General features: G+C 53.9%; 89 protein-coding genes, 6 tRNA genes and 4 pseudogenes (2 of these 99 cut by a window edge). 16 read left to right on the top strand and 83 right to left on the bottom strand.

Going from position 1 to position 115,343, the window contains the following annotated elements:
* Positions 1-489, bottom strand: the 5' portion of a protein-coding gene (nirJ1, locus tag FZ041_RS00760) for a putative heme d1 biosynthesis radical SAM protein NirJ1 (RefSeq protein WP_075444546.1). It extends 699 nt beyond the left edge of the window; the window shows 489 of its 1,188 coding nt (coding positions 1-489); its start codon is at positions 487-489; its stop codon lies beyond the left edge, outside the window.
* A gap of 40 nt (positions 490-529) precedes the next feature.
* Positions 530-1,144, bottom strand: coding sequence for a TetR/AcrR family transcriptional regulator (locus FZ041_RS00755; protein ID WP_082336262.1), 615 nt, complete (start codon positions 1,142-1,144; stop codon positions 530-532).
* Between the two features lie 263 nt (positions 1,145-1,407).
* Between FZ041_RS00755 and FZ041_RS00750 the strand changes: the two genes are divergently transcribed.
* Positions 1,408-1,485 (top strand) — tRNA-Arg (locus FZ041_RS00750).
* A 115-nt stretch (positions 1,486-1,600) separates the two neighbouring features.
* Here the strand turns inward: FZ041_RS00750 and FZ041_RS00745 are convergent.
* The 4 genes from FZ041_RS00745 to FZ041_RS00730 are packed head-to-tail and all read right to left on the bottom strand — an operon-like array spanning position 1,601 to position 5,276.
* Complete coding sequence (locus tag FZ041_RS00745) at positions 1,601-2,419, bottom strand: MetQ/NlpA family ABC transporter substrate-binding protein (RefSeq protein WP_075445386.1); 819 nt, start codon at positions 2,417-2,419, stop codon at positions 1,601-1,603.
* A 28-nt stretch (positions 2,420-2,447) separates the two neighbouring features.
* Complete coding sequence (locus FZ041_RS00740; RefSeq protein WP_075445388.1) at positions 2,448-3,107, bottom strand: methionine ABC transporter permease; 660 nt, start codon at positions 3,105-3,107, stop codon at positions 2,448-2,450.
* Positions 3,104-4,126 carry a methionine ABC transporter ATP-binding protein gene (locus FZ041_RS00735; protein WP_149188203.1) on the bottom strand — a complete coding sequence of 341 codons (1,023 nt, stop codon included), beginning with the start codon at positions 4,124-4,126 and terminating at the stop codon, positions 3,104-3,106. The genes FZ041_RS00740 and FZ041_RS00735 overlap by 4 nt, the downstream gene beginning before the upstream one ends.
* A complete protein-coding gene (locus FZ041_RS00730) occupies positions 4,119-5,276 on the bottom strand; it encodes an amidohydrolase (RefSeq protein WP_149188202.1) in 1,158 nt (385 codons plus the stop codon). The genes FZ041_RS00735 and FZ041_RS00730 overlap by 8 nt, the downstream gene beginning before the upstream one ends.
* A 235-nt stretch (positions 5,277-5,511) precedes the next feature.
* Between FZ041_RS00730 and FZ041_RS00725 the strand changes: the two genes are divergently transcribed.
* On the top strand, positions 5,512-6,483 hold the full coding sequence (locus tag FZ041_RS00725) for a bile acid:sodium symporter family protein (RefSeq protein ID WP_149188201.1): 972 nt from the start codon (positions 5,512-5,514) through the stop codon (positions 6,481-6,483).
* Positions 6,484-6,553: 70 nt separating this feature from the next.
* Here the strand turns inward: FZ041_RS00725 and FZ041_RS00720 are convergent, their stop codons facing one another.
* Entirely contained in the window at positions 6,554-8,047 is a 1,494-nt protein-coding gene (locus FZ041_RS00720; RefSeq protein ID WP_149188200.1) for an oligopeptide:H+ symporter, read from the bottom strand.
* Positions 8,048-8,475: 428 nt separating this feature from the next.
* Between FZ041_RS00720 and FZ041_RS00715 the strand changes: the two genes are divergently transcribed.
* Positions 8,476-8,862 (top strand): hypothetical protein, encoded by a 387-nt coding sequence (locus tag FZ041_RS00715; RefSeq protein ID WP_149188199.1) that lies wholly within the window; start codon positions 8,476-8,478, stop codon positions 8,860-8,862.
* Positions 8,863-9,165: 303 nt separating this feature from the next.
* Here FZ041_RS00715 and FZ041_RS00710 read toward each other — a convergent pair.
* The 14 genes from FZ041_RS00710 to FZ041_RS00645 all read right to left on the bottom strand — a co-directional run bounded on the left by FZ041_RS00710 (position 9,166) and on the right by FZ041_RS00645 (position 24,240).
* Positions 9,166-9,251 (bottom strand) — tRNA-Tyr (locus tag FZ041_RS00710).
* 4 nt (positions 9,252-9,255) lie between these two features.
* Positions 9,256-9,333, bottom strand: a tRNA-Arg gene (locus FZ041_RS00705).
* A gap of 35 nt (positions 9,334-9,368) precedes the next feature.
* A tRNA-Ile gene (locus FZ041_RS00700) sits at positions 9,369-9,445 on the bottom strand.
* 36 nt (positions 9,446-9,481) lie between these two features.
* A tRNA-Gly gene (locus FZ041_RS00695) sits at positions 9,482-9,556 on the bottom strand.
* A 4-nt stretch (positions 9,557-9,560) separates the two neighbouring features.
* Positions 9,561-9,635 (bottom strand) — tRNA-Gly (locus FZ041_RS00690).
* A 122-nt stretch (positions 9,636-9,757) separates the two neighbouring features.
* A complete protein-coding gene (locus tag FZ041_RS00685; protein ID WP_187626271.1) occupies positions 9,758-14,257 on the bottom strand; it encodes an AAA domain-containing protein in 4,500 nt (1,499 codons plus the stop codon).
* A 233-nt stretch (positions 14,258-14,490) separates the two neighbouring features.
* Positions 14,491-15,324: a hypothetical protein gene (locus tag FZ041_RS00680; RefSeq protein ID WP_149188197.1), complete on the bottom strand. Its 834-nt coding sequence runs from the start codon at positions 15,322-15,324 to the stop codon at positions 14,491-14,493.
* Positions 15,325-15,434: 110 nt separating this feature from the next.
* On the bottom strand, positions 15,435-16,421 hold the full coding sequence (locus FZ041_RS00675) for an asparaginase (RefSeq protein WP_255449175.1): 987 nt from the start codon (positions 16,419-16,421) through the stop codon (positions 15,435-15,437).
* 2 nt (positions 16,422-16,423) lie between these two features.
* On the bottom strand, positions 16,424-17,266 hold the full coding sequence (locus FZ041_RS00670; protein ID WP_149188195.1) for an HAD-IIB family hydrolase: 843 nt from the start codon (positions 17,264-17,266) through the stop codon (positions 16,424-16,426).
* A gap of 96 nt (positions 17,267-17,362) precedes the next feature.
* A complete protein-coding gene (locus FZ041_RS00665) occupies positions 17,363-17,719 on the bottom strand; it encodes a nitrous oxide-stimulated promoter family protein (RefSeq protein ID WP_187626270.1) in 357 nt (118 codons plus the stop codon).
* A 238-nt stretch (positions 17,720-17,957) separates the two neighbouring features.
* Entirely contained in the window at positions 17,958-18,623 is a 666-nt protein-coding gene (gene narI, locus FZ041_RS00660; RefSeq protein ID WP_149188193.1) for a respiratory nitrate reductase subunit gamma, read from the bottom strand.
* Complete coding sequence (gene narJ / locus FZ041_RS00655) at positions 18,620-19,150, bottom strand: nitrate reductase molybdenum cofactor assembly chaperone (protein ID WP_149188192.1); 531 nt, start codon at positions 19,148-19,150, stop codon at positions 18,620-18,622. The genes narI and narJ overlap by 4 nt, the downstream gene beginning before the upstream one ends.
* A 1-nt stretch (position 19,151) precedes the next feature.
* The gene (gene narH / locus FZ041_RS00650; RefSeq protein ID WP_149188191.1) at positions 19,152-20,570 is read right to left on the bottom strand and encodes a nitrate reductase subunit beta; all 1,419 of its coding nucleotides are present in this window, start codon (positions 20,568-20,570) and stop codon (positions 19,152-19,154) included.
* Positions 20,560-24,240, bottom strand: a complete 3,681-nt coding sequence (locus FZ041_RS00645; protein WP_149188190.1) for a nitrate reductase subunit alpha — start codon at positions 24,238-24,240, stop codon at positions 20,560-20,562. The genes narH and FZ041_RS00645 overlap by 11 nt, the downstream gene beginning before the upstream one ends.
* A 178-nt stretch (positions 24,241-24,418) precedes the next feature.
* Between FZ041_RS00645 and FZ041_RS00640 the strand changes: the two genes are divergently transcribed.
* Both FZ041_RS00640 and FZ041_RS00635 read left to right on the top strand, forming a co-directional pair.
* Entirely contained in the window at positions 24,419-24,724 is a 306-nt protein-coding gene (locus FZ041_RS00640; RefSeq protein WP_075445424.1) for a hypothetical protein, read from the top strand.
* A gap of 94 nt (positions 24,725-24,818) precedes the next feature.
* Positions 24,819-26,096 carry an L-cysteine desulfidase family protein gene (locus tag FZ041_RS00635; protein ID WP_149188189.1) on the top strand — a complete coding sequence of 426 codons (1,278 nt, stop codon included), beginning with the start codon at positions 24,819-24,821 and terminating at the stop codon, positions 26,094-26,096.
* Between the two features lie 88 nt (positions 26,097-26,184).
* Here FZ041_RS00635 and FZ041_RS00630 read toward each other — a convergent pair whose 3' ends face one another.
* From FZ041_RS00630 to FZ041_RS00605, 6 genes are all read right to left on the bottom strand, one after another.
* Entirely contained in the window at positions 26,185-28,164 is a 1,980-nt protein-coding gene (locus FZ041_RS00630; RefSeq protein ID WP_187626269.1) for a methyl-accepting chemotaxis protein, read from the bottom strand.
* A 176-nt stretch (positions 28,165-28,340) separates the two neighbouring features.
* On the bottom strand, positions 28,341-29,360 hold the full coding sequence (locus FZ041_RS00625) for a substrate-binding domain-containing protein (protein WP_075445430.1): 1,020 nt from the start codon (positions 29,358-29,360) through the stop codon (positions 28,341-28,343).
* A 12-nt stretch (positions 29,361-29,372) separates the two neighbouring features.
* Complete coding sequence (locus FZ041_RS00620) at positions 29,373-31,070, bottom strand: methyl-accepting chemotaxis protein (RefSeq protein ID WP_187626268.1); 1,698 nt, start codon at positions 31,068-31,070, stop codon at positions 29,373-29,375.
* 121 nt (positions 31,071-31,191) lie between these two features.
* Positions 31,192-32,901 (bottom strand): methyl-accepting chemotaxis protein, encoded by a 1,710-nt coding sequence (locus FZ041_RS00615; protein WP_149188186.1) that lies wholly within the window; start codon positions 32,899-32,901, stop codon positions 31,192-31,194.
* A gap of 15 nt (positions 32,902-32,916) precedes the next feature.
* Entirely contained in the window at positions 32,917-33,846 is a 930-nt protein-coding gene (locus FZ041_RS00610) for a sugar ABC transporter substrate-binding protein (RefSeq protein WP_255449174.1), read from the bottom strand.
* 184 nt (positions 33,847-34,030) lie between these two features.
* Positions 34,031-34,705 (bottom strand): Crp/Fnr family transcriptional regulator, encoded by a 675-nt coding sequence (locus FZ041_RS00605; protein ID WP_149188185.1) that lies wholly within the window; start codon positions 34,703-34,705, stop codon positions 34,031-34,033.
* A 188-nt stretch (positions 34,706-34,893) separates the two neighbouring features.
* Here FZ041_RS00605 and FZ041_RS00600 point away from each other — a divergent pair, with 188 nt between their 5' ends.
* Positions 34,894-36,237 (top strand): MFS transporter, encoded by a 1,344-nt coding sequence (locus tag FZ041_RS00600; RefSeq protein ID WP_149188184.1) that lies wholly within the window; start codon positions 34,894-34,896, stop codon positions 36,235-36,237.
* A 100-nt stretch (positions 36,238-36,337) separates the two neighbouring features.
* Entirely contained in the window at positions 36,338-36,820 is a 483-nt protein-coding gene (gene moaC, locus FZ041_RS00595; protein WP_149188183.1) for a cyclic pyranopterin monophosphate synthase MoaC, read from the top strand.
* Positions 36,821-36,900: 80 nt separating this feature from the next.
* On the opposite strand, the gene FZ041_RS00590 is transcribed toward moaC, so the two are convergent.
* From FZ041_RS00590 to FZ041_RS00505, 20 genes and pseudogenes are all read right to left on the bottom strand, one after another.
* Complete coding sequence (locus FZ041_RS00590; RefSeq protein WP_149188182.1) at positions 36,901-38,190, bottom strand: ammonia-forming cytochrome c nitrite reductase subunit c552; 1,290 nt, start codon at positions 38,188-38,190, stop codon at positions 36,901-36,903.
* Positions 38,183-38,671: a cytochrome c3 family protein gene (locus tag FZ041_RS00585; RefSeq protein WP_149188181.1), complete on the bottom strand. Its 489-nt coding sequence runs from the start codon at positions 38,669-38,671 to the stop codon at positions 38,183-38,185. The genes FZ041_RS00590 and FZ041_RS00585 overlap by 8 nt, the downstream gene beginning before the upstream one ends.
* A 142-nt stretch (positions 38,672-38,813) precedes the next feature.
* A pseudogene (locus FZ041_RS14665) lies at positions 38,814-39,068 on the bottom strand (flagellin); the annotation flags it as partial.
* 2,343 nt (positions 39,069-41,411) lie between these two features.
* Positions 41,412-41,816: pseudogene (locus tag FZ041_RS14660) on the bottom strand (flagellin); the annotation flags it as partial.
* 137 nt (positions 41,817-41,953) lie between these two features.
* On the bottom strand, positions 41,954-42,238 hold the full coding sequence (locus FZ041_RS15010; RefSeq protein WP_439653955.1) for a flagellin: 285 nt from the start codon (positions 42,236-42,238) through the stop codon (positions 41,954-41,956).
* A 2,298-nt stretch (positions 42,239-44,536) separates the two neighbouring features.
* A pseudogene (locus FZ041_RS15005) lies at positions 44,537-44,941 on the bottom strand (flagellin); the annotation flags it as partial.
* 182 nt (positions 44,942-45,123) lie between these two features.
* Complete coding sequence (ccsA, locus tag FZ041_RS00570; protein WP_255449173.1) at positions 45,124-47,223, bottom strand: cytochrome c biogenesis protein CcsA; 2,100 nt, start codon at positions 47,221-47,223, stop codon at positions 45,124-45,126.
* Between the two features lie 18 nt (positions 47,224-47,241).
* On the bottom strand, positions 47,242-47,607 hold the full coding sequence (locus FZ041_RS00565) for a cytochrome c maturation protein CcmE domain-containing protein (RefSeq protein ID WP_149188178.1): 366 nt from the start codon (positions 47,605-47,607) through the stop codon (positions 47,242-47,244).
* Positions 47,604-48,260, bottom strand: coding sequence for a cytochrome c biogenesis protein (locus FZ041_RS00560; protein ID WP_439653954.1), 657 nt, complete (start codon positions 48,258-48,260; stop codon positions 47,604-47,606). Before FZ041_RS00560 ends, FZ041_RS00565 begins: the two co-directional genes overlap by 4 nt.
* A 26-nt stretch (positions 48,261-48,286) precedes the next feature.
* The gene (locus tag FZ041_RS00555; RefSeq protein WP_149188177.1) at positions 48,287-48,958 is read right to left on the bottom strand and encodes a heme exporter protein CcmB; all 672 of its coding nucleotides are present in this window, start codon (positions 48,956-48,958) and stop codon (positions 48,287-48,289) included.
* Positions 48,930-49,559 (bottom strand): ABC transporter ATP-binding protein, encoded by a 630-nt coding sequence (locus FZ041_RS00550; RefSeq protein ID WP_149188176.1) that lies wholly within the window; start codon positions 49,557-49,559, stop codon positions 48,930-48,932. The genes FZ041_RS00555 and FZ041_RS00550 overlap by 29 nt, the downstream gene beginning before the upstream one ends.
* A gap of 3 nt (positions 49,560-49,562) precedes the next feature.
* Positions 49,563-50,243, bottom strand: coding sequence for a Crp/Fnr family transcriptional regulator (locus FZ041_RS00545; protein WP_149188175.1), 681 nt, complete (start codon positions 50,241-50,243; stop codon positions 49,563-49,565).
* Between the two features lie 217 nt (positions 50,244-50,460).
* Positions 50,461-52,095: a hydroxylamine reductase gene (hcp, locus tag FZ041_RS00540; RefSeq protein WP_149188174.1), complete on the bottom strand. Its 1,635-nt coding sequence runs from the start codon at positions 52,093-52,095 to the stop codon at positions 50,461-50,463.
* A gap of 176 nt (positions 52,096-52,271) precedes the next feature.
* Positions 52,272-52,793: a hypothetical protein gene (locus FZ041_RS00535; RefSeq protein ID WP_075442781.1), complete on the bottom strand. Its 522-nt coding sequence runs from the start codon at positions 52,791-52,793 to the stop codon at positions 52,272-52,274.
* 200 nt (positions 52,794-52,993) lie between these two features.
* Positions 52,994-54,703 carry a methyl-accepting chemotaxis protein gene (locus FZ041_RS00530; protein ID WP_149188173.1) on the bottom strand — a complete coding sequence of 570 codons (1,710 nt, stop codon included), beginning with the start codon at positions 54,701-54,703 and terminating at the stop codon, positions 52,994-52,996.
* A 258-nt stretch (positions 54,704-54,961) separates the two neighbouring features.
* Positions 54,962-56,671 (bottom strand): methyl-accepting chemotaxis protein, encoded by a 1,710-nt coding sequence (locus tag FZ041_RS00525; protein WP_149188172.1) that lies wholly within the window; start codon positions 56,669-56,671, stop codon positions 54,962-54,964.
* 268 nt (positions 56,672-56,939) lie between these two features.
* On the bottom strand, positions 56,940-60,332 hold the full coding sequence (locus FZ041_RS00520; RefSeq protein ID WP_149188171.1) for an ATP-binding protein: 3,393 nt from the start codon (positions 60,330-60,332) through the stop codon (positions 56,940-56,942).
* On the bottom strand, positions 60,307-60,972 hold the full coding sequence (locus FZ041_RS00515) for a DUF4194 domain-containing protein (protein ID WP_149188170.1): 666 nt from the start codon (positions 60,970-60,972) through the stop codon (positions 60,307-60,309). Before FZ041_RS00515 ends, FZ041_RS00520 begins: the two co-directional genes overlap by 26 nt.
* Positions 60,972-62,438: a DUF3375 domain-containing protein gene (locus FZ041_RS00510; RefSeq protein ID WP_149188169.1), complete on the bottom strand. Its 1,467-nt coding sequence runs from the start codon at positions 62,436-62,438 to the stop codon at positions 60,972-60,974. Before FZ041_RS00510 ends, FZ041_RS00515 begins: the two co-directional genes overlap by 1 nt.
* A 13-nt stretch (positions 62,439-62,451) precedes the next feature.
* Entirely contained in the window at positions 62,452-63,216 is a 765-nt protein-coding gene (locus tag FZ041_RS00505; protein ID WP_173373080.1) for a TSUP family transporter, read from the bottom strand.
* Positions 63,217-63,393: 177 nt separating this feature from the next.
* On the opposite strand from FZ041_RS00505, the gene FZ041_RS00500 reads away from it, so the two are divergent.
* From FZ041_RS00500 to FZ041_RS00480, 5 genes are read left to right on the top strand one after another with little or no spacing between them, the layout of a single operon-like run.
* Positions 63,394-66,516 carry an efflux RND transporter permease subunit gene (locus FZ041_RS00500; protein ID WP_187626266.1) on the top strand — a complete coding sequence of 1,041 codons (3,123 nt, stop codon included), beginning with the start codon at positions 63,394-63,396 and terminating at the stop codon, positions 66,514-66,516.
* Positions 66,517-66,518: 2 nt separating this feature from the next.
* On the top strand, positions 66,519-68,039 hold the full coding sequence (locus FZ041_RS00495) for a DUF3329 domain-containing protein (RefSeq protein WP_255449183.1): 1,521 nt from the start codon (positions 66,519-66,521) through the stop codon (positions 68,037-68,039).
* Positions 68,033-69,490 (top strand): DUF3329 domain-containing protein, encoded by a 1,458-nt coding sequence (locus FZ041_RS00490; RefSeq protein WP_149188166.1) that lies wholly within the window; start codon positions 68,033-68,035, stop codon positions 69,488-69,490. The genes FZ041_RS00495 and FZ041_RS00490 overlap by 7 nt, the downstream gene beginning before the upstream one ends.
* Positions 69,491-69,521: 31 nt before the next feature.
* Entirely contained in the window at positions 69,522-71,108 is a 1,587-nt protein-coding gene (locus tag FZ041_RS00485) for an anti-sigma factor antagonist (protein ID WP_149188165.1), read from the top strand.
* Positions 71,105-72,835 carry an MATE family efflux transporter gene (locus tag FZ041_RS00480; protein WP_149188164.1) on the top strand — a complete coding sequence of 577 codons (1,731 nt, stop codon included), beginning with the start codon at positions 71,105-71,107 and terminating at the stop codon, positions 72,833-72,835. The genes FZ041_RS00485 and FZ041_RS00480 overlap by 4 nt, the downstream gene beginning before the upstream one ends.
* Positions 72,836-72,931: 96 nt before the next feature.
* On the opposite strand, the gene FZ041_RS00475 is transcribed toward FZ041_RS00480, so the two are convergent.
* The 5 genes from FZ041_RS00475 to FZ041_RS00450 all read right to left on the bottom strand — a co-directional run bounded on the left by FZ041_RS00475 (position 72,932) and on the right by FZ041_RS00450 (position 76,328).
* Positions 72,932-73,303, bottom strand: coding sequence for a Rid family detoxifying hydrolase (locus FZ041_RS00475; protein ID WP_149188163.1), 372 nt, complete (start codon positions 73,301-73,303; stop codon positions 72,932-72,934).
* A gap of 284 nt (positions 73,304-73,587) precedes the next feature.
* Positions 73,588-75,003, bottom strand: a complete 1,416-nt coding sequence (lacG, locus tag FZ041_RS00465; protein WP_149188162.1) for a 6-phospho-beta-galactosidase — start codon at positions 75,001-75,003, stop codon at positions 73,588-73,590.
* Between the two features lie 4 nt (positions 75,004-75,007).
* Positions 75,008-75,325, bottom strand: coding sequence for a PTS lactose/cellobiose transporter subunit IIA (locus FZ041_RS00460; RefSeq protein WP_149188161.1), 318 nt, complete (start codon positions 75,323-75,325; stop codon positions 75,008-75,010).
* Positions 75,326-75,376: 51 nt separating this feature from the next.
* Positions 75,377-75,892, bottom strand: a complete 516-nt coding sequence (gene lacB / locus FZ041_RS00455) for a galactose-6-phosphate isomerase subunit LacB (protein WP_149188160.1) — start codon at positions 75,890-75,892, stop codon at positions 75,377-75,379.
* 16 nt (positions 75,893-75,908) lie between these two features.
* Positions 75,909-76,328, bottom strand: a complete 420-nt coding sequence (locus FZ041_RS00450) for an RpiB/LacA/LacB family sugar-phosphate isomerase (RefSeq protein WP_149188159.1) — start codon at positions 76,326-76,328, stop codon at positions 75,909-75,911.
* Positions 76,329-76,497: 169 nt separating this feature from the next.
* Here FZ041_RS00450 and FZ041_RS00445 point away from each other — a divergent pair, with 169 nt between their 5' ends.
* Positions 76,498-77,304, top strand: coding sequence for a MurR/RpiR family transcriptional regulator (locus FZ041_RS00445; protein ID WP_149188158.1), 807 nt, complete (start codon positions 76,498-76,500; stop codon positions 77,302-77,304).
* Positions 77,305-77,314: 10 nt separating this feature from the next.
* On the opposite strand, the gene FZ041_RS00440 is transcribed toward FZ041_RS00445, so the two are convergent.
* The 17 genes from FZ041_RS00440 to FZ041_RS00360 form a co-directional block, all read right to left on the bottom strand.
* Positions 77,315-78,244 (bottom strand): 1-phosphofructokinase family hexose kinase, encoded by a 930-nt coding sequence (locus FZ041_RS00440; RefSeq protein WP_149188157.1) that lies wholly within the window; start codon positions 78,242-78,244, stop codon positions 77,315-77,317.
* Between the two features lie 28 nt (positions 78,245-78,272).
* Positions 78,273-79,127 (bottom strand): tagatose bisphosphate family class II aldolase, encoded by an 855-nt coding sequence (locus FZ041_RS00435; protein WP_149188156.1) that lies wholly within the window; start codon positions 79,125-79,127, stop codon positions 78,273-78,275.
* A gap of 173 nt (positions 79,128-79,300) precedes the next feature.
* Positions 79,301-81,151, bottom strand: coding sequence for a glycosyl hydrolase 53 family protein (locus FZ041_RS00430; RefSeq protein ID WP_149188155.1), 1,851 nt, complete (start codon positions 81,149-81,151; stop codon positions 79,301-79,303).
* A gap of 13 nt (positions 81,152-81,164) precedes the next feature.
* Entirely contained in the window at positions 81,165-82,631 is a 1,467-nt protein-coding gene (locus FZ041_RS00425; protein ID WP_149188154.1) for an S-layer homology domain-containing protein, read from the bottom strand.
* 108 nt (positions 82,632-82,739) lie between these two features.
* Positions 82,740-84,401 carry a PTS lactose transporter subunit IIBC gene (locus FZ041_RS00420; RefSeq protein ID WP_149188153.1) on the bottom strand — a complete coding sequence of 554 codons (1,662 nt, stop codon included), beginning with the start codon at positions 84,399-84,401 and terminating at the stop codon, positions 82,740-82,742.
* Between the two features lie 215 nt (positions 84,402-84,616).
* On the bottom strand, positions 84,617-84,991 hold the full coding sequence (locus FZ041_RS00415) for a RidA family protein (RefSeq protein WP_149188152.1): 375 nt from the start codon (positions 84,989-84,991) through the stop codon (positions 84,617-84,619).
* A 117-nt stretch (positions 84,992-85,108) separates the two neighbouring features.
* Positions 85,109-85,984 carry an NAD(P)-dependent oxidoreductase gene (locus FZ041_RS00410; RefSeq protein ID WP_439653953.1) on the bottom strand — a complete coding sequence of 292 codons (876 nt, stop codon included), beginning with the start codon at positions 85,982-85,984 and terminating at the stop codon, positions 85,109-85,111.
* Between the two features lie 206 nt (positions 85,985-86,190).
* Positions 86,191-87,192, bottom strand: a complete 1,002-nt coding sequence (locus tag FZ041_RS00405) for a GGGtGRT protein (RefSeq protein WP_075442768.1) — start codon at positions 87,190-87,192, stop codon at positions 86,191-86,193.
* A gap of 55 nt (positions 87,193-87,247) precedes the next feature.
* Positions 87,248-87,943 carry an iron-sulfur cluster assembly scaffold protein gene (locus FZ041_RS00400; RefSeq protein WP_081342189.1) on the bottom strand — a complete coding sequence of 232 codons (696 nt, stop codon included), beginning with the start codon at positions 87,941-87,943 and terminating at the stop codon, positions 87,248-87,250.
* Positions 87,944-88,103: 160 nt separating this feature from the next.
* A complete protein-coding gene (gene gpmI, locus FZ041_RS00395) occupies positions 88,104-89,633 on the bottom strand; it encodes a 2,3-bisphosphoglycerate-independent phosphoglycerate mutase (protein WP_075442767.1) in 1,530 nt (509 codons plus the stop codon).
* A 24-nt stretch (positions 89,634-89,657) separates the two neighbouring features.
* On the bottom strand, positions 89,658-90,407 hold the full coding sequence (gene tpiA, locus FZ041_RS00390; protein WP_075429102.1) for a triose-phosphate isomerase: 750 nt from the start codon (positions 90,405-90,407) through the stop codon (positions 89,658-89,660).
* A 30-nt stretch (positions 90,408-90,437) separates the two neighbouring features.
* Positions 90,438-91,631 (bottom strand): phosphoglycerate kinase, encoded by a 1,194-nt coding sequence (locus tag FZ041_RS00385; RefSeq protein WP_149188151.1) that lies wholly within the window; start codon positions 91,629-91,631, stop codon positions 90,438-90,440.
* A 107-nt stretch (positions 91,632-91,738) separates the two neighbouring features.
* On the bottom strand, positions 91,739-92,749 hold the full coding sequence (gene gap / locus FZ041_RS00380; protein ID WP_033171499.1) for a type I glyceraldehyde-3-phosphate dehydrogenase: 1,011 nt from the start codon (positions 92,747-92,749) through the stop codon (positions 91,739-91,741).
* Positions 92,750-93,027: 278 nt separating this feature from the next.
* The gene (gene scfB, locus FZ041_RS00375; RefSeq protein ID WP_149188150.1) at positions 93,028-94,431 is read right to left on the bottom strand and encodes a thioether cross-link-forming SCIFF peptide maturase; all 1,404 of its coding nucleotides are present in this window, start codon (positions 94,429-94,431) and stop codon (positions 93,028-93,030) included.
* A gap of 95 nt (positions 94,432-94,526) precedes the next feature.
* Positions 94,527-94,664 (bottom strand): six-cysteine ranthipeptide SCIFF, encoded by a 138-nt coding sequence (gene scfA, locus FZ041_RS00370; RefSeq protein WP_075429106.1) that lies wholly within the window; start codon positions 94,662-94,664, stop codon positions 94,527-94,529.
* A gap of 67 nt (positions 94,665-94,731) precedes the next feature.
* Positions 94,732-95,505 carry a histidinol-phosphatase HisJ family protein gene (locus FZ041_RS00365; RefSeq protein ID WP_149188149.1) on the bottom strand — a complete coding sequence of 258 codons (774 nt, stop codon included), beginning with the start codon at positions 95,503-95,505 and terminating at the stop codon, positions 94,732-94,734.
* Positions 95,506-95,511: 6 nt separating this feature from the next.
* Complete coding sequence (locus FZ041_RS00360) at positions 95,512-95,775, bottom strand: TIGR03905 family TSCPD domain-containing protein (protein ID WP_149188148.1); 264 nt, start codon at positions 95,773-95,775, stop codon at positions 95,512-95,514.
* 177 nt (positions 95,776-95,952) lie between these two features.
* On the opposite strand from FZ041_RS00360, the gene FZ041_RS00355 reads away from it, so the two are divergent.
* Positions 95,953-97,836 (top strand): sensor domain-containing diguanylate cyclase, encoded by a 1,884-nt coding sequence (locus FZ041_RS00355; protein WP_149188147.1) that lies wholly within the window; start codon positions 95,953-95,955, stop codon positions 97,834-97,836.
* A gap of 85 nt (positions 97,837-97,921) precedes the next feature.
* Here FZ041_RS00355 and FZ041_RS00350 read toward each other — a convergent pair whose 3' ends face one another.
* Positions 97,922-98,329 carry a GtrA family protein gene (locus FZ041_RS00350; protein WP_149188239.1) on the bottom strand — a complete coding sequence of 136 codons (408 nt, stop codon included), beginning with the start codon at positions 98,327-98,329 and terminating at the stop codon, positions 97,922-97,924.
* A gap of 140 nt (positions 98,330-98,469) precedes the next feature.
* Between FZ041_RS00350 and FZ041_RS00345 the strand changes: the two genes are divergently transcribed.
* Positions 98,470-99,657, top strand: a complete 1,188-nt coding sequence (locus FZ041_RS00345) for an MFS transporter (RefSeq protein ID WP_149188146.1) — start codon at positions 98,470-98,472, stop codon at positions 99,655-99,657.
* Positions 99,658-99,695: 38 nt separating this feature from the next.
* On the opposite strand, the gene FZ041_RS00340 is transcribed toward FZ041_RS00345, so the two are convergent.
* From FZ041_RS00340 to FZ041_RS00280, 13 genes and pseudogenes are all read right to left on the bottom strand, one after another.
* Entirely contained in the window at positions 99,696-100,415 is a 720-nt protein-coding gene (locus tag FZ041_RS00340; protein WP_149188145.1) for a class I SAM-dependent methyltransferase, read from the bottom strand.
* 15 nt (positions 100,416-100,430) lie between these two features.
* Positions 100,431-101,618 (bottom strand): glycosyltransferase family 8 protein, encoded by a 1,188-nt coding sequence (locus FZ041_RS00335; RefSeq protein WP_149188144.1) that lies wholly within the window; start codon positions 101,616-101,618, stop codon positions 100,431-100,433.
* 10 nt (positions 101,619-101,628) lie between these two features.
* Positions 101,629-102,912, bottom strand: a complete 1,284-nt coding sequence (locus tag FZ041_RS00330; RefSeq protein WP_187626265.1) for a glycosyltransferase family 8 protein — start codon at positions 102,910-102,912, stop codon at positions 101,629-101,631.
* Positions 102,913-103,016: 104 nt separating this feature from the next.
* Positions 103,017-104,867, bottom strand: a complete 1,851-nt coding sequence (locus tag FZ041_RS15000; RefSeq protein WP_439653952.1) for a flagellin family protein — start codon at positions 104,865-104,867, stop codon at positions 103,017-103,019.
* A gap of 279 nt (positions 104,868-105,146) precedes the next feature.
* A complete protein-coding gene (locus FZ041_RS14640; protein ID WP_255449181.1) occupies positions 105,147-105,491 on the bottom strand; it encodes a flagellin in 345 nt (114 codons plus the stop codon).
* Positions 105,492-107,573: 2,082 nt separating this feature from the next.
* A pseudogene (locus FZ041_RS14635) lies at positions 107,574-107,975 on the bottom strand (flagellin); the annotation flags it as partial.
* A 158-nt stretch (positions 107,976-108,133) separates the two neighbouring features.
* Positions 108,134-109,639 (bottom strand): Na+/H+ antiporter NhaC family protein, encoded by a 1,506-nt coding sequence (locus FZ041_RS00310; protein WP_149188237.1) that lies wholly within the window; start codon positions 109,637-109,639, stop codon positions 108,134-108,136.
* 112 nt (positions 109,640-109,751) lie between these two features.
* Positions 109,752-110,624, bottom strand: a complete 873-nt coding sequence (rsmA, locus tag FZ041_RS00305; protein WP_149188141.1) for a 16S rRNA (adenine(1518)-N(6)/adenine(1519)-N(6))-dimethyltransferase RsmA — start codon at positions 110,622-110,624, stop codon at positions 109,752-109,754.
* Complete coding sequence (rnmV, locus tag FZ041_RS00300) at positions 110,621-111,169, bottom strand: ribonuclease M5 (protein WP_075442753.1); 549 nt, start codon at positions 111,167-111,169, stop codon at positions 110,621-110,623. The genes rsmA and rnmV overlap by 4 nt, the downstream gene beginning before the upstream one ends.
* A 21-nt stretch (positions 111,170-111,190) precedes the next feature.
* The gene (locus FZ041_RS00295) at positions 111,191-111,862 is read right to left on the bottom strand and encodes a dTMP kinase (protein WP_075442752.1); all 672 of its coding nucleotides are present in this window, start codon (positions 111,860-111,862) and stop codon (positions 111,191-111,193) included.
* Positions 111,859-113,334, bottom strand: a complete 1,476-nt coding sequence (locus FZ041_RS00290) for an aminotransferase class I/II-fold pyridoxal phosphate-dependent enzyme (protein WP_149188140.1) — start codon at positions 113,332-113,334, stop codon at positions 111,859-111,861. The genes FZ041_RS00295 and FZ041_RS00290 overlap by 4 nt, the downstream gene beginning before the upstream one ends.
* On the bottom strand, positions 113,331-114,611 hold the full coding sequence (locus FZ041_RS00285; protein WP_149188139.1) for a sensor histidine kinase: 1,281 nt from the start codon (positions 114,609-114,611) through the stop codon (positions 113,331-113,333). Before FZ041_RS00285 ends, FZ041_RS00290 begins: the two co-directional genes overlap by 4 nt.
* Positions 114,612-114,639: 28 nt before the next feature.
* The gene (locus tag FZ041_RS00280; protein WP_075442749.1) at positions 114,640-114,843 is read right to left on the bottom strand and encodes a hypothetical protein; all 204 of its coding nucleotides are present in this window, start codon (positions 114,841-114,843) and stop codon (positions 114,640-114,642) included.
* A 161-nt stretch (positions 114,844-115,004) separates the two neighbouring features.
* On the opposite strand from FZ041_RS00280, the gene FZ041_RS00275 reads away from it, so the two are divergent.
* Positions 115,005-115,343: the 5' portion of a nitrous oxide-stimulated promoter family protein gene (locus FZ041_RS00275; protein WP_075442748.1), read on the top strand. It continues 123 nt past the right edge of the window; only the first 339 of its 462 coding nucleotides appear in the window; it begins with the start codon at positions 115,005-115,007; its stop codon lies off the right edge, out of view.

Raw genomic sequence — 115,343 nt, 5'->3', positions numbered from 1 at the left:
GGCTTTCTCGAAAGCCCCCTCGACCCCGCGGAACTTGTCGTTGACATCCTTGAGGCCATCCAGGGAAATGCCGACATAACCCACGCCGATATCCTTGATGCGCTGCGCAACTTCACGGGTGATCAGCGTACCATTCGTCGACAGCGTCGGACGCACACCTTTCTGCTGCGCGTACTCGGCCAACTCGAAGAAATCCGGCCGGATCAGCGGCTCGCCGCCCGAAAACAACAGTACCGGCACATGGAAATCTGCCAGATCATCGATGAATTTCTTGGCCTCCGCCGTCGTCAGCTCGTCCTTATATTTCTGCGCATCCGAGCCCATATAGCAATGCATGCATTTGAGATTGCAGGTTTTCGTGGAATTCCAGACAACGACCGGCCCCATCCCTTCCGCTGCTCCATTGCGCATCGTATGGGCATTCTTCGTATACCGCAGGCCATCGCCAAAATAATCGCGGGCAAATAAAAGCTTCGTTACACTGATCATTATTTCGTACTCTCCTAAATCACACTGAATCACACACAAATCAGACGTTGGCGCACTCCGCACGGATACCATCCAGCAGCAGGCGCGTCTTCATCGCCACATTCTCCTGGAACGAGATATTGAGCTTGCTGAATGCCGCCGCTTGATAAATCGAATGGAACATCTCCGCGATAAGCTCTGCCGGCACATCACTGCGCACCTCGCCCTTTTCCTGTCCCTCACGCAGGATACGCTCAAAGATCACCTTGAACCCTGGCGAGAGAACCTTCGTCTGCTTATCGCTCCCCTCCGGCAGGCCGGAATGGTCAGCTGCCGACAAAAACAGCGGCAGCACATAGCGGTTCTTATCCAGGAAGGCCGCCGTGATGCGGCAGCCAGCCTCCAGGAGGTCTCTGGCCGGCCGGTTCTGGGCGCGCAATTCCTTCAGCTCCGTTGCCACCTCGCGCACCATTTCCTGCATCAGCTGGACAAGGATTTCCTCCTTGGACTGAAAGTAATTGTAGAACGTTCCGATGCCCAGATCCGCGGCATTCATGATATCTGCTACGGAAGTCTCCTTGAATCCCTTGTGGCTGAACTGCTCCACAGCCGCAGCAAGGATGGCCTGGCGAGAGAGCATTTTCTTTCGCTCCCGGCGCCCCATCTTCTCCTCCATCTCCATCGCTCTCCTAACTATGCCTGCATTTTGTATTAATGCTCATTCTATATTATCGTTCTCTTTTATTATAATCGAAAACGATTTCGCTGAAAAGAGAAAAATGAACTATATTCATAATTTTACCAACAACTGCATCCACCAGAAAACAACCGAAAAAAAATTTTAAAAGAAATCACAAAAACTGTTGACATATCCCCCTGCCAGTGATATTATAATATTCGTTGATTGCGACAGCAGTCAGCAAACAGAATATCAACCATGACTCAGTAGCTCAGCTGGATTAGAGTATTTGACTACGAATCAAAGGGTCGGGGGTTCGAGTCCCTCCTGGGTCACCATTTTGACTGATAAGTCCTTATTCCTTCGGGATAAGGGCTTTTTTGTTTTTCCAGACTGAACACAGCAAAAACGTGGCTATTGCACCATACCAGGCAACAGCCACGTTTTTGTTATCTATTTCTCTTCGGGAACATACCAAAGCCCCTTATTGTTTTTCTGCATGTACTCTTTGAACTCCACCGAATGATAGGCATCAGCGATATCCTTGACCCACTTGGCATCCTTGTCTTTCTCACGCACCACGAGCTGGAGCAGCAGGTGCGGCAGGATGTCTTCGGTCAGCAAGGCAGTCTGCGGATCGATTTTGGCATTATAGACAATCGATCCCGTGATCACGATGAAATCGAAATCCGTGCGCACGGCAGGGATGTTGAGGGACTTCATCTCCGTGAAGCGCAGATTATACGGATTTTCAATGATATCAGCCTGGGTTACCGTCGACAGGTCTTTCTGGGGATTGAGCTTTATCCAGCCAGCCTTCTGCAAGAGTGCATAGGCGCGGGCAGTATTGGCCGCATCATTGGGCACCGCGATATGGTCGCCGGCGGCAATCTCCTTCAGGTCCGACTTCTTGCCAGGGTAAATCCCTGCCGGCACCGTGGGAATCGGCGTGATAGCTGCCAATTTGCCCCCCTGCTTCTGATTGAAGTTTTCCATATAAGCCGTGTGCTGCTCGACATTGAAGTCCACTTCGCCATCGTTGAGCACCACATCCGCCTGCAATAGATCCGACATATCCTTTCCGACCAGCTTATAGCCCTTCGCTTCCAGGATCGGCTTCACGCCCTGTTCAAACAGTTCCGAGTATGGCCCCTGGGATTTGCTGTATACCAGTTCTTTCTTGTCCGCACCATTATCGCTCTGCGAGCCGCAGCCTGCTGCCAGTAAAGCCGTAATCGCCAAAGCGGCTGCTATCCATTTTCTAAGTTTCATGATTTATCATCCTTTCCCCAACATAATGTCAATGACCGCGGGCTTTCGCCGCAAAGAAATTTCCTGCCGACTGGATCAGCTGTACGAACACCACGAGGACAATGACCGTAAACAGCATCAACGGAAAATTCATGCGCTCGTAGCCATAAGTCAGTGCCAGATCTCCTACACCGCCAGCACCGATAGCCCCAGCCATGGCCGTGGCTCCCAACAGGCCGATTGTTCCCGTCGTCACCGATAAGATCAGCGATGCTTTCGCCTCCGGCAGCAGGAAATACCAGATGGTCTCCCAGTAGGATGCCCCCATCGATTTAGCCGTTTCAAATATCCCCGGGTTGACCTCCAAAAAAGAGTTCTCAAACAAGCGGGCCAGATACGGCGTGATGAATACCACCAGCGGCACCAATGCCGCCGTAGTACCGATGCGTGTTCCCACGAGCATCTTCGTCAGCGGCAGGATGAAGACCAGCAGGATGATGAACGGCACACTGCGTACGGTATTCACCACAGAATTCACGAGCACGTAGATGCGCCGGTTCGGGATAAGCCCCTGCTGACGGCTCACCACTAAGGTCACGGCAATAAATAACGCCAACATCGTGCCAATGGCCAAGGCCACAAAGACCATATATAAAGTCTGCTCTGCCGCCAGCACCAGCTGCTCCGGCGATACTCCAAGTTCTATCATACTGCCACCTCCTGCCAGGCTACTTCATGACTATCCAAATACTCGGTTGCAGCAGCCAAAGACTTCTCCGAGCCAATAAATTTCACAATGAATATCCCCAAAACCACATGCTGCAGTTCCGTTACAGCAGCAAATAAGACACTGCTTTCCACCGGAATCCGGCGATTTATGTTATAGAGGATATTTTCCTTTGCCACATTCCCCTGGAACCGCAGCTTGAGCAATTTATACGCCCGCTCCTCCTGCTGCAAATCTGCCACCAAGCTTTCCGGCAATACATCGGGAATGACTGTCCGCACAAATCGCTGGGTAATCGGCCGCTGCGGATTGCCAAACACGTCGAGCACCGCTCCCTGTTCCACGATTTGGCCGTTCTCCATCACCGCCACCCGGTTGCAGATGCGCTGCACGACTTGGATCTGATGGGTAACCAGGATAATGGTGATCCCCAGCTGCTGATTGATCTGTGCCAGCAGCTGCAGAATGGATTCCGTAGTATCCGGATCCAGCGCACTGGTCGCCTCATCGCAGAGCAGGATTTCCGGATTCGTAGCCAAAGCACGGGCAATCCCCACACGCTGTTTCTGCCCGCCCGACAGCTGCCACGGATAGGCATCCTTCTTGCCCTCGAGCTCCACAAACGCCAGCAATTCCTCCACCCGCGCAGCTATCTGTTCTGCCGGTGTATGATTGAGCCGTAACGGGATGGCAATGTTTTCATAGACCGTACGCGATTCCAGCAGATTGAACTGCTGGAATATCATGCCGATCCGCTTGCGCCCCCCACGAAGTTCCCCCTCTGTGTAATCGCTCAGCTTGCGTCCATCCAGCTTGACATAGCCCTGATCTGGCACCTCCAGCGCATTGACCATCCGCAGCAGCGTGGATTTCCCAGCGCCACTGAACCCGATGATCCCCCAGATCTGCCCTTTCTCTATCGTAAGCGACACATCCCGCAAAGCCTCCACAGTCTGTACATCACTCACAAAGCGCTTGCTGACATGCGAAATCTCAATCATGCTGCCACACCTCCTGCCTGAGTGCCTCCACTGCCAAACGTGCCATATATGCCGCGGCGGGATAAAGCGCCTGCGGATTGGCAACGAACTTCGGATTATGGTTGACCGGTCCCAGCCCGGTACCGATGAGGGAAAACATCCCGGGGATATCATCCAGATAATAGGCAAAATCCTCACCGCCCAACGATGCTGCTGCTTGACGCACGGTAAGGCCTGCCTTCTGTGCCGTTTGCCGGGCAAAACCATAGAGCTTCTCATCGTTGCTGGTCACTGGCGGGCCAGCTGTATACCGGACCTTGGCCGTCCCGCCAAAGGTCGCTGCCACGCCCTGCGCGATTTCCTCCAGCCGCCGCTGGATAAACGCCCGTGTCTCCGGCGTCTGGGTACGGACAGTTCCCTCCAGCTGCACTTTGCCCGGGATGACATTCCAAGTGTTGCCGCCATGGAACTGGGTGACGGTAACTACCGCTGCCTCCAGCGGACTTGCATTGCGGCTGACGATGCTCTGCAGGCTCGTGACGAAGGACGATCCCATGAGGATGGTATCCGTTCCCCGTTCCGGATGCGCAGCATGGGCGCCCTTGCCCTCGAAGTCCACCTCGAACCGGTCTACCGCCGCCATGACTGGGCCAGTCATGAGCCCGACCTCGCCCACGGGAAACAATGGCGACGTGTGCAAGCCGAAGATTGCCCGCACGCCGTCAAGGACGCCTGTTTCCAAGATCCTCTTCGCCCCACCTGGTGCTTCCTCTGCCGGCTGGAAGATCAGCAGCACCTTCCCGGAAAGCTGCGCCTCCTGCTTTTTCAGCAGCAAGGCCGCCCCCAAAAGAGCAGCTGCATGGAAGTCATGGCCGCAGGCATGCATTTTCCCTGGCCGCTGTGACCGATAGGGCAAATCTGTCTGCTCATCGATCGGCAGCGCATCGATGTCAGCCCGCAAAGCTATCAACGGTTCTCCCTGACCGACCTCTGCCACCAGGCCAGTTGCCAGCGGCAGATCCAAGATGTGGATCCCTGCCGCAGCCAGGACATCCTTCAAGCAGACTGTCGTCTCATATTCTTCATAAGACAGTTCCGGGTGCCGATGCAGCCAGTAAAACGTCTCCGTGATTTCCTGCTTTATTTTCTCTTCATAGCTATTATCCGGCATGATCCCGCCTCCTTTATTCATACTTATCATATATGTTATGTCTATATAATAACATATTATCCCCCTTTGTCAACATAGATGTGAAAAATATTGTTATTTTTACCAGATAATGTAAACTTTATTCTATATTATCCCTTCCCTTGTGTTTATGAAGAGTATTTTCCAGCCTTTTTTATTGACTTTTATGAAAAACAGCTGTAACATTGTAAACAATCTACGAAAGGAAGGCATTCATATGAAATCATTCGAAAGACTCAGTGCATTCATCTCTAAGTATATGGCTGTTTTCGTCATTCTCGTGGCAGCCATCGCCCTCATCGCCCCCTGGACATTCAAGTGGGCTGCGCCCAAAATCACCATCCTGCTCGGCATCGTCATGTTCGGAATGGGCATGACCCTGCGCCTGCGTGACTTCAAGCTCGTATTCCAGCGCCCCAAGGACGTCTTTGTCGGCGCCTTGGCCCAGTTCACGATCATGCCGGCACTGGCCTGGCTGCTCGCCAAAGGCTTCGGCCTGCCGCCAGAGCTTGCCGCAGGCGTCATCCTTGTCGGCACCTGCCCGGGCGGTACCTCTTCCAACGTCATGACGTACCTGGCCCGCGGCGACGTCGCCCTTTCCGTCTCCATGACGATGACCACCACGGTGCTTGCACCAATTGTCACGCCGCTCCTTACCTGGTGGCTGGCTGGCGAATGGGTTGAGATCTCCCTCGCCGCCATGATGATGTCCATCGTACAGGTGGTCATCCTGCCGATCGTCCTCGGCATCGTCATCAACAGTTTCTTTGAAGAAACCGTACAGAAAATCGTCAAGCTCCTGCCGCTTGTTTCCGTTGTGGCTATCGTACTGATTGTCGGCGGTGTCGTGGCCGTAAGCTCCCAGCGCATCCTAGAAACCGGCCTGCTGATCATGCTCGTCGTCATGCTGCACAACCTGCTTGGCTACAGCATCGGTTTCCTCATCGCCAAGGCACTCCATATGAACGTGGCCAAGGCCAAGGCAATCTCCATCGAGGTCGGCATGCAGAACTCCGGTCTTGCTACCTCTCTTGCCATGCTGCACTTCGGTGCCGCCGCAGCTATCCCAGGCGCCATCTTCAGCGTCTGGCACAACATCTCCGGCTCGCTGGCTGCCAACTATCTTTCCAGCCACATGAATAAGGAGCCAGAAACTCCCACCTACGAAACTGCCAACGCAGGCAGATAAAACAAAAACGTGGCGGTTGCATCATATCGATGCAACCGCCACGTTTGGCTTTATCTGTTCAATAGATTTTTTAGTTTTCTGCCACAGCAACCACTGCGTCTTCCTCTTCCTCATCTGTCTTATTGATAAGGCGGTTAAGCATGGGAACCGTCAGTGCCATGACAACGGTGACGCCAAGCGTCACCAGGCCGATCTGCGTGAATACCTGGCTATAGACCGGCAGCGTCTGCAGCGGATCGACGATGTCCTTCGATACCGTGGTCAACGTCGCAAGCTCACCGCCCAGGATAGCCGAGATAGCCGTCGTCAGGAACCAGGCACCCATCAGGAAGCCGATGAGCTTCTGCGGAACGAGCTTGGAAATCATCGAGAGCCCGAGGCCACTGATGAAGAGCTCGCCAATCGAAGACAGGAAATAGGAACCGACCAGCCACCAAGCCGATACGATACCATCGCTGCTCGCAAAGTTAGCCGAGAAGCCGACGACAAGGAACGAGCCAGCCGTCAGGAACATGCCGAGCGCAAACTTCGCCGGCATCGAAAGATCTTTGCCCTCGCTGCCGAAGTGCGAGTAAGCCCAAGCCAGCACCGGGCTTGCAATCATGATCCAGAACGGATTGAGCGTCTGGAATACCTCAGCATTCGGGATGGCAATGCCGAGGATCGAATGCTCGACATTCTTGATGGCGAAGAAGTTCAGCGACGTCGGCATCTGCTGATAGAGCGTGAAGAACACGATGGCCTCGACAATCAGGATCATAGCCGCAATCATCCGGCTGCGCTCAGCGCCCTTCGCCTGGATGATCATCTTGAAGAACACACCATAGACCAAGAGACCAATGATCAGCAGCAGCCAATGTGCCACCGAAAGATGCGAGAGCATCCAGCTCGAGAACAGCGTCATGGCAGCGACGCCGGCAATCGTCAGAGCGAGCTTCTTGTAAGACAGCGGCTCAGCACCAGCCGGAGAATCGATGCCGCGCACCAGATAACGGAAACCGATGAAGCCGCCGATGGCCATCACCAGCCCCATCGCACAGACCATGAAACCCAGCGAAAGCCCATACTGCGAGCCGATGATTGGTACGAGCAGCATCGAGACAAAGGAACCGATGTTGACGGCCATATAGTACATCGTGAAGGCACTGTCGAGGTCCTGCTCATCGCCCTCATAGAGCTTCGAGAGCAGCGACGACGGATTGGCCTTGAAGATACCATTACCACAGGCAATCGCACCCAGCGCGAGGAATACAAGCGTCTTATCCTCCCCCGCCATTGCCATCAGCGCATAGCCGAGCATCAGCACCACAGCACCCAGCGTAATCGTCCGCTGCGTACCGAGCACCTTATCGCCGATATAGCCGCCAATCGAAACATAACCATAGACCATGGCGCTGAACGCACCGAAGACAACAAACGACTCTGCATCTTCCATACCGAGGCTCTTGACAAAGAAGCCAGCCAGCACAGCCTGCAAGCCATAAAAACCGAAACGTTCCCAGAACTCAAGGAAGAACAGCATGTTGAATGCTTTCTTGCGGTTCACTGGATGTGATTCAACCATAATCAAGTCTCCTAACTTTTTTTCGCCAGCAGATCGTCAAAATCCATTGGCCGTTTACTTGTATAATACCAGGGGACATTATAGCATAAATATAAGCATAGTCAAATAGTCCCAATATGTAAAAACTGTTACACTGCTCAACTCCTTGCCTATACTTCTATATTTAAAGCACAAACGTCTTTTGTATATACTATAAAAGGACATATGTCCTGAAAATAATCTGTTTTACATTTATTTTACCCTGCTAAAATAACACATAAAAAAAGTAGATTTCGTAATCTTGTACTGTTTCGCCGACAAACAGGTAAAATGTCCACAAAATATATACAAAGCCAGCCCTCGCCGGCTGGCAGCTCCAGGCAAATTGACATGCGGCTGATATTTGTTACAATAAATTAGGAACAAAGATAAGAGAAAGGACTCAGTCTATGCTTTATATCATTACCAAACTCGTTACCGAAGGCGACAAGAAGGCCTTCTCCATCCTTGGCGCTGTCGATGACAAGAAAAAAGCCGCAGCCATTGCCGCCGAGGCCTACAAGAACTACAACAAAGCCGCTTCCTTCCAGAATGTCGAGATGATCACCGAGTGGCTGGCCACGCGCCTTTCACACTCCTTCCGCCTCGACAAGGATCACCGCTTGCAGCTTGCCATCACAGAGCTCGACGGTGAAACGCTGCCCGAAGACAAGCAGCTGGTCTTCAGTGCTGCCGCCGAGGAAGAGGAACTCATGCGCCGCGTCAGCCAGGCCCTGTTCGAGGGCAAGCACACCGCTGAACGCGGCCAAACCACCACCTCCTGCCCTATCGAATAAACATTCCAAAGCCAGGACAATCCTATAAGGAAGAAACAAGAAACCGCTGACAGAAAACTGTCAGCGGTTTCTTCGCAATCAATCGCAATTTTTGTGTGGATGCATCAGCACTACGCCGTTTGCCCCTAAGATGCGTATCCGCAGATCTGCCAGAATTGTTGCTCCCGCAACAAGCACATCGTGTCCTAAAAGCCATCCCCGTTGGGGAAGGCTGCCGATTTGCACCTGCTAACCGGCAGCCTTTACTTTCTCCCCTAGACAGGCAACAAAAAAGCGCCGCTTGCGCGACGCTGTCATTTCAGGTGGTGGGCAGGGATGGATTCGAACCATCGTAATCCGAAGATGACAGATTTACAGTCTGTTCCCTTTAACCACTCGGGCACCTACCCACAATGGTGACCCAGGAGGGACTCGAACCCCCGACCCTTTGATTCGTAGTCAAATACTCTAATCCAGCTGAGCTACTGAGTCATAACATTGGTTATAAAAAATATTGAGTTGGAAATTGGTGGGCCCACTTGGACTCGAACCAAGGACCGACCGGTTATGAGCCGGTTGCTCTAACCAACTGAGCTATAGGCCCATTGTATATAGAAGCTTTTCAGCCACTAAGCAAAAATGGAGCGGAAAACGAGGCTCGAACTCGCGACCCCCACCTTGGCAAGGTGGTGCTCTACCACTGAGCTATTTCCGCAATATGGAGCGGAAAACGAGGCTCGAACTCGCGACCCCCACCTTGGCAAGGTGGTGCTCTACCACTGAGCTATTTCCGCATTTTGTCACCGCTTGACTCAGATGTTTTTCTGTGTCTCGCTGACTGACAAAATCTATTATAGCCATCTCCGCTTACTATGTCAACACTTTTTTTCAAAAAAACGAAAAAAAAGCTAAAAAATCATTTTTCCCCTGCCAGCTGCCATGCCGACAGGATAGCTTCTGCCCGCTGGCGCACCCGTGCCAACAGTTCCTCACGCTGTGACTGCAGCGATGCACCGGCCTGCATGCCGGCCTCAGGCTCAATCCCCGAAAGCGCCAGCTCTGCCGTCAAACGGGCAAAGGCCTGCTCCGGCTCCCGATACCACCGGCTGCCGCGCACATGCAGGAATTTCCAGCCCAGCCGCTCAAGCACAGCCTGCTGGCAGCGCTCTTCGGCAGCCTGCTGCAGGCTGCTGACCCAATGCTCGCCATCACAATCAATAGCTACCTTGTGCCCCTGACAGATCACCACCATATCGATAGCATAGGCACCAACCGCAAAATTCTTCTCGACATGGTAGCCAGCCTGCGACAAGGCGCGGAACACCGCTGTCTCCAGCGAGGTTTCCTCGCCTGCGGTGATGCTCTGCTGATCACTGGCAGGGCTTGCCGCATACTCGAGCAAGCCACGGCGGATATCGCCGGCCTTGAGGTCGTCGATGCCCATCGAGTGGAACAGCCACAGCTGGTCACGCGCCCGGCTCACAGCAACATTATACCGCTTGCCCGTCACACCATTATGTCCTTCCGAGAGCAGCCGCAGCGCTCCCTCATCTGCCGGACTGTCGACAAAGGACAAGAACACGACATCGCGCTCATCGCCCTGGAAACGCGCGGGATTGCCACAGAGGAACTGCCGCTCCTCCAGCACGCCGATGCCGAGCCGCTGGACGGCCAGCTCACGGATGACCTTGGCCTGCTCATCGCCGAGCAGTGAGATAGCACCAAAGGTCTTGCCCGCATACTCAGGCTGCTCAAGGCAGGCCGCAAGCACAGCCGTGATTTCCTCAGCCTCGCGCAGGTTGCGCTTGTGCGCGCCATCACGCAGCCCCTCCGTCTGCCAATCCACCATCGGCATCAGCACACTGGTCCCGGTCTCGCGCAAGGGACGGATGCGGCCATCATAGGCCAGCTGGTTGCAGTAGCCGATGATTTCTGGCACGCAGCGGAAATGCTCGGTGAGCATCCGCGCCTCGAAATTCATCTGCGCGATATCATAGAGCGAGGTATCCATCGTATAGAGCGAATCATGCTTGATGACACCGCTTATCGAAGCCGTCTGCAAACGCTGGATATCCTCAGCAGCCACACCGACGGCCGACGGGCTGACCTGCCGGTCATCACCGACGATGATGACCTTCTTGCCGAAATACAAAAGGGGCAGCGCCGTGATATCGGCCTGGCTCGCCTCATCGATCAGGATGATGTCAAACTTCTGGCTTTCCGGGCGCAGATTCTGCCAGACGCGGGAAAGCGGCATGATCCAAGCCGGCACTGCTGCCTGCGCCTCCAGCATGCACTGGCGCGCTTCGCGGATATGGCACGCAGCATAGCGCCCCTTGCCGCGGCCGATCTTGGCCACGGCCTTGCTCCAGCCAATCAGGCTCGACTGCAAGTTGCTGCCAGCCACATCCTTTAGCAGATGATACCAAGAGCGCTTCTCTGCCAGCTCCGTGGTCGTCTGATGCAGGCGCGCGGTAAGCGCTTGAATCTCCTGCTCGAGCTGTTGTTCATCCTCCTGGGGCAGCAGCTCGAGCTGCTGCTCGAACTGCGCGTAGAGCCAGGCCTCGCCGATATTCTCCGGCACCTCAGTGCCAGCGAAGCCCTCCTGCTGCCCGCGGATGGCATCTGCCCAGACCGGTGCAACCGCAGCCAGACGCTGCAGCAATGCCTGACGCTGGCGATACCGCTCCTGCAGCGCATCATCAGCGGCCAGCTGCTCATAGGCCTCCTGATAGAGCCCGGCATCTCCGGCCACCAGGGCCTGCTCGAAGCGGCGGGCAACCACGCCGTCGGCAGCCGCCACTGCCGCTCGTGTTGCAGCGAGCTTATCCGCCATCGGTGCCTTGCTGTGCGTGAGCAGCAGTAATCGCTGCCAGCGCGGGAAATCCTGCTCCAGCCATGAAAGCTCACGCTCCAGCCGCTGATGCGGCGTCAGGTAGCCTTCCTCGCCATAGACAGTCTCGACATTGACACCAGCCCGGCGCCAATGCAGCATGATATCGTTCCAGACCCGCGGGTACCAGTCAAGCAGTTCCTCGATTTCCTGCCAGCGCGCACTCGTGAGATCGTCGATATCATCCTCATTCTGCGCGAGCTCCTCATAGGAGATCATGCCAAAGGGCACCAGAAGCTGCGTCCATTCACGGCGCACGACCTCGCGCGCCTGATGCAGCGCCACATACTGCATCGCCAGCTGGCAGTCCCCGCGGCTCGAAAGCGGCTTGCCATCGATGCAGAACCCCTTCTGCACCCTTGTCCACTCGCTATGGCGCAAGCGGTTCCAAAGAGACAGATGACCGTCAGCATCAAAAGCCTCCGCCAGCTCAGAAAGCAGCTGGATAAGCTCCGGCCCCAGCGGCATGTCGAGGGTATAGGCAAACTCCCGCCCAAAGAAACGCGTCATCGACTGCTGCTTGAGCTGCTGCACCTTGCGGATATCGCGTCCCAGCATCTCCCAGACCTCACGGTGGGCACCGCCCTGCTGTCCAGCCAGCACTGCCTCGCGGGCCCAATCCTGGCGCAGGCGCGCAAAATCCACCCGTTCATACAGACGGCCCGTCTCGGCAAGCACTTCCCGTGACAATTCCTCTGCCACAGGCTGTCCCTTGCGCAGGATACGGCCAGTATCCGTCACCACGGTTTCCGGCAAGGCTGCCAGCAGTCCTGCCTGTTCCTGCTGGCGCTGAAGGGCTGCGGCCAGCGCCTCCCCTGCCTCGGCCGGTGTCAGCAGCTGGCTGCGGTCCGGCAAGCGCTCGCTGAGCTCGGCGAGGCGCTCGGCATCGAAATACGCATTCGATGCGTAAAGCTCCGCCAGCTCGCCCTCCGACAAGGGCAGCGGTTCCCCTGCCTGTATCGCCCCCGGGATCCTGCCTGCAAGGTCTGCATGGTCATGCAAGAAGGCTGCCATGCGCGACAGTGACCAAGCCTTGCCAGCGAGCATGAAATAATCACGGCGCGCCTCCATGCGCTGGATATTCTCCAGCCGCGTCCGCTGCGCAGCCAACTCTGTCAGCAGCTTATGGCGCTCAGCCGCCAGCTTTTCCGCCTCGGCCTGCATCTCCTCCGCGGAGCTGCGCGACAGTCGGTCACAGATACCGCTGACAGACCGCTCCATATCCTTGCGCGAATCCTCCAGCAGCGTCACGCAGAGATCCTGTATGCCTGCGGGCAGTTTGTCCTTGAGCACGGTCAAGGCCTTGGAAGTCGCGCTCGTCACCAGCACATGCTGCCCCTGCGACAGGAAATGGCCGAGCAGATTCGCTATCGTATGCGTCTTGCCTGTTCCCGGCGGCCCCTGTACGACCACCGCCGGTGCCGTCTCGATCTTGCGCGCTATTGCCAGCTGTTCCGCATTGGCCTGCTTTGTCAGCAGGATATCTTCCGCTTCGCCGCGGATATCCTCCAAACTCACACTGAGCGGCTCCGACTTGGCCCGCTGATAGCTCGGATCGACAATCTGCATCAATGCCGTCGGCACCTCGCCATGCGTATCGATATAGGCCATCATGCCAGCGATGGCCCGCTCGATGCCTTCATTGCGGCGGCGCAGGAACATCACCTGCCGCGGATACACCAGATACCAATCGGTCGGCAGGATATCGAAGCGGTTCTCCACATAGCGGCAGTTCGGCGTCAGTGCCGGTACAGCCTGCTGCAGGAACTCCGGCAGATCTTTCCGCAGCGGATGGATTTCCGCCTCATCAAGCTCAGCCGTGAAGGCACGGATGCCCTCGGCATCGACACCAGGCATATCCTGGAACATATCGAGATACAGCTCTGTCGGATAGTCCGTATCCACCAGCTGCATGGCCCCGCGTTTGTCGTAATGCAGGCGCACGCGCTTCATGATCATCGGATGATTGATCGAAGAATCCAGCCCGCTGAAAAACATCGCGCCGCCCACCATGAGCTCAAGCTGTTCCGGCTCCTGCCGGCAGCGGTCATAAAGCTCGTAGAGCTGCATGAACAATGCCTGGGTGCGGCTCTTGACCAGCTCACCAGCACGCCAGAGCGTACGGCGGCGCTTCCAGTCCTCAAAGGCCGCAATGCGCACCCCCGAGTCGACGAAGCGCTCGGTGATTTCGCCGAGCCGCGGGTCCTTGCGCATGCGCTCCTCACGGACCTCGATATCTGCGACCTCAAAATTGCGCCAATCGAGCGTGCGTACCCAGCCCACCAGATCGAAGGGCATATCGGGGCAAGCCGAGAATTCCGGTTTCTCGACCTCAAGCAATACGCCCTCGCGGCCTGCTTCATCAGAATCCGTCCAGACATGGATGCGCTTCGGGTCAATCGGCAGCTCATCCAAAAACAGCGACCACTCCTGTTCCTTGATGTTGCGGACCAGTTGCTGCCGCAGACTGCAAACCTGCCGGATATAATCAAATAACTTCAATACCTTTTTCTGGTTATCCATATACTCCTCGAATTCATCCATTCATCCACACAAATCACAACGTTATCCCCAAAATTATCCGCTTATCCACAAGATTGTGGATAAAAATGTGGATAACATCGCTGTTTTCGCTAATATACTGCTTATATTCTACGATTATTTCCGCTTTCCTGCAATATAAAAGCCATTGCACTGCCACCTGATGCCAGTACAATGGCTGATTCCCGAGGTTATGCACATGCCTATGTGGATAACTATGCTGCTTTCTTGATCTGCATCGGCCAGGTTACCGTCTCAGCTCCGTCAGGAGCGATGACCTGCGCATTGTAGGCCAGGCTGTCGCGCGTTGCCGCCTCGACCTCGGCAGGCGTTGACGCCGGATTGCGGCGGGTCTCATAGACCTCATGGGAGGCCTGCTTGATGGCATACGACTGCGCCGTATGGAACTGCAGCTCCACGCGTACGCCCTGCGGGCTCATGAGCTGGGCATTGATGCCCTGATAGAACTTGCCGCCCCAGGCATTGCGGAACTTCGTCACCCGATAGCCCTTAGCAGTCAGCTGCTCGAGTGTCTGAGGCACACGCTCACTGTAATCTGACGGATCAAATACCAGTGTATAGCGCAGCACGTCACTGATGGCGGCTACCGCTGCCGGCAAGGACACATTGTCGCTCTCGGCATCAGCAAGGATCTTGCGGGCTAAGCTGCCGGAATCCTTGAACCGGTTATCAAGGCCCGCAAGCTGCGCACCATCCTGGGCCAGGCTCTGCATCTGCTCCGTTATGGCAGGCTCTGCCTCCCGGGCCTTGGCCAGCAGCTCTGCCGCCAGCACATCGGCCTGACGGCGGCGGCTCTGGCGGCTGCTGCCCTGCTGCCGCTCATCCGCAAGATCGGCCAGCTCGACTACCGCAGCCAGAGATTCATCTTCGGCCAACGGCGAAGCCAGCGCCTGCGTCAGATGGACTGGCGCGAGCACCGCCAGCATCAGCATGACCGAAGCCGTAATCGTCCGCACCGCCCAGCCAGCCTTGAGCAGGTTGCGGGCATCATAGCGCGATAGGTTTATATTTTCCATAAGTCTATTCATATCTTCTACCTCCAAACCACTTTATCCTGGTTTTCTCGGTTTCAACTTACGAATCTGATTATATGATAAGAATCTTGAAAGAATATGATTGACTATGAAAACTAAATGAATCAGTATTTATCGAACCATGCCTGGATGGCTGCCGGTTCCTTTGTCTGCAGCAGTGCCAGCTGCAGCAGGATGCGGGCTTTCTGCGGGTTGAGCCCCTGGCTATAAAGGATATGCGCAGCATCATACGATGCCTCGGCAGTCGTCACATTGCCCGCATAGCCGCGCGTGCTGCGCACCACAACGATGCCCTTGGCCGCTGCCGCCGCCAGCTTTGCCTCCACCTTTTCCGGCAGGCTACCGTTGCCCATGCCCGCATAGATCAGTCCTTCCGCCCCAGCTGCCACAGCCGCCTCTACGAGCAGGCCATCGTCACCGGCATAACCATAAAGGATGCGGACATCTGGCAGCACCTGCACATTTTCGCTGAGCTGCAGGCTCGCCGCCAGATGAGTATAGCTGCTGCGCCGCGTGAATCTGACAACTCCATCATCCACACTGCCGAGCGAACCGCCATTGGGGGACTGGAAGGTCTGCACGGAGGTCGTATGGGACTTCGTGACGTCGTGGGCCCCGTCAATCTGATTGTTCGTGACCACAAGTACCCCCTGATCACGGGCCTCGTCACTTACCGCTACGCGCACGGCATCGAGCAGGTTCAGCGGGCCGTCGGCACTGATAGCCGTCGCCGGACGCATGGCTCCCGTCAGCACGATGGGCTTATCCGTGCAGGCCAACAGGCTCAGCAGATAGGCCGTCTCTTCCATCGTATCCGTGCCATGTGTGATGACGATGCCATCCACACCCTCAAAGGCCAGCAGCTCATTGCAGCGGCGTGCAAGCTTGAGCTGCACCGCCTGCGTCATGTCCTTGCTGTCGATGGCTGCGATCTGCTCACCAGACACCTCTGCGATCTTGCGGATTTCCGGCACCGCAGCCAGCAAAGTCTCGATGCCGATGGCCCCGGCCTGGTAGCCCGTCGTTGCCGTATCCGATTCGGCACTGCCAGCAATCGTCCCGCCTGTCGCCAGTACATAGATCTTCTTCACGTTCATTCCTCCCCGCCGTCAATCACATGCTCGATAATCCAGGGCATCAGATGCTCTTCAACCGTACAGCCTATGACATCAGCTGCCGCCTTGGTCATTTCATGCGCATTGCCCGAGGCCACGCCAACATCCGCCAGCTGCAGCATCTCATTGTCGTTGAGGAAATCACCGGCCGCAATGATGCGATAGCCCTGCCACTCCGGCAGCTTGCGGATCTCCTCGACCATCGTGCCCTTCGAGACACCAGCCGCCACAAACTCATAGTAGTTGACTTCCGAATAGAAACTATTGCTGAGCACATCGACGCCCATCTGCTTGGCCAGGCGCTCGAGGCGATGCAGCACGGCCGGCTCGTCATTGACAAAGAACTTGAGCCACGGCGTCTTTTCCGTATCGGTAAGCCTGTCCAGCGCACAGTGTTCATACTTATAGTATTCAAACGGCAGCCGCGGATCATCGTATTTTTCCTCACTGATGATATGGCAATTGTCTGCCGTGTAGACCTCGATGCAGGCATGCGGGAACGACTGCTGGCAGGCCGCCGCAAAGCGCGGCCAGATATCCTTCGCATCGCCGGCTGGCAGCGGACGCGTCGCCAGAACTTCCTGCTTCTGCCAGTCATAGAGCATCGAGCCGTTGAAGAAAATGCTCGGTGCATTGATGGGCAGGTCGCCGACATAGCCAGCAGCCGCCTCCGGCGTGCGCCCCGTCGCGATGGCAAACCGGCCGCCACCTGCCACAAAGCGCTGCAGGGCCTCCTTATTCTCCTCTGAAATAACTCCGCCGCGCGGAATCAAAGTACCATCCAAATCACTGATGATCAAGGTATTTTCATAGGCGCTCACGCAAATTCCTCCTCTGCCGATTCACATTTCCTCACTAAAATATAGCACAAAAAACATCAGGCTGACTAGTCAAAAACCTGTCAGCCTGACAATCACTCAGCGTATCTTTTCCTGCTTGCGCAGGCCGTGGCGCGTCCGCCACTGGATCAGGATATGGCGCAAGGCCATGAGGGGATGATGCAGCAGCATACGCGGGCCGCCATAACGCATGATTTCCTGGATGCGCTCCTGCTCCGGCTTGGCATAGCAGTGGATCGGACAGACACTGCAAAAGGTCTTTATCGCCATGCGCGGGCATCTGCTGATGCGCACATCGGTATAGTCGGCCAGCCTCTGGCAATCGGGACAGAGCTCCTGCCCAGGCTCACGCCGATGCCCATGTCCATGACAGTAGAGTTTCATGATTTCCCGTACCGTCTCCCGTTCTTCCCGGCGTTTACGTTCTATATCCATAACCATTCTCCTTTATCTTTCCCTTATTGGTATTGTAGCATAAAGCATTTTATCCACAATACCAACAGGAACTTCTGCCATTTATGTGGATAATTGTGGATAACTCAACGATTTCTTAACAGATTATCCACAAAAATCAGCGTGAATCCACAGCCCACCTGTGGATATCTGCCGGAAACAGAAAAACCTCCCCAATGGGAAGGCTTTTCTGCTGTGTATGTAAGAATTTCCAAAGGAGTCATTTCTTCCGGTAAATGATATCACGGCGGAAGAAATACTCAAACGGCAGGCTCAAGCAGTGCACCAATCGCGTGAAGGGGAACGTGATTGCTAAGACCATCCACAGGAACATGTGGAATTGGAACACCTTGGGCACGCCGTCCATAAGGGATACATCCGGCTGCAGCATGAGCAGTGAACGGAACCAGGGGGAAATGGTCTCGCGATAGTCAAATGCACCCGGTATATTCTGGATCGTCGCCGCTGTTCCTGACACGATAGTCAGCAGCAGGACGAGATACAGCCATTTATCGATGCTGCTCGTATTGACTGCCATGCGGGCACTGCCTGCAAAGCGTCGTTTCAGCAGCATCAGGAAACCGCCAAGGAACAGGATGGCCGCAGGGATACCGCCAGCCAGCGCTATCATGTGGTAGGCATGCTCACCCGTGCCGGCTGCTTCCGTCACAAACTTCGGCACCAATATGCCGACAAAATGACCACCCACGGCCATAAACAAACCACCATGGAACAGATAGCTGCCCCATTTGAGATCCTGCTTCGACAAGAATTCACTGGACTTTGTCGTCCAGCCGCGCTCTCCATAGGCATAGCGGATAATCGTACCGCCCACCATGATTGTCAGCGCAATATAGGGCAATACGCCGTAGATAAAGGTATTCATGCCGTCTCTCCCTCCAATGCATCCGCCTCCGTCAAGATGACGTCAAGCAGAAAAGTATGAGCAAGCTTCGCTTCTGCAAAGCGGCGGCGCAAAAGCTCGATCTTGGCGCGGGCTGCCCCCAGGACACGGCGCGCCTGCACCTCGGAGATTGCAGCTACCAGTTCCAGGATTGCCGGCAGGAAATCCGGCAGCTCCCTGTTCGTATCGAACCCATTGTCAAGGAACAGCTTCTTGAACGCCAGCATCTCCCGCGCCTGCTTGCCAAAGTCCGTGCGGTCATGCATCGTAAGGTAGAGATTCGTATTCGCCGAGAACTCAAAGACACGGACATATTGCTCCTCATATCCACGGCGCCCCAGCAGCTGGATATAGTTGATGGCCTCCAGCAGCACCGTGCGGTTCTGCTGGTTCGCCAGCGCCGCCGCGCCAGCCTGCGCCTCGGGCAAAGCCGTCCACCAGTCTTCGTCCGGGTAGCCAAACAAGTAAGCAACCAGCGACAGGGTTTTCTTGTATTCTGGTTCACGCATATCAGCAACCTCCTGGACATGTATAGCCGCAGGTCCCCTGCAGTTCATGCAGCTTTTCCTGCGAGGTTTCCTGCAGCCCGGCCGGGATACGGAAGCGTTCCTTGTACTTGGCAATGCCCATGAGACGGTGCATTGCCTGATACGTCTCCACATCAAATTCCAGCCGTGCTGGCAGCCTGTCGCCCGTCGTCTGCGCGCGCATGACCAGGCGCATATCGAGAAGACGCTGCAAGGCCCGTGCGACCACCTGGGTGTTGCCTGCACCGAAGAGCTCCGCCAGGTACGCCAGCGGGATGCGCATATCCGTGGCCTCCGGCAGATAGACATCTGCCTCGGCGCGGCGCGTGATGGGCGAAAGTGGCGGCACATACCAGACCATCGGCAGGGTGCGGTACTCCGCATGCAGCGGCAGAGCCACCTGCCATTCCTTGACCAGCTTGTAGACCGGCGAATCCTGCGCAGCCTTGAGCCAGTTCTCTGGAATGCCCTCTTTGCGGGCTGCCGCCAGAACCTCTGGGTCGTGCGGGTCCATGATGATATCCAGCACACTGTGATAGATCTGGCCCTTGTCCGGCGTTGCTGCCGCTTCCTTGACCTTGTCCATATCATAGAGCAGGACACCCATATAGCGCAGGCGGCCGACACAGGTATCCGCACAGACCGTCGGCAGGCCGTTTTCCAGACGCGGGAAGCAGAAGATGCACTTCTCAGCCTTATTGGTCTTCCAGTTGAAATAGACTTTCTTATACGGGCAGGCGGGAATGCAATGGCGCCAGCCACGGCAGCCGTCCTGCGAGACGAGCACGACACCATCTTCCTCGCGCTTGTAGATAGCCCCCGACGGACAGGCCGCCACACAGGCTGGATTGAGGCAATGGTTGCAGACACGCGGCAGATATTTCATGAACAGATCATGGAACTCCAACGCGATATCGCTGCCCATGTTCCTGAGATTGACATCCTGGCGTGCCGACTGCCCATCAGCCAGATCGTCCTCCCAGTTCGGGCCCCATTTTATCTCCATGCGCTGCTGGGTGATCAGCGAACGCGGACGGGCAATCGGCTGATGGTTCTTGCGCTTGGAATTTATCAGCGTCTCATAGTCATAGGTCCACGGCTCATAATAGTCGTCAAGCTCTGGCTGGTTGGGATGATAGAACAACTTGGCCATGCGCGTGAGCTTGGCGCCCGAGCGCAGGCGCAGCTTGCCATTCTTGAGCTCCCAGCCGCCCTGCCATTTGTCCTGATCCTCCCAACGCTTCGGATAGCCGATGCCCGGCTTGGTCTCGACGTTGTTGAAATACATGTATTCCGCACCTTCGCGGTTGGTCCAGACGTTCTTGCAGGTGATGGAGCACGTATGGCAGCCAATGCACTTGTCAAGATTCATGACCATGGAAATCTGGGCTTTAATCTTCAAGCCAATCTACCTCCTCCATCTTGCGCGCTACCACATACATGTCGCGCTGGTTGCCCGTCGGGCCGTAATAATTGAATCCATAGCTGAGCTGGCCATAGCCGCCGATCATATGGGTCGGCTTCATATGGATGCGCGTCGGCGTGTTGTGCGTACCACCGCGGGTGCCCGAAATCTTCGAACCCGGCACATTGATGTGACGGTCCTGCGCATGGTGCATGTAGACGACACCACGCGGCAGACGCGGCGAAACCACAGCTCTTGAGGCCACGACGCCATTGTGGTTGTAAAGTTCCACCCAGTCGTTGTCCTTGACGCCGATCTCCGCTGCATCCTTTTCGCTCAGCCAGACCGTCTGGCCGCCGCGGAACAGCGTCAGCAGCTGCTGGCTGTCAAAGTACATCGAATGGGTACTCCACTTGTTATGCGGCGTCAGGTATTTCAGTGTGATTTCCTTCGCACCGCCGAGCTTGCTCTTTATCGGCAGATAGTCAAGGATGGGCTTATAAGTCGCCATCGTCTCGCCAGCCTCGCGCATCATCTCGTGGTCGAGGAAGAAGGACTGGCGGCCCGTCACGGTACGGAACGGCACGAGCTCCTCGACATTTGTCGTGAACGGCGTATAGCGGCGGTTCTGATTGCTGCCCGTAAACGTCGGACTTGTAATCGTCTCCTTAGGCTGGACAGCTACCTGTTCAAAGGTAAAGCGTTCCTGCTCGCGGTCCTTGGCCAGACGCGTGAGGTTGCCGACACCGGTCTTTTTCTCCAGCGCCTCCCATGCCTTGACGGCCACCTTGCCGTTGGTCGTCGTCGACAAGCCCATGACTGCATCAGCGGCCTGCTTGGCATCAAAGATGCTCGGCATGCCATAGGAAATATAGTCTTTATTCGTTATCGTGCCATTGCGCTTGGCGATTTCTGCGTACTCCTCACGGGAATCCCACGCAAAGTTCAGCGAGCCCATCGTCTCGGAAACACCAGGCCCCAGCGCAATCCACTTCTCGTAGATCTTCGTGAAGTCAATCTCGGTCTCGATGAGATTCGGCATGGTCTTGCCCGGCACCGGCTCACACTCGCCCTTGCTCCAGTCACGGATCTCGCCCGCAGGCTGCGCGCACTCGCCCTCGCTGTCATGCTGGATAGGCATGGCCACCACATCACGATAAGGCTTGAGCTTCGCCTCCTTGGCAACCTCCGAGACTTTCTTCGCCAATGTCTTGAATATTTCCCAATCGGTCTTGGCCTCCCAAAGCGGGTCGACTGCCGCCTGGAACGGATGCACAAACGGATGCATATCCGTCGATGACAAATCATCCTTTTCATACCAGGTAGCTGTCGGCAGGACAACATCGGCGTAAAGTGCCGAGCTTGCCATGCGGAAGTCGAGGTCGATAAGCAGGTCGAGCTTGCCATTTGCCGCACCGCTGAGTTTTTCCACCTCTTCTTCCGGACGCCAGTTGATTTCTTTAGGACGCGTCGCGCCCTCCTCTTCAGCAAACAAGCCATTTTTCGTACCCAATAGATACTTCAGGAAGAACTCATGGCCTTTAGCCGACGAACCGATGAGATTGTTGCGCCAGATAAAGAGGTTGCGCGGGAAGTTCGCCGGATCATCGGGATCTTCGGCCGCAAACTTCAGCGTCTTGTCCTTGAGGCTGTCGACGATGTACTTCTTGACATCCTTCCCAGCCTTACACGCCTCATCATGCAGCTGCTGGCCGCCCTTGTTGAAGGTCGGGTACGACGGCAGCCACCCCATGCGGGCCGCCAGTACGTTGTAGTCACCAGCATGGCGGTAACGCGGCTTACAAAGCGGACTTGTCAAATCCGCATAGTCCACCTCATCGCTGCGCCACTGGTCAGTCGCGAAATAGAAGAAGGACGTGCTGTTCTGCAGCCGTGGCGGTTTCTTCCAGTCAAGCCCCGTCATGATGCGCTGCCAGCCCTCGGCCGGGCGCAGCTTCTCCTGGCCGACATAGTGGGCCCAGCCGCCGCCATTGCGGCCCTCAGCGCCCACGAAAAGCAAGAGGTTCAGTATCGTGCGGTAAACCACATCGGCATGGAACCAGTGATTGATACCACCGCCCATGATGACCATGGTCTTGCCCTTGGTCTTGATGGCATTGTCGGCAAATTCCCTTGCCGTATGGATGACCGTGTCCATCGGCACACCCGTATATTTTTCCTGCCATTTCGGCGTATAGGGAACATCGTCATCATAGGAATGCGCCACCTGGCCGCCCAGGCCGCGGTCGATGGCATAGTTGGCCAGCGTCAGATCATAGACCGTCGTGACCAGCACCTCGCCCATGTCCGTCTTGACGCGTTTTGCGGGTACACTGCGCGTAAGCACGCGGCTCTCGCGCTCATTGCCGAAATACGGCAGCTCGATCTCGACGACCTCATCCATGCAGCCGAGCACCGACAGCTGCGGTGTGATCTTCGCACCGGTATCGCTGTCCTCCTCGCGCAGGTTCCACTTCTCCGTACGATCCCAGCGGTCGCCCATCGTGCCATTCGGGATGACGAGCCGGCCCGTCTTCTCGTCGATGACATAATGCTTGAACTCCGCATGCTTCTCGTTGCGGCCAAAGTCCTTGGCGTTCAGGAACCGGTCCGTATCGTACTTGCCATCCTCGCGCTGCACGAGCCGCACGAGGAACGGGAAATCCGTATAGCGGCGCGTATAGTCCACGAAAAAGTCACAGGGCTCGCCCCAATAGTATTCGTTGAGGATGACATGGCCCATCGCCATCGCCAGCGCCGCATCACTGCCGACCTTGAGCGAGATCCAGGTATCGGCCACCGTCGTCGACTCGGCGTAGTCCGGCGCAATCGAGACAACCTTCGTGCCCTTGTAGCGGGCCTCGGTCAAGAAATGCGCATCAGGCGTGCGCGTGAGCGGCACGTTCGAGCCCCAGGTGATGATGTAGCCTGCATTGTACCAGTCCGAGGACTCCGGCACATCCGTCTGGTCACCCCAGATCTGCGGGCTGGCCGGCGGCAGGTCAGCATACCAATCGTAGAAGGACAGGCCCGCGCCGCCCATGAGCTGCATGAAGCGCAAACCACCCGCATAGGACAGCATCGACTTGGCCGGGATGACCGAAAAACCGAAATTGCGGTCAGGTCCATACGTGATCGCCGTATGCAGCATCGACGCCGCAACGATTTCAGAAGCCTCCTCCCAATTGGAGCGCACAAAACCGCCCATACCACGGGCTTCCTTGTACTTCTTCATCTTGGCGGGGTCATTGGCGATACTCTGCCAAGCCGCCAGCACCGTCTTATGGTTTTTCCTAGCCTCACGCCACAGCTCTGCCAGCTCGCCGCGCAAGTACGGATACTTGATGCGATGCGGACTGTACAGATACCATGAGAACGACGCCCCGCGCGGACAGCCCCGCGGCTCGAAATCCGGCATATCCGGACTCGTCTCGGGATAATCATGGATCTGATTCTCCCAGGCCACCAGGCCATTCTTGACATAGATATTCCAGCTGCATGAACCAGTACAATTGACCCCGTGGGTGGAGTGCACACACTTGTCAAACGACCAGCGGTCACGATACATATCCTCCCACTCGCGGCCGCCCTCATTCAGCTGCTGATGACCACTCTGCGAATGCGCTTTCGGAACAAGGTATTTGAGTTTCTTAAAAACGCTGCTCACGTCGACATCCTCCCAAAACATAACATTACTATGCCTATCATTCTATCCGATTTGCTTTTCCTTTCATGTAATAAACATCACAGATTAAAGTTCCTAAAAACGATAGATGCAATTAGCAGGATTTTTCTCCTCCGCCGCGAAATAGATACATACCGAAAATACCAAAGGGGGGATTTACATGGATAGACAGATAGCCGTCTGGCTCTTGCAGCGCGGCTATGCCGACGACCTTGAGCAGGGCATACGCTTTGCAGAGGCTCTTGGTAAAAACGAATGTACCGACGAAATGCTGGATACTCTTGGTCATAACATCGATGTCTTCATGACGGTAGGCGGTCCAGTCACCGCTGAAAACCTCCTACCTTTTATGCAGGATAAATACAACATGGCCACCAAGCTCATCAAGTTCTGGAATGAGAATCCCAAAGACACCAACGCCATCTTCTTTTTCAACGAATGCCGCAAACAGGGAATCGAAGTATGACAGCCAAATAGCCTCCCATGATCGGGAGGCTATTTTTCTTATCCGCATTGCGTTATAATGGTAGCAAAAACTCTTACGAAACGGAGCATCCACCATGAATAAAAACGGTTCCACCTACCAAATCTACGTCGAGATCCTCAAGCGCGAGCTCGTGCCAGCCATGGGCTGCACCGAGCCAATCGCCATCGCCTACTGTGCCGCCAAAGCCCGTGAAGCCCTCGGCACTGTCCCCGACCGACTCGTCGTCACGGCCAGCGGCAACATCATCAAGAATGTCAAAAGCGTTGTCGTGCCGAACACGGATGGGCGCAGGGGCATCGAGGCCGCTGCGGCCATCGGCGTCGTGGCGGGAGATGCGCACGCCGCCCTCGAGGTCATCGCCCATGTCACGGCCGCAGACAAAGCACGTCTTGCCGGCTACCTCGACACTGCCACTATCACCGTCGAAGCCGCAGTCTCTGAACACGTCCTCGATATCATCGTTTCAGCCAGCAAAGGCGATGACACGGCCGAAGTCCAGATTGTCAACGAACACACCAACATCGTCAAGATAACCCGCAACGGAAAAATCCTCTTCCAAAAGGAAATCGCCGCCACGGTTGACACGGGCAAACCCGATTACGAATGCATGACCATCGAGGATATCTACGACTTTGCCATGACCTGCGATCTCGAAGACGTCCGTGCCATCCTCGACCGCCAGATTGCCTATAATACCGCCATCGCTGACGAAGGTCTCAAGAATGACTACGGTGCCAACATCGGCAAGACACTGTTGAAGGCCTTCGGCAACGACATCCACATCCGCGCCCGTGCCCGCGCGGCGGCAGGATCAGACGCCCGCATGAACGGCTGCGAGCTGCCCGTCATCATCAATTCTGGCAGCGGCAACCAGGGCATGACCGTATCCCTGCCCGTCATCGAATACGCCAAGGAAGTCGGTGCGACGAAGGAGCAGCTTTATCGCGCCCTATTGCTCGCCAACCTCGTGACGCTGCATGAAAAGGAGGGCATCGGCCGCCTGTCAGCCTATTGCGGCGCTGTAAGTGCCGGCGCTGGTGCTGGTGCCGGCATCGCCTGGCTCTGCGGCGGCGACTACCAGGCCGTCATCCACACCATCGTCAATGCCCTGGCCATCACCTCCGGCATCGTCTGCGACGGTGCCAAGGCATCCTGTGCCGCCAAGATATCCGCCGCCGTCGACGCCGGCATCATGGGCTTCGAGATGTACCGCAATGGCCAGCAATTCTACGGTGGCGACGGCCTCGTACTCAAAGGCGTCGAAAACACCATCCGCAACATCAGCCGCCTCGGCCGAATCGGCATGAAGGAAACCGACAAAGAAATCATCGATATGATGATCGGCAAATAAAACATAAAACAATGTTCCCCAAAGATAAAGCAGGCCCATCAGCTCGAACCTCCGAGTTGATGGGCCTGCTTTAGTTTCCCTTACCTGTTCAGATGCGGAATTTCGCCGCCATATCCTGCAAATCCGAAGCCATCTGCGCCAAGGACTGGGAAGCTGCAGCAATCTCTTGCGTAGAAGCTGACTGTTCTTCCGTAGCCGCTGAGATGGATTCTGTCTGCTCCGCCGTTTTACGGCTTACTTCGTCGATGCGGCTGACGGCAGTTTCGATGTGGCCGCCGCCGGCAGATACCGTCTGCACAGCTGCATCGATTTTCGCCATATGCTCCTTGATGGCCGTGACCCGCTGCATGATTTTGCCAAACTCCTCGCCTACGGCGCGGATAGCCTCAGCACCGTTCTTCACCTCATCGGTACCAGACTGCATCGTACTCACAGCTTCGCTGGTACCGTTTTGAACGGCACCTATGCGCTGGCGGATTTCCTCCGTTGCCAGCTGCGATTGCTCCGCCAGCTTGCGGACTTCATCAGCAACGACCGAGAATCCGCGTCCCTGCTCGCCAGCACGAGCCGCCTCAATAGCCGCATTGAGTGCCAAGAGGTTTGTCTGCTCGGCAATCCCCGAAATCGTATCGATAATTGCTCCAATTTCCTGGGAATTCCTGCCCAGATTGGCCACGACCTCAGCCGATTCGCCTACACTGGACTCGATGCCAGCCATGCGTTTTACTGCCTGTTCCATAAGTGTCTGTCCCTGCGCAGCTGCATCAGCCGCTGCCACTGTCATTTCTGTTATCTGCTGGACCTTTTCAGCCACGCCGTTAAGTTCAGCCACTACCTCCTGGACATTATGATTGGCTTCATCGACATGTCCAGTCTGTGCCGACATGCCGGCAGCGACCTCAGATACCGTCTGCGCTACATTTGTCGATGCCTCAGCCGACTGCTGGGCACTGGCTGTCAGCTCCTCACTGGAAGCTGCTACCTGCTCCGACGTAGCACTCATCTGGGTGATAAGCTTCTTGATATGCCCCTTCATGACATTAAACCCACGTCCCAGATCACCGAGCTCATCGGCTGACAGATTCGCAAGATCTGCTCCTGTAAGATTGCCCTCGGCAAGCTCAGCGGCATGATCCTTGAGTTCCAGGATACGGCGGGTCATACCAGTAGCAAATTGCAGGCATGCCCAAACGATGAGCAGGATTCCGGCCACGGTCAGCAATCCATACGTCCATTTGAGTGTCGTAAGCTGTCCATAGATTACGTCTTCTGGTACGAGGATGCCGGCAATCCAATGCGTACTTGGAATCGTCGCATAGCCAAGTACCATTTCCTTGCCATCTTTTTCTACTTTGGCAAAGCCTGCAGCCTGCTGCGTCATGCGTTCGTATTCCTGCTGAAAGCCTGGCAGGTCCGCTGCATTCTTATTCAGTGCCTCCGAATCCTCCGTGGCGATGACGTTGCCGTTATTGTCCAGAATATAGCCCGTTCCCTCGCCCTGATATTTGAGTTCCTTTACTACGTCGCTCAGAACATCGAGGAAAATATCCTCACATATCGCACCTCTGTACTCGCCTGATGCACTACGATAAGGAGCCGCAATAGAAACCACCATCTTGCCAGTAATCCTATCCACATAAGTATCCATAAACTCAACCTGTCCCGAGGCCTTCGGCAGTTTATAGAAACGCATCGTCACCGGATTAAGTTTTGGTGCCAAATTGCCCGCACGATAGCCGACAATCGTGCCCTCGCTGTTACCCACGATAAGATCCGAAACTGCATTGACATCCTCACCTGCAACTGCCAGCAGGGAGCGCAGCTGTTCCGGCGATTTCGTGCCATCATCCTGTTTGGCCATAAGGTCTGCGGCCGATACTGCCACCTGTTTCTTGGCCGCCAGCCAGCCATCCAGCTTATTGGCGGTTCCCTGCATCGTATCTGTGATTTCCCGCTCTACGCTGCTGCTTAAATGTGTGCTAGCCAGATAGTATCCCACACCTGATACAATCGCCATAATGACACCGGCCACACCAGCCAATGCAAAGAATTTTTGTCTAATACCCATATCCTTACCTCCTTGAGTTATTACCATTTTTATTTTATTCTAAAAAAATCTCTAATTCAAGGACAATTTGTAAATTTGTAACTTTTATACGGACATTTTTATCGATAAAAATTGCGCAATACCAGGTCAACCCTGACATTGCGCAATATCAAAATTCAAAATTTTTTTCCGCTGCTTTATTTCACTTCGTTCAAGTTATCTTTATCGATAATCAGCGGCGTACAGAGATATGCCGGTACAGTAACCGCACCATTGTTGTACGATTTGACATCGTTGATATCAGGCTGCGTCCCCTCGACGACGGCTTTTATCATACGAATCGTCTTGGCTACCAGCAGTTCTGGCGCTTTGTAGATCGTAATGGCCTGCTCATCTTTACGGATAGCATCGAGTGCCTGGCTTTCAGCATCCTGACCAGTCATCAGTGGCATCTGGCCATAGCCATTTTTCTTGAGCGCTTCGCGGATGCCGCCAGCCAGTCCGTCATTAGGGGCAAGAATGACATCCAGCTTTACGCCCGCATCGGCTCCCTGCAGGAGCTTCTCCATGCGCGCTTCGGCGCCTTTGGCCTCCCAGCCTTTGATTGCTACCTGCTCAAAACTGGTCTGCCGCGACGGGATGACAAGCTGCCCCTTGTCGATATACGGTTTCAGGACATCCATCGCCCCAGCGAAGAATACATGGGCATTGTTGTCAGCCGGATCGCCGGCAAAGACCTCCATCTGAAAAGGTCCTGCCCCACCTTTCAGATTCAGTTTGGCTTCGATATATTCGCCCATCGCCTGGCCAACGGCAGCATTATCAAAGGATGCGTAGTACGAAACGGCATCAGAGTTCATGACCAGACGATCGTAGGCGATGACCGGTATCTTTTTCTCCTTGGCAGCGTTCAATACTTCCTGCAAGGCTTCGCCATCCACAGCACCAATAACGATACATTTCGGTGCCGCCTCCAGCTGGGACTTGATCTGATCAGCCTGCTGGCTGGCTGTATCCGCAAATTGCAGGTCAACGGTATAGCCTTCTTTTTCCAGGCTTTCCTTGATCGTCTGGCCATTTTTCTGCCAGCTTGGCGACGAATTGGCAAATGCCACCGCCACTTTTTTATTGTTATCCGCATCACTGCCACAACCACCGAGCACCAAGGCACTAAGCCCCAAGGCTGCCAGACAGAACAGCGTAATGATTTTCTTCATCCTAAGGCCTCCTCAAATCTTGAACTTCGCCGCGGAATCGGAAAGTTCCTCCGCGAGGCTTGCCAGATTGCGGCTGGCATTTGCCACTTCATCCATAGCCGCTGACTGCTCCTCTGTCGCTGCCGATACCGACTGCGTCTCCGAAGCCACATCAAGGCCTGATTTGTTGATGCCTTCCATCACTCCGACCAAAGTCTCCGCCTTCGCCGCAGACTTTGCCGCTTCGCTAAGGATAGCGTCGGCATGCCGGGTAAGATCGGTCACAGCCGCTGCAATGTTTTCAAAGGCACTGCCTGCCTGTGATACGACAGTACGGCCACTCTGCACATCTTCCGTCCCCTTCTGCATGCGCTGGACAGCCTGCTCCGTATCCTGCTGGATAGTCGTAATCAGCTCTGCTATCTTGCGCGCTGCCGTATTCGACTCTTCGGCCAGCTTGCGGACTTCATCAGCGACTACAGCAAAGCCGCGTCCATATTCACCGGCACGGGCGGCCTCGATAGCGGCATTCAGCGATAACAGATTCGTCTGCTCGGCAATCCCGGAAATCGTGCTCGATATCTGCCCGATTTCCTCCGACCGCTCCGCCAATTTCTTGATGACCTGCGCCGAATCCATAACCGAATCTGCAATTTCCGCCATCTGCTCTACGGCACCAGCAATGGCTGCCTTGCCGTCCCCAGCGATGACTTCGACATTATGCGCAGCATCGACCGAAGCCGACGCCTTACCTTGAAAGCCATGCAGGCTTGCAGACATTTCCTGGATATCCGTGAGCGATGCACTTACGGCCTCACCCTGCTGGCTGGTATTCCCGGCCACATTGGTAATCGATACAGCTACCTGCTGCGTTGCCTGTGCCGATTGGCTGGCATTTTCTGTCAGCTGCGTCGCAAAAGTCGACACTTCCTCCGACGTCTGCTGGATGTGCTTGATGAGTTCCCGCAGATTCTTGATGGTATCACCATAAGCCATCGTGAGCTCCCCAAACTCATCCTGCGTCTGCGGGACAGCCTCAACCTTAAGGTTGCCAGCGGCCACTTCCCGCGATACATCCATAAGATAACGGATTGATGTCATGATTGCCGAGCTCAGATAGAATGCCATAGCACCAGCCAATAACACGACGAGAACAATGCAGACAATCAACGTCCATTTCGTTCTTTCATACTGCGCCGAAGCCGCAGCACTTTCCTTATGGATGAAATCCTTGCTGCTGTCAACGACATGGCTGAGCTTTGCCGTCATTTCAGCATATTGGCTGCTGGACTTATCCAGCAGCTTGATTGCCTCGGCATTTTTACCATCCTTGGACAGCTTGATGATCTCACGGGTATTTTTCTTATAGCTTTCCCAGATGCTGCGCATTGACTCGAAGTCTTCCCGGACTTCTGGCGCCACGGATGGTTCCACCTTATCGAAAGCAATATCCAGCTGATCTGCACGTTTCAGCGTTTCCTGGGCCGCATGAATGCGATTAGGAAGCGTCGTCGCCGTAGCTACGGCATACTCGCCCTGCCGATAATCTGATAGCGTATGACTGCTTTCCACACCAGCCATAACGCTTGCCAAATGCTCCGTCGCAATGCGAAGCGCTCCTTCATTGATACTGTTCAGGCTATAGCCTGTATACAGGCCATTGGCAGCAAAAATAAAAATAAGCGCCCCAAAAACCAAAAACAGTTTCTGCCGAATTGTTATCCGATCCACTAAAACTTCCCCCCTTTTGTATTTAACAAAATTATTATACCATAAAAAATACTTCGCAAACATAAAAAATAATTTCTGCCTGCGAAGCATTTTTTTATTAGCAGTCGACCCTGCCATTAAGTCAAACTTTGAACTTTTCTACCTGTTTCTTCAAGTTTTCTGCGCTCTGCTGCGACACATTGATTTTTTCGAGAATCTCATTGGCGAGCTCCGCAACATCCGTAACTTTCTCAGCCACGGTCGTATTACCCACGGCACCTTCATGCGTAGCCTTAGCGATTTCTTCCATGGCATTGCTCATGGATTCTACGGCATCGTTAAGCTGCTGGGCCATCATGTTGCTCGTCTTTGCGAACCCATTGACATACTTTGCGTCTTTCTCATACTGAATCGCCGTTTTTTCCAGCATATCGTAATCATTATTGACATTCGTATCCATGAAGTTCAACAAGCTGAACGAACCATTCGACAGATTCTGTACCGAACCTGTCACCTGCCCCGTAAGCGTCTGGATTTTCTCAGCCGTATCATGCGACTGCTCGGCCAGCTTACGTACCTCATCTGCTACCACGGCAAAGCCACGCCCGTATTCGCCAGCCCTGGCCGCCTCGATAGCCGCATTGAGTGCCAAAAGATTTGTCTGCTCAGCGATATCGGTAATCTCCTGCGTCAGCATATTGATATTGTCCACGACTTTCGCCGATTCGATGGCGGTCTCCAGGGAAGATTTCGTCTCCGCATAAATACGCCGTGCCTCGCTGCTGGACTGTTCCATCGTTGCCTTCAACGTGCTGGCCCGTTCGGCAATCTCTTCCGTATAGCTTTCACTATGCTTCGCCTCTTTGGCCGTTCCATGGATCTGATCCCGCAGTTTGTCGCTGAGATGCTGCAGATTTTCCGTCGAAGCTGCCGTCTCTTCCATACCTGCTGCCATTTCCTCGGTAACGGCAGACATATCCTGCGCATTGCTATTAAGACCATTGACCAGTTGCTGGACTTCTTCCACCATGGCCACACTGCTTTCCGTCTCCGTACGGACATCTTTCAATACCCCGCGCAACGACTGCTGCATCTTTGAAAGCGCCTGTACTACCATTCCGACCTCATCCTGCCGCTCCAGCAGTGCGGACGGAATCTCCTGCGTCAAATCGCCAGCAGCCACAACATTGAGCCGTGCCACGGCATCATGCAGCGGAGCAGCAATGCTGCGGGCAATATAAATAGCCACGCCAAAGCCCAGCACAAAGCCCAGCACGATAATCGCAGCAAAAATCTTGATGGTACGCGCATAACTTTCGCTGAACGTTTCAAACAGCTGCTTGCTCTGTGCTACATTATCCGGCGTCAACACCGAAAGATTAGCAGCAATAACCTTTGTCGCACCAAGATTTTCCATAATCTTGACCTTATCTTCCAGGCTATTGCCCATCGTCTCAACAGCTTTTACCTTGCTTTCAGCCGTATCCAGATTCTGGCTGAGCTCCAGCAGCGCCTGCTGTGCCTTGTCACTACGGTCTATGCGTTTGAGCTCTTCGGCATCTGTACGGATAGCATGCAGCTGATCAACCATATCCTTCAGCAATACCTTACGGGATTCCTGCGGATAATCCTGCTGCAGCAAGTAAGCCACATCGACATCAAGGGTGCGCAGCCGGTTGTTGGCATCATTGAGGACCTGCGATGACATGATATTGTAGTTATACATATCATCCAATGCCTGCTTGGCCTTGCTGTCTGAATAAATCCCCACCGCAGCGATCAGTGCCATGATAACCAAGAGGCTTCCTGCCAGCAGCAGGATTTTGATTTGTACGCTTAAATTCTTTAACATCTCCAGCCACCGTCCTTAGTGCAAGAATTTTCCAATATTTTCTTTAGTAATTTCTACAAAAGGAACCAGAACATCTTCTGGCTGCTTATTCCCTTGGCGCAAAGCCTGGATAAGCGCAAAGACTCCCTCACCCTGCCCCTCGGCATCCTGCTTGACAGTCTGGCTCATCCTACCATCACTTACGGCCTGCAAAGCAGCATCAGTCGCATCGACACCGCTTACCAGAACACCATCCAGTCGGCCGGCATCCCGTAATACCCGGATTGCCCCCAGGGCCATATCATCGTTAGCTCCTATCACACCATCAATCTGCGGGAAAAGCTTGAGCCACAGAGACATCTGCCGCAAAGCAACAGCCTCGCTCCAGGAACAATCGGCCGAAGCCAGCAGCTGGATATCCGGGCGCTTATCCAGGCAGGCCTCCTTGAACCCTTCCCAGCGTTTTTGGGCACCACTCTGGGTCATCTCTCCATTCATATAGACAATCTTTGCCCCCTGCGGCAGATTTTTGGCCATAAACTCTCCCTGCATACGTCCTGCCTCACGGTCATCCGATACCGATGAGAAGAACTTACCTCCGCTGATATCGCGATTGATGCGGATAATAGGAATCCCCGCCGCATTGGCTTTCTCAATCTCAGGAATGATTGCCTCGCCATCCACAGCTGCCAACACGATAGCCGATGCCTTAGCATCGATGGCCTGGTTGATCTGGTCATGCTGCAGATTTGCGTCGCCCTTGGCATCCTCGACTTCCGTCTCGATGCCAGCCGCCTGCAGCCGGTTCACGACAGCCCGTTTCAACTCCCCCTGAAATCCTGTATCCGCATTGTCGTGCAACAGGCAATACACCTTTCCTGAACTTATCTCCGAACTGCCGCATCCAGTGACTACCATCGCCGCAATTACGAGCAGTATCGGTAAAATCCTCTTCAATTGCTTCACATTTACACACTCCCATTCTTATCATTCTTACATCTTTGGCTGTGCTCGTACCCACAGTCTTGGTTAATTTATTCGACAAAATTACAACAATTCCTTCAAAAATATTTCTTTTTTGAAAAAAATATATCTTATATAGAAAAAAACACCTCTTTTCGAGGTGTTTTGTCTTCAATTTTCGCATATTTTATTCAATATTGCATACTTCCCGACCACAATTTTCACATTGGATAGCCTGCTTGAGATAGTCGATATCCTTGATGAAAATCAAATGCCCGCGATACTCGATGACACCGGCCTTACGTAATTCGCTAAGCATGCGGTTGAGGCTTTCGCGCGCCGTCGCCGAGTAGTTTGCCAGCTCCTGATTCGTCAGCGGCACCGAGATCAGGATTCCGCCATCCACTGCCTTGCCATAGCTGTTAGCCAGGCGGATCAGTGTCGAGTAGAGCGCCCCCTTCTTGCCATAGAGCAGCAGGTCACGGAACTTCGAATGCTGCTTGCGCATATGCGCGCTGATGATCTTCAGCAGCTGCACGGCCAGCTGGGGCCGCTTCTCGAGATAGGCTTGCAGCACGGGGAACTCGATGGCATAGACTTCGGCGGCACTCTGCGCAATCGCATTGAAGATATAGACCGGATTGTCATCGTAGAGCGGCAGCTCACCGATGATGCTGCTGCGCGTCGCCAGCCGCAGGCTCAGCACGCGCCCCGAAGTCGCATACTTCGTGATGAATATCTGGCCGGTACGCACAATATAGAAATATTTCGCGGCATCCCCTTCATGGAACAGGTACTCGCCATCATGGAGCATGACGACCTTACCGGGGATTTCGTAGAACTGGCGGACTAAAGCTTCCATCGCATAACCTCATTTCGTTTTATCATCTTTTAGTCTACTAAAATTTATCTGGGAAAACTGTGCGTTTTGTTACGTGTGCCGTGAGATTTGTTACTTACTTATTGATATTTTTCAATTATACTTGACTCAAATCAATGGCGTATTTGACCGCCATTCGCTATTATTCTTATGGGATAGGAGATAAAACTATGGCAGAAAACGATGTACTGCTTGCGCTCGGAAATGCCCCGAGCCGCAAGGAAATCCTCGCACACTGGGAACCAGAGAACGAAGCCTTCTGGAACAAGTATGGCAAGAGGATTGCCAACCAAAACCTCTACACCTCGACCTGGGCACTCGTCCTCTCCTTTGTCGTCTGGACCCTTTGGGCCACGATTGCCGCCAAGCTCAACACCGTGGGCTTCCACTTTAGCGATGAGCAGATCTTCACGCTGGCCGCCCTGCCGGGACTCATCGGCGCAACTGGCCGCCTTTTCTACACCTACCTGCCGGGACTGCTCGGCGGCAAAACCTCGACCCTTGTCACAACGGCCCTGCTGCTGCTGCCGGTCATCGGCCTTGGCAACGCCCTGCAGGACACGACGACATCCTACGACACCTTCGTGCTGCTCGTCGCCTTCATCGGCATCGCCGGAGCAAATTTCTCCGCCTCGATGGCTAACATCGGCTTTTTCTTCCCCAAAGCCAATAAGGGACTGGCGCTGGGCATCAACGCGGGTGTCGGCAATCTCGGCGTCTCGCTGATCTACCTCACAGCACCGCTGCTCTTAGGCTGGAACCTGTCTGGGCTCTTCGGGCCCGGCCTGCTGACCGCTGACGGCAGCCCACTCTACTTGCAGAATGTCTGCTATTTCTGGGCCATCCCGACTGTCCTCACGCTCGTGCTCATCTGGCTGTTCATGGACAACCTGCCGCTGCCCAAGCAGAGCCCGAAATCCATTCTTTCCATCTTCGGCAATAAGCATACTTGGCTGATGTGCTGGATCTACACCTGCGGCTTTGGCTCCTTCATCGGCTTTTCGGCAGCACTCGGCCTGCTCGTCGCCAAGGAGTTCCCCGAGGTCTCCTTCTCAATGGCGGCCTTCCTCGGCCCCTTCATCGGTGCCAGTGTCCGCCCCCTTGGCGGCTGGCTCGCCGATAAGCTAAACTGCGGTTCGCGTGTCACGCTGCTGTCACTGTTCGTCATGCTCGCCGCCAGCTTCGCCGTGCTGTTCGGCATCCAGACACATAGCTTTGCGGTCTTCTTTGCCTCATTCCTGCTGCTGTTCCTGACAACGGGTTTTGTCAACGGGGCCTCGTTCCGCATGATTCCCTATATCTTCAACAATCCGTTCCATTCGTCACTCGTCACGGGCTTCACGGCTGCCATCGCCGCCTACGGCGCTTTCCTGATTCCGAAGATCTTCGGCTGGTCTTACGCCAGCTTCCAGAGTGTCACGCCAGCCTTCTATATCTTGATTGCCTTCACGGTCAGCACCATCCTCATCACCTGGTATTTCTATGACCGGCAAGGCTCTGGCATCAAATGCTGAGCAGCCGCAGCTTCAGCCTCCCCAGACGGGAGGCTTTTTTTCTGCCAGCAATACTGGTAAAATATAAACAAGAGCTATGAACTGCAAAGGAGACGATAACATGGATCCACGTACCGGACTTACGCATTTTGACGAGAAAGGACAGGCCATCATGGTCGATGTCAGCGGCAAGCAAGAGACGAGCCGCACGGCCATCGCCACGGGCCGCATCAAGGTCAATCAGGCCGTCTATGACGCCATCGAACAAGGCACGGCCAAAAAGGGCGACGTACTGGGAGTCGCCCGCGTCGCCGGCATCATGGCCGCCAAGTCCACGAGCTCGGTCATCCCGCTCTGCCATCCGCTGCCGCTTGCCAAATGCAGTGTCGACTTCACCATGCTGCCCGAAGAATGTGCCGTCGAGGCACAGGCCACGGTCAAGGTGACGGGACAGACCGGCGTCGAGATGGAAGCCCTGCACGCCGTGAGCGTTGCCCTGCTGACCATCTACGACATGTGCAAGGCCATCGACAAGCGCATGGAAATCCAGTACATCCACCTCGATAAGAAGACTGGTGGCAAGAGCGGCGAATTCGTGCGCTGAAACATTTTTACTATAAAAAACAGGAGCCGTGAAGATCCATCATCTTCCACGGCTCCTGTTTTTTCAAATGGCAAAAACGATCATAAGCTTCCCTTGACAACGGCATTGGTCTGCGCAATGGCAGTGTGTGCCTTGTCAATGGCAAGTCCCAGGACACGCATCTGCTTGTCCGGGTTGTGGAAGCCCATGCTGCTCTCGGCAGCTACGAAGTCCCAATACCACTGAGCCTCACGCAGCGTCTGGCGAGCTGCTGCCAGCTGCTCATCGGTAGCACCGGCATCCATCGCTGCCTTGATTGTCTTATGGGCTTTGGCGACCGTCTGGCCAGCAATACGCTGAAGCTTGAAGGTGTTGTCGCCAATCGTCTTGACGCGCTTGGTCAGTGTCTCAGCACTTTCCTGATGGCACTTCTGGCATGACTCCTGCGGCGTGAACAGCGGGTTCGTCATCCAGTGGGACGTATATTTCTGGCCATCCTTGCGCATATACGGCATATGGCAGTCAACACAGGTAACGCCATTCATGGCATGGATGGAATCCTGCCAGGTCTCGTAGTCCGGATGCTGGGCTTTGAGCATCGGTGTCTTGGAGTCCGCATGGATCCAATCCTGCGTAAAGCCGCCAGCATGGCCATCCTGATAATACTGATAGATCTGCTCGGCATCAAAACCATTATCCCACGGCTCGACGACGCGGCCGTCTTCCTTGGCAAAGTAATACTCGTTATGGCACTGGCCGCAGACATACGCGCGCATCTCGTTATGGGATGCCTGGCTGATATCTACGCCACGGCGCGCCATGGCCTCGACAAAGCCCTGCTGATAGACACGCAGATCCATCGTCTCGGGATCATGGCAGCTCGAGCAGCCAAACCACTCGTCATCCTTGATAGGAGCGGCAATCTCATCAAAGGGTTTCGTGGCAAAATCCCAGCCACTTTCCTTGAAGTAGACATCATACATATAGGAACTCTTGCAGACGATGCAGGAGCCCTTCTGCCCCGGACGACGTTTCGACTCGAGGATGTCGATGCCGGCATACGTATGGCCGCGGTCATCGTCATACTGAAGCGCAAACTTATAGCCCTTGAAATTCTCGAGTGCCTCCGGCTGTTCCTTCAGATGATCCACCTTATCTGAACCGCCATAGCCAGTCGGCGATGGATGCATTTCATTATTCTTCATGAACGACTCGTATTCGAGTGGATAGGCATCCTTATACCCATCCTTGGTCAATTGCTGATCTTTCGGAATCTTAGCGAGCTTCACGCTGTCATCGTTCGGTGCTGCACCGATGCGAACCACGACAAAGCCGAAGAACGCGACGCAGACCGCTGCGATTCCTGCTAATATTTTCTGTAGCTTACTCAACTTTTATCCCCCCTTCGAGATGGTTCGCGCCATGAGCAATACTGCTATGGCATTTCATGCAGTCAGCACCGGTGTCGAGATCGACGCCAATCTGCGCATGAACATTCTTCATGGTGTTCTCATGGCAGCGCAAGCAATTCGCGTTGACCGTCTTCTTGCCGTCAGCCGAAAGCTTGATATGTGCCGGATAATCCCGGAGCACCTCATGGTAGGTATCCACCATGCCGGTTCTCCCCTTCTCGATCATATAGATGGCCATGTTGTCATGGGGCAGATGGCAATCCACACATTCGAGTTTGCTATGGGTTGACTCGGCGAAAGTCCACGCCTCTGTCTTCATGGCATGACAGGTGCCGCAAAATTCCGGACTCCCCGAAAACGACATCATAGCCGCCCCAAATCCGCAAGCCGCGACACCAATGACAAATCCTCCCGCCAAACATGCCAGCGTGTGTTTCTTAAAAAGCTGTTTGAGTTCCACTTCCGCTCCCCTCCTCTCACTTCTACGCCCATTATAGCATCCGTCAAAATCGTGTGATGTTGCTCACGCAACCAAATTCAGACTTTTTTCACAAAAAAACCACGTTCATCTGCTGTTCCCAGCGATGAACGTGGTTTTATCCTTATTGCAGCAAAGATAGAACGCTGCTGCTATTTTGATTTGCCTGTGCCAGCATAGACTGCGCAGACTGGGTAAGCACATTATACTTCGTGTATTCTGTCATTTCCTTGGCCATATTCGCATCCCTTATGGTGGATTCCGAAGCAGTTGTCCCCTCCTGCTGAGCGATGATGTTATCATACGTCATTCCCAAACGGCTGGTCTGTGCCCCCACCAGTGTGCTGGCATCCAGCAGATACTCGATTGCCCGATCCAAAAGTCCCGGCTCATCGTTCTTCACCATACGCGTTCCATCCAGTGACATCCGCCCAGCCTGATTGCCTAAAAGTTTCTCCCGGCTGGCCTGCGTTAAAACGTTATAGTCCTTGTAGGATGCTACCCCAGGTATATAGTTGAAAAGATGATCCATTGAGGTCTGCGGAATCTGAACATGAATGTTCATACTGGCTTTGTCGGTATGATGGATAACCAAATCCCGGACATAGATTCCCCGCGTAGCTTTCTGCACATCATCCAGAACACCATCAGCCAGCTTGGCTCCTTTCTCTTGCAAATATGGATACTGGCTGGAATAATTCCGCAAATCAAATTTGCGGTCATCATAAACGGTTAAAGTTCCCGCCTCGGGATCAGCCGCAAAATGCAACATATGCGAGTGCCCATTCATGATGTGTTCCATAGCATTGCCACCTTGATCATAAAGAGCCTGTACCAAAGATTTTACATCCGTTACCCCAGAAATATCTATAATAGTAGTCTTGATATCCGCTCCAGATTGTCCACTGGCCGGCCGATCTGCATCCGATGGATCATCCTTTGACTTGAACTGAAAGTTAAACCACTGATCTGCGCAGGTAGCACAGTACACCCGGAATCCTTTACCATCCAAATCATCCGGCAATGACAAACTGTTGCTCGAGGCATATGCCTTGAAATCAATCGTATAAGCGCTCATATTGCCCTGCGACAAACTGATGACCTGGCTGTTACCAGCAGATTCTCTAGCATACGCAGTTACTTTCAATCCTTTAGTTCCTGCCACTGCATCACTGCCATCACTAAGATACGCGCTCTGTGCTGACATAAGCGAAATAAATGCATCAGCCACGGTCTTCGTATTGTCATTCGCCATATATGACCTGAGGGAATTCAAATCGAAAGTTATCCCGCTCGGCAAGTGCTTCAAAGCTTCAAAAGATGTTGGCACCTTGCTGTCAATGAATTCAATCGTTCCTACACCGCTAGTACTCAGAGCCTTGCCTTGAAGTGCCTCAATAAACGCTTCCAGCTTATCACTGTCCGTGGTATCATAAGCCGTGAGGTCCATCGTGTAGCTCGCACGCGGCCCCTCATGGTAAGCACCTCTATCAACACCACCATTAGCTACCGTCACATTACCATTATAAGCCGTTACCGTCTCAAAATTCACAGTCGTCGTTGTCGGCGCTATCGCATCAGCCCCGGCCACTGACGAAAAACCATCCGTAGTTGTTATTGTAGCACCCGAATAAACAGACGTAAGTGTCATCTGACCATTAGCCATAGACAGTCTGACATAACTATCCACGGCATTGTTTGGCTTATAGGTATCCCAAGTACATAATTTGTAATCGGAAAGATTGGCATCCCTGCCTACCTCATAAACGCCCGTAGAATCACGCGTTATCGAACCGCCATCCACAATACGTACATAAGCGGTCCCGCTTGTTCCAGAACAATTAATCGTTATTCCAGAACCTGTAGGCGCTCCACCCACATTCAACGCCAGGCTAGCCGGGCTGCCACCGCTGCCGCCTACGTAATGAGCCGGTACATCCACTACCTGCGTGGTAATATCGGTAGCAGGATCATGATACTCCTTATAAGTTGCTGGTACATAGGTGCCCGCCGAAGCCGGCACACCCTTAGCACTTTTATTCCCTAAACCTGTAGACGTAGCACTGCTACGCCCATACTTCTTGCTCTCACCGCCGCCTATAGTTTTCTCAGCTGAACCTGCGGACTGGCTCCATCCCTTCACCGTGGCATTATTAGCTGCTGAACCAGAATAAGCTGTAGTGACACTGACAACATTGCCACTACTAGTCGCACTGCCTACTACACCTTTACCGCTGATAGCTGATGCCACCGCACTCGCTATACCAGCAGAATCCAAACCGTTGATATTTATCTCCACTACATTTTCACTGGAACCTGCACCATGGCGATAATTCTTGCCCGTAGGATTATTCGTCAGTACATAATAAGTAGCACTTGAACCTGAACTATTGCTGGCCGTATAAAAGCCCACGCCTTCCGCATTCGACGAATCATAACCGGAAAAATCAACAGTAAAGGAAGCTGGGGACGCTGTCGTAGGTGGATCATAGTAGCCATCCGCACCACCTTCAAGATTCTTACTGGTCAGATTCCCTAACAGCGGCTCTATCGTTACCGCTGTCGTACTATAAAACGGCAATACCGCAAACGGCCCTGTCTGACCATCCAGCGTATCATACTGATCAGCAATCAGATTCAAGGTACCGCTTTCCGGCACCGGCTCTGGCTTGTCCAGGATTCGCCAGGTGTAGATTTCATCCACCTTTTTGTCGCCCACCAAGAGTAACTTGCCGTTGTAGTTTGTTTCGTACGCAATATCATGTACCTGGTCAAACCCCTGCGAAATCTCTTTTTGTATCGTGAGCCGATCCAAGTCCGTATTCGTATCATTATTCGCATCAAGTACCTTGGCCTTGATTGTCCGCATGATTTCCAGCTGTTCCTGAATGGCTCCTGCCGCCACATTCAGCATAGTCTTACCATTCTGCACATTCGTAGCATCCTGTTCAAGTGCTCTTAGCCGTACCCGCATACGCTCAGAAATCGAATACTCTGATGCACCATCGCCTGCGCCAGTTATTTTGGTTCCCGTCGCCACTTTCTTGAGCTTCTTTCCCAAAGAGGAAACATTCTTGTTCAACTCTCCCAGTGAAAGCATAGCCGATGGGTTATTCAGTACCGTCATAGTCATAGCCAATCCCTCACGTCCCTATGAAATAGGATTCTATCCTTATCCTCAAAGACAAAGCCTGCTATTTATTATATCGTTCTGACGCATTTTTTCTTAAATCAAATTTTAACTGTCGATGACAGTATTTAAAATCATGCTTGCAGCAAAGACAAAACGCTACTGTTATTTTGGTTTGCCTGTGCCAGCATAGACTGCGCAGACTGGGTAAGCACATTATACTTCGTGTATTCTGTCATTTCCTTGGCCATATTCGCATCCCTTATGGTGGATTCCGAAGCAATTGTCCCCTCCTGCTGAGCGATGATGTTATCATACGTCATCCCCAGACGGCTGGTCTGCGCCCCCACGAGAGTGCTGGCATCCAGCAGATACTCGATGGCTCTGTCCAAAAGCCCTGGCTCATCGTTCTTCACCATGCGCGTACCATCTAGCGACCTCCGTCCGCCTTGATTGCCTAAAAGCTTTTCCCGGTTGGCCTGCGTTAAAACGTTATAGTCCTTGTAGGATGCTACCCCAGGTATATAGTTGAAAAGATGATCCATTGAGGTCTGCGGAATCTGAACATGAATGTTCATACTGGCCTTATCGGTATGGTGAATAATCAAATCCCGAACCATTATACCCCTCGTAGCTTTCTGCACATCATCGAGGATACCATCTGCCAACTTCGCCCCCTGCTCCTGCAAATAAGGATACTGCCATGCTCTTTCCCTCAAATCGAACATGCGCTGATCATAAACCGTAAGCGTCCCTGCCTCAGGATCAGCCGCAAAGTGCAGCAGATGGGAGTGACCGTTCATGATATGTTCCATGGCATTGCCGCCCTGATCATATATTGCCTGCACCAAAGACTTCACATCCGTTACCCCGGATATATCGATAATGGTAGTTTTTAGATCTGCTCCCGACTGACCACTGGCAGGACGATCAATATCAGAGGGATCATCCTTCGCTTTGAACTGAAAGTTGAACCACTGATCCGCGCAAGTAGCACAATACACACGGAATCCCTTACCATCCAAAGCGTCCGGCAAAGACAAGCCATTGCTTTCTGCATAAGATTTAAAATCAATGGTATAGGCACTCATATTGCCCTTACTGATACTGATAGTCTGACTATTCCCTCTTTCCTCAGAATATGGCGTAGCCGTAACCCTCAATATCTTTGCCCCCGCACCAGGAACACTATAACCACTTTTGTTTTTCATAAGATTTATAAAAGCATCCGCAATAGTGGTACCTCCACTCACGGCAGACCGTAAAGCGTTCAAATCCACCACAGCAACCCCAGGCATATGTGCCATAGCATCCAAAGAAGTGGATACCTTCGTATCAACGAACTCAACATCAGACTGAGGCGTTTTTATGGCCTTTCCCTTAAGGGACCCGATGAATTTTTCAAGCTTATCGTTATCTGTAACATCATACGCCGATAAATCTATATCGTAGCTGGCCGTGTCTCCCCATACGTAATTTCCTCTGTCAACACCACCAGTTGCCTGCGTTACAGTTCCTTTATATTCTTTTACCTCCGAAAAGTTTACCTGAACCGTCCGATTGGGAATAGCTGCCGCTGATGGCTCACTAGAAAAACCATCTGAAACATTAATACTGCCCCCCTCATTGACAGAAGTAAGTGTCAACTTTCCTCCAGACAAAGAAAGCTGGACATAGCTGCTAACGTTGTTTTTCGCATTGTAGGTATCCCATACATATAGCATCTCATTGCTTATATCAGCATTTTTGCCTATTTCATAGACGCCCGTGCTATCCCTTTTTATATCATGGCCTTCCACAAAGCGCACATAAGCTGTACCACCATTAGCGCCTTTTATTGCCAAGCCGGACCCCACAACTGCTGAACCAATATTGTATTCTAATTTCGCCTTGGTTCCACCCGCGCCACCTTCATAATGACCGGGAACGTCAATCACCCTACTGGTAATATCCGTAGCCGAATCATATACTTCCTTATACGTAGGATCAATATACCTGCCTGCCGTAGGTGCGATTCCTGTTGCATTTCCACTACCTAGTCCCGTTACCATAGCACTGGAACGCCCATTTTTCGCACTGGCACCACCACCCAGAGATTTATCCACAGTAGCTGCTGGCTGTGACCAGCCCTTTACTGTAACGTCGTTAGCCGCACTCCCCCTATACGAGGTGGTTATTGTAACTTTTGATCCGTTCACAGATGTATCGCCTACTGTCTCACCATTGTTCCGTATCGCTGCCGCCACTTTAGCAGCAATTTCTGCCCCAGTATTAGCACCGGAAATATCTATCTCCACTACATTCTCTCTGGTGGTATCACCATGACGATGATTCTTAGTAGGATCAGAGGTCAATACATAATAGGTATCATAAGCCGTAGTATACCCCCTGGTTGTACGAAATCCTACCCCCTCTGCCGTAGATTTAGTATACCCACTGAAATCCATCAAGAAAGATGCCGGTGTTGACTCCTGCGGATCGTTATAATGCCCCTTCGTTCCTCCTGCTAGATTCACCTGAGTAGCAGCTCCCAAAATCGGCTCAGCCGAAACGGCTGAAGTCGAATAAAACGGCAGCGTTGCAAACGGTCCTGTTTTATTATCCAAGGAGGAATACTGATCAGCAATCAAATTCAAGGTATCACTTCCCGGTACAGTCTCTGGTTTATCCAGGACTCTCCAGGTATAGATTTCATCGACCTTCTTATCCCCTACCAAGAGCATTTTGCCATTATAATTGGTTTCATAGGCAATATCATGTACTTGTTCGAACCCTTGAGATATTTCTTTTTGGATGGTGAGTCGATCAATGTCCGTATTCGTATCATTGTTGGCATCCAGGACTTTAGCCTTAATATTCTTCATAATCTCCAACTGTTCCTGAATAGCCCCCGCTGCCACGTTTAACATGGAGCGTCCAGTCTGCACATTGGCCGCATCCTGCTCCAATGCGCGTATTCTCACCCGCATACGTTCAGAAATCGAATACTCCGAAGCACCGTCTCCTGCACTGTTGATTTTAGTCCCTGTAGCCACTTTCCTAAGCTGTTTGCCCAACGATGAAGCGTTTTTATTCAACGTTCCCAGTGTAAGCATAGTTGCTGCATTGTTTAGTACTGTCATAGCCATAAATAAATCCCTACCTCCATAGCCAAAGTTATCCGTCCCTAGCTGCTGCCACCACGAAACGTATTATACTCATATATGTTATATAGTTACTGCACCATTGTCAACGTCCCATGACCTTTATCCTATAAAAAAAAACACTTCCATCCTTAAAACAGAAGTGCTTTTTCACTACCTTGCTATTTTTTTAAAGCTGTCAACGTTCCTGCACAGACTAGCACACTGCCCAGCCACAGTAGCCAGATATACGGCTTGGTGCTGACACTAGCTGTAATCGCCTGTTGGGTTTCCGTTTCGATTGATGGCAGGATTTCCAAACGCACTTGTTTCTGGTCAGCAGCTACGCCTGTCAGACGGATGCGCTTTTGGCCGCCGAATACCTCCACAGCCTTGGATGTACCGCCTTCCAGCGTGGCCTGTATCGCCGGCTCTACGCGCTCGATCGTATCGCCATCGGTCACAGCAATGACCGCCTTGACGAGCATCTTGCCACCGCCCTGCTCCTCGAGCGTCACCCCTTCAAACCGGTAGGCGAACAGATCATCCATATCCATGCGGCCATGCTTGAGGATGAGCTCCTGTCGGCCGCTGCTTTTCGGCGGTGTCGGAGCGATGTAGATATCGCCGCCCAGTGTTTTGTCGATGGCTGGCTCGCGGGCTGCATCCTCGCCATTGGCATGGAGTTTCGTCAATGCCCGCACTTCACGCCCATCGACGGTATAGATGTAGTATTTCTCCCGCATATCATCCGCAAACTGCTGCCCTTTGAAGACAATCTCATGACCATAGAGCGTCACGGGCTCATTGACCGCCAGCTCCTGCGAGACAGTCCTGCTGCCGCTGCCGGACAAGACAATGGCCAGCAGCGAAAGCCCCAGGCCAGCATGGGCGAGCATGCCGCCCAGTCCCAGCGCCTGCCTGCGCCAGCTCCAGAAGGACGCGGCAACGCCCATGAGTGCAGCCCCTGCCAGCAGAAGCGGCATGACCTGGCGGACACCTGCCAGCCAGGCCAGCGCAGCCCCCAGGAGGACAAATGCGGCCAGTGGTCTCAGCGGCGCCACCTTATTGCCTTCCCCATAGCGATGCAGGCTCGCGCCCACCAGGCAGACCATCATGACGATAGCCAACGGCAGCGTCGTGCGGACATAGAAATCCGTGTCGACAGCGGCCGGTTTGCCCAACAGCTGCGTCAGCAGCGGCATCGACATACCCAGGAAAATGACCGCTGCAAGGAATACCAACAGCAGGGCGCCGAGCAGTACCAGGAATTCACGGCTTTCATAGGCAGGATACATTTCCCCCTGCGGCAGTTTCCCCGCCCGGACAGTCAGGAGCAGCAGTCCGCCGACAAGGACCAGCGCATTGACCACGGCAATCGTCATGCCGATGCTCGTCCCGCTGAAGGAATGTACCGAAAAGTCTCCGAGGATGCCACTGCGCGTCAGGAACGTGCCATAAAGAACGAGCGAGAACGCAAAGATCGCCGCAAGATGCACCATCGACAGTGCCGCAGCGCGCACGCGGGCCACGCGCAGCACGTGGATGAAGATACCAGCAACCAGCCAGGGCACGAGTGACGAGTTCTCCACCGGATCCCAGCCCCAAAAGCCGCCCCAGCCCAGGACCTTATAGGCCCAATAGCCGCCAATGAAGATACCGGCTCCGAGGAAGGCCCAGGCCACCAAGGCCCACCGGCGCGCCGTCTCCAGCCAGTCTTTCACCATCTGCCCTTCGATGAGAGCCGCTGCCGAGCAGGCAAAGGGCACGGCCAGCAGCGCATAGCCAAGGAAGATGATCGGCGGATGGACAGCCATCCACGGATCTTGCAGCAAAGGATTCAAGCCGACGCCATTCTCGACGGCAACCTCCTGCGGCAGGAACGGGCTCTTGGCCAGCACGAGAATAGTGAGCAGCGTCTGCAAAACCATATATACGCACATGCCTACAGCTGACAAGCGCTGACGATAGCCCAGGATAACACCAGCCGCCGCATGGAACAGCAGCCAGAGCAAGAACGATCCCTGCTGTCCAGCCCAAAAGGCCGAGAACTTGTATACCGCCGGTAATTCTGCCGACGAATAGCTGGCCACATAAGCGATCTCGAAATGATTGCCAAAAATCAAGACCAGCAGATAAATGCTTGCACCAAGCGAACCGGCAAAGGACAGGACTGTCAGCCACCGGCCATAGCGCTCCATGCGCTCCGTGCGCGCGCCGTAGCAAAGCAAGGCACACAAGGATAGCGCCAGTGCAAGCGCCAAAAATATCGTACCAACCAAGAGAAGAAGCCTCCTTATCTATTTCTGCTGCTCGTATTTCGACGGGCACTTTATGAGCAGTTTATCGGATTGGAACGCACCATCCCGATACTTGCCCACAGCGACAATATGATGTGCTTCATCAAATTGATCCGGCTTCGTCCCATGATAGCGTACGAGCATCGTCTCGCCCGTATCCTCATCGCGCAGCGTGAATACGAAATTATCGCCTTCCATATGCGGTGCTTCCGCCTTTTCATCCAAAAGCCCTTTGACCTGGACACTGCTGGTCGCCGTCCGCGCCTCAGCAATACCGACATACGGCGTGACCGAATCGACAAAGCTGTACCCCGCATAACCGATAAACACCAGGATCAGCAGTCCCAACAACATTTTCCGATTCATGGTAACGCCTCCTTATCCTTGCCGCCAACGCTGCGGAATACCAGCCAAACATAGAGAAGTGTCGCATCCAGCAGCCCCGCCAGCAATGTCCCCAACATCACAGGATCCATGTCCAGCGAGCCGCTGCCATTGATGACCGGCGAAGGATGCAGCGAAAAGTACAGCCGCGGGATGATGAACACCAGGAACGGCACCGTCAGGAACGAAAACAACGCATAGACTGCCGTCACGCGTGCCCGCCGCCGCGGCTCAGGCATTGCTGCCCGCAGTGTCAGATAGGCACCGTAGATCAATAGCAGTACGAAAATCGTCGTCTGCCGTGGATCCCAGTTCCAATATGCTCCCCAGGTCAGCTTGGAGAAGACTGCACCGCTGACTGTCGCCAACACGACAAATACCAAGCCCAGCTTGGCCGATGCCGCACTCAGGCGGTCAGCCCTCATCTCCTGCCGCCGCAGATAGCCTGCGCCCCACCAGGCACTCATGAGGAATGCCAGCACAGACACCCAGGCCATTGGGATATGGAAGAATGCAATGCGCACATAATCTCCCAGTCCCTGTGCAGGCGGCACCACAAAAAACACCAGATATATCACCACTGCTGTAAGCAGGCCAACCGCCCACGGCAGCATTCTCGCCTGTATCACTTTCATCATCCCCGTATCCTATAATCAGATAATCAATCCTCATACCAAAGATAATCAAACAAAATCGATGCCCCGACCAACAAGATAAGATCGTAGAGCGCCATGCCGCCGAGGTACAAGCCCGTTATCCCCCCACTGCCAAAGGCGCCTGCCGTCAGCGATATCGCTGGCAGGAACACGGGCAGGATGACCGGCAGCATCAATATCGAAAACAAGCCACTGTGGACACTAGCCCCTGTTGTCAGTGCCGCAATCAGCGTCCCCGCCGCCGCTATGCCTGTGCATCCCAGCAGCACGGTCCCCAACAGCACCAGAGGTGCGGCCACCGTCACATCCATCAGCAGCAGGAACAGCGGCGTTATGAACATGGCCAGCAGCACCAGCAGGAATAATGTATAGAGCATCTTCCCCAGCAGCACGGCCTGCGACGGCCCAAAGATGCGCAGCGTGAGCAATGTCCCGGCCGTATCCTCATCGGCAAACACGCGGTCAGCCCCAGCCATCGCGGCGAAGAACAGACAGACCCACAAAAGAGCTGCCAGCAGCCGCGGCTCCACCACACCGCCTTGCAGCGCCATGCTGACACAAGCCAGCGTCGTAAGCGCAAACATGAACATGGCCGCCCAGGCCGCCTTGAACCGCAGCCCCGCCGTCAATTCCTTGATGAATACGAGCTTAATGCCCTGCCAGATGGATTGCTGCATCAGCTGCCGCCTCCTCTCGTCCGTCGTTGGTCGCCCAGAGCACCAGTCTGCCCTCGTCTGCCGCCTGCCGCGCCTCGCGCAGCACCAGCTCGCGGCCCCCCGCATCGAGATTCGCCCCAGGCTCATCGAGCAGCCAGATATCAGCGCCTGATGCGAGGAGCGCGGCCAGCTTCAATCGCTGACGCATGCCCGTCGAGAACTCTCCCGTGAACGCTGCCGCGATTTCCGTTTCCCGCAGGCCAACACGCATCATCAAAGCCGAAAAGGCCGCATCATCCAGCGTGATTCCCCTGAGCCCCAGCAGAAAGGCGAGATTTTCCCGCGCCGTGAGCCGTGGATAGAACCTCAGCTCCGGCGTCACCATCGCCAGCCGGCTGCGCAGCTCCGCCCGCCGCAGCTCACGCGCCTCCTCCCAGACACTTACCTGTCCAGCAGCTGGCAGCATGAACCGGGCCGCCAGTTTCAGCAGCGTCGATTTGCCACTGCCATTTTGACCGGTCACAGCCGTGATCGTCCCGCTCCGCAGCTCGGCATTGATATCCTGGAAGATTGTCCGGCCATAGAAGGACTGGGTGACCGCTTCAAATTTTATCGTTATCATGACTCAACACCCGATTTTGTCCTTATTGAGCCGCAGCCAGTCCTCACCGACAGTCAGCACGCCCTCCGCTTTCATCGACGCGATCTCACGGGTCAACGCACTGCGGTTGCACTCGATCTCCTTGGCCAGCTGCACGCGTCCCGGCACCTTGACCTGCTCGCTCTGATAGCGCCCTTCACGCTGGAGCAGATAGAGGATCAGCCGCTCACGCAAGGTCTTCTGCGACAAGAGCTCGATCTTTTCCATCATCATGACATTCTTGCGGCAAAAAGCTTCCAATAAATTGCGCATGACCATGCCATGCGTACGGCCGAGCTTCGGCCCGGCTACCAGCAGCGACCGGTAGGGCACCCAAAGCACGATGGCATCGGTCAGCGTTTCGATCGAAGTATTGTTGTTCGGCTGGAACAGTGGCAGGATTGCCGAGGCACTGCCCATCATCGCACCGCGTTCCAGCGTATGGCCGATCGATTCATTGCCGAAGCGATCCTCGGCGATGACCTGGGCCTTCCCTTCGACCATCACACCAATATTGGCATTGGGCTCATAGGCCTTGAGGATACGCGTCCCCTTCTCGTAGCGTTTGACCGAAGCTCCTGTACTTACGATGAAACGATCGACCTCCGCCGGAGAAACATCCCGAAACAAGGGTAGTTCCTGTAAATCCAAATGATAGATCTGCATCCAATTCCCTCCTTGCTATTCTTCCGGTTCCATTTTGCCTCATTATATCATCTCTAATCACATGCATATGTTGCACAGGCAACTCATTACTGCAATTATTCTACTATTTTGACGAAAGTCCTGCTTCAGCCATTTGCACAAAAAGCAACCTGTTGTTGTGGTAGGAACCACCAAACAGGTTGCTTTTCTCTAGCATCCCATCCCTTACGGGACGGTTTTACTGTATCATTTTCTTGATATCTTCCTCAACAGTCGTGATGCCACCGATGCCGAAGTTCTCGACGAGTACCTTCGCCACATTCGGGGACAGGAAGGCTGGCAGCGTCGGGCCAAGATGGATATTCTTGACACCGAGATGCAGCAAGGCCAAAAGCACGATAACAGCCTTCTGCTCATACCAGGCAATGTTGTAGGCAATCGGCAATTCATTGACATCCTCAAGACCGAACACTTCCTTGAGTTTCAAGGCAATGAGGGCCAAGCTGTAGGAGTCATTGCACTGGCCAGCATCAAGCACACGCGGGATACCACCGATATCACCGAGATCGAGCTTGATATATTTGTACTTCGCACAACCAGCCGTAAGGATGACCGTATCCTGCGGCAGCGCCTTGGCAAATTCCGTATAATAGTCACGGGACTTCATGCGGCCATCGCAGCCAGCCATGACAACAAACTTCTTGATAGCACCAGACTTGACAGCTTCAACGACCTTGTCGGCCACGGCAAATACCTGCTCATGCGCAAAGCCGCCGACGATCTTGCCCTGTTCGAGTTCTGTCGGGGCAGCACACTTCTTGGCCAGATCGATGACCGGCGTGAAGTCCTTCGTGCCATCAGCCTGCAAGGCAATATGCTGGCAGCCCGGCACCCCCGTGGCCCCCGTCGTGAACAGGCGGTCCTGATACGATGCCTTCGGCGGTACCACGCAGTTCGTCGTCATGAGGATCGGGCCGTTGAACGCCTCGAACTCTTCCTTCTGCTTCCACCAGGCGTTGCCATAGTTGCCCGCGAAGTTCTCGTATTTCTTGAACTTCGGATAGTAGTGGGCTGGCAGCATCTCGCCATGCGTATAGACATCGACGCCCGTGCCCTGGGTCTGCTCCAGCAGCATCTCCAGATCCTTGAGGTCATGCCCCGAGATCAGGATACCCGGATTCTGGCGTACCCCGAGGTCGACCTGCGTGAGCTCCGGATTGCCATACGTCTCCGTGTTGGCCTTGTCCAGCAACGCCATGCCATCAACGCCCCACTTGCCCGTCTCGAGCGTAAGCGCCGTAAGATCATCCCCCGTCAGGCTGTCGTCGAGCAGCTTGGCAAGCGCCGACTGCGCAAAGGCATCGATAGCTTCATTCTCATAGCCCAGGACATTCGCATGCTTCTGATAAGCAGCCAGCCCCTTGAGGCCATAGGTGATGAGCTCGCGCAGGCTGCGGATATCCTCATTCTCCGTAGCGAGGATACCGACTTTGGCCGCCTTGGCTGCAAAGCCATCCTCCGTATCGTTCCAGAGGGCCGCATCCGGCAGATTCTCACGGGTCTCAAGGCCCGCCAGCAGCTCCGTCTTGACTGCCAGCGTCTCCTTGACGCGAGCAGCAATGGCTTCCTGATCGAAGTTTGCATTCGTGATGGTAACGAACAGGTTCAGCGTGATCAGATGGTTGACCTCTGCTGCCACCTTCTTACCCTCAGCACGCAGGCGCGTCGTGACAGCCGACAGCCCCTTCGTCACATAAATCAGCAGATCCTGCATCGCAGCAACTTCCGGCTTCTTGCCGCAGACACCAATCTGCGTGCAGCCCTTGCAGCCAGCCGTCTCCTGGCACTGATAGCAGAACATCTTGTTTTCCATAAATAATCGCTCCTTTTCCGCGCCGCTGGGGCGGAGTAATAATACACAAAGCATAGTCGCTTGACCTATCAACATCTCCCATTATAGCGGCACGCTCCCCGGCTGGCTGTAACATTCGCTACAGATAAAAAAAAGACCCTCTTCACAAAGAAGAAGGTCGTATCCATGTTTTCATTTTACGCACCAATGTCAATGCTGCCGCCGGCTTTTTTCTGGAAATCAGCGAACTGCGTATAGGCTTTCTGACGGGCCTGCATGATCTGAGCATTGATCTGCTGGAAGCCGCTCTTGCCCAGCTTCGTCTCCGTCCCGAAGTTCGACACCCGCGTGATGTCTGCGGTTGCCTTCATCCCCTTGGACAGATTTTTGGCCCCTTGCTCCGCATCGGCTTTGATCTGCTGCTGGAACTTGCTCGAGCCGAGCTTGGTCTCATTGCCGAAGTTCGAGACTTCATAATAAGACTTGCTGCGATCCATGAGCATTGCAGTCTTGCTTTCCCCAATGTCCACAATCGTCCGATTGGCATGCTGGAAAGCACTGCTGCCGAGCTTGGTCTCGTTGCCAAAATTCGACACTTTCGTGTAAGATGCTGCCGCCTCGCTATGCGCCTTCGCCGCCTGCTGTCCCTTCGCCGTCACTTCACGGTTCATTTGCGGGAAACTGGTCAGCGTTGTGATGCTTACCGCGGATATACCCATGACAATCCCTCTCTTTCCTTGTCCATTTCCTTAATCCTTTATATCAATAGGTATATTTCTCTACATATATATTATAATATCCATTTCATCGTTTTTCAATAGGTTTGTAACGGTTTTATAATTGTTTCATTTTACTTGTTTTTGTGAAAAAGGGGCATCTTTCCCAGAGGGCGGGAAAGATGCCCCTTTACGGATTCCTATCAGAATCTGAACCGTGCCAAAGCTTCCTGCTGTTTCTGTGCCAGTACAGCCAGCGAATCGCTAGCCGAGGCAATCTCCTGAGCCGAAGCCGACTGCTCCTCGGTGGCAGCCGATACGGCCTGCATCTCCGAGGCGACCTGATTGCTGTAGCCGCTGATATGGGCGACCTCCGTCGTGATTGTCGCAGCCTCCTGAGCCATCGCATCGACGGCTTCATCCACCGTCTGGATCTGCTGCGACACGCCCTTGACGAGGCCGTTGATTTCCTCGAACATCGTGCGCAGGCCCTCGACCGAACGGGCTCCCGCGACTACCGCCTCACGGCCCGTCTTCATCGAATCGACCGCATCCTCGGTATCATGCTGGATATCCTTGATGAGCTTGGCGATCTTCTCCGCCGACTCCTGCGACTCATGGGCGAGCTTGCCGACCTCTTCGGCTACGACCGTGAAGCCGCGGCCATGCTCACCAGCACGGGCTGCCTCGATGGCAGCATTGAGGGCCAGCAAGTTCGTCTGCTCGGCGATTGCGGCCATCGTATCGACGATCTCGCCGATTTCCTTCGAGCGCTCGCCCAGGCGGTCAACTACCTCAGCCGAGCCATTCACCGTGCGCTCGACACTGCGGATCTGATTGACCGAATCATCGATGGCGATCGAGCCCGCTGCGGCACGCTCAGCTGCCGACGCCGAGTTGTCAGCGACTTTCGTCGACTGCGCCTTGACATGCGTCACTGCGCTCTGGACGCGTTCCACGGATTCATTGCTCTTGACCACTGCCTTCTGCTGGTCTTCGACCGAGTTCACGACGTCAGCAGCCGACTGGGCGACCTGCGTCGAAGCCTGGGCAGCCTGATTCGAGCTGGCCGTGAGCTCCTCGGAGGAAGCCGCGAGCTGCTCGGAGGACTCGCTGACATTGCGCATGAGTTTCGTGAGCTCGCCGCGCATCTGCGTCAGGGCCGTGAGCATCTGGCCCAGCTCATCCCCGCGATCAACAACAGACTGGCCTACCAGTCGGAAATCACCATCGCGCATCTTGTTGCATGCCGCCACAGCCCGGCCCAGCGACTCCGTGATATCGCGGATGATGATGACGGACAGGCCGCCCAAGATGAGGAATGCGATCAGGCAGAGCACCGTCGAGAACGTAATCTGCTGGCTGTTCCTGGCCTTGATATCGTTATTGAGATTCTCGGCATTATCATCGGCCACCTGGCGCAGGCCCTGCAGGCTCTTCAAGAGATCCTTGACCGTCGTATTCTCGATGTTCTTGTATTTCTGCCAGGCTTCGTCCTTCTTGCCCTCGGCTACCAGGTTTTTCACATCCTGGATTTCCTTCATATATTTATCCCAGAGTGCCTCGGTATGGGGTATTTCTGCCGCCGCCAGCTCGGACTGCATGCCCAGCGGCTTGTACTTCGCCCAGTTTTCGCCATACTTGTTGATGCGCTCAGCCAGCGCCTCCTCGATGGCCTTATCCTTCGGATCGAGGATATGCTTGACGATGTTCATCTGCACACCGCGCATCAGGCTCATCTCCGAGCCCATCCAGCGCGTAGCCTTCAGTTTGCGGCTGTACATATCATCGATATCATCGCTGGCCTTGCTCATTCCCAGATACCCCGAGAGGCCCAAAGCCGCCATGCCGATGATGCCCACCAATACCAGCACCAAAATCTTGTACCCTATGCGAATGTCTTTCAGTCTCAAATCCTCACACTGCCTTTCTACTGCGGCTCATTTCTCCCTGCTGAGCCTCACTATAACATAAACTGCGCTGTTTCCCCTTTACAGTCGTATTGCCAATTGTAGCTTAAATCACCCACCTTTACAAGTGTTAAACCGTCCAAAATGCCCAATTTGCCTATACGAAAATGTTATGATACTTATTGGATATATCTCTAAAGCAAAAAAACTGCCGCTTCATACTTGCGTATGAAACGACAGTTTCTATCGTTCTTTCTGGAATCAGAATCTGAAATGCGACAACGTCTCCTGCTGCTTCTGAGCCAGCGTTGCCAGAGAATCGCTGGCCGAAGCAATTTCCTCAGCCGATGCCGACTGCTCCTCGGTAGCTGCCGATACAGCCTGCATCTCCGAGGCTACCTGATTGCTGTAGCCGCTGATATTGTTTACCTCACCCATGATGGCATTGGCTTCCTGCGTCATCGCATCGACAGCCTCATCCACCGTCTGGATCTGATGGGATACGCCGTTGACGAGCCCATTGATCTCCTCGAACATCGTCCGCAGCTCTTCGACCGAACGCGCACCAGTCACGACAGCCTCACGGCCAGACTGCATCGAAGCCACAGCATCCTCCGTATCCTTCTGGATGTCTTTGATCAGACGGGCAATCTTCTCCGCCGACTCCTGCGACTCGTGGGCGAGCTTGCCGACCTCCTCAGCTACGACCGTGAAGCCACGGCCGTGCTCACCAGCACGGGCTGCCTCGATGGCTGCGTTGAGCGCCAGCAGGTTCGTCTGCTCCGCGATGCCAGCCATCGTGTCGACGATCTCGCCGATTTCCTTCGAGCGCTCACCGAGACGATCTACGACCTCAGCCGAACCGTTCACGGTCTGCTCAACGCTGCGGATCTGCTCCACCGAATCGCTGATAGCTACGGAACCAGCAGCGGCACGCTCGGCGGCTGAAGCGGAGTTATCCGCGACCATGCGCGACTGATTCTTGACATGAGCGACGGCACTCTGCACGCGAGCCACCGACTCATTGCTGTTGACCACTGCCTTCTGCTGGTCTTCCACGGTATTGACGACATCAGCCGCCGACTGGGCCACCTGCGTCGATGCCTGTGCGGCCTGGTTCGAGCTGGCCGTGAGCTCCTCCGATGAAGCGGCGAGCTGCTCCGCCGATTCGCTGACATTGCGCATGAGGCCATTGAGCTCCTTGCGCATCGCAAACAGAGCATTGGCCATCAGGCCGAGCTCATCGCCGCGGTCGACATGGCTTACCCCATTCGTGCGGAAGTCACCATCTTTCATCGCATTGCAGATGGCTACGCCGCGATGCAGCGAACTCGTGATGTCACGGATGATGACGAAGGACAGCCCCAGCAGCAGTGCCAGCGTCAAGACATTCACCAGGATGGAGAATTCGATATGATGCGTGTTGCTGTCCTTGATCTCTTCATTGAGGATATCCGCATTGTCATCGGCAACCTTGCGCAAATCCTGCAGGCTCTTCAAGAGATCCTCAGCCGTCGTCGTCTCGATTTTCCGGTAATGCTCCCATGCTTCCTGCTTTTTGCCGGCCTTCATCAAGCGCTGGGACTCCAGGACGCCCTGCTTGAACTCCGCCCATTTTTTCTCGGTGTTCGGAATCTCCGCTGCCGCCTGCTCAGCACGCATGCCCAGCGGTTTATACTCCGCCCAATAGCTTTCGTACTTCTTGATGTTCTCATCGATCGAAGCTTCGATCTTCGCATCCTCCGGTACAAAGATATGCTCCGAGATGCTTACCTTGACGGCACGCATCAAGCTGATCTCCGTGCCGAGCAAGCGGGTCGCCTGCAGCTTGCGGCTGTACATATTGTCGAGATCATCACTAGCCTTACTCATCCCCAAGTAGCTCGATATCCCCAACGATACGGTGCCTATGACGCCAATCACTACCAAGATCAAGATCTTGTACCCAATACCAATGTCTTTTAGTCGCATTTCCTTACACACTACCTTTCTACGTCAGCCTTATCCCAACAGACTTCTCGAAAATAACATTACAATTTGCTTTCATATCCAAAAACAACATAGTGCTTATTCTACCCCACTCACTTGACTTGCACAAGTATATATTCATACAAAAATAGGACTTTTGTCGTTAAAAATCTACATTTCTCTATTCTGAAAACTACCATTTTTACTATTGCTTTATCGCAGTAAAAAAGAGCATCTCTAAAGTGAGATGCCCTCAAACTATTGTGTTCCTTCACTTTCCGGCAGTATGTGCTAGTTTTTCTGCCTGCAATTCTTCTATTGTGAGATTGCGTAAATAGGACTTATGCTCCTCATCCTTCTGGTAGACAAAGCCGACATGGCGCACAAAGGGCTCGATTGTCGCTATCTTCAGCAGCGGTGTGACGACAAGCAGCTGCAGATCCATCTTGCGGAACAACTCCAGACCAAAGCGCGCGGACTCGTCAGAGCTCTTGAGGAAGGCCTCGTCGATGACGACAAAGCGGAACGACTGCTCTCCGGCCCGCTTGCCCTCGAGACCAAAATTGTAGACGATGCTCGCTGCCAATATCGTATAGGCCAGCTTCTCTTTCTGACCGCCCGACTTGCCGCCCGAATCCGTATAATGCTCATACTCGGCATCCTCGCCAGGCGCCGGCTTGCGCCAGCGCTCCGAAGCCGCGAACGTATACCAATTGCGCACGTCGATGACCTCGCGCCGCCAGCGCGCATCAATCTCGGATGACCCTGGACGGCCCTGGAGACGCTCCAGGATCTTGGCGACCTGCTGGAATTTCTGTTCACTATAGGTATCGTCAGCAGCACCGGTCAAGGCATCGTCGGTGCAGGCCCGCAGGTCGCGGCGGAACTGCTGGATCGTATCGCTGACCGCATGGCTGCACTCGATCTGGATGTAGCGGCCTTCATTATAATCGATTTCCGCCAGCGAACGGTTGATGCGGTCGATGCGGTCTTCGATTTCCTGGCAGGTATTTTCCAGATGCGTCTGGAACAGCGCAATCTGATTGATGGTGTTTTCCCGCAGCAGTTCACGGAACCGCCCCTCGAATTTCGGCAGGTCATCCGTGCGCAGGCGGTCCAGCACGGCGATATAATCCGCTGCCGCCTCCGGCGCACAGAGCAGCTCGGCGCTGGCTTCAGGCCACTTCTGGCAGAAGCCTGTCATGCAGCGCGTGAGTTCCTCGCCATGATGGCGCAGGATTTCCTGCTGGCGCAAGCCCTCCGCTTGCAGCCAGCTGCCATAGCGCGCCTGCTGCTTCTGCCGCTTGGAAAGCTCAAAGCTCTGCCCCGGCAGGGCTTCTGCCATATAGCGCTCCAGCAGCGGATAGACTTCGGCCTGCGCCTCCGGCGTCTCCTCGCTTATAAGCTCCGCTTCCTCAAGCATCTGTTCGCGGGTGCTCTGGCAGCGCTCCTGGACTCTGCCGGCCTCATCCTGCTTCGCGCTGATTTCCTGCTGGCTGCGTGCCACCTGGCGCAGCAGCGCCTGCTCTTCCTCCTGCAGCTTGCGATAGACATCGTTCTTCTGCTGCAGTTCATCGACACGCAGGCGCAGCTTCCCGATCTGCGCCTCAAGCGGCGCGATGTCGAGCTCCGCAAAACTCTTGACCTGTCCGGCCAGCATGATGGCATCCTTCTCGCCTTGCAGTTTTTTCTGCGCCCCTCGGTTCTGCCGCAGCTTCTGCTGGAAGAACTTCTGCTCCTCACGGACGTTCTCCCGCTCTTCCTGCAGCGACTGGATCTTGCGCAGATTCGAGAAACCCAGCACATAATTGCGGCGGTTGTTGAGGTCATGACGGTCGTCCTTCTCATGGCGGCGGCCATTGATCTTGACCTGGCCATGCAGGGTCAGCGCGAACTTCGCCTGACGGAATTCCTGCATCGTCTCGCAGCAGCTATGGCGGAAACGCGTATAAAGCTCATGGCACAGCCAGTCACAGTAGGCTGACTCCTCTTTGAGCACCAGCTTGCGGCAGGCCGCGTCATCCGGCAGGTTGTCAAGCGCTGCCGGCTCTGCATAGTCGGGCACCCGGAAGTAGACGAGCTTCACCCGCAGGTCATGCTGCTCCATCCAGCCGGCGACTTCGCCGTAATGCGCTTCGGGTACGAGCAGGGAAATGCCGAAGCTATGCAGCAGGCGCTCCAAGGCACCTTCCCACTCAGCTTCCTCCTCTTTCACCGCCATGAGCTCACCGGCAAAGGGCATCTCGTCCTCAGCCAGGTTCAGGTCTGCGCAGAGCTGCTCACGGATCTTGACGAAGACATTCGGGATATTCGACTTGCGGCCCGCCAGCGACTCGATCTCCTCAGTCAGCTGCTTCTCTGCCGCTGCGGCTTCCTTGCGGTTGGCCTCGATGGCTCCCGCATCGGCGATAAGCTCCTCAAGCTCCTGCTCGATGGCCTGGCCGCGCTGCTCCATGGCCTGCGCATTGTCACGGAAGGCCGCCGGCGTCTGCGGCATGGACAGCGCCAGCAGGTCAAGCTGCGCCTGATAGCTTTTGCGCACCTGTTCGCATTGTCCCTTCTGCTGCTGGCAAAGCTCCAGCCGGTGACGCACCTCATCGAGCTGCTGGCCGCCATTGCGCGCCATCTCCCGCTGGATTCCCGCCAGCTGCTGGCGCAGGCCATCACAGGCAGCATTTTCCTCCTTCAAGGACGCCTTCAGCTCGGCCAGCCGGGCCTCCGACTGGCCGAGCATGCTTTCACGCACCTTATAGGCCTTGCCTGCCAGCCAGCCGGCCAGATGCTGCTGCATGGCTGCATTCTCCCGCTGTTTCTGGCTGACCGCCGCGTATTCCTGGCCGAGGGTCTCGATGGGCTGCAGGTATTTCTGCTGCTCACGGGCTCGCTCCACCGCCTGATGCGCTGCCTCAAGATCATGATACTGCCGCAGCATGACCTCGACTTCCTGCTCGGCATCCGGCACCTCAAGCATGTTCTGGCGCACAAAGCCGGTAAGGCTGTCGACCTTCTTCATCGAGATTGTCTGCTGGAAAAGGTCCATGGCCTGTACCTGCCGGATGCCGAAAATCTTGCGGAATTCATGGCCGTACTGCGGATAGTCGTCAAAGGTCTTGATGAACGAGTCACGCTCCAGCTGCTTGCGGAACGCGCGCATATCGCCGCCGATAGCCGAGAAGCGCTCGGTGATTGAAAGCGTCTTCTGTGCCAATACGTAAAAGCGTTTCGGCGAAGCCGTCGCCTCATCCGGGAACCAGAAAACCTGCGCCAAAGTTACCGTACGCCCGAAATTGCGGTCCGAAAACACGCCGAGAACGACGCTGTACTGATCCTTGCCGCGCAAAGCCTCAGGACGGCCGCCGCCATCTTCGGTGCGTTTCTGCCCATAATAACCACGTACATAGGACGTCAGGCTGCGCTCCTTGGCACTCGCATCGGCCGCCTTGTTATAGGTAACCTTGCGCGGCGGCACTAAAAGCGTGATAATGGCATCGACAAGCGTCGACTTACCCGAACCGACATCGCCGGTCAGCAGCGACGTGTCGCCCTGCAGATCAAGGGTCCAGACCTTCTGGTCGAACGTCCCCCAGTTATAGACTTCCAGCCGTTGCAGGCGGAAGCCGAGGGGGATGTCCTTGAGCTCAGTCGTCGTCTCGAATAAGTTCATCCATCATCTCTCCTTCCCCATTCTCTTCAGTTGCCTCCACATGACGCACCTGTCCATATTTCTCATAATCCTCGAGCTTCTGTGCAAAATCGTCGAGCCACTGGACATCGACAAAGCGGCGCAGGATGGGCCTTACCTCATAGTCCGTATCCTTGCCCTTGATTTTCTGCAAGAAGCCCATGCGCATGGCCGCCCGCACCAGATGCTCGACCGACTGGCGGTACTTCATCTCGTTGCTCTGCACAGGCAGGAAGGGCTCCATGCGGCGCAGGATATCCTCGAAGCTGACGACGACACGGCTGCTGCCCGCAGCGCGGTCATATTCAGCCAGCACCTTGCGCAGCTGCACCAAAAGCATCGACAGATTGTAGCTGAGCGGATAGCGCGGCACCAGATGCGGCAGCCCGCTGCTCTCTTCCTGGCGCAGATAGGCATATTCATCGAGCTCATCGATGATCAGCGTAAGCCCCAGCCGCCGGAAATAATCCCGCAGTGCCGTCTGATTGCTCAGGATATCCTGCCATAGAGCCTCATCCTTGCCGCGGCTCACGATGCCCTTCAAGAGCAGGATCGCCGCCCGCGAAAAGGCCTGCTCCTGCGGATTCTCACCGGCAGCTATTGCGGTGTTTTCTTGTTCCATTATCCCTGATTCCTCCGAAATACGACTTTATCACAAACGGCCATGAGTCTATGACCGTCACGTTCGAATATGATATGCTCCAAGGTACTGCTGTCAAAAGCCTCCGAAGCTGCATGGCTGGCGAGCACCAGATAGCCCAGGAGCTCGGGCAGCCCCTGCTGCAGCGGATGGACAGCCAGCACCTCCGCCAGCGTGACCTCCGGACGCTCGGCCAGCAGCTCCGCGACATTTTCCTGTAGCTTTTCCCGGTCGACGATGACCTGGTCGAAGATTGCCGCAAGCTCACCATCGTCGCCGCTGCCAGCCTGCAGGACAGGACTTACGAGCCTTGTAGCCTGCGGCGGCGCATACAGGCGCCGCTCCATTGGCAGCTGCACAGCCGGGGCCGTCTCCCGGATGGACGTGAATTCCCCCGCTGGCATGTCATCGCGCCGCTCCAGAGCCTGCGTCTCGATGCGCTGGATCAGCTGATAGATGGTCCGCTCCTCCTGCAAGTACGCTTCATCGACATAACGCCTGAGCTGTGCCGACAGCTGTGCCAGGGTCTGCTGGACAGAACCTGCCGCCCGCACCCACTCGCGGTTGATGGAGGCCAGCGGATGATCCGGCAGAAGTTCGCGGATTGATGCCGCCTCACTGATCTGTGCCATAGTCGTCCGGAAGTCCTCCTGCTGCTGCGAAAGCATCAGATAACGCCAGAACGCCATGAAGCTCCGCCCCTGTTCCGACTTGCGGATGATATCGCTCTCGCCGAATATTTTCTCCAAAAGCTCGCCCTTGCCGCGTGTCCATTTGACGACATCGTCCTGCACCTTGCGCGTAAGTTCGCGGAAATTCTCCTCGACCTCACGGAAATCTGCCAGAATAGCCTGGGCCGTATTCTCAGCCTGCAGGAAACGTTCCTTGACCTGTACATCGTCAAGCCGTGGCTTTACTACGCCGCTTGCTTCAATCTCCGCAAGTTCCGCTGCTATCTTTTCCTGCTGCGCCAAAAGATAAGCCTTGCGGTGCTCAGCATCCGTGTCAGTCTCACGCGCGATCTCATGCAGCAGATTGAATACCGTGCGCAGCCGCGACTCCGTACCGACGAAATCCTGCTTATGCAGGCTCACGAGCCATTCGACCGCCTTCTGTGCAGGGGCTGTGAGGTCATAATACCATTCATCGTGATATTCATACTTGCGCAGCCAGCCGTGGTCGCTGTCCGACCAGATCTCCAGATAATCCTGGGGCGACCGGCCAAAGGCCTCGCCCTCTGTCTGCCGCTGGGCATCGTAAAGGAACAGGTCAAGGTGCTCCAAGAGCTCCTGCGCCTCGATGCCACGGCGCTTGCCCGCGATGAACTCCCGGTAGAAGAACGCCGCAATGAACGCAGCCTGGTCGGCTCGGAGTAACCGCCAGGCTGCGTGATTCATGCGCAGATTGCGCAGATGATCATAATCCATATAATCCGGTATCCCGGCCAAAAATATCGCTCCCTTATTTAAACAGATCCACTAGCTGCTTGCCAATGAGCACCGTCGTCATGATGATGAACAGCGGCCGCACATAGCCCGTCCCCTTGGAAAGCGCCATGCGCGCGCCACACCAGGCCCCGGCAATCATCGAAAGTCCCATCGGAATCGCATACGAGAAATCCACGAGGCCAAAATAGGTGAACAATACCGCCGCCGCGATATTGCTGGCAAAGTTCAAGGCCCGTGCATTCGCAGCCGCCCCGATGAAATCAAAGCCGGCCATCAGGAAGGCGAACAACAGGAATGAGCCTGTCCCTGGGCCGAAAAAGCCATCGTAGAATCCAAACGAAAAGGCCACCAGGCAGGAGAGCACGAGCAGACGCGCCGACATGCCCGCATAGTGGTTCTCCCGGCCCCAGTCCTTCTTCAGCACACTATACAGGAGCACCGCCACGAGCATGACGACGACAAGCGGCCGCAGGATATCCGGCGGCACCAGGCGCACCGCCAGCACCCCCAGCCCCGAACCGATCAGGGACAGCGGGAACAGCCGCTTGATCAGCCACATATCCACCTTGCCCGACTTCACGAACGCCACAAAGCTCGTCAGCGCTCCCATGACGGCCGCCGCCTTGTTCGTGCCGAGCACCGTCACCGGCGGCAGCCCCGTCCACATCAGAGCCGGGATCGAGATAAGCCCGCCGCCGCCGACCACCGAGTCGATGAACGAGGCCATAAAACCAAAAAACACCAGAAATCCCAGTGTCTGTATATCCAGTAATTCCATGCACACACCCCACTATGCCACTCATTTATCTTCTATTATAACAGAATCCCCACACGCCGAAAAGAAAACACGCGGTATTCCCCAATCTCTCCTGCCTTGATCTGCCCATCCGGCAGGAAAAACGGGCACGCATGAAGAAATATATCCTGTTCTCAAATTTTAAGATAGGTGATTTTCTTGGCACAATATTTTATCCGACATCCCCTGCAGGCAATCGTATTGGCGGTTCTGCTGACCTTATCCGGCCTGATAGCCGCCTTCCGCCTGCCCATAGCAGAATATCCCGGCATCATGCCCCCGACAGTTTCCGTATCAGCCACCTATCAAGGTGCCGACGCTGCCGTCGTGCAGGATACCGTAGCCAGCGTCATCGAAGCGGAAATCCGTGGCCTCGATGGCTTGCGCGCCATGACCTCGAACTCCGATGCCGCCGGAAACTACAAGCTGGATATCGAATTCGCCCCCGGCATCGACGGCGAGATCGCCGCCGCCAGCGTGCAGAACCGGGTCGCTACGGTCCTGCCCTCACTGCCACAGACCGTACAGAACTACGGCGTGACCACCAGCCGTTCCATGCCCGGCATGGTTTTTGCCATGTCGCTTTGCTCACCGCACGGAACATATGACAGCATTTTCTTGCAGGATTACGCCAAAACCTATTTCCTCGACAGGATAAAACGCATTCCCGGCGTCGGCAGTGTCGACGAATACACCGAAGACTATGCCATGCGCATTTGGCTGCATCCCGACAAACTCGCGGCCAAGAATCTTGTCATCGCCGATGTGCTCACCGCCGTCCAGGAGCAGAACACCCAGCCGACGGCCGGCACCTTAGGCAAGATGCCAACCGCCAAAGGTCAGGAACATCAGCTGGTAGGCCGTGTGAAGAACAAACGGCAGACACCTGCGGATTTCGGCAGCATCATCCTGCCCTCATCCCAACCCAACGAACTCATCCGCCTGCGGGATGTCGCCACGGTGACGGAAGGCCGCCGCGACACCCGCTATGTCTCCTATCAGGATGGGCTGGAAGCCGCCTCCTTCAGCATCTCTCTGACCGACAGCGCCAACGCCTTGGAAACCATCGGCGAAGTGAAGAAAGTATTGGCCGAGGCCCAGCAGATGTTCCCGCCGGATATGGAATACCGCATCGTCGTAGATCAGACAAGCTTCATCCAGGAATCCATGACTGAGGTCGCCTATACCTTTGGCGAGGCTCTGCTGCTGGTTGCACTCATCGTTTATCTATTCCTCGGCAACAGCCGGGCTACCCTGATCACACTGCTGACCGTACCTGTCTCCTTGATCGCAACGTTCTTCTTCTTCTACCTCGGCGATTACTCCTTGAACCTTCTGACCTTGTTCGCCTTAATCCTGGCTATCGGCCTCGTGGTGGACGATGCCATTGTCATCATCGAAAGCGTATCAAGGCATCTGGAACGCGGTCTGCCAGTGAAAGCGGCGGCGTCCGCCGCCATGGCTGAGGTGCAGGCCCCCATACTGGCCATTGCCTTCGTGCTGGCAGCAGTTTTCGTCCCAGTAGCTTTCCTGCCGGGAATGACGGGGACGCTTTACCGTCAGTTCGCCTTGACATTGGTCGTGTCCATGGGCATCTCGGCCTTTGCAGCCCTATCGCTGACCCCCGCTCTATGCGTGCTGCTGCTGCGCCCGCAAGACCAGCAGGCCAGGAAGAACTGGCTGCTGGCACATGCGGACCGCCTGCTGCGGCGGGTCGAGCGGACCTATCGGCACCATCTCGGCCATTGGCTCCGCCGCAGCCGCTTGGCATTGACCTTGCTGGTTCTGCTGACCGCCGGCACCATCGGGCTCTATCTGCTGCTCCCGCAGGAGTTCCTGCCTGAGGAAGACCAGGGCTATGTCATCGCGGGGCTGAAGCTGCCCGCTGGCACCTCGCTGAATCACACCGCTGAATCCCTGAACCACCTGTCCGCAGCGATCCAAGGACACCCGGCTGTAAAAGCCGTCATCGGCATCGGCGGGACAGATCTGCTCAGTGACAATACCCGCCCTGACGCGGGCGTGCTCTTCATCGCCTTGAAAGACTGGTCCGACCGCCTTGACGAGAGGCAGAGTGTAGACGATTTCCTGGAATGGCTGGATGGCGAAGCCAGACAGTCTGTCCCCGAAGCAGAGGTCATGGGCACCAATCCGCCCGCCATCCCCGAACTAGGCATGACAGGCGGTGCCTCCATGCATCTGCTGGATCTTTCGGGCCATTCCGAGACCGAACTGCAGGCTGCCGTCGCCAAGGTCACTGCCGCCGCCAAGGAGCACCCGGAAATCGGCGAAGTCGAAGCCGACTTTACACTGAACACGCCCTATGCCGACTTCACGGTAGATGAGGACAAAGCAAAACTCCTGGGCGTGGAACTGACCGATATATACAGTGCCCTGCAAGTGAATTTCGGCGGCGAAGAGGTGAATGACCTCGTCCGTCACGGACAGGTCTACAAGGTAGTCGTGCAGGCTGCCACACCCTTCCGCCAAGGAATGGAAGCATTGCGCTTCCTGCGCGTCCGCAGCGGCGATGGGACAATGATCCCTTTGGACACGCTGGTGAAGGCCGAACGGTCCTCAGGCCCCATCAACATATCCCGTTATGATGGTGTCCGCAGTGTCCATTTCGAGCTCAGCCCCAGCGATGGCTATTCGACCGGCGAAGCCATGGATGCCATGGAGCAGGCCGTGCATGAAGCTGCACCGCAAGGCTTCCAGCTCGCCTGGACAGGGACCAGCCGTCATGCCCAGGAGGCCCAGAGCGATACCGCTATCCTGCTGGTATTGTCGCTGGTCTTCGTCTTCCTGTGCCTGACCTTCATCTACGAGTCCTGGCGCCTGCCTTGGGCCGTGCTGCTGTCCGTGCCGGTAGGCATAGGCGGCGCCCTCCTGTCGGAAGCCATTGCCCAGCAGCCCGGCAGTCTCTACATGCAGATCGGCATCCTGCTGGTCATAGCGCTGGCAGCGAAAAACGCCATCCTCATCGTAGAGTTCGCCAAGCAGCGGCAGGCACATGGAATGCCCGTGCTACGGGCTGCCGTGACGGCTGCCAAGCTGCGGCTGCGCCCCATACTGATGACTTCGGTGGCTTTCATTGCCGGCTGCCTGCCGCTGGCGCTGGCAGCTGGCGCTGGCAGCGGTGCCCGCAGCAATATGGGCATCGCCGTAGTAGGCGGCATGACCGTCGCCACCCTGCTGGGTATTTTCATCATTCCTGTGCTTTATATCGCGGTAGCTCCCAAGGGGAAACGACCGCCAACGGATAAGGAGGATATCATTTGAACATGGATTCTTGGGCCGACCGGCTATACAGCCTCTGGCTGTCCCTTTGGCACCGTCTGACCTGGCAGGTTCTCCTCGCCTTCGGCGCTGGCATATTCCTCTGGCGGAATCTGCTGCTGCCGATGGTGGGCGATGACTATTCCTATGCTTTCATCTGGGATGGTGCCAATGCTGGCAACCTCATGGACGGCATTGGCCCACGGCAGAAAATCACGTCCTTTGCCGATCTGGCAGCCTCCCAATGGTCACATTATTTCACCTGGGGCGGACGGGTTCCCGCCCTGCTTACGGCGCAATTCTTCGCCTGGCAGGGCGGCGGCAGCCGTTTACTGTTCGCCATTGCCACTACCTTGGTCTTTGTGCTGCTGGTATGCCTGCTCTTCTGGCTGGCAGCTGGCCGCATCGAAGCACTGGACAAATGCAGGGCTGCCCTGCTGCTCCTGCTGCTGGGACTATTCTTTACCGTCCCCGCCTATATCTATACGATGGTCTGGATGACAGGCGCCTGCGTATACCTATGGACAGCCGCGGCGATCTGTGCCTTCCTGCTGCCCTACAGCCTTGCCTACTGGCAAACCGATTTCTGGCAAGAATCCCAGTGGTATTGTCTCCCAGCCATGGCTTTGCTGGGACTGCTGGCAGGCTGGTCCATTGAAGCTGGCAGCATTGCCACCGTCTTGCTGGCCCTAGCCTTCCTGCTGCTCTTCCATCGGCAGGGACGGCTGCAGAGCTGGCAGCTGGCAGGCTTTGCGGGGCTTGTGACTGGTATGCTTCTCCTCATGCTGGCGCCTGGCAGCCTCATGCGTATAAAACTGATGCGCGAACTGGCGCCTGACTACACCATGCCTGCGGAACTCATGTGGACCCCACTCATGTTCCTGTATAATTTCGTGGAAGGATTCCTGCCCGTACTCATCGGCGAGCTGCCCCTGTTCCTCCCCATCCTGCTTTATTTCTGGAAGGGGAACCGGCGCCGCGCTCTGACACAGTACATCCTGCTGTGGATCTGCGGTAATTTCCTGGTGCTCTCCGCCATGATGTTTTCGCCGGATTTCCGTGCACATGCGGGGTACCACGGCGTGATCTTCCTGCTGATTGCCTCAGCTGCCGCCATGCGCGCGATCCAGCCCATGCTTGCTGCCTGGTGCCAGACCATGCGCAAAGCCCGCCTGCTTACCGCTACGGCCGGCTTTTCTGTGCTGCTTGTCTGGCTAGCAGCCACCGTGCTGTGCCTGGTCATCGAGACTTCCTACAACCAGCAATGGGCAGCGCGCTGGACAATCATCGCCAAACACCGGCAGGACGATCCGATAGTCGTTCCCGCCATCGAGATCCCCTGGCATCTTGACAAAGTGGCGGGCAACCGCTCCTTGACAGAAGTACTGCTGATGTTCGGCGCGGACCTTGAAAGCAATCCCCAGGATAATCGTTCCAATATCTTTGCCCAATATCACGGCCTCAAAGGTATTGTCATCGACAAAAACATCGACTGGGGAAAATACGGGGAGGAAAACGAATGGTAAAAAAATGTCTATCCTGGCAGGGGATACTGCTGCTATTCCTAGGGCTGTTCTTCCTGCGCAACTGGATGCTGCCTATGGTGTCAGATGATATTCCCTACGCCTTCATCTGGGATGGTGCCGACCGGGGGAATCTGCTGGACGGCGTCGGGCCGCGCCAGCGCATCAGCTCCTTCGAGGATATCATCGTCAGCCAGTGGTCCCATTACATGACCTGGGGCGGACGCATATTGGGCATCGGCCTTACCCAGTTCTTTGCCTGGCAGGGTAAGGAACTGTTCAACATCCTGAATACGCTGGTATTCGGCGGTCTTATGCTGCTGCTGTTCCGCATCGGCACCGGTCTTTCCCTGCCGAAAATGAACCGGACCTATATGCTCTGGCTCGTATTTAGTTTTTGGTTCCTGCTGCCTGACCCGTTTCTTACCACCTTGTGGATGTGCGGCAGCTGTGTGTTCCTATGGATGGGGCTGCTGGAGTTTCTCTTCCTGCTACCCTTTGCCCTGAAATACTGGCAGCCGGATTTCTGGCAGGAGGCCCCTCGCTGGACGGTGCCCTTGATGGCCGTCAGCGGTTTGTGTGCCGGCTGGTCCGTGGAGACAGGAGCAGCAGCGACAGGCCTCATCACCTTGCTGGCTTTGTGGCATTTCAAAAGGCAGCACCAGCTGCAGCCTTGGATGGTGACAGGCTTTGTCTTCCTGTGCCTGGGCGGCATCATGCTGGTACAGGCCCCTGGCGAGATGGTACGGCTGGAGCTGCAGCGGCTATACGAGTACAATCCCGGCTTGCCAGCGGATATGTACTGGACGCCCTTGATGTTCAGCATCAATTTCCTGGAATGCTTCTGGCCCGTGACCAAGCTCTGGCTGCCCTTATTGCTGATCCTCATCGTTTACTGGCGGCAGCTGCCCCAGGGCCAACGCTGGAACAAGGATACCAAGTTCCAGGCGGTCATGCTGGCAGGCGCGCTGAGCGTCATGATTGTCATGATGTTCGTGCCAATAGCTCCCGCCCGGGCGGGCTTCTTCTCCACGGCAGCTGTGATAGCTGCTTCGCTCTCGGCGCTCAAAGAGCTGCTGCCCCAACAGGCAGGATTCTATCAGCGCCATAAAGGCGCCTGCCAGGCTGCGCTGGCCGGCGTGCTGGCCCTATGCCTGTCCACCGCAGCCTTTCTCTGCTATGTGGAATGGGATGTCCGCAATCAATGGCTGGGACGGATAGACTATATCAATGCCCATCAGGATCAGGAGCTTGTGATCGTGCACCAGATCGATGTCCCGCCCTTCGCCAATGCAATCTGCGAACATTGGACCTGTGTCACCTGGAACACTGATGTGCTGGCCTGGGGCTCTGACCTCGAGCCTCGTCCCGAGGGCAGCCATAATCTCATGTACGCCCAGTATTACGGCTGGAAAAAAGTCATGACCGACGGCGAAGACCGCCGTGTAGAATAAAACAACCTACAAATCAGATGGAGTGAATACTATGTCATTGGAAATCACCACGAAACTCACAGGAACACTTTTGCAGGTCAAGCTGACTGGCCGGCTTGACGCCATAGAGGCCCCAGCCCTTGAACAGGAACTTACCGCCATCCCCGCTGGCAGCCAGAACATCGAACTGGACGTTTCCGAACTCAGCTATATCGCCTCTGCTGGCCTGCGCTCACTGCTGATGGCCAAAAGAACAGCAGATAAACAGAATGTAGAGCTGGTCATCAAAGACCCGCAGCAGGCAATCAAAGAAGTCTTTGACATCACTGGCTTCAACAAATTCCTGAAAATCATCTATTCGGAACAGGAAGCAGAACCGCTGGCTGCCCCGCAGGGCTTCTATCCCCTGCGGCCAGTCCAGCGCTGGCTTGTGGATACCCATTTCCACAAGGCCAACTCCACCATGATGAATGTCGGCGCACTGGGCAAACTGGATGACAGCGTGGATATGGAGCGGCTGGCTGAAGCAGTGAACGGCGTGCTGAATGCCCACGATGTCTTCCGCTGCCGGCTGGTATTCCATCCCGATACCGGAGAGATCTGCCAGCGCTTCGACGGCAGTGTGAAGAAGATCGTCGTCGAGACTTTGTCGGAGGAGGCCTTTGCCCAGCGCAAGCTGGAGCTAGAAAAGCCCTTCCAGCTCATCGACCGCCCCTTGTACCGCATCTATCTGATGGTGACCCCCTCAGGCAAATTCATCTATGAAGATTTCTACCATGCCATCATGGACGGCACGGCCATCTGCCTGCTGTTCTGGCGTGAAATGGACATGCGCTACCAAGGCAAGAAAATCCGCCGCCAGGCTGGCAGCTACGCCGACTATGTGCTGGAGGAGCATCGGGAACTGCAGACCGGAGCAGAGGAGGGCCATGACTACTGGCGGCAGCAGCTCGCAGGCTTCGATACCCAGAAGCACCTGCCCCCCATGGACAGGCAGGATGATGGCAAATGGCACGAAAGCCAGGTCATCTGCGAAATCCAGAATATCCGGCACGACTTCTTCCGGGAGCGCGGCACCAATGAACACAGCTTCATGCTGGGGGCGGCGATGCTGGCCATGGCCAAAGTCACCGGCGAAAAAGAAGTCATCATGAGCTGGGTGCATCATGCCCGCAACTCGGCCAAGGAACTCCGCCTGATGGGGCTCATGCTGAATCAGCTGCCCATCCGCAGTACCCTGCGGGAAGATATGACCGCCGCCCAGTTCCTGCAGTCTGTGGAAGCGAAAGTCCAGCAGGGCCTTTCCTATGCCCGCAGCCTTGATGCGGTATATAACGAAGACTTGGAAGGCGAATGCGCCAGCTTCATCCTGCAAAAGAATACCGATGCCAAAGCCGCCTTTGTCTTGGACGGCAAGCCTATCACCATCCAGGATATGCCCGCCAACAAGAGATCAGCCGCCGAAAACGTGCTGGATATCGCCTTGACGGCGCTCGATGACGGCAGCTACACCTTGACGCTGACCTATGATGCCAGCCGTTATTCTGAGACGATGATGCAGCGTTATGCCACTGCCTTCGATGAAATGCTGCTGGCCATGCAGGCAGAGGATCGCTGCCTGGCGGAGATACTGTCGTGAACCGGCTGAGCTTCTTTGGCCCCAAGACGGTCATCTCCACCCGCTTCCGTTCGGTCTTCACAGCGGCCATGTTCTCCATGGTCAGTGCCTACACCCTGATTCTTACGGACAATGTAGCGGCAGGACAACTGGTGAGCAAAGAAGCCGTCATGAGCATGACGCTGGTCTTCCCCTTGATCACCTTCATCATCTTTGTCAGCTACCTGATAGCTGACGGCTTGGTCATGATGATTTCCTATGCCATGGGCAGAGGTGACCGCAGACAGGTCGACAATCTGTTCAGCCTTGGGGTGCTTTCGGCACTGGGTACGGGTATCCTGTTCACCGCCGGAATGTATCTGCTGCGACAGGATATCCTGTCGTTCTGGCATATCTCACCGCATCTCATGAGCTACGCCAGTGACTATTACAACGGCCTGCTGTTCTATGCGCCTCTCATGTTCCTGAATGTATTCTTTTACACCGTCTTTGTGGCGGAAGGGCAGGAACGTGTCTGCGTCATCGGCTCAGTCTGCGCCTTCATGGTCAATGTCGTGCTGGACATCCTGCTCTGCCTGCACATCGGCGTCATGGGCGTCAGCATTGCCACCTCCTGCGGCCTTGGCGCCTCTATCCTGGTGCAGCTCTACTTCCTGCACGGGCACCGCAGCCGGCTGCATTTCCACTGGTACTGGAACACCCGGGAGGTCCTGCGCGGTATTTTTTTCAGCTTCTACCACTCACTGGATACGCTGCTGCTGGCAATACTTCCCGTAGCATTGACCCACTGCGTGCTGGCTCATTTCGACGAAGCGCATATCATCGTAGTGACCGTCGTCGTGAACCTGCTCACGCTCATCATCGCCATCTACACGGGAATCGTGGACTGCCTGCAGCCCATGATCTGCCAATACCATGCCGAAAACAACCTGCACAGCATCCAGAAGACCATGACGACCGGCATACGGGTAACCAGTCTTGTCAGCCTGCTCCTTATCGCAGCTGGCATGGCTGGCGCAGGCATCCTGCCCCAGCTCTTTGGCGTGAAGGATGCACAGATGGTCGCAGAAGTTGCCGCCGCCGTACGCTGTTTCCTAATCTTCATCGTATTCTTGGGCTGCACGCTCATGTACAGCAATTACTATATCTACATCGAAAGAAGGAACTATGGCGCTCTGCTGAAAGCAATCCTGCTGCTCGGCCTGCCCTGGCTGGGGATGGAAATCGGAGCCAGCAGCTCACTGAACGGGATGTTCCTGGGAACCAGTGCCGCCTTCCTCGCTGCGTTTGGCCTCAACTGCTGGTGGACGCGCCAGGAAGGGCTCTTGTTCCTGGATACGGATATACTCAACCGACAGTATTCCTATGATGTCGATTGCACAGCAAACGCCGTAGTCGCACTGTCCCAGCAGGTGGAGCAGGTACTGGCTGGCCGGGGCATTTCGCCACGCCGCTGCAACCGTGTTGCCTTGCTGATAGAGGAAATCGGCGTCCATGCCAGTGAACGCGCTGCAGGCATCCCCTTCCAGATGGAATTCTCCATCCTGCTCGGCAAACGTCCTGACGACGACATCACCATGATCATCCGGGACAATGGCGCCCCCTATGATATCTTCCAGAAAACCGAGCAAGGAAAATATACCTTCCGCGAATACTTCATCGACTCCATTACCACCAGCTTCCCTCGCCGCACCTACTGGATCAGCGGCGATGAGAACCGCATGATCCTGGTAGTCGGTTCGCTATGAAAAAAGGCTATTGCCGAAGTGAACATCTCACTTCGGCAATAGCCTTTCGTTTATCCAGGAATCAATTCGCCACGTTTGCTCAATTCCTTGCCATCTTTATCCTTCGAGGACTGCCAGCGCCTCGACTTCGCACAGGGCACCTGCCGGCAGGTCTTTGACGGCAACGCAGCTGCGGGCCGGTTTGCTGATGAAGTGCTTGGCATAGACTTCATTGAAAGCCTTGAAGTCAGCAATATCAGCCAGGAAGCAGGTCGTCTTGACGACATGGTTCATATCTGTACCGGCGGCCTTGAGCACAGCCTCGATATTCTGGCAGCACTGCTCAGCCTGCTCCTCGATGGTCGTGGCGACAATCTTGCCTTCTGCCGGATTGATGGCGATCTGGCCGGACATATAGAGCGTATTGCCAGCCGACCTCTCACACCACCGTGCGTACCGTTCGGTACACGGCGGTTCTCTAGATTTCACATACTTGCTTATAATAGCTCTTCAGGCTTATATAGCCTTGGCGGGCTATTTCTTTTTTGTTAGGATTTGGTTCAACATTTTCGCCACGCTCCATATCCCTTTTCGACAATTGGCCAGCTCATGCACCTTCCATTTTGGTTTAGAATGGTTGGTGGTTTAAATTTTTATTTGACACGTAAATTTTACCACAAAAGGCGGTCCACCGACTCTTTTGAGTCAGCGGACCGCCTTTGTTATTAGGGATGTGTTATTTCACAGCCCCATTCTTGCATTTTGCTGATATTTTATTTGGTGAGTAATTCGCCGCATTCACTCATTGCCTTATACCAGTAAGCACTTTTCTTCGGATAACGTTTCTGCGTCGCATAGTCTACATAAAACAATCCATACCGTTTGTTATAGCCATTGCTCCAGGACAATACATCCATAAGGCTCCAAATATAGTAGCCGCCCACGTTAACGCCTTCTTCGACAGCCTTCAGGATGGCTTCCAGATGCTTCTTCACATATTCAATGCGAGGAGTGTCATCGATTTTGCCGTCTTCGAAGTCATCCTTATAGCCCATGCCGTTCTCCGAAATGAAGATTTCCTTGTAGTTCGGGTAATCCTGAGCAATACGCTTCAGCTGCCTGTACAAGCCCTCAGGGTAAATGGGCCAATCCCAGTCCGTAGTCGGCACTTCCGGGTTGCTGACCCGCGCCCCGATGCCCTTGAGACAGAACACGCTGGTTCCCTTCTCCCCAGTACTGTTATTGACTACCTGGCTTTCGCCCTCATAGGCCTGCAAAAAATGGCTGGAATAATAATTCATACCCAGGAAATCAATCTGTGCTGCCGCCTTGGCAAAGTCGTCAAAATCCTGCGGCTCAGTATATAGCTGTCCGCCGTTTTTCTGCAGGATTTCGCCAATCAGCTCCATCGTCGCAGTGGAATACTTGCCCAGATAGCAGGCGTCCAGCATAAACCGGTTGGAAATGGCATCGTCCAAATCCCGGGCATGTTTATTCGCTGGTGTATCTGTAATAGCCTCTTTCCCTTCAAGGGTATGAACAATGCCGATACGTCCCGGCAGATTCATGCTCTTGTACAAGTTTAGGGCGCGGGCATGAGCGACCATAAGATTATGCTCTATCTGAATGGCCTTTTCAATCTGAAAGGTTTCATTCGGGGGAAAATTACCTGCCAGATAACCATTCTGGGCAATCGACCACGGCTCATTAAACGTAGCCCACTTCATCACCCGATCACCAAAAGCTTCAAAACAGATTTTAGCATAAGCAACGAATTTATCAATCAAATCCCGGTTCAGCCAATGACCATTCTGAAAGTATTTCAGGGGAGTATCGAAATGATGGAGCGTCACAAAGGGTTCAACCCCCTGTTTTATGCACTCGTCAATGAGTTTATTGTAGTAATCAATCCCCGCAGGATTAACCTTGCCCTCGCCTTCTGGCAGGATTCGGGTCCAGGAAAGCGAGATACGGATACCATTCACGCCAAAATCATGCGCCAGCTGCAAATCAGCCGGGTACTGATGATAAAAATCCGAAGCCGGATCCGCATTGAACCGTGCACCAGGGCGATTCATATATTCATCCCATACACAGGGGCCACGCCCATCCTCACGGGTTGCGCCCTCTACCTGATACGCAGCAGTTGCTCCGCCAAAGATAAAATTGGTGGGAAATTTCTTCGCCATAGCTTTATTTCTCCTTAAACATTTTCAGGAACCGTTTGTCCATATCGGAAAGCAGCATTGCTGTCATCAGATGGTCCTGGGCATGAACCGTAAGGAACCCGATCTCAATCTCCTCGCCCGCTGCTTCCTTCGTGATAAGTTCCGTCTGCTGGTTATGCGCGTTCAGAATCAAATCATCGCCCTCTTTTATCAGTGCCTCAGCCTTGGCAAAATCCTTATCCCCAATGGCCTCCATAGCCGCCAAGAACTTCGTCCGCGCATCGCCGGCATAAGCCACGATTTCCATTGCAATCATTGCCATTTCATCTTTTGTCATTGCCATATCAATCACCTCATAAAGATAATGCGTTACCGTAGTCAATTATACCACGCATCAATCATGGTAGAATCCTTCTTCCCATTTCTGCAGGTATTCATCGAAAAGCGCATCATTTTCAATACAGTCATTATCACCAATAAGGCCATCGATCTTGGCAATCAAAGCATCCTTCTCCGGTGTAGGCTTATATTCTGCTTTAAGGAACGCTTCCAGGATATACTCAATCGAACCTATACCAATCACTCGGCCACCACAACCAATTACATTCGCATTGAGATTTTCCTTTGCGGCTACTGCCGTCTGGACATCAGCTACACAGGCGGCCCGTACTCCCTTGACTTTCTGCGCCGCATTATTGATACCGATGCCTGTACCGCAGATGCACACGCCCAAATCAGCCGCTCCTGTAGCCACCAGCTTGCCAACCTTGCGGCCATAAATCGGATAATGCGTGCGGATAAAATCATATGTCCCCACATCAATGACCTCATGGCCTTGCTTCTTCAAAAACTCTGCTGCTTTTATCTTTATATCCGTAACGATATGGTCACAACCAATTGCAATTTTCATCGTTATGTCCTCCCATTCAAAGTTCCCGATTCAGCATGTCAATGCGAATCTGATGCCGCCCGCCATCGTACTCGGTCTTGACGAAATTCTCTGTCAGTTCACAGGAAAGCGTTGCTGCCGTAACCTTGGCTCCCAGCGTAATGATCTGTGTGCTGTTATGACGGCGGGTCATCGATGAAGTATAATCCTCATACGTTGGCGCACAGACGATGCCATGATGCTTGGCCGCAATCATGAACGGAGCTACGCCATAGTCATCTACCACAATCCCGCGAGTGATGTCCTGCTCTAAAATGGCATTTACCACCTTTTCCGTCGCCGTAAAAATATCCGGATCGGAAAAATCTTCTATTTCATAACCTTTGCTGGTCAAATATGCTTTGATGCTTTCTTTTAGTTCTGCGCCAGCACCATTGGCGGCCAATGCAACTTTCATCCTATAACTTCCTTTCTGTTTTAACCTTCGTTATGCTCTTAGTATACCGCCACACATTTCTTCTTTGTTTTCATTATTTGAAAGCATTTTCGTCATTTGTCCTTTCTTAAAAATCCGATTTTGTCTTATAATATAGGCATGAGATTCGATTTAAGGAGCTGAACAATCCATGCTTATCAAGATTGACCATGATTTTCACGAACACCTGACCGAAACCGAAAAGAAGGTCATTGGCTTCATCAATATGAACGCCGAGAAGATTTCCTCCATGTCGATAAGCGATGTGGCCGAAGCCACCTATTCTTCCCCAGCCACCGTATCCCGCACCATCAAGAAATGCGGAATTTCGGGATTTGCAGAACTACGGTATATGATTACCCAAGAAACGGACGTGCATAAAGACAGCATCCAAGTCAACGAGATTTTCAACAAAAGCCTGATGGAAGTCACGCAGACCATCGAACAGCTCAGCATCGAGACCATCCTGGCAGTCGTCCGGGAAATCCGGCAGGCCAAACGGATTTATCTTTTATCCCGCGGGCTTACGGAACATGTAGCCGATGAATTTGCCCTGAAGCTCCAGCTGCAAGGCTATAATGTCTTCGCCAACAGTGACCCGTTCATCATGCAGGACATGACGCGCCGCGTGAAAAATCAGGAACTCGTGATTATTTTCAGCCTGTCAGGTAAAACACCAGAACTCTTGACAGCAGCCGAAAATGCGGCATCTCTAGGAGCGCGTATTATCACCATTACCTGCGGAGCCCCGGATGTTCCCTTGGCCCGTATTGCCCACCTGACCGCCTATGGTTTCAAGCATAGCCATGTGTCCATCAAAAATGTCGATGCTACCTCCCGCCTGCCCATCTACGTCATCAGCCGCATCATCATCGATTATCTGACGAAACAGCAGGAAGAGGAACACGAAAAAGCCGCCAAAAAAGAGGCGGCTTATCGTCGGGAGCACTATTTTTAATCGATGAAATTCAAGCAATCTTTTCGACAGCGATTTGTGCCAGTAGCTTTTCCACTACACCTTTCCGCACAAAACCGCTCTCCGCTTCCAAGGCATTCGCCGTCCCGCAAGCTGCCCCCAGCCGCAGGATCTCCTGTGCAGGCAGATTGCGCGAAAGCCCTGCCGCAATACCTGCGACATAGGAATCTCCTGAACCTACAGGATTCTGACAGTCAACTTCCGGCACGGTAACGCGGTAAACCGCATCCTTTACCCCTACCAGCGAACCGCGGCTTCCCAATGAAATTGCTGCCATCTCTATCCCTGCATCAAGGAAATGGCGTATCTCCCGCACAAAATCTTCTTCACACTGCAGGCGGTAACCACGCAGGGCCTCGATCTCATCCTGATTTGGTTTAATAAAATCAGGCTGGGCAGCAATTCCTCTTGCCAGCAAATCACCGCTGGTATCGAGCAGAAATTTCTTTCCTGCCCGATGCGCTTCTTCAATCAGCTCAGCATAAAAATCCACCGGCACGCCCCGGGGCACACTCCCCGAAGCCACTACAATATCTGCTTTTGCCAAAAGTTCCGCGTATTTTTGCCGGAACTTTTTTATTTCCTCCCTGCTTACCTCTGGCCCCGGCTCTAAAATTTCCGTCTGGGCACCATCTTCCGTAAGCAGCGCTAAACAAGAACGCGTCTCCCCAGCTACACGGACAAAATCGCCTTCTATGCCATAATCACAAAGTTTTCCCGCTACATATTCTCCAGTCTTCCCCCCCAGGAATCCCGTCACCACGGTCTCTTCACCCAAAATGGTATCCACATTGGCCACATGAATGCCTTTGCCCCCTGGGGTATTGTCTACGGATTTTGCCCGCACAATTTTCCCTTTGGCAAAATCCACCAGTTCATACCGCTTGTCCAATGAGACATTGAGATTTATCACGAGTATCATAAACTATTCCTTCCCTGCGCACCTACATTCAATAACGGTTCTGACTGCCGCAAACCTCAATCTTATGGCGGACGATAGCTTTCATTGCTTCTTTGCCCGGCGTCATATACTTTCGAGGATCATTGGCTTCTGGGTTTTCCTTGAAGAATTCCTTGACCGCATGCGAAAACGGAATCTTTAAATCCGTAGCTACATTGACCTTGCAAATTCCCAAGGAAATAGCCTTCTGCACCAATTCATCCGGCACATCAGATGCCCCATGCAGCACCAGCGGAATTTCTACCCGGCTGCGGATTTCTGTCAAACGGTCAAAATCCAGCTTAGGCGTTCCTTTATAAAGGCCATGCGCCGTACCGATGGCTACAGCAAGACTGTCAATCCCCGTATCTTCCACATACCGCAGAGCGTCTTCGGGATTGGTATACGCGCTATCCGCATCTTCCACCACCAAATCGTCTTCTTGGCCAACCAGCTTGCCCAGCTCTGCTTCCACCGAAGCGCCGCAAGTATGGGCAAAAGCTACAACCTCTTTTACCTTGGCCACATTTTCATCATACGGCAGGCGGGATGCGTCAATCATCACACTGCGACAGCCAGCTGCCACCGTACTCTCGATTTCCGCCACATCTTCATGATGATCAAGATGAAAGGACATCGGCACATCATACTTCTCCATAGCCGTGCCTGTAAGCGCCACCAGATAATCCTTGTCCGCATAACGTACAGTCGACGGCGTAGCCGCGATAATTACCGGCGAACGCATAGCACTTGCCGTATCCACTACCACCTGAAAGGTTTCCAGATTGTGGATATTGAACGCTGGTACCGCATAATGTTTTTTCTGTGCATCTTTGAGCATATCATTAGTATTGTGCAGTTTCATGATAACCTCTCCCTCATATGAAATCGCTATTCGTTGTATTAGATATTCCGTTTATGCTTTCATTATAGATACTGTACCACCGCCTTTGTTTTCGCCTTTTGGAACGGTTTTCATAACCCTGCCAGCCAAAAGCGGTCCAAGGATATTTTCCTTGAACCGCTTCCGCCGCTTATTTATTTCTGCTTATAAAACTCAAAATTATCCAGCGATCCCCATGATCCCGGGGCAGCTTCCATGGTCACGGCCACGGTGCATTTGCCGTCTTTTACCTCCACATCCTTGATGGTAAAGGTATGCCATTCATTCCACTTCGTATCCTTGATGTCGACAGCCTGCGTGCCAGCACTAGTCACAGCCATAAGCTGATATTTGCTCTGGCCGCCGCCTCCCTGAGTTGACACCGCTACGGTATACTTGCCATCAGCAAGACCTGTGAATTCCTGGCTGGCTGTAAATTTAAAGGCCTTGTCGCTCCAATAGTGCATGGCGCTGGTATCCAGCGCATCTCCAGCCTTGGTTACCACATTGAGGACCTGATCGCCAGCAATCTTCCAGCCAGCAAGATTCTGCACATGCTCAAAATTGCCATTCTTGAACAAGTTTACCTTGTCAATAACCGTAATCCGTCCTGTCACAGGATGTTTTTCCTCATCCACGATAACCGTTCCTTTGACCGTATAGTCGCCAGCATGCTCAAATACTGGTGCTGGGTTGTCCCAAGTGATAGCGAGATTTTCCGCATGGTCATCGGAGAACGTTACGCGGGTCTTTACGGGCAGCTTAGCCGGTACACCTCTGCCGGCTTCGCCCGTCACCATATCGGCTTCCTTGAACACCGGCTTGATAGTCGGCAAGTTCTGATTGCTGACATCATTGAATACTTTCCACGATTCCAGCGCCTTGCCCTTGTTATCGAACATTACAAGGTTATCCCATTCATCGCCTTTATCCTTGAAGGCCCCAGCTCCCGGTACAGCATACCAGTCCGGTTCCCAATAGAACATGCCAAGGCCTTTGCCGCCCGGTACATCTGCCAGGCTCTGCATGATTGTCCGCAGGCCCGTTGCCTGCCCCTGGACCGTGGAGCGGAATCCGCCCACAAGTTCCGCCTGTGCATCATAGGGATTCTTTGTATCGTCAAAGTTCTCGTTTGTATAGCCAAAGGCCGTTTCGACGATAATGACATCCTTGCCATAGCGGGCGGCCAGATCATTGATATTATTCCGCATCGCATCCATATTGCCATGCCAGAAGGGATAATAGGACAGGCCGATAATATCGAAATCATTGACGCCGTTATCCTTGATCAGCTGATTGTAGAAGGCTTGCGAAGCCGCATTATCGCCGCCTTTGTCAATATGAATCATCGTCTTAATATGCGGGTCAGTCTCATGTACAGCCGCAAGTCCGCTTTCCACGAACGAAGCCAGCGTCTTGCCGTTATCCTGGGCTGGCAGCTTGCCAAGCGGCCAGATCATGCCATTGGTAATTTCGTTTCCCACCTGTACCATTTCCGGCAAGTGCCCGGCTTTTTTGAAATCCCCCAGCACTTTTTTCGTATAGTCATAAACGCTCTTGCTGACCTGCGAAGCTGTCTGCTTCTCCCAAGCCTTTGGTGCATACTGCTTGCCAGGATCTGCCCAGAAATCGCTGTAATGGAAGTCGATAAGCACCTTCATTCCGAGTTCATGAGCACGCTTCGTCATCGCCAGTGCCCGCTCCGCCGTAGTATAACCACCGCCATTGGCATGGTCAGGATTATTCCAGATGCGCACGCGAATCCAATTGATGCCATATTTCTTCATCAATACCAGCTCATCCATCTCCGTGCCATCCATATCGTAGAACTTGCCACCCAGTGCCTCAAGTTCTGGCAGCATAGATACATCAGCCCCCTTGATAAAGTCCGTGGCAAGATTTTTTATCGGATTTATCTGCACAGCTGCATCGGCCGGACTGGTCATAAGCAACGAGCTCGCTGCCAGTGTAGAAATTACCAATGATTTTAACATAGATTTACGCATGATTTTCACCTCATCAGAAGCTATACGTCAAAGATGCATAGCCAGTATCATCATAACGGTCAAATGCCGTAGCGCCTGTATCATACGGTTTCAACCGGTAATACGTCAGCTCAAAGTTCGTATTCGGTGCCAGCATATACCCGACACCAAGTCCAAACCCTCTGGCGCCGGCACCGCCATAACCATTGCCGCCAGCAATATTGAGACGATGCGGCCACCCCGATGAATCAATGGCCAGATTTCCCAGCGCAAAGTATTCGCCATAGACATTCCAAGTATTTGCCTTATCCCAAATCAGTTTGCCATAAGTCAGGCGCGTCCAGAAACCATTGCGATGATTGCGGTCAGCGATATCGGCATTGCCACCACCACCAGTGCCAATGGTCTGGCTGCGGGTAATATCGGCACCATTATGAACGCCTTCGGCAATAAGATTCCATTTCGCCGCCAGCTGTGCATTGACACCTAACGCCGTCTGCTGGAAATTACGCCTTACATTCTTCTTGGACCATTTATTCCACCAAGTTGCTCCATTATCCCATGTCTCGACATAATTCACCGAACTATCCGCATCCGAATGCGAATTATAATAGGCCGCCGTAACCTCTACCGCCGGACTTACCTGTACGCGCAAATCCGCAAAAACAGCATGCTCAGCCTTGTCACTCCAAGTCGCTGCGGCAGCATCACCAGCACCTAACAATAGGCTGGCTTGTTTGAAATCCTTGCGGACCATGATTCCATCGATGGGATTCTCCCAATAGATAAGTCCCTGACCCAGTTTTACCTCGTTGCGCCCAGCTGAGAGCGTATAGCCATTCTTGGCATGCCAATCAAGCTGCAAACGATTGAAACTCATCTTCTCATCATTCTTACCCGCATAATGGTCATGGCTATAGTCAGAACGCGCGATATTGGCATTCTCCGCCTTTAGCTGCCCCGTAACCGACAGGTTTTCTGCCGGTTCCCCATATAAGCCTAAACGGATACGCATCTCATTCTGGCTCTTCGTCCCGATCTCGCTCCTGGCCGCTTCACTGCCACCAGATACACCAACGCTGTTCTTATTGCGAATATGGCGGATACGCGCATCGCCCCACCACTTGAAACTGGACATGCCTTTTTTCATTTCCTTCACATCGCTTTCCACAGCGGTGAGACGCACATCCATATCCTTTAACTCTGCCGCAAATTCCCGTTCCAGCTTTTTGAGCACTCCCTTGTCCTTGAGTGCCGCCGTACCATACTTTTCCGACGCCTTAGCTACGATTTCTGCCATCTCATAACGATTCATGGTTTTGCCACCCTGAAACGTTCCATCGCCATAGCCATCAAGCACACCATCCTCGGCCAGCATTGCTACCGCATCGTATGCCCAATGCCCTTCCGGCAAATCTTTGAAGGGATTGACTGCTGCCATTGCTGAACCGCTGATTGCAGTTGCCGTCAAAACTGCTGCAACAAGAACTGATTTTTTCATCTTTTCTCCTCCTATTAGTCCTAATCTTCTGTAATTTTAGGCATAAAAATACTCCTGCCACCACTGTTGCCAGAGTACAGTGGCAGCAGGAGTAAATTCCTACTTCAGTTAGTGCGCCATCAAGGCCAAGGCAAAATCCAAAGCCTTATCGGGGTCACGGGTGAGGCCCACATATTCCCGCCCGCTGGTTGTTGCGCTCTTGACACCTTTCGCATCACAATCGCTCTTGAGTTCATCATACATGGACGCCATCTGCGGCGCGAGCACGATAAGATCGAAATCCGTGATGATGTCTTTGTGCTGGCCATATGCCATGGCAATGGACTCCACGGGGGCATGACGATGCTCTGCCCCTTTCGTGATAGCCTTTGCCAGCATTGAACTCGTAGCGCCAGAGGCACAGAGCACCAGCACGCGCTTCTCATCATTCGGAAGGTCTGCTTCCGTCACGACAGGGGCAGCGGGGACAGCCACCGCCGTTTCATCTGCAGCTTCCACTGCGCCAGCTTTCTCTTTCTCTACCAGCTGAGCATCATAGACCCGGAAGAACGGATAATACAGTACAGCATCCACCACCAAGAGCAGCGGTGCCAGCACAAAGGCCAGCTTCGCAAACCCGGTGCCGATGATGAGACCAATCGGTGCCGGCGTGGTCCATGGCAGGATATACGTGAAAGCATTCATGCCCAGACCATCGACAAAGAATTTGAAAATCCAAACGTTAAGAATCGGTGCCAAAATAAAGGGGACAAATAACACCGGATTCAAGACGATAGGTGCACCAAAAAGGATTGGTTCGTTTACGGCAAAAGTTACAGGGATGATGGATGCCCGGCCCACAGCACGGAGCTGCTTGGACTTAGCGATAAAAGCACACATCGCACAGAACATCAGCGTTGCGCCCGTACCCCCCAGGGTCGCCACAAAGTAAGAAGTAGGATGGGTCAGAATATTGGTGGCATGACCGCCAGCATTAACAATCTGCAGATTCGCTTCGATGTTGGCGATGTAAATTGCCGTCACAGCCGGTTCCACGATCGAAGGGCCATGAATACCCACAAACCAGAACATCGCCATAGCGCCGTAGATTATCGCAACGCCAATGTAGCCGTCAGCCGCCACAAATAGGGGTTTGAAAACTTCCAAGATCCAAGCGCCGAACATCATGCCCGTTGCTTCCTTGAAAACAATACCAAAGATCCAATAAACCATAACCGCTACCGACAGAGGAATAAGATCGGCAAAGGTCTGAGCAATATAGTGCGGAACTTCGTCCGGAAGTTTTATGGTAATGTTGCGTTTTACAAAGAACTTATAGATATTCGGAACGGAAAAGGCCACGACAAATGCAGAAAGCAAGCCTTTCGTCCCCATGAATTCCGTAGAAATGCCCCCGTCCACAGGAGCCACCGCCAAGAGCAGTAAACAGATAATCGATACGATCATGACGGATACATCGTTGATCTGCCGAAGCTTCGGCATCTTCGTATTGATGCTATCCGTCAAGCTTTTCGCAATAGTCGCTACCATGAGGATACCCAGCATTCCCATGCTGTAATTATACGCTTGCCATAGCACCGAGCTGACTGCCTCCGGCCATTTGTAGTCGAAAATCTCCGGTACACAGGCGACCAAAATGAATAATGACGAGAACAGGATAACTGGTATGCAGCTTACAAAGCCATCCCGGATAGCCCGCAGGTAGATGTTGTTGGAAACCTTTTCAAAAAAGGGCTTCATAGTTTCTACCATCTTGATTAATTTGTCCATGATGATTTCCTTTCTCTAACCGTTAGTTTCGAAGCGCTTCTTACATTGCTCTTCTTTTTTACAGTTTTCATTATAGCTTGGAATCATTTATGCGTGTTTTCATGTTTTGAAAATTTTTTCAGTCGAAAAAAAATTGCCCTTGCGTTTTCCGCAAGGGCAATTCCCGCACAACTTTTTATTTTACACCAACCAGCCAGAAAATACCATGAACGATATCACTCGGTGACAGCCAATGCCTCAACCTCGCAGAGCGCGCCTGCTGGCAAGTCTTTGACAGCCACACAGCTGCGGGCCGGCTTACTGATGAAGTGCTTGGCATAAACTTCATTAAATGCCTTGAAATCAGCAATGTCAGCCAGGAAGCAGGTCGTCTTGACGACATGCTTCATATCTGTCCCAGCTGCCTTGAGCACGGCTTCGATATTCTTGCAGCACTGCTCAGCCTGCTCCTCGATGGTCGTGGCAACAATCTTGCCTTCTGCGGGATTGATAGCGATCTGGCCAGACATATAGAGCGTATTGCCAGCTTTTATGGCCTGGCTGTACGGGCCGACAGCTGCCGGCGCATCGTTCGTATGGATTACTTGCATGATTATTCCTCCTGCTATACTGGATTTTATTCTGCTGCTATTGTACACCAAGACACTGTTGTTTACAAGTTTACAAGGACTATTACCGAAAAGATTGATTATAATTTATAACTTTTTTCATGCCTTGATTCCATAATAATGCAACAGGCTCTGGGTCCCTTTGTCCCCTTCGCCCAGCCGTTCCATCTGCCGCACCTCACCAAGCACCTGTGCCAGTACCGGCAATGCCGCACCATAAGCGGCCGAAGTTTCTGTGCCAATGGCCAAATCCTTGCCGAAATGTTTCAGCATAAATCCCGGCTCAAAATCTCCATTAAGGCCGCGGCGCACGACATTGCTCATCTGGAAACTGCCTGCAGCCCCCGCTGAAATGGCTTGATATGTTTTCTCCAAGTCTATGCCCGAGGCTTTGGCATAAGCGTAGGCTTCGCAGGCTCCTGCCAGCGCTCCGGCAATAGCAATCTGATTGCAGGCCTTGGCCTTCTGCCCGGCGCCAGCACTGCCCATATAGACAAGATTTTTACCTAGTACAGCGAACACCGGCTTCAATGCCTGAAACGAGCTTTCATCGCCTCCTACCAAAATTGACAGCGATGCATTCTTAGCTCCAGTATCCCCACCAGTCACAGGTGCATCTACCGCATGGATGCCCTTTTCCCGGGCTGCAACATAGATTTTTTCTGCCAAAATCGGCGAAGAGGTAGTCATATCAACCACATAGGCACCAGCCTTGGCATTGGCCAGTACTCCGTCAGCGCCAAGATAAACTTCCTCTACGTCTTTTGGATACCCCACGATGGTAATCACTACATCCTGTCCGCGCGCACAAGCACCAGGGCTTTCACACCACTTAGCGCCCTGCGCAATAAGCCCCTCCGCCTTGGATTTTGTGCGATTGTAGACGCTGACCTTAAACCCTGCTGCCAAAAGATGGCCGGCCATAGCCGCTCCCATTATCCCCGTGCCAATAAAGCCGATGTTTTCAATGCTCACACGAATCTTCCTTTCCATTCTATACCATATAATCCTGTCCATGAAAAACTTCGCTGCAAACCTTTATTTCCCTGCCTAAGGAAACCTAAAAATACAACCGCTGGCATACTTGGCAAAGCAGAATCTTATTCCTACGCACATAAAATATCCCCGCAGCTTGAACGCTGCGGGGATACTGCTAGCATTTATGGTTTCCGAAACGGAAATTATTTGTTCATTGCTTCCTGTACAGCAACAGCAACAGCAACAGTCATGCCGACCATCGGGTTGTTACCAGCGCCGATGAGGCCCATCATGTCAACGTGTGCCGGAACGGAGGAAGAACCTGCGAACTGAGCATCGCCGTGCATACGGCCCATCGTATCCGTCATACCATAGGAAGCCGGGCCGGCTGCCATGTTGTCCGGATGGAGCGTACGGCCCGTGCCGCCGCCAGATGCAACGGAGAAGTACTTCTTGCCGTTCTCGATGCAGTCTTTCTTGTAGCAGCCTGCAACCGGATGCTGGAAGCGCGTCGGGTTCGTGGAGTTACCCGTGATGGAGATATCAACGTTCTCGAGTTTCATGATAGCAACGCCTTCCTGAACGGATTCAGCGCCGTAGCATTTAACTTTTGCGCGGAGACCATCGCTGTAAGCGATCTCTTTGACAACGTTGACTTTGTCGGACTTGAAGTCGTACTCCGTCTCAACGAACGTGAAACCGTTGATGCGGCTGATGATCTGAGCAGCATCTTTGCCGAGGCCGTTCAGGATAACGCGCAGCGGGTTCTTACGAACTTTGTTAGCCGTCTGAGCGATACCGATAGCACCCTCAGCAGCTGCAAAGGACTCGTGACCAGCCAGGAATGCGAAGCAGCCAGCTTCCTCGGAGAGGAGCATAGCGCCGAGGTTACCATGGCCAAGACCTACCTTACGATGGTCAGCAACGGAACCCGGTACGCAGAAAGCCTGGAGGCCTTCGCCGATAGCTTTTGCAGCATCAGCAGCAGCCGTGCAGCCTTTTTTGATTGCGATAGCAGCACCCAGCGTGTAAGCCCATTTAGCATTCTCGAATGCGATCGGCTGGAGATCTTCTACGATCTTGTACGGGTTGATGCCCTTCTCGTCGCAGATTTTCTTTGCGTCCTCGATGGATGCGATATCATATTTTTTGCAAACTTCATTGATCTGGTCAATGCGGCGCTCATAGCCTTCGAATAATGACATTCTATTCATTCCTTCCTTTTACCTAAAACTTGCGGAAATCTGCCAAGAGTATTTCTTACTCTTCGCGCGGATCGATCGTCTTGACAGCGTCAGCGAAGCGGCCCTTCGTGCTCGTGTTGGCTTTGATAGCTTCGTTAGCATCTTTGCCGGCACGGACAGCTTCCATGACTTTGCCAAGCTGAACAACTTCGTAGCCGATTACGCGGTTCTCTTTGTCGAGACCGAGTTTCGTAACATAGCCTTCAGCGAGTTCGAGGTAACGCGGACCTTTCTTGAGCGTGCTGTAGAGCGTACCCGTCTGGCTGCGCAGACCTTTACCAAGGTCATCGAGACCAGCGCCGATTGGCAGACCATCATCGGAGAATGCAGTCTGGGAACGGCCATAAGCAATCTGCAGGAAGAGTTCGCGCATAGCGGTGTTGATGGCATCGCAAACGAGGTCCGTGTTCAGAGCCTCGAGAACCGTGAGACCCGGCAGGATCTCAGCAGCCATAGCTGCGGAATGCGTCATGCCCGAGCAGCCAATCGTCTCAACGAGGGCTTCCTGGATGATGCCGTCTTTGACGTTGAGCGTCAGTTTGCAGGCACCCTGCTGCGGAGCGCACCAGCCGATACCATGAGTCAGGCCGCTGATATCCTGTACATTCTTGGATTTAACCCATTTGCCTTCCTCTGGAATCGGAGCAGCGCCATGATGTACTTCCTGCGCTACGCATGCCATGTCTTCCACTTTCTGTGAATAAGCAATCATTGTTCGTATTCCTCTCTTTTCTAAAATATAATACTGAGGTGCAACCTTTAAACAAGCGCCCGTAAGGGGCTAGCATGGGAAATTGCCACCGCACCTGCGGCGGCCTTCCCCCCGCATACGCACCCTTGCTCAAGGGATACTGCCTCTGACCTGCGGATAATTAAAGTTCGACGAGGTTTTTGCCCGTCATTTCGCTCGGGATCTCAACACCAGCCAGCGTCAACAGCGTCGGTGCGATATCGCAGAGAGCGCCGTCCTTGACGGATTTGACGCGGTCGGAAACCACGATGAACGGAACCGGATTCGTCGTATGCTTCGTGAACGGCTGGTCGTTATCATAGTCCATCATCTTGTCCGCATTGCCGTGGTCAGCCGTGATGCAGACCTCGCCACCGACTTCGCGGATGGCATCGACAAAACGGCCAACACACGTATCAACCGTCTCAACAGCCTTGACAACTGCCGGGAACACGCCCGTATGACCAACCATGTCGCAGTTTGCATAGTTGAGGATGATGAAGTCATACTTGCCGGACTTGATAGCCTCGACAACTTTATCCGTAACCTCGATAGCACTCATCTCCGGCTGCAAATCATACGTAGCAACCTTCGGCGACGGAACAAGGATGCGATCCTCGCCCTTGTACGGCTCTTCGACACCACCGTTGAAGAAGAACGTCACATGGGCGTACTTCTCGGTCTCAGCGATGCGCAGCTGCGTCATGCCCTGCGATTCGATGATTTCGCCCATCGTCTTCGTAATGGTTTCCGGCGGAAAAGCAACTTTGGCATTCATGCCATCCTCATAATGCGAGAACGTTGCAAACGGAATCTTGAGATTCTCGTCACGCTCGAAGCCATCAAACGTCTCATCGACGAAGATGTGCGTGAGCTGGCGCGCACGGTCCGGACGGAAGTTGAAGAAGATAGCGCCATCGCCATTCTTCATGCCCTCATAGCCCTTGATAACGCACGGTACAACGAACTCATCGTTAGCACCGTTGTCATAGCTGGCTTTGAGGCCTGCCACTGCCGAATCAGCGCTTACACCTTCTGCATGAGCGATAGCCTCATAGGCCTTCTGCTCGCGATCCCAGTTGTGGTCGCGGTCCATTGCATAGTAGCGGCCACTGATCGTAGCGATGCAGCCAACGCCGATTTCTTTGCATTTTGCCTCAAGTTCCTCGAGGAACGGCTGAGCGCTCTGGGGCGGAACATCACGGCCATCAAGGAAAGCATGGACGTAGACTTCCTTGATGTCATTTTTCTTTGCCAGTTCAAGCAGGGCGTAGAGATGATCCTGATGGCTGTGGACACCACCTGGGGAAACAAGGCCCAGAAGATGCAGAGCACCATTGTTGGCCTTTACGCCATTGACAATATCGAGCAGGGCTTCGTTCTTGAAGAAGTCGCCGTTCTTGATGTCGCGCGTGATGCGCGTGAGCTGCTGATAGATGATACGGCCAGCACCGATGTTGGTATGACCAACCTCGGAGTTGCCCATCTGGCCATCCGGCAGGCCGACGTATTCGCCCGATGCCTGCAGCTGGCTCGTCTTGTATTTTGCGAGCAGACCGTCGAGTACCGGCGTATTTGCTACCTGTACTGCATTGTTCTTATCGCTTTTATCACCGAGGCCGCAGCCATCCATGATGATGAGTGCAACCGGTGCATTTTTGAGTTTTGCCATTTTAAGATACTACCCTTCTAAGAATCAGTAGTTAACGATCTGGCTGAAGTCCTGAGCCTTCAGGGATGCGCCACCTACGAGTGCGCCGTCGACGTTCGGCTGCTGCATGAGGTCTTTGATCGTAGCCGGTTTTACGCTGCCGCCGTACTGGATGCGGATAGCGTCAGCTGCTTCCTGGCCGAATTTCTTCGCAACAGCTTCACGGATAGCCTTGCAGACTTCTTCAGCCTGCTCGAAGGTAGCCGTTTTGCCCGTGCCGATAGCCCAGATTGGCTCATAAGCGATAACGAGCTTAGCGACCTCAGCAGCCTCGAAGCCTTCGAGAGCAGCGTTGATCTGAGCAACGACATGGTCGATGTACGTGCCAGCCTCGCGGATCTCGAGGGACTCACCGCAGCAGATGATCGGCGTGATGCCAGCAGCAAAAGCAGCACGAGCGCGTTTGTTTACCCCCTCATCCGTCTCGCCGAAGTAATCACGGCGCTCGCTGTGACCGAGAACAACGTAGTCAACGCCGATTTCGTTCAGCATGCCCGTGGAGATTTCGCCCGTGAAAGCACCATTTGCTTCCCAGTGAACGTTCTGCGCACCAACATGGATGTTCGTGCCTTTGACAGCAGCAGCGACGGAGGACAGAGCCGTAGCCGTCGGGCAGACAACAACGTCAACCGTTGCGTCTTTGACCAGCGGAGCCAGAGCCTTTACGAGCTCAACGCCCTGCGCGATCGTGTTGTTCATTTTCCAGTTACCAGCAATAATCGGAGTTCTAGCCATTATATAAAAGCCTCCCTAATCAATCAGTCATTATTTATCAGCGATAGCTGCAATGCCCGGCATCTCTTTGCCCTCGAGGAACTCGAGCGTAGCGCCGCCACCCGTGGATACATGGGAAATCTTGTCCGTCAGGCCCGTCTTCTTCAGCGCAGCAACGGAGTCACCACCGCCAACGATGGAGATAGCGCCCTCTTCCGTAGCTTTGGCAACAGCCTCAGCAACAGCCAGCGTACCTTTGGCAAATGCATCGAACTCGAATACGCCCATCGGTCCATTCCAAACAACCGTCTTAGCACCTTTGAGAGCTTCGACATATTTCTCAGACGTCTTCACGCCGGAGTCAAGAGCCTGCCAGCCCTCAGGAACTTTATCGACATCAACCGTCTGCGTGTTGGCATCTGCTGCGAACTTATCAGCGATCACGAGGTCAACCGGCAGGATAACCTCAACGCCCTTCTCCTCAGCTTTCTTGAGGAGGTCACGAGCGAGATCGTATTTGTCCGGCTCGCAGAGGGAGTTGCCGATTGGCAGGCCTTTAGCTGCATCGAAAGTATGAGCCATACCGCCGCCAATGATGATTTTGTCGACTTTCTCGATCATGTTGTTGATGACGCCGATCTTATCGGAAACCTTAGCACCGCCGATGATAGCAACGAACGGACGCTGCGGAGCCTCAAGGGTCTTGCCGATGTAGTTGATCTCTTTTTCCATCAGGAAGCCAGCGACAACCTCGACGTACTGAGCGATGCCAGCGTTGGATGCATGGCCGCGGTGGGAAACACCGAAAGCATCGTCAACAGCGACATCAGCCAGGGAAGCGAGCTGTTTTGCAAATTCCGGATCGTTTTTCTTCTCAGCTTTGTGATAACGGAGGTTCTCAAGCAGCAGGACTTCGCCAGCCTTCAGGTCAGCAGCAGCCTTCTCAGCCTCAGCGCCAACGCAGTCCGAAGCCCATTTCACCTCTTTGCCGAGGAGCTCAGAAAGATGAGCAACGAGGTGCTTCGTAGAGAACTGCGGCTCACGAGCCTCAGAAGGACGGCCGATATGGCAAGCCAGGATTACAGCAGCGCCATTGTCGAGCAGATAGTTGATGGTCGGCAGCGTGCGGACCATGCGCGTATCATTCGTGATGTTCTGGTTCTCATCGAACGGAACGTTATAATCGACGCGGACAAATACTTTTTTGCCTTTTACGTCAATGTCCTTGATGGTTTTCTTATCCATGTTGAAACCTCCAAAATAATCTTTACATGATAAAAATTTGAGGTCCGGCCCAAGTTTTAGGCCGGACCTCAAAAGATCTTCGTTTTATTCAGTTACGAATCAAACAATTAGCCGAGCTCAGCGAAGTATTTGATCGTGCGAACCATCTGGCTCGTGTAGCTGTTCTCGTTGTCGTACCAGGAAACAACCTGAACCTGCGTGCCACCCTCGACCGGGTTAACCATCGTCTGCGTAGCATCGAACAGGGAACCGAAACGCATGCCAACGATATCGCTGGATACGATCTCATCCGTGTTGTAACCGAAGGATTCCGTAGCCTGAGCCTTCATAGCCTCGTTAACCTGCTCAACGGAAACGCTGCCTTTAACAACAGCATTGAGGATCGTCGTGGAGCCCGTCGGGGTCGGAACGCGCTGTGCAGCACCGATCAGTTTGCCTTTGAGTTCCGGAATTACGAGGCCGATAGCTTTAGCAGCACCCGTGGAGTTCGGAACGATGTTGCAAGCTGCTGCGCGGCTGCGGCGGAGGTCGCCTTTACGCTGCGGGCCATCAAGAGTCATCTGGTCGCCCGTGTAAGCGTGAATCGTGCACATGATACCGCTCTGAATCGGAGCGAGGTCGTTCAGTGCTTTAGCCATCGGAGCAAGGCAGTTCGTCGTGCAGGAAGCAGCGGAGATAACCTTGTCCTCTTTCGTCAGCGTCGTGTGGTTAACGTTGTATACGATCGTCGGGAGGTCGTTACCAGCCGGAGCGGAGATAACAACTTTCTTAGCGCCTGCAGCCAGATGTGCAGAAGCTTTCTCTTTGGAAGTGTAGAAACCAGTGCACTCGAGAACAACGTCAACATCATGTTTAGCCCAAGGAATGTCTTTTGCATCCTTCTCAGCGTAGATCATGATCTCTTTGCCGTTGACTTTGATGCTGTTTTCGCCAGCCTCAACCGTATCAGCATATTTGTACTTACCCTGCGTGGAATCGTACTTGAGCAGGTGTGCGAGCATTTTCGGGCTCGTGAGGTCGTTGATTGCAACAACTTCATAACCCTCAGCGTCGAACATCTGACGGAATGCGAGACGGCCAATGCGGCCAAAACCATTGATAGCTACTTTTACTGCCATTTGAAAAATACCCCCTAAATTCTTTAGAAGTTCAGTTCTTACAGGTCTAATAATACAATAAGCAAAGCCAAAATGTCAATGTTTTTATCATAAATTCTACCAATTATTCCATGAACTGATGATGTTGTTTTCTGACTTTTCTGCATGAATACCTAACAATAGCCTTTCGTTTTCCCTGCTGCGCTAAACACAGATAAACAATAGGAATACCGTTAAAACACAAAAACAGTGACAAGCAAATCAGCTTGTCACTGTTTAACATGATATATAAATATTATTTATGCGTCTTGTGGCTCCTCATCATCCATCTTCTCAAGCTCCAGCAGTGCCTGCACATAAATCGCACATTCGAGACGTTTTTTCTGGATCTCGCAGCCAACCTCATACGGCTTGCGGATATCATTGTGGAAAAGATCCGCATTGGCATGACAACCGCCCGAGCAGAAGAAACGCGACCAGCACTCGCTGCACTGCTCCTTGTTGAGGACATGGCTCTCGCGGAAGTACTGGCTCGTCTCCTTGTCCGTGATGCCCGTATCCACCGTACCGATCTTATACTTCTCGCGGCCGACGAACTGATGGCAGGGATAGAGGTCGCCATTTTCAGCCACGGCCACATACTCATGACCAGCACCACAGCCCGACAGGCGTTTCGCCACGCACGGGCCATTGGAAAGATCCATATTGAAGTGGAAGAAGAAGAAGCCCTTACCCTCGCGATGGCGCTTCATATAGGCCTCGGTCAGACGGTCGTACTCCTCGCGGATGCGCGGCAGATCCTCCTCCGTGAAGCCCAGAGGGCTGTCCTTCAGGACTACCGGCTCCATCGACAGGATGTCGAAGCCCTCATCGTTCATCGACAGCACGTCTTTCGTGAAGTCCATATTGTTCTTCGTGTAGGTACCGCGCAGGTAAGTGTAGACACCGCGGTAGTCGTAGTCGCCACCCTTGCGGCTGGCCAGGCACTTCTTGAAGTTGGCGATGGCGCGATCATAGCTGCCCTGGCCGCCAGCCAGCGGACGCATGGCATCGTGGACTTCCTTGCGGCCATCGAGGGAGAGCACCAGCGCAAAGTCGTTGTCATTGAGCCACTGGATGTTCTCATCGTTCAGCAGGATGCCGTTCGTCGTCATCGTGAGCTTGAACTTCTTGCCTGTTTCCTTCTCACGCTGGCGGGCGTACTCCGTCACAGCCTTGACCGTCTTCATGTTCATGAGCGGTTCGCCGCCGAAGAAGTCCATCTCCAGGTGCTTGCGCGGGCCGCTGGCCTTGATGAGGTAGTCGACAGCTTTCTTGCCGACCTCTGGCGTCATGATGGCGCGCTCCTGACCGTAGCTGCCACCATCGCCAAAGCAGTACTTGCAGCGCAGGTTGCAGTCCTGCGCGATCATCAGGCAGATGGATTTGACCAGCCCCGTCTGCTTGAAGGTCGGCGGCACGTTGATGTCTGGTGCGAAGAGCTCACCGGCATCCATCAGCGCATGCAGCTCCGACAGCGCCTCATCGACCTCTGCCTGCGGATACTCGCCAGCCATAGCCGTGCGCACCGCATCGTCATTCGTTCCATCAAACGTGTCCATCATGTCATAGATCATCTTATCGATGACATGCACCGCGCCACTGTTGATGTCGAGCAGGATATATGTACCATTCTGCTCAAACTTATGGATTCTTGCTTTCATTCTGTTCCCGTTCTCCTTAACCAATACTACTATATAAATGGAAATGATTCATAAGAAAAAGCCTTCCCGATAAAGGGAAGGCTCCAATGCGATACTTATTTCTCGCAAACCTGATTGCCGACCGTGCAGGAAGTCTTGCATGCGGACTGGCAGGAAGCCTGGCACTCGCCGCAGCCGCCCGTCTTGAGCGTAGCCTGCATCTTCGGCTTGTTGACCGTCTTGATGTGTTTCATCATTAGCCCTCCTATCAAAATAGAATCTCATTCTATTATATCGTCTTTTCAGCGGCAGTACAAGGAATTATTTCTGACAACTCTCGGGCAGCCGGCCGCAGAAAGTCACGACCTGGAGCCCCAAGGCCTCGGCAAAATCCCAGGCAGCCGCAAAATGCGCACCGATGGCATCAGCCGTATGCGCATCCGAGCCCAGCGTCACGCACCGGCCGCCCAGCTCGCGGTAGCGCGCGTAGACCGGGGCCAGCTCCTTGAGCGACCGGCGGCTGCCGAGCCGCCGCGTGTTGAGCTCCAGTACGGTATCAGTCTCCACGACAGCCCGCAGCACTTCGTCGATGTCGTCAGAAAAGCTGCCATAGGCAATCTCCGGGTCATCATACGGCGCATAGCGTGCGATGTAGTCGATATGTGCCAGCACGTCAATGAAGGTATGGGCACGCACATTGTCCGCCATGCTCTGGTAATATTTATGATAGAATTCGTCCTTGGAAAGATCCCCGTACGCTTCTTTATAGTAGATGTCCTGCCCGTCCACCATGTGGATTGCGCCGATGACGAGATCGAAAGGCAGCCACTCGGTAAACGAACGGCTGCGGTCACAGGTCGAAAGCTGCATGCCGACCTCAACGCCCAGCCGCAGCTGGCTGCCGCGCAGAGGTTCATACGTCTGCCAATATGCATCGGGATTGAACGTGAAATCTATATCGCCCGGATAATCGAGGTCGAGATGCTCTGTGAACACGAGGCCCAGGCCCAGCCTTTGGGCTGCCGCCACAGCGTCCTTGGCCTTCATCTCCGAGTCACCCGAAAATTCCGTATGGCTGTGACTATCAAACAGCATCAAACATCAGCCTTCTTTCTGTGCCGCATAAGCCTCCTGCAATGCCTGGGCAAGCTGGTCAGGGCACGACGTCGTCCGGTTGTTGCAGGTATTGCCAGCAAAACGGCTGATGACAAAATCCATGTCCAGCCCTGCGACCAGCTTGGCAATCCCCTTGAGATTGCCATTGCAGCCACCTTCAAACTCCACCTTCTTGATGGTCTTGCCGTCAAGTTCCACCGTAATCTTGCGGGAACACGTCCCCTTGGTCACATATTCGTAAACACTCATAGGCTTTTTCTCCTCTCCACGCAATGCCTGTCTCTTTCCTCTATCTTACTGAAAGATTGCCTGCTTTTCAATTGCTGGTTCGTATTTTTTTACAAACGCAATAAAAAACTAATGGTAAATTTGTCCTATATCGGCTATACTATAATAAGTTTAATAAATGATTAGAGGGATTTCAGTATGAATACCAAAAGTCACCCCATACCAACTGCATTTGACAACAATGTATTCTCGGCCTTAGAGAAATTCGACCGCCGGGTTTATTTCCGCTGGGACATGACTACGGATGTGCTGGAACTCCACGAGCCGGCGCTCCCTAACTCCTATGACATTGCGCCGCGGATGGCGCGGGCCTCAACTATCCTTTGGCACTCAGGGCTCCTGCACCCAGAGGATGCGACGATTCTCCGCGTCTATCTCGACTCTATCTTCTGCCACCATATCCACCGCCCGAAAGGAACCTGCAATCACATCTGCAAGCTCCGGCTGCGCGGCAACGGCTGCCACGAATACATCTGGTCGGAAATCCACCTGATTACCTATTTCGATGGCTTCGTGCCAGTCGTCGCCTATGGCAATATCCGCAACATCCAGGCGCAGAAGCTCTGGCAGCAGCGCATCGAGCGCGAGGCCGCGCACGATCAGCTCACCGGGCTCCTCAACAAGGATGCCACCCGCCTGCGTATCACCAAACATCTTGCCAGCCTGTCTCCCGATATCGATCAGGAAGCACTCCTGATCATCGATGCGGACGGCTTCAAGGAAATCAACGACAGCTTTGGTCACCTCTTCGGCGATGCTGTGCTCACCGATATGGGCGATGCCATCATGCACAATTTCCGCCAGTCCGATATCAAAGGCCGGATAGGCGGCGATGAATTTCTCGTGCTGTTCCGTAATATATCAGATCCCGAGATACTACACGACCGCTGCCAGTCGCTGATTCGCCAGCTCGAACGCCGCTACAAGAACGGCCAGCAAGAGCTGCCTTTTTCCATCAGCATCGGCGTTGCTCAGTATCCCCAGCATGGTACGACCTATCAAGAGCTATTCAAGCATGCCGACCGGGCACTCTATGAATCAAAAAATCTTGGTAAGAACCAGTATACCATCTACCGCAGCAGCCTGCTCGGTCAGGCCTCGGTCACCAGCCATCGCACGCCAAAAGATTTTGAGGACTTCCAGCAAAAGGCCTTCAAAGACAACATGATTGAATTCATCTTCAAGCTGCTCTATGAGACAAATAGCCCAGATGCAACCATTTCGATTTCACTGGGCATGTTCGGTAAACTATTCAATCTTGACCGCGTCGGCCTCGATCTCTATGATCCCGACACGAATCAATATACGACCGCCTATGAATGGCTGAGCCCTAACGGTATCTCGCTGAAATCCTCCGAGCGCGCAGATGATACTTTCGACAGCATCAGCATGCGCAATACACTCATACTCTCGGGCTATAAGGCCACGTCCTACGGTGTCATGTCCATCTGCGAAGATACTTCAAAAGCTGCCGACAGGTACCAGCCCGCTATGGCGGCGCTCCATCTCGGTGCTTTTGCCCACTGCATGATTACCCACGGCTCTGACACACTTGGCTGCATCGGCTTCGAATACAGCCGGCCACATACTATCGACGATGAATGCCGCCATGCCCTTAGCGTCTTTGCTGTCATCCTTGGCAACATCCTGCTGACCTCTTACTCTGACGACAAGCTGCGGCAGCAGAACATGCAGTTGCGCAGCCTGCTCGATCACATGCAGGAAATGATTTACGTCGTTGACAAAATCACGATGTCGCCCATCTACTTCAACCGGAGCATCCGTCAGGCACTCCCTGATGTCAACGCCGGCCATCCCTGCTATCAAGTATTGCACAAGCGCAGCACACCTTGTCCGGGCTGCCCCGTTCTGCAGCTCTCCGGCGAAGGCAGCGAGTACATCCAATGCGATCTCAACAACTGGGACAAGGACCGCCCGACCTGCACACGGGCCTGCAATCTCCATATCGACAAAATCGATGATACCCGGCCGCTGGCGCTCGTCATCCAGGAGCCCATCTGAGACGAGACAGACAAGGAGCTGGGAAACACAGGCAACTGCCGCCTGCGTTTCCCAGCTCCTTTGCTATTCTCCCAAACGGATCTCGTTATTTCTTGCTGAACGCATAGATCTTGACCATCAGGAATGTCACGGGCACGCTTATCAAGGCCGCAAGCACGAAACTCACGACGGGCGGAAATCCCAGCCAGTTATACAGCACCAATACGGAGACATTCTCAATGATCGCATTGCCAACATACGAGAGCGCAAACTTGAAATACTGATAAAGCTGCGGCCGCGTCGGGAAAATCAGCCAGCAGTTCAGCAGGTATGCCAGAATATTGCTCATGACATAGCCGATGTTGAAGGCGATATTGGCATCCTCGATGCCATACTGCATGAGGACAGCCGCAAACAGACTGCAATCCAGTGTATTGATGACACCCACGACGACAAACAGGATAAACTCCCTTGTCCAGAATTCCCGCTTCAATTTATCCGCCACTTGCCCCATGCTCACAATCTCCATCCTTCTTCCCGCTATCCAAAGTCCTTTCTATTATACCTTGCCCGGCGGGAAAAAGCATCCCTGTCCCGTAAATTTTCCTGCGTGCTATAATGGAACTATATCCAGCACAAAGTGAGGCTTTGCTTATGTTTTCATCATTTCCTATCTGGAAGAAGAATCTGTTCATCTGCTGCGCCGCATCGTTCATCGTCTCCATCGGCATGAGCCAGATGGCACCGATCCTGCCGCTCTATATCGCAGAACTAGGCGTCGATGATCCCGCTGATGTCGCGCGCTGGGCAGGCATTGTCTTTGGCTGCAACTTCATCAGCCTAGCCATATTCTCGCCCATCTGGGGACGGCTCTCCGACCGCTTCGGCCGCAAGCCGATGATCCTGCGCGCCTCAGGCTGGCTCGGGCTCATCATGATTGGCATGGGCTTTGCGCAGAGCGTCTGGCACCTCGTGATCCTGCGGCTGCTACAAGGCTGCCTCAGCGGCTTCCAAGCCGCCGTAATCCCGCTGCTCGCCCAGGAAACACCGAAAAAGCATTCCGGCTGGGCCATGGGCATGTTTTTCACAGCGCAGGTATCCGGCGGCCTGATGGGCCCGATTTTCGGCGGCTGGCTCAGCGAAGTCATCGGCTTCCGCAGCTCCTTTCTGTTCATCGGCACCTGCTGTCTGCTCGGTTTCCTCGCCCTGACGCAAGTCCAGGAAACACAACCAGCAGCCGCAGCCAAGACTGCAGACGAGCCAGTCCCAGCCTTCCGCGAGCTGCCCCAGCGCGGCATCATCCTCGGCGTGTTCCTGACCACAGTGCTGCTGCACTTCTCGCTGACCTGCATCGCACCGCTCCTAACCGTCTACGTACAGGAAATCGCCGGCAACATCGACCACCTCGCCATCGTCTCTGGCGCCGTCTTCTCCGCCGCCGGCTTTGCGAGCATGCTGTTCGCCTCGCGCCTTGGCAGGCTCGCCGACTGCATCGGCTCAGAACGCATCCTGTTCGCCTGCCTGCTGCTCTCGGGCCTCGTATCAATCCCCCAGGGATTCGTCACCGCCCCCTGGCAGCTCGGCGTCCTGCGCTTCTTCCACGGCATCGCCATCGCCGGTCTCATGCCCGCGACCAACAACCTCATCCGCCAGCTCGCGCCCCCAGCTCTGATGGGCCGCATCTTCGGCTTCAATCAGTCCGCCCAATTCATCGGCATGTTCAGCGGCGCCTTCTTCGGCGGCCAGCTAGCCGCCCAGATTGGCATCCGCAACCTCTTCCTGCTGGTCGCAGCACTGCTGATTGTAAATGCTATTTGGTGTAAACTCACGATAAAGAGATAATTGTATCTTTATGCTTTCATTACCTCAGTGTGCTGAACTTATGTTGCCATCCCTTTCCGCATCATTTCATGAAGATACTGTACTACGCCGACCCAGTTGTTGGGATGGATCATATCGATTTGCTGCGGGTCATGACAGCGGGCCAGGTAGTATTCTAGCAGGCGCGGATAGTTACTCAGTGCGGCTTCTTTTACGTATAACAGGATATTCTGCTTATACTCTGTTTTTATCTCGGCTTCGCCCCAGATCTGTGGGCGGATGCAGTCAAGGCACACGTAGTTTTCCGCAGCAAACAGATTGGCCCAGTAGGACTGCCACTGTTCATTGATATGGTTGGTGCCGCCCTGCAAGGGCACTGCCGCCGAGAAGAACACCATATCCGAGAGCATGGTCAAATCATGGATAAAACTCGGGGCACGCTCGGCCGAAAGATGCTCAGCCACCTCTAAGCTAACCGCTAAATCGAACCGTTCCTCGCCACTCGCTATCGATTCATGTTCCAGGTCTGCCTCGACAAACTCTTTCGCATCAATATAAAGCATGTCCTTTCGGACATAGCTGCCGTCAACACCGACGACCTCTGCCCCATGCTGCTTGAAAACTGCCAGCCATGTTCCGAGGCCACAGCCTACGTCAACCACGGATTTAGGCTTAGGCACATAGTTGAACAGTTTCGGTATCGTAAGCTCTGCCGAACGGTATGAGCCATCTTTCCGCGCCCGATAGAAACTCTCATCATAAGGGGTTTGTTCCGCCATACTCTTTATCCTTTCTTAGGCCTCGCGCAAGATCTGTGCATCCTGGCTGCTATCACGATACAGGAACAGATTGCCATTGAGGAAATGTACCCCCTCAAGTACGCCCCCCTGCTCCAGATTCTTTTTGACCTTCTCATAGTCTTCCGGCTTGATGAAAAAAATGATAACCTCATGGGGTTCCAGACGCAATCCCTTGGCATTGAACTCCTTGAGCGTATAGAACTTTTCCCCTTCCTTGAGCATCATCAGCTTCATGAGCTTTTCTTTTTCCTGCTCCTCGCCGATGATGATACGATGCATGCCGGCGATGAAATTCGCATAGGCGAGCATCAACGAACGGTTAGCCTGATGAATCTGCCGGGCCAGATTGCCAAGGAAGTCCGCATTGCACCACGGCGTCTTGGTTAGATACGTGAGGAACAGCCGATGATAGTTGTTGACGGCATCGATGGCATAACATTTGCCCGCATAATGGTAGATGCACGCCCCAACATTTTCCCTTTTATGAGCAAACTCCCAGCTCACGAGCGTATTGTATTTTTCCGGCAATATCCGGCAGTCTTTATGGAAGAAATAATTGAGCACGTCCTGGTCGAGGTAATCCACCAGCATATTTTCCTTGAGGAATTCTGCGCCACGCTCCAATAGCTGTTTCTGCTGCCGGTATTTTTCCATATCCAGCAGCAGGACACCCGCATTGAAATACCGCGATTCCTCGCAAAGGCCTTTTTTGACCATATGGCTGAAATGGCCTTCCTGTATGACCGTATCGGGCACTGCCGCCAGACCATTCGCCCCGGTTTCCTCATTCCAAAGCTCAGCGATATCCATATTCACGATGGTATCGCCATCGAGATAGATGAGCCTGTCCACCTTTGGCAGGGCTTCACCTACCAGCAGACGATACCAGGTAGCCTGACTGACTCCGGGCTTTATATACGCCTTCATCCACATATTGCCTGCCTCAAAATCCTGAAAGCGCTTTTTGAACAGCTTCTCAAAATCATAGAAGACAATCTGCTGGCCATAGCTGCGCACAAGCTGCATAAGCATCCGGCGGTTATCGGTGGACAGCGTATAATCATGCAGGAAATGCACCGTCACCCATTCCTTGGTGTTCTCGAAAATCGAGCACAAGGACGCCCCCACATACTTGGTATAATTGCCCTTCTTATCCGAAACAGCATAGCAAACATGTATCATCCTATCCACCTCACATCACCATAAAAATACGATATTCATCCAACAGACGCGCTGGATGCGGGATGATGATGGATTTGCCATCGATATAATCCTCCCACTCCTGCCAGCCGGCTTCCACGAGTTTCTCCTTGAGCTCTGCAAAGTTATTCAGGAAAAATACATAGACATGGGAGCCTAGTTCATAGGGCAGATTTAGGCCATGTTTCCAGCCTTCATCGAGAGCGATATACGGCTCATCCTGCGCCAGCATGAACATCTCGCGCAGTTTTTCCTCATCCGCCTTCGGGCCGACAAAAACCCGCTTGCGCCGTGCCCAGGCCGCTGAGGCCTTGCGGTTGCGGTCGACGAATTTTTCCAGCTCCCCGGCAAGGATATTGCGCGTAACCGCATAGCTCTTGCAAAGGAATTCCGCATCACACCAAGGCGTCTTGACAAATGCCTCATAGAATATCCGGTCCCGCGGCTCTTCGAAATTATAGCGCAGCGTGCGTCCCATATAGTGATAGATGCCCTCCACTGGCTCCGGGCTGCCCCAGTCCCTGTCCCAGGACTGCAGGATGTTGTAATTCCACGGCAGATGCAGGAAATCACGCGCAAAGAAATAGTTCAGGATATCCTGGTCAAAGAAGCGGCACTCCTCCTCATGCTGGACGATAAAACGCAGTCCTGGCAGCAGGATTTCGCCCATGTCGCGCATCTTCTCCAAATCCATCAAAAGTACGCCCGAATTGAAGCAAGTATCAAAATCTGTCCAGCTATTCTTGAAAAGATACAACCGCTCATCGATTGACCGGTCAATCTGCTTCTGATAATGCTCCATCAAGGTACGCTCAGTCACTGCCCCGAGTGGATTACCATCAAGATATATCTCCCAAAACTTGCGGATATCCATATGGACAATCGTATCGGCATCAAGATAGATTAGCCGCTTCACATCGCGCGGCAAAACGATAGGCGCCAGCAGACGGTAAAGTGCCGCCGGTGTATAGTACTCGGTATCGACCGCCCGCCGGAATATCTCTCGGGCCTCTGCCAGCAAATCCTTGCATTCCTCCGCTACATTGTAAAAGAATAGCTGCTGGCCATACTCGCGTGCCAGTTCGATGAATTTCGCCCGGTTTTGCTCGGTCAATGTATCATCATGCAAAAGATGTATCGTCACCCAGGCATCCGTATGCTCAAATAATGAGCATATCGATGCCCCGATGTATTTGCTATATGTACCATTTTTATCGGTCATCGCATAGGCCACATGCACCATCCGCGCATCATTGCCAATCCGTCTCCATTCCATTGCTCCCACCCCGTCTTCAAGCTTACGCTCTATATTTCTATAATATATATACGCCACAACAGTAAAAAAGCCTTCCTTACGGAAGACTTTCTTGCTTGTCATCTTTATTGTAACAGACTAAGTACGTTCGAACTGCTCTGGTTGGCCTGCGCCAGCATAGCCTGCGCGGCCTGCATGAGGATGTTGTTCTTGGTATACTCCGTCATTTCCTTCGGCATGTTCGCATCGCGAATCGTGGACTCGGACGCCTGGACATTCTCACTCGACGTCACGAGGTTCGAGGACGTCATCTCGAGACGAGCCTCAATCGCACCGATATCCGTCTGCTGGTCAAGCGCTTTCTGGATAGCATTGTCAAGCACGTTGACAGCCGCATTGGCCTGTTGCTGCGTGCCCACTCCCAAGGTTATGCCCGTCGAGCTCTTGAGTCCGAGTGCCTCGGAGCGCATATCGGTAAGACCGATGCGGATGGTCTGATTGGCTTTGGTCCCGACTTGCAAATTAATCGCATTGTCATTGGATTTATTGAAGGCCCGCACCGACTCCGTGAAGTTATCGAGAACGGAATTGACAGACTTCTTGATTTGCCCCTTCGAATCCTTGACACTGAACGTAATGCCCGACAGCTGATACTGCAAACCTGCCGAACCCGAGGAAATCGTAATGGCATTCTCGCGATTGGCCGTATAGACCGTATCGCCCGAAGCCGATATGCCGACCACATTGCCAGCGTCCACTGACAGCTTATAGGGAATCAAGGTGCCGACAGAATCCGCCAGCGTCGATGCCGCTGTACTAAGGGCTACGGTAAGCGTCGAACGAGCCGCTGTATAGGCAGAATCACGAACAGAAGTCGCTACAGCAATTGTAGACGACTGAACTGTTGAGGCTGAATTCACTATCGATACATATTGCGTTGAAGTTGATGTGTATACTGAAGAAGCATAATTATAATTTGAAAGTGCAGTACTAGCCGGAGCTGTTGCAGCAATCGCAGCCTGAATAGCGGCCTCCGTTGCGTACATAGACACACCTGTAACAGGATTTGCCATTGTAGAAAAAGCATCATAATACTGTTTATACAGTGCATAATTACTCGTTGCTGCACCATATGCACTATTCATAGTCGATAACGCCCCTTGCGTTACACCTTGATAAGTAACCGTAGCGTTGGTAACTGTAGAATTATACGTTGAACTAGCTGCACCGTAAGAACTTGCATACGTCGAATTTGCCGTAGCACGCGATGCATCATACTGCGCGTAAGCCGCCCGCATCAATGGATTGTTGCGGACATACGGGTCGCTGGCTTCGACCAAAGCACTATCAAGGGTTGTCGTATCATTGATATCCACATCGAAGCTATAGGTTTCTCCTTGGATCACATAGGATATCGTCAAGGTATCCGTCGTCTGGATATTGAGCCGCTCACCATTGCGGTTCTGCAAATCGACAATCCTGGTAGCGCCATCCGTATCTTTATGCAGGCTCTGATTCGTCATCGAGGTCTTGGTCGCACTACCCTCGGCCATCTTCGAGCCATCCACCAAAGTCTTGCCATTGTAGGTCACGTTGGCATTATCATCAATCTGGTCGATGGACTGATCGAGTTCCTTCTGGATTGTCGCCCGATCCGCATCGGTATTGCTGTCGTTGGCCGCATTGATTGCCTTTTCCTTCATCGTGCGCAGGATATCTACCGTAGAGCTCACCGCGCCTTCCGCGACCTTCATCAGGCTCACGCCATTTTGCGTATTGGCATCCGCCTGGTCCAGCGAACGCACCATAACCCGCATGCGCTCAGAAATCGAATAACCCGAAGCATCATCGGCGGCCGAATTGATTTTCATGCCGCTCGATACCTTTTGTAAACTTTTTGCCAATGCCGAAGAATTCTTGTTCAGTGTCCCTAAGGTTTGCACCGCCGACATGTTATTCTTAACCACCATTGCCATTATCGACACATCCTCCCTGATGAGCAGTCTGCCGACTACCTAGTCACATCCTCATGATAGCCCCGTCCATACCGTCCCTGTGGTTCCTCGAGGCTCATATACCCTTACCTCAAAGGGCGGTGGAAGCCCCCGCCCTCTACTGACAGATATTTCTAATCTATATATCGTCGAAAAGCCCGCTGTTCTTAATAGCCAGCGTAAACTTTCCTAGTTATATTTTACTATAAAACACGATATAAGAAAAGATACTACGAATCTATAATCGGATAGCTTCTTTCTCTACTGCAATAAACGCAGCACACCCGAACTATTCTGATTGGCCTGTGCGAGCATAGACTGCGAGGCCTGGGCCAATACATTTGCCTTAGTGTAGCCGGTCATCTCTTTTGCCATATTCGCATCGCGGATGGTGGACTCGGAGGCAACCGTTCCCTCGCGCTGTGATACGATGTTCTCTTCCGTCATTTTGAGGCGCATATTCTGCGCGCCCACCAGACAATTCGCCCCGATAAGATAATTCAGCGCCCTGTCCAAAAGCCCCTCTTCATCCTTGGAAATATGCTTGCCACTGCGGGTAGTACCTGCCCGATTACCCAATAACTCCTCACGGCTCTTGCTGGTCATCACATTGAACTCCGACCAATCCTGCGAACCGGGCTCATAGCCGAAGAGGTGGTCCAGCGTGGTCTGAGGAATCTTCAAATGGATATTCATGCTCGCATGATCGGTATGATGAATAATCAAATCCTTAGCATAAATCTTGCGCTCGCCAATCTCCACATTATCCCAAACACCATCGGCAATCTTGGCACCACCGACATTATAGGTATCGTCCCATTGATATTCGTAGAGAAGATTTCCATTCCTATCCGTTCCATAGCGCAGGTCATCGTCCGAAATCCTACGCTCATCATAAATAATCAATTTATCGCCATCGGCAATCAAGCGCATAAAGTGATTCAAATCCGGGTCACTCCCCGTAAGCTCCGGCGTTGCCTGGTCAACGATAGCCTGCACTAACGATGACGCATCCGTCACATTCGAGACATTGATATAGATATGCTTGATATCTTCCCCACCGGGATCAGCTTCCGGCCGTGGCCCCTCTGGCAAATCATCGGTAATAAAATGGAAATTAAACACCTGATTATCACAACTAGCACAATACGCACGAAAGCCCTTGTTGTTGAGGAAGTCCGGTATAGACAGATTGGGATTTTCTGTAAACCACTTGCCGTAGTCTAGTGTGTAGGAACGAAGCTGGCCTTGTGCTAAAAATAACTTCTCATTATTACCTGTCTTCCCATCAATAATTGCCTTAAAACTTACCCCTACCGTTTGACCGCTATTATCCGTCGCCTTTATAACACGACCATTGTAATAAGCATTGGACTTTAACTTTTCAGTAAATAACTCTGCAAAAGCATCTCCAATAGATTTACCATTGGCCACTGAAGTACGCAAATTATCTAAATCCAGTATCCTGTCCTTATTAATCTTATACATACTATATACAGGATCTGATGAACCGGAATCGATAAATTCAAAACAGTCATATTTATTTATACTAGAATAATTAAAGTGGGGATACTGTGCATAATACACATCTCTGGAATACATAATTGCTTTTCCTTTAAAATCATTAATTAAGGCGTCAACATCAGTATATCCAGATACATCTACAGTAGCGTAGGCATCCTTTCGAGAAGATGTACCATTTATCGCTGTTGTCGATAAATATTCATACGTTTTTCCCTCTATACCATCCGTTACTTTATAACGATTTCCATCTTTCCCTGCCATTCGTACTTCTAATGTCAATTGTCCATTACTTATCGTTGCATCGAAAGCTCCAAATCGAAAGGATCCGGAATAATCAACGCCCACTGAAGTTACACCATTCGGCGGTGTAGATTGAACAGCTGCACTATTCCCTGCCACAAACCTCAACATATACTTATAATTATCTCTTTCGATGGTTATTCCCGTATCCGCTACTACACCATTGAGACTAAATGTTGCCTTAGTACCAGGCTGAGGCGGCGCAGAGTCCGGATCTTGAGCATTCCCCCCCGATGGATTGGTACCACCAGAAAAATAACTGGGGCTACTAAAAAGACCTGTTGGCGAAGCCGTTGTCACCGTAGCCGTCGCACCAATAAGCTGTACCCCTCTTATGTCTTGGGAAGCCGTTAGATAATTTGCACCATTCGCATCTACACCATAATCAACATTATAGCCAGATTTAGCTTTAATAGCGGCCAATACATCTTGTATGGATTGGCAGACACTAATATCAATTTCAGTTCTATTCCCAGGAGGAATATAAATCGCACTGCTCTCAATCCTTCCTCCATATTCATGAGTACTACTAGGTGTTTTAGTTAGTACGAATACACCGCCACCTATCATCAAAGAGGTTCCATCCAACGAATCGACCGTATTATATGAACTATCAAAAGTAAACAGATGATCCGTTCCGCCTGTAAACGAAATCGCCGGCGAGAATCCCACACTATCTAACGTTGTCTGTTCTATCTTTGCCGGCTGGAATAAATCAAACGGCCCCGTAATGCCATTAAGCGTTGGATAGACGTTCGGAATTACGTTTATCATATTCATGGCATCACTGCCCTCGAGCAGGGAGGAATTGCTCTTGAGCACCCAGCTGCGGACGGTTTCTTCGACATGATCGCCTACAAGCAGCCGGACGCCGTTGTAGTTTGTCTCTTGGGCAATGTCTTCGATTTGCTGATAGGCGTGATTGATTTCCTTTTGGATGGTCGCACGGTCGACATCCGTGTTCGTATCGTTATCCGCATCGATGACTTTCTGCTTGATGGTCTTCATCAGTTCAATCTGTGACTGGATTGCTCCCTCGGCGACATTCAAAAGAGCCTGGCCATTCTGAACATTTTGTTCATCCTGGTCAAGCGCACGAATCCGTACCCGCATCCGCTCGGAAATCGAGTAACCCGACGCATCGTCGCCGGCGCCGGTTATGCGTTCGCCTAAGGCGAGTTTCTTGAGCTGCTTGGCTCCCTTGCTGATGTTTTTATTCAATTCGCCCAGCGTCATCATCGACGCACTGTTGTTGTTGATAATCATAGCCGCTCTTCCTTTGAAGCTATTTTTACAGACACCTCTATTATATTATCGTATTTTTTTCGCGAAATAATAAATACCACTACAAAAAAAGCCTTCCCAATGGGAAGGCTTTTGCCTCATCCGCCCCTTACGGGGCACCTTCCCCAAAAGGGAAGGCTTTATTCTTTTTCTAACGATGGCACTTTCGCCACGATGACGGCCATGACAATGGCAAGGCAGGCAAGGGATGCGCCGAGGCCGATCCAGCCGTTTGCGGTGATGCCGCCGACGGCGTAGCCGACCAGGCAGCAGGCAGCCACCGTCAGCACATAGGCCAGCTGCGTATCGACGTGGTCGATATGGTGGCACTGAGCACCGGCCGACGCGAGTATCGTCGTATCGGAAATCGGCGAAGCATGGTCGCCGCCGACAGCGCCGGACAGGATAGCAGCCACGCAAACCACGAGCATATTCGGATCAGCACCGACGACTGCCACGGCAATCGGGATCAAGATGCCGAACGTGCCCCAGGACGTGCCCGTCGCAAAGGCCAGGCCCATGGCCACGAGGAAGAAAATCGGCGGCAGGAACATGATCAGCGATGCATGGGCGCTGACGATACCACCGACAAAACCACCGAGGTTCAGATACTTGTCACTGCAAATGCCCGAAAGCGTCCACGCCAGGCACAGGATGAAGATAGCCGGCGTCATGGCCTTGAAGCCCCAGCCAAAGCTGTCACAGAATGCATTGAACGTGATGACACGGCGCGGCAGGTACAGCAGCCCCGTAAAGACAAAGGCGATGAACGAGCCGAGAACCAGCGATTTCGACGAATCGCAATCTGCAAAGGCATCGGCAATGCTCTTGCCCTCATGGATGCCGCCCGTATAGAGCATGCCGTAGACGCAGGCCGCAATCAGGACGATGAGGGGTAGCAGCAGATCGATGATCTTGCCATTGCCTTCCTCTTCATGCTTGATGCCCGTCGTGTCCTGATACTCCTTCGGAATCACGAAGTTCTCATTGCTCTCACGGACACTCTTGGCCATCGTACCATAGTCACGGCCCGTCCAGATGATGAAGACCATGAACAGCAGCGTCAGCCAGGCATAGAGATTGAACGGGATTGTCTGCAGGAACAGCGAGAACCCGTCGATGTCGCTGCCCTCCGGCAGCGAAGAGCCGACAGCAGCGGCCCAGCTCGATACTGGGGCGATGATGCAGATTGGTGCCGCCGTCGCATCGATGATATACGCGAGTTTCGTGCGCGCAATCTTGAACTTATCCGTCACCGGACGCATGACCGTACCAACGGTCAGACAGTTGAAATAATCGTCGATGAAGATGACCAGTCCCAAAAGCGCCGTGACCAGCGAGGCACTGCGCTTGCCGCGGATCGAACGCGCAGCCCACTCACCATAGGCGCGCGTCGCGCCGCTGCGCGTGATGGCTGCGACCAGGATGCCGAGGATGACGAGAAACACGAGGATATTGACGTTGCTGCCGACCTTATCGGCCATGACGGCAAACATCGTCAGGATCGACTCGATGATATTGCCCCCCGTGAAGAACATCGCACCCGAAAAGATGCCGATGATCAGGGACATGTATACTTCTTTTGTCCAGAGCGCCAGCGCAATCGTAATCAGTGGCGGCAGTACGGACCAGACGGATTCTGCCATGAACATAACCTACTTTCTGTTATACTTGTACATTTACAACATTACAATGCTTTGCTTGTTATTTTTCACGTGTACTATTGTATAACATTTTTTGCATAGTAGCAATAAAAAATTAAGCATTTTTTGCAATCTTGCTGAATTCGTCAGCAAGCTGCGCAAACTCAGCCAGCGACAACGTCTCGCCGCGGCGCGTCGGGTCGATGCCAGCACGCTCCATGGCATCGCGGACCTGCTCTTTCGGGAAGCCGCCACCGCAAAGAGCATTCGCCAGAGTCTTGCGGCGCTGGCCGAAGGCCGCCTTGACAACACGGAAGAACATCTTCTCCTCCATCACGTCAACGGCTGGCGTCTCACGTACCTTGCAGGCAATGACGACGCTGTCGACTTCCGGCGCGGGGATGAAGGAGCGCGGCGGTACATTGAGCACGATCTCGGGCTCGGTGTAGTACTGGACTGCTACCGACAGGGCACCGTACGTCTTGGATCCCGGGCCGGCGACCATGCGCTCAGCCACTTCCTTCTGCACCATCGTGACCATCCGCGTTATCGGCAGATGACGCTCCAAGAGGGCCATGAGGATTGGCGTCGTGATATAGTACGGCAGGTTGGCCGCCACCTTGAACGGCGCATCGCCCATGATGGCCGGGATATTGACCTTGAGGATATCGCCCGGCACGATCGTGACATTCTCATAAGCCTTGAGCGTTTCGGCGAGCACAGCCGGCAGCTTCTTGTCGAGCTCGACGGCTGTGACCTCGGCTCCAGCCTCGGCAAGGCCCTGCGTCAGCGTGCCGATGCCCGGCCCGATTTCGAGCACGCGGTCTCCCGGCTCGATTTCCGCCGCATCGACGATGCCCTGCACAATGCCCGCATCGATCAGGAAGTTCTGGCCGAGCTTCTTGCTCATGCGCAGGCCGAAGGCCTTGAGGATATGCGTCGTGACTTCACGGCTGGCAATCTTCGGCTGTATGGTTTCTCCACTCATTTCCCATCCTCCTTGTCAAGCTGTGCAACCGCAGCAGCAAATTCCTCCCGCGTCACGCCATAATGGTTGAGGCGCTTCAAAAACGTCTTGGCATTGGCAAAGCCCAGGCCCAGGATCGCACCGAGCCTTGCCCGGCGCTGGCTCGCATCAGCAGCCCCCGACAGGTTGTTCACGATGAGATCGGCACCGCTGAATTCATCCGTCGGCTCCCAGTCCAGCGTACGCACCTTCTCCAGTGCCTTGCGGATAGCATCGGGCTTGGCCTGCTCGATGCCAATATCGTCATTGTCCGTGGCATCCTCGACCGGCACAAAGGCATGCTTGGCCTCGGGGAAGCGGCGCGAAAGATAGGTGCGGATGCGCTCGCCAGCCGAGTCCGGGTCAGTCAGGATGATGATGCCGCGTTTCTTATAGGCCTGCTCGATATTCTTCAAGGCCTGCGGCTTGAGGTTGAAGCCCTCGGTGATGATGCAGTCAGCCTCGACGGCCTTGTCGATGGCGACAACATCCATCTTGCCCTCGACGACCAATACTTCTTTTATCATAAATACTCCTTACCTTCTATATTATAGACACGCCTGGACTGCAGCATAGACATCTGCATGGATGGCCTCGATTGCGCGCGGCTCGCCCTGCTGGCTGCAAGTCACCTTGGCCCAGCCATATTTAGCGGCCAGCTCCAGATAGGCAGCATGGCAGCGATGCAGATAATCCGTGTCCTGTTCGTGGATGTCCTTTGCCGTTCCCGTTTCCTTGGCCCGCGCCGCGATGAGCTTATCCGCCACCGCCGGGTCCATATCAAGGAAGACGACCTTGTCAGGTACCGGCAGGCCGAGCTTCACGAACTCGAAATCCCAGAGCCAGTCAAGGAACGCAGCTCGCTCCCCCTCATCGGTGAGCTTGACGGCCTGATGGACCATATTGCTTGTCGTATAGCGGTCAGCCAGGATGATGCCGCCCGCATCGTAAAAGTCCTTCCACTTCATGCGGAAAGAGGCATAGCGGTCCACAGCGAAAAACGTCGATGCAGCAAACGCATTGACATCCTCAGCATGACCGCCGAAATCGCCGCGCAGGTACATGCGCACGAGCATCGACGAATCCGCCGCGTAGTCCGGGAACTCGATGCGGCGCACTTCATGACCATCACGCACGAGGTGCTCGTAAAGCGCCTTGGTCTGCGTGGCTTTGCCTGAGCCGTCACCGGCTTCTATAATGATGAGTTTTCCTTTGCTCACGATTCTTTCACTACTTTCAATGTCTTCAGATTGGTATCCTGCGGACCTACCACTTTGAGACCGAGCTCCTGCATCGCCCGGATGTAGTCAAGGCTTGCCTGATCGATCCTGTCTCCCGGAGCCAGTATCGGGATGCCCGGCGGGTAGAACATCAGCTGCTCGGCAGCGATGCGGCCTGCCGCCACGGGGAACGGAACCAGCTCATAGGCAGCAAAGAATGCCTCCCGCGGCGTCATGCCCAGTGCCGGCACGGCAGGCATAGCCGCCGGCACCGAAAACTGCGCCTTGCCCTGGAACCTGGCTGCCAAAGCCCGCAAAGCATCCAGCAGCACACCAGTCTCATGCTCCGTGTCGGCATACGAGATGATGAACAGGAGATTATACGCATCAGAAAGCTCGCACTGGATCTTGTACTCATGGCGCAGGATCTCCTCGGCCTGGGGCCCGCTGATGCCCAGCCCGCGCAGGCTGACCGTGACCTTCGTGAGGTCAAGTCCTGCGGCGCCCTCCGTCTGCAGGTAGTCGGCCCCAAAGGACCACAGGCCATCCACCGCATTGATATCCCGGCGGAGCTTCTCGGCCAGCTGCACAGCGCGGCCAATCCTTTCCCGGCCAACCTCAGCCAGCTGCAAGCGCGCGATATCGAGAGAAGCCAGCAACAGCTGGTTGGGGCTTGTCGATTGCAGCAGGCTCGCCGCCTGGCGCACGCGCTCCTGATCCACCCGCGGCCCCTTCACGAGCAGCAGCGAGGTCTGCGTCATGCTGCCGGTGATCTTGTGCGTGCTTTGCGCCGCCATATCGGCACCAGCATCGATGGCCTGCAGCGGCAGCTTGTCCGAGAATTTCAGATGCGGCCCGTGGGCCTCGTCGACGAGCAACAGCATATCATGCGCATGCAGTTCGTCGGCGATGGCCTGCAAGTCCACCGTGACGCCATAATACGTCGGATAGACAAGGGCCAAGGCCCTGGCCTCGGGATGGGCAGCAATTACCTTCTTGATGTCGCTAAGGCGCAGCCCCATGGCAATACCGAGCCTTTCATCAATCTCTGGCTGGATGAAGACAGGCCTTGCCCCCACCAAGATGATGCCGCCGATCAGCGAACGGTGCGCATTGCGCGGCACCAGCACAGTATCGCCGGGCATCAGCGCCGCCATCAGCATCGTATGGATAGCACCGCTCGTGCCATTGATCATGAAATACGCCGCATCGGCACCGTAGAGATCCGCGGCCAGCTCCTGCGCTTCGCGGATGCACATCGTCGGCTCATGGAGGTCGTCAAGCTCCTCCATCAACGAGACTTCTTCGCGCAGCCCCTCCGCGGTGATGAGCTTCCTGAGCAGCGGATGCGCGCCGAGTCCCTGCTTGTGCCCTGGCGTATGAAAAGCGAGAGCGCCGTCTCGCGCGTAGGCCTGCATGGCCTCCGCAATCGGCGCTCTTAGCTGATTGAGTTTTGTCTGTTTATCCGTCATTTCCTTCTGCCCTTGTCCGGTGTCTTGATGGCCTTGACCTTATCCACGCTGGGAGCGGGGATCTTGCTCGGCACGCGCAGATGGACGCGGGTCCCCTTGCCGGGCTCCGAGACGATGTTGAGATCCGCACCGATGATCTTGGCGCGTTCCCGCATGCCCATAAGACCGAACTGGCCTACATGCTCGGCATCTTCGTCAAGGATCTCATCCGCATGATCCATGTCGGGGATCTCCGGCTCAGCCTCGGCATCAAAGCCGCTGCCTTCATCCTGGACGAGCACCGACAAAGCCTGCGGCGTATAGAGCAGGCGTAGCCGCGCCTTATCCGTACCAGCATGATGGGCCACATTGTTGAGTGCCTCCTGCACGATGCGGAAAATCGCGATCTCCACATGCTTGGGCAGCTCATAGGCGTTGCCATCGATGCTGAACTCCGTCGAGAGGACACCGCGCGACGCCAGCCGTCCGACCAGCTGGTTGAGCGCCGGCGCAAGGCCCAGATCATCCAGCGCCATCGGCCGCATGTCAAAGATGACCTGCCGCACATTGACGAGGCAGTCGCGGATCTGCTGGCGCAGTTCGCGCAGCGTGTTCTTGGCCTCCTCCGGGTCGTAGTCGATGAGCTTCTCGGCAATCGAGGTCTGGAAGATGAGGTTCGCCAGATCCTGTGCCGGGCCATCGTGGATCTCACGGGAAACCCGATAGCGTTCTTCCTCCTGGGCCTTGATGATGCGCGCACCGACGAACTTATCCTTCTGCACGGCCTCGATTTTCCAGACGACACCGCTGACCTGGGAGCTCAGATACGAGAGCACCGAGCCGATGGCCAGGGCCAGGTGCTCAGCCTGTACGAGCATGACCTGCAAGTGGCGCAGGCGCAGCTCCAGGCGATCGCGCTGCTGGCGCAGATTCTGCTCCTTCTCGCGCTGCACGCCGAGCTCTACCTGCACATTCTTGACCTGCTCATAACATTCGCGGATCTTCTCCTCCGAATAGTCCTGGAAATTGCTGCTGACCTGCACGAGCTTCTGCTTCTCCCGCTGCTCCTGCTTCACCAGGTCATCCACGCGGTCGATGGTCTGCTGCGCCTGCTTCTTGAGCTCCTGAAGCTGCTGCTTGCTGCTTTCCACCTCGGCGCGCGCCGTCTCATATATATCAAAGATCTGTGATTTGTTATCCTCGATGGTATTGATTGTATTGGTCAGAATACTCTTGAGCGAATCGGTCTTCAATCCGCCCGCCCCGTTCAGCAGGGCTTCCTCTTTGAGGGCTGACATACGACGCCTCCATTCTCACGCCAGTGTGTTACTTATTGTGACGCTTGCCAAGCCAACGGATCACGCCGAGGCCCAGCAGGGCTCCCGCCAGGATATAGAGATCCGTCAGGCGGAACAGGGAATCGACCCCATTGTCCTGGATCTTCGCATAGATTGCGCCCACTACCAGCAGCACCACCAATACATTCGAGATGGCCTTGCCATGCTGTTTCCAAAAAGAAATCGTACTCACCTCCCGGCCATGACGTACACGACCCCCAAAATACTCTTACTTATAAATTTTACTATGAAAGTTACAGAAGTCAAGGGAGACTTGCTTTTATCGTTAAATACCTTTAAAATATATAGAGTGCCTCCACACGGTACATTCCAACTAGCGAAAGGTGATTCAACATGAGCATTTTTTCTCGTTTCTTGCCGAAAAGGAAACCGGTAGAAATAAAGAACAACATGCCGAAAGAAAAGGCCACCATCCGAAAGACTTTCGGCATCTACTGCCACAGCCATCACAAGACATCGGGCGATAAACTCTGCCCGCAGTGCCAGGCCCTTCTGGCCACGGTCATGACGAAGATGAACCGCTGCCCCTATGGCATCACGAAGCCGATCTGCGACCGCTGTGACCGCACGGTGCAGTGCTTCGGCTCCAAGCAGGCGCAGGAGTTCCTGCACATCATGGGGTCGAGCCAGAAGCGCATGTTCTTCTCCCACCCCATCATGACTGTCAAGCAC

This window comes from Pseudoselenomonas caprae, assembly GCF_008271345.1.
Taxonomy (GTDB): Bacteria; Bacillota; Negativicutes; order Selenomonadales; family Selenomonadaceae; genus Selenomonas_A; species Selenomonas_A caprae.
Note: the sequence above shows the minus strand (reverse complement) of the source record. Positions and strands in the feature narration are given on the sequence as shown.

Excerpts from the sequence above, each read along its gene's own strand:
- FZ041_RS00515 (WP_149188170.1), bottom strand. The coding sequence starts at position 60,972 with ATGGAACAAGAAAACACCGCAATAGCTGCCGGTGAGAATCCGCAGGAG.
- FZ041_RS00745 (WP_075445386.1), bottom strand. The coding sequence starts at position 2,419 with ATGAAACTTAGAAAATGGATAGCAGCCGCTTTGGCGATTACGGCTTTA.
- FZ041_RS00665 (WP_187626270.1), bottom strand. The coding sequence starts at position 17,719 with ATGGATATAGAACGTAAACGCCGGGAAGAACGGGAGACGGTACGGGAA.
- FZ041_RS00735 (WP_149188203.1), bottom strand. The coding sequence starts at position 4,126 with ATGATTGAGATTTCGCATGTCAGCAAGCGCTTTGTGAGTGATGTACAG.
- FZ041_RS00545 (WP_149188175.1), bottom strand. The coding sequence starts at position 50,243 with ATGCAGATCTATCATTTGGATTTACAGGAACTACCCTTGTTTCGGGAT.
- FZ041_RS00640 (WP_075445424.1), top strand. The coding sequence starts at position 24,419 with ATGGATAGACAGATAGCCGTCTGGCTCTTGCAGCGCGGCTATGCCGAC.
- scfA (WP_075429106.1), bottom strand. The coding sequence starts at position 94,664 with ATGAAACACATCAAGACGGTCAACAAGCCGAAGATGCAGGCTACGCTC.
- FZ041_RS00360 (WP_149188148.1), bottom strand. The coding sequence starts at position 95,775 with ATGAGTGTTTACGAATATGTGACCAAGGGGACGTGTTCCCGCAAGATT.
- FZ041_RS00680 (WP_149188197.1), bottom strand. The coding sequence starts at position 15,324 with ATGAATAGACTTATGGAAAATATAAACCTATCGCGCTATGATGCCCGC.
- FZ041_RS00565 (WP_149188178.1), bottom strand. The coding sequence starts at position 47,607 with ATGAATCGGAAAATGTTGTTGGGACTGCTGATCCTGGTGTTTATCGGT.
- FZ041_RS00605 (WP_149188185.1), bottom strand. The coding sequence starts at position 34,705 with ATGGAAGCTTTAGTCCGCCAGTTCTACGAAATCCCCGGTAAGGTCGTC.
- FZ041_RS00755 (WP_082336262.1), bottom strand. The coding sequence starts at position 1,144 with ATGGAGGAGAAGATGGGGCGCCGGGAGCGAAAGAAAATGCTCTCTCGC.
- lacB (WP_149188160.1), bottom strand. The coding sequence starts at position 75,892 with ATGAAAATTGCAATTGGTTGTGACCATATCGTTACGGATATAAAGATA.
- FZ041_RS00415 (WP_149188152.1), bottom strand. The coding sequence starts at position 84,991 with ATGCAAGTAATCCATACGAACGATGCGCCGGCAGCTGTCGGCCCGTAC.
- FZ041_RS00715 (WP_149188199.1), top strand. The coding sequence starts at position 8,476 with ATGCTTTATATCATTACCAAACTCGTTACCGAAGGCGACAAGAAGGCC.
- FZ041_RS00685 (WP_187626271.1), bottom strand. The coding sequence starts at position 14,257 with ATGGATAACCAGAAAAAGGTATTGAAGTTATTTGATTATATCCGGCAG.
- moaC (WP_149188183.1), top strand. The coding sequence starts at position 36,338 with ATGGATCCACGTACCGGACTTACGCATTTTGACGAGAAAGGACAGGCC.
- FZ041_RS00460 (WP_149188161.1), bottom strand. The coding sequence starts at position 75,325 with ATGGCAATGACAAAAGATGAAATGGCAATGATTGCAATGGAAATCGTG.
- gpmI (WP_075442767.1), bottom strand. The coding sequence starts at position 89,633 with ATGGCAAAACTCAAAAATGCACCGGTTGCACTCATCATCATGGATGGC.
- FZ041_RS00535 (WP_075442781.1), bottom strand. The coding sequence starts at position 52,793 with ATGGGTATATCCGCGGTAAGCATCACAACGCTGACCAGTTTCCCGCAA.
- FZ041_RS00485 (WP_149188165.1), top strand. The coding sequence starts at position 69,522 with ATGTCATTGGAAATCACCACGAAACTCACAGGAACACTTTTGCAGGTC.
- FZ041_RS00720 (WP_149188200.1), bottom strand. The coding sequence starts at position 8,047 with ATGGTTGAATCACATCCAGTGAACCGCAAGAAAGCATTCAACATGCTG.
- narI (WP_149188193.1), bottom strand. The coding sequence starts at position 18,623 with ATGAATACCTTTATCTACGGCGTATTGCCCTATATTGCGCTGACAATC.
- FZ041_RS00550 (WP_149188176.1), bottom strand. The coding sequence starts at position 49,559 with ATGATAACGATAAAATTTGAAGCGGTCACCCAGTCCTTCTATGGCCGG.
- FZ041_RS00440 (WP_149188157.1), bottom strand. The coding sequence starts at position 78,244 with ATGATACTCGTGATAAATCTCAATGTCTCATTGGACAAGCGGTATGAA.
- FZ041_RS00330 (WP_187626265.1), bottom strand. The coding sequence starts at position 102,912 with ATGGAATGGAGACGGATTGGCAATGATGCGCGGATGGTGCATGTGGCC.
- FZ041_RS00490 (WP_149188166.1), top strand. The coding sequence starts at position 68,033 with ATGGTAAAAAAATGTCTATCCTGGCAGGGGATACTGCTGCTATTCCTA.
- FZ041_RS00445 (WP_149188158.1), top strand. The coding sequence starts at position 76,498 with ATGCTTATCAAGATTGACCATGATTTTCACGAACACCTGACCGAAACC.
- FZ041_RS00525 (WP_149188172.1), bottom strand. The coding sequence starts at position 56,671 with ATGCGACTAAAAGACATTGGTATTGGGTACAAGATCTTGATCTTGGTA.
- tpiA (WP_075429102.1), bottom strand. The coding sequence starts at position 90,407 with ATGGCTAGAACTCCGATTATTGCTGGTAACTGGAAAATGAACAACACG.
- narJ (WP_149188192.1), bottom strand. The coding sequence starts at position 19,150 with ATGCGTGAACCAGAATACAAGAAAACCCTGTCGCTGGTTGCTTACTTG.
- FZ041_RS15010 (WP_439653955.1), bottom strand. The coding sequence starts at position 42,238 with ATGGTGAAGAACGATGAGCCAGGGCTTTTGGACAGAGCCATCGAGTAT.
- FZ041_RS00365 (WP_149188149.1), bottom strand. The coding sequence starts at position 95,505 with ATGCTGTTTGATAGTCACAGCCATACGGAATTTTCGGGTGACTCGGAG.
- FZ041_RS00290 (WP_149188140.1), bottom strand. The coding sequence starts at position 113,334 with ATGACGGATAAACAGACAAAACTCAATCAGCTAAGAGCGCCGATTGCG.
- FZ041_RS15000 (WP_439653952.1), bottom strand. The coding sequence starts at position 104,867 with ATGGCAATGGTGGTTAAGAATAACATGTCGGCGGTGCAAACCTTAGGG.
- FZ041_RS00310 (WP_149188237.1), bottom strand. The coding sequence starts at position 109,639 with ATGGCAGAATCCGTCTGGTCCGTACTGCCGCCACTGATTACGATTGCG.
- rsmA (WP_149188141.1), bottom strand. The coding sequence starts at position 110,624 with ATGAGTGGAGAAACCATACAGCCGAAGATTGCCAGCCGTGAAGTCACG.
- FZ041_RS00335 (WP_149188144.1), bottom strand. The coding sequence starts at position 101,618 with ATGATACATGTTTGCTATGCTGTTTCGGATAAGAAGGGCAATTATACC.
- FZ041_RS00520 (WP_149188171.1), bottom strand. The coding sequence starts at position 60,332 with ATGAACTTATTCGAGACGACGACTGAGCTCAAGGACATCCCCCTCGGC.
- FZ041_RS14640 (WP_255449181.1), bottom strand. The coding sequence starts at position 105,491 with ATGACCAGCAAGAGCCGTGAGGAGTTATTGGGTAATCGGGCAGGTACT.
- scfB (WP_149188150.1), bottom strand. The coding sequence starts at position 94,431 with ATGAAAGCAAGAATCCATAAGTTTGAGCAGAATGGTACATATATCCTG.
- FZ041_RS00430 (WP_149188155.1), bottom strand. The coding sequence starts at position 81,151 with ATGCGTAAATCTATGTTAAAATCATTGGTAATTTCTACACTGGCAGCG.
- FZ041_RS00425 (WP_149188154.1), bottom strand. The coding sequence starts at position 82,631 with ATGAAAAAATCAGTTCTTGTTGCAGCAGTTTTGACGGCAACTGCAATC.
- FZ041_RS00285 (WP_149188139.1), bottom strand. The coding sequence starts at position 114,611 with ATGTCAGCCCTCAAAGAGGAAGCCCTGCTGAACGGGGCGGGCGGATTG.
- FZ041_RS00340 (WP_149188145.1), bottom strand. The coding sequence starts at position 100,415 with ATGGCGGAACAAACCCCTTATGATGAGAGTTTCTATCGGGCGCGGAAA.
- FZ041_RS00420 (WP_149188153.1), bottom strand. The coding sequence starts at position 84,401 with ATGGACAAATTAATCAAGATGGTAGAAACTATGAAGCCCTTTTTTGAA.
- FZ041_RS00435 (WP_149188156.1), bottom strand. The coding sequence starts at position 79,127 with ATGAAACTGCACAATACTAATGATATGCTCAAAGATGCACAGAAAAAA.
- FZ041_RS00725 (WP_149188201.1), top strand. The coding sequence starts at position 5,512 with ATGAAATCATTCGAAAGACTCAGTGCATTCATCTCTAAGTATATGGCT.
- FZ041_RS00740 (WP_075445388.1), bottom strand. The coding sequence starts at position 3,107 with ATGATAGAACTTGGAGTATCGCCGGAGCAGCTGGTGCTGGCGGCAGAG.
- FZ041_RS00555 (WP_149188177.1), bottom strand. The coding sequence starts at position 48,958 with ATGCAGCAATCCATCTGGCAGGGCATTAAGCTCGTATTCATCAAGGAA.
- FZ041_RS00355 (WP_149188147.1), top strand. The coding sequence starts at position 95,953 with ATGAATACCAAAAGTCACCCCATACCAACTGCATTTGACAACAATGTA.
- FZ041_RS00345 (WP_149188146.1), top strand. The coding sequence starts at position 98,470 with ATGTTTTCATCATTTCCTATCTGGAAGAAGAATCTGTTCATCTGCTGC.
- gap (WP_033171499.1), bottom strand. The coding sequence starts at position 92,749 with ATGGCAGTAAAAGTAGCTATCAATGGTTTTGGCCGCATTGGCCGTCTC.
- FZ041_RS00630 (WP_187626269.1), bottom strand. The coding sequence starts at position 28,164 with ATGGGTATTAGACAAAAATTCTTTGCATTGGCTGGTGTGGCCGGTGTC.
- FZ041_RS00385 (WP_149188151.1), bottom strand. The coding sequence starts at position 91,631 with ATGGATAAGAAAACCATCAAGGACATTGACGTAAAAGGCAAAAAAGTA.
- FZ041_RS00405 (WP_075442768.1), bottom strand. The coding sequence starts at position 87,192 with ATGTCATTATTCGAAGGCTATGAGCGCCGCATTGACCAGATCAATGAA.
- FZ041_RS00600 (WP_149188184.1), top strand. The coding sequence starts at position 34,894 with ATGGCAGAAAACGATGTACTGCTTGCGCTCGGAAATGCCCCGAGCCGC.
- hcp (WP_149188174.1), bottom strand. The coding sequence starts at position 52,095 with ATGGAAAACAAGATGTTCTGCTATCAGTGCCAGGAGACGGCTGGCTGC.
- FZ041_RS00730 (WP_149188202.1), bottom strand. The coding sequence starts at position 5,276 with ATGCCGGATAATAGCTATGAAGAGAAAATAAAGCAGGAAATCACGGAG.
- FZ041_RS00505 (WP_173373080.1), bottom strand. The coding sequence starts at position 63,216 with ATGGAATTACTGGATATACAGACACTGGGATTTCTGGTGTTTTTTGGT.
- FZ041_RS00495 (WP_255449183.1), top strand. The coding sequence starts at position 66,519 with ATGGATTCTTGGGCCGACCGGCTATACAGCCTCTGGCTGTCCCTTTGG.
- FZ041_RS00450 (WP_149188159.1), bottom strand. The coding sequence starts at position 76,328 with ATGAAAGTTGCATTGGCCGCCAATGGTGCTGGCGCAGAACTAAAAGAA.
- lacG (WP_149188162.1), bottom strand. The coding sequence starts at position 75,003 with ATGGCGAAGAAATTTCCCACCAATTTTATCTTTGGCGGAGCAACTGCT.
- FZ041_RS00635 (WP_149188189.1), top strand. The coding sequence starts at position 24,819 with ATGAATAAAAACGGTTCCACCTACCAAATCTACGTCGAGATCCTCAAG.
- rnmV (WP_075442753.1), bottom strand. The coding sequence starts at position 111,169 with ATGATAAAAGAAGTATTGGTCGTCGAGGGCAAGATGGATGTTGTCGCC.
- FZ041_RS00400 (WP_081342189.1), bottom strand. The coding sequence starts at position 87,943 with ATGATTGCTTATTCACAGAAAGTGGAAGACATGGCATGCGTAGCGCAG.
- FZ041_RS00560 (WP_439653954.1), bottom strand. The coding sequence starts at position 48,260 with ATGAAAGTGATACAGGCGAGAATGCTGCCGTGGGCGGTTGGCCTGCTT.
- FZ041_RS00615 (WP_149188186.1), bottom strand. The coding sequence starts at position 32,901 with ATGTTAAAGAATTTAAGCGTACAAATCAAAATCCTGCTGCTGGCAGGA.
- FZ041_RS00350 (WP_149188239.1), bottom strand. The coding sequence starts at position 98,329 with ATGGGGCAAGTGGCGGATAAATTGAAGCGGGAATTCTGGACAAGGGAG.
- FZ041_RS00625 (WP_075445430.1), bottom strand. The coding sequence starts at position 29,360 with ATGAAGAAAATCATTACGCTGTTCTGTCTGGCAGCCTTGGGGCTTAGT.